Source organism: Streptomyces sp. RK62 (assembly GCF_018070255.1).
In the GTDB taxonomy this organism is placed as follows: Bacteria; Actinomycetota; Actinomycetes; order Streptomycetales; family Streptomycetaceae; genus Streptomyces; species Streptomyces nigra.
On sequence record NZ_JAGPYD010000011.1, the window covers coordinates 171,098 to 284,609 of the forward strand.

99 protein-coding genes, 4 tRNA genes and 2 pseudogenes (1 of these 105 only partly in view) are annotated in these 113,512 nt (G+C 71.1%); 59 read left to right on the plus strand and 46 right to left on the minus strand.

Annotated features, from left to right (window positions below; translation table 11 throughout):
- From KBY32_RS22310 to KBY32_RS22320, 3 genes are all read right to left on the minus strand, one after another.
- Nucleotides 1-699 carry the start of a type I restriction endonuclease gene (locus KBY32_RS22310; RefSeq protein WP_210981345.1) on the minus strand. It extends 2,874 nt beyond the left edge of the window, so 699 of the gene's 3,573 nt are visible here — the first part of the coding sequence; its start codon is at nt 697-699; the stop codon falls past the left edge of the window.
- A 160-nt stretch (nt 700-859) separates the two neighbouring features.
- On the minus strand, nt 860-1,213 hold the full coding sequence (locus tag KBY32_RS22315) for a hypothetical protein (RefSeq protein WP_210981346.1): 354 nt from the start codon (nt 1,211-1,213) through the stop codon (nt 860-862).
- Nucleotides 1,210-1,563 carry a hypothetical protein gene (locus KBY32_RS22320; protein ID WP_308293772.1) on the minus strand — a complete coding sequence of 118 codons (354 nt, stop codon included), beginning with the start codon at nt 1,561-1,563 and terminating at the stop codon, nt 1,210-1,212. Before KBY32_RS22320 ends, KBY32_RS22315 begins: the two co-directional genes overlap by 4 nt.
- 207 nt (nt 1,564-1,770) lie before the next feature.
- Here KBY32_RS22320 and KBY32_RS22325 point away from each other — a divergent pair, with 207 nt between their 5' ends.
- A complete protein-coding gene (locus KBY32_RS22325) occupies nt 1,771-3,120 on the plus strand; it encodes a tol-pal system YbgF family protein (protein WP_210981348.1) in 1,350 nt (449 codons plus the stop codon).
- Nucleotides 3,121-3,180: 60 nt separating this feature from the next.
- Nucleotides 3,181-3,399, plus strand: a pseudogene (locus tag KBY32_RS22330) (DUF397 domain-containing protein); the annotation flags it as partial.
- Nucleotides 3,400-3,455: 56 nt separating this feature from the next.
- Here KBY32_RS22330 and KBY32_RS22335 read toward each other — a convergent pair.
- From KBY32_RS22335 to KBY32_RS22350, 4 genes are all read right to left on the minus strand, one after another.
- The gene (locus tag KBY32_RS22335; protein WP_308293773.1) at nt 3,456-4,757 is read right to left on the minus strand and encodes a restriction endonuclease subunit S; all 1,302 of its coding nucleotides are present in this window, start codon (nt 4,755-4,757) and stop codon (nt 3,456-3,458) included.
- Nucleotides 4,645-7,266: a class I SAM-dependent DNA methyltransferase gene (locus KBY32_RS22340; RefSeq protein ID WP_210981350.1), complete on the minus strand. Its 2,622-nt coding sequence runs from the start codon at nt 7,264-7,266 to the stop codon at nt 4,645-4,647. Before KBY32_RS22340 ends, KBY32_RS22335 begins: the two co-directional genes overlap by 113 nt.
- Before the next feature lie 102 nt (nt 7,267-7,368).
- A complete protein-coding gene (locus tag KBY32_RS22345; protein ID WP_210981351.1) occupies nt 7,369-8,049 on the minus strand; it encodes an RloB family protein in 681 nt (226 codons plus the stop codon).
- Nucleotides 8,049-9,326: an ATP/GTP-binding protein gene (locus KBY32_RS22350; protein WP_210981352.1), complete on the minus strand. Its 1,278-nt coding sequence runs from the start codon at nt 9,324-9,326 to the stop codon at nt 8,049-8,051. Before KBY32_RS22350 ends, KBY32_RS22345 begins: the two co-directional genes overlap by 1 nt.
- Nucleotides 9,327-9,543: 217 nt before the next feature.
- Between KBY32_RS22350 and KBY32_RS22355 the strand changes: the two genes are divergently transcribed.
- Complete coding sequence (locus tag KBY32_RS22355) at nt 9,544-9,795, plus strand: hypothetical protein (RefSeq protein WP_107905545.1); 252 nt, start codon at nt 9,544-9,546, stop codon at nt 9,793-9,795.
- Here KBY32_RS22355 and KBY32_RS22360 read toward each other — a convergent pair.
- Genes KBY32_RS22360 through KBY32_RS22370 form a run of 3 tightly spaced genes read right to left on the minus strand, consistent with a single transcriptional unit; the run spans nt 9,785 to nt 13,968 of the window.
- Complete coding sequence (locus KBY32_RS22360) at nt 9,785-11,473, minus strand: thiamine pyrophosphate-binding protein (protein ID WP_210981353.1); 1,689 nt, start codon at nt 11,471-11,473, stop codon at nt 9,785-9,787. The two genes, KBY32_RS22355 and KBY32_RS22360, sit on opposite strands and share 11 nt — an antisense overlap.
- Nucleotides 11,470-12,450 (minus strand): agmatinase, encoded by a 981-nt coding sequence (speB, locus tag KBY32_RS22365; protein WP_210981354.1) that lies wholly within the window; start codon nt 12,448-12,450, stop codon nt 11,470-11,472. Before speB ends, KBY32_RS22360 begins: the two co-directional genes overlap by 4 nt.
- 57 nt (nt 12,451-12,507) lie before the next feature.
- The gene (locus KBY32_RS22370; protein ID WP_210981355.1) at nt 12,508-13,968 is read right to left on the minus strand and encodes a sodium:solute symporter; all 1,461 of its coding nucleotides are present in this window, start codon (nt 13,966-13,968) and stop codon (nt 12,508-12,510) included.
- Between the two features lie 224 nt (nt 13,969-14,192).
- Here KBY32_RS22370 and KBY32_RS22375 point away from each other — a divergent pair, with 224 nt between their 5' ends.
- A complete protein-coding gene (locus KBY32_RS22375) occupies nt 14,193-15,674 on the plus strand; it encodes a PucR family transcriptional regulator (protein ID WP_055623465.1) in 1,482 nt (493 codons plus the stop codon).
- 62 nt (nt 15,675-15,736) lie between these two features.
- Nucleotides 15,737-16,531, plus strand: a complete 795-nt coding sequence (locus KBY32_RS22380) for a phosphatase (protein ID WP_108710667.1) — start codon at nt 15,737-15,739, stop codon at nt 16,529-16,531.
- 84 nt (nt 16,532-16,615) lie between these two features.
- Here the strand turns inward: KBY32_RS22380 and KBY32_RS22385 are convergent, their stop codons facing one another.
- The 3 genes from KBY32_RS22385 to KBY32_RS22395 all read right to left on the minus strand — a co-directional run bounded on the left by KBY32_RS22385 (nt 16,616) and on the right by KBY32_RS22395 (nt 19,398).
- Nucleotides 16,616-17,494: an acyl-CoA thioesterase II gene (locus tag KBY32_RS22385; RefSeq protein WP_210981356.1), complete on the minus strand. Its 879-nt coding sequence runs from the start codon at nt 17,492-17,494 to the stop codon at nt 16,616-16,618.
- 35 nt (nt 17,495-17,529) lie between these two features.
- A complete protein-coding gene (locus tag KBY32_RS22390) occupies nt 17,530-18,687 on the minus strand; it encodes an acyl-CoA dehydrogenase family protein (RefSeq protein WP_210981357.1) in 1,158 nt (385 codons plus the stop codon).
- 96 nt (nt 18,688-18,783) lie between these two features.
- On the minus strand, nt 18,784-19,398 hold the full coding sequence (locus KBY32_RS22395; RefSeq protein ID WP_210981358.1) for a TetR/AcrR family transcriptional regulator: 615 nt from the start codon (nt 19,396-19,398) through the stop codon (nt 18,784-18,786).
- An 87-nt stretch (nt 19,399-19,485) separates the two neighbouring features.
- On the opposite strand from KBY32_RS22395, the gene KBY32_RS22400 reads away from it, so the two are divergent.
- The 10 genes from KBY32_RS22400 to KBY32_RS22445 all read left to right on the plus strand — a co-directional run bounded on the left by KBY32_RS22400 (nt 19,486) and on the right by KBY32_RS22445 (nt 32,514).
- Nucleotides 19,486-21,102, plus strand: a complete 1,617-nt coding sequence (locus tag KBY32_RS22400; RefSeq protein WP_210981359.1) for a carboxyl transferase domain-containing protein — start codon at nt 19,486-19,488, stop codon at nt 21,100-21,102.
- Between the two features lie 8 nt (nt 21,103-21,110).
- Nucleotides 21,111-23,039, plus strand: coding sequence for an acetyl-CoA carboxylase biotin carboxylase subunit (locus tag KBY32_RS22405; RefSeq protein ID WP_210981360.1), 1,929 nt, complete (start codon nt 21,111-21,113; stop codon nt 23,037-23,039).
- Nucleotides 23,036-23,971, plus strand: coding sequence for a hydroxymethylglutaryl-CoA lyase (locus tag KBY32_RS22410; protein ID WP_210981361.1), 936 nt, complete (start codon nt 23,036-23,038; stop codon nt 23,969-23,971). The genes KBY32_RS22405 and KBY32_RS22410 overlap by 4 nt, the downstream gene beginning before the upstream one ends.
- Before the next feature lie 6 nt (nt 23,972-23,977).
- A complete protein-coding gene (locus KBY32_RS22415; RefSeq protein WP_210981362.1) occupies nt 23,978-25,138 on the plus strand; it encodes an acyl-CoA dehydrogenase family protein in 1,161 nt (386 codons plus the stop codon).
- Nucleotides 25,139-25,335: 197 nt separating this feature from the next.
- Nucleotides 25,336-26,382 (plus strand): ABC transporter substrate-binding protein, encoded by a 1,047-nt coding sequence (locus KBY32_RS22420; RefSeq protein WP_210981363.1) that lies wholly within the window; start codon nt 25,336-25,338, stop codon nt 26,380-26,382.
- A 141-nt stretch (nt 26,383-26,523) separates the two neighbouring features.
- Nucleotides 26,524-27,357 (plus strand): siderophore-interacting protein, encoded by an 834-nt coding sequence (locus KBY32_RS22425; protein WP_210981364.1) that lies wholly within the window; start codon nt 26,524-26,526, stop codon nt 27,355-27,357.
- A 139-nt stretch (nt 27,358-27,496) separates the two neighbouring features.
- Entirely contained in the window at nt 27,497-28,939 is a 1,443-nt protein-coding gene (gene desA / locus KBY32_RS22430) for a lysine decarboxylase DesA (protein ID WP_210981365.1), read from the plus strand.
- Nucleotides 28,923-30,206 carry a lysine N(6)-hydroxylase/L-ornithine N(5)-oxygenase family protein gene (locus KBY32_RS22435; RefSeq protein WP_210981366.1) on the plus strand — a complete coding sequence of 428 codons (1,284 nt, stop codon included), beginning with the start codon at nt 28,923-28,925 and terminating at the stop codon, nt 30,204-30,206. The genes desA and KBY32_RS22435 overlap by 17 nt, the downstream gene beginning before the upstream one ends.
- On the plus strand, nt 30,203-30,745 hold the full coding sequence (locus tag KBY32_RS22440; RefSeq protein ID WP_210981367.1) for a GNAT family N-acetyltransferase: 543 nt from the start codon (nt 30,203-30,205) through the stop codon (nt 30,743-30,745). The genes KBY32_RS22435 and KBY32_RS22440 overlap by 4 nt, the downstream gene beginning before the upstream one ends.
- On the plus strand, nt 30,742-32,514 hold the full coding sequence (locus tag KBY32_RS22445; RefSeq protein WP_055623453.1) for an IucA/IucC family siderophore biosynthesis protein: 1,773 nt from the start codon (nt 30,742-30,744) through the stop codon (nt 32,512-32,514). The genes KBY32_RS22440 and KBY32_RS22445 overlap by 4 nt, the downstream gene beginning before the upstream one ends.
- A 65-nt stretch (nt 32,515-32,579) precedes the next feature.
- Here KBY32_RS22445 and KBY32_RS22450 read toward each other — a convergent pair.
- A pseudogene (locus KBY32_RS22450) lies at nt 32,580-34,113 on the minus strand (beta-N-acetylhexosaminidase).
- Nucleotides 34,114-34,242: 129 nt separating this feature from the next.
- On the opposite strand from KBY32_RS22450, the gene KBY32_RS22455 reads away from it, so the two are divergent.
- The 3 genes from KBY32_RS22455 (at nt 34,243) to glmS (ending at nt 37,275) form a co-directional block, all read left to right on the plus strand.
- On the plus strand, nt 34,243-35,100 hold the full coding sequence (locus tag KBY32_RS22455) for a DUF4429 domain-containing protein (protein WP_055623451.1): 858 nt from the start codon (nt 34,243-34,245) through the stop codon (nt 35,098-35,100).
- Between the two features lie 85 nt (nt 35,101-35,185).
- The gene (locus KBY32_RS22460; protein ID WP_055623450.1) at nt 35,186-35,443 is read left to right on the plus strand and encodes a hypothetical protein; all 258 of its coding nucleotides are present in this window, start codon (nt 35,186-35,188) and stop codon (nt 35,441-35,443) included.
- 14 nt (nt 35,444-35,457) lie between these two features.
- The gene (glmS, locus tag KBY32_RS22465) at nt 35,458-37,275 is read left to right on the plus strand and encodes a glutamine--fructose-6-phosphate transaminase (isomerizing) (protein WP_055623449.1); all 1,818 of its coding nucleotides are present in this window, start codon (nt 35,458-35,460) and stop codon (nt 37,273-37,275) included.
- 109 nt (nt 37,276-37,384) lie between these two features.
- On the opposite strand, the gene KBY32_RS22470 is transcribed toward glmS, so the two are convergent.
- Complete coding sequence (locus tag KBY32_RS22470; protein ID WP_055623448.1) at nt 37,385-37,912, minus strand: universal stress protein; 528 nt, start codon at nt 37,910-37,912, stop codon at nt 37,385-37,387.
- Between the two features lie 346 nt (nt 37,913-38,258).
- Here KBY32_RS22470 and KBY32_RS22475 point away from each other — a divergent pair, with 346 nt between their 5' ends.
- The 4 genes from KBY32_RS22475 to KBY32_RS22490 all read left to right on the plus strand — a co-directional run bounded on the left by KBY32_RS22475 (nt 38,259) and on the right by KBY32_RS22490 (nt 41,082).
- Nucleotides 38,259-38,576 (plus strand): hypothetical protein, encoded by a 318-nt coding sequence (locus KBY32_RS22475; protein ID WP_210981368.1) that lies wholly within the window; start codon nt 38,259-38,261, stop codon nt 38,574-38,576.
- A gap of 376 nt (nt 38,577-38,952) precedes the next feature.
- Nucleotides 38,953-40,182, plus strand: a complete 1,230-nt coding sequence (locus KBY32_RS22480) for a helix-turn-helix domain-containing protein (RefSeq protein ID WP_055623446.1) — start codon at nt 38,953-38,955, stop codon at nt 40,180-40,182.
- A 117-nt stretch (nt 40,183-40,299) separates the two neighbouring features.
- Nucleotides 40,300-40,902: an oligoribonuclease gene (gene orn / locus KBY32_RS22485; RefSeq protein ID WP_055623445.1), complete on the plus strand. Its 603-nt coding sequence runs from the start codon at nt 40,300-40,302 to the stop codon at nt 40,900-40,902.
- Nucleotides 40,903-41,009: 107 nt separating this feature from the next.
- Nucleotides 41,010-41,082, plus strand: a tRNA-His gene (locus KBY32_RS22490).
- Nucleotides 41,083-41,149: 67 nt separating this feature from the next.
- On the opposite strand, the gene KBY32_RS22495 is transcribed toward KBY32_RS22490, so the two are convergent.
- The gene (locus KBY32_RS22495; RefSeq protein ID WP_210981369.1) at nt 41,150-42,208 is read right to left on the minus strand and encodes a LacI family DNA-binding transcriptional regulator; all 1,059 of its coding nucleotides are present in this window, start codon (nt 42,206-42,208) and stop codon (nt 41,150-41,152) included.
- Between the two features lie 378 nt (nt 42,209-42,586).
- On the opposite strand from KBY32_RS22495, the gene KBY32_RS22500 reads away from it, so the two are divergent.
- The 4 genes from KBY32_RS22500 (at nt 42,587) to KBY32_RS22515 (ending at nt 47,387) form a co-directional block, all read left to right on the plus strand.
- On the plus strand, nt 42,587-43,912 hold the full coding sequence (locus KBY32_RS22500) for an ABC transporter substrate-binding protein (RefSeq protein ID WP_055623443.1): 1,326 nt from the start codon (nt 42,587-42,589) through the stop codon (nt 43,910-43,912).
- Nucleotides 43,909-44,937 carry a carbohydrate ABC transporter permease gene (locus KBY32_RS22505; protein WP_055623442.1) on the plus strand — a complete coding sequence of 343 codons (1,029 nt, stop codon included), beginning with the start codon at nt 43,909-43,911 and terminating at the stop codon, nt 44,935-44,937. The genes KBY32_RS22500 and KBY32_RS22505 overlap by 4 nt, the downstream gene beginning before the upstream one ends.
- A complete protein-coding gene (locus tag KBY32_RS22510; RefSeq protein ID WP_055623441.1) occupies nt 44,934-45,836 on the plus strand; it encodes a carbohydrate ABC transporter permease in 903 nt (300 codons plus the stop codon). The genes KBY32_RS22505 and KBY32_RS22510 overlap by 4 nt, the downstream gene beginning before the upstream one ends.
- Nucleotides 45,837-45,968: 132 nt before the next feature.
- Nucleotides 45,969-47,387, plus strand: coding sequence for a GH1 family beta-glucosidase (locus tag KBY32_RS22515; RefSeq protein WP_374224983.1), 1,419 nt, complete (start codon nt 45,969-45,971; stop codon nt 47,385-47,387).
- Nucleotides 47,388-47,609: 222 nt separating this feature from the next.
- On the opposite strand, the gene KBY32_RS22520 is transcribed toward KBY32_RS22515, so the two are convergent.
- The 3 genes from KBY32_RS22520 to KBY32_RS22530 all read right to left on the minus strand — a co-directional run bounded on the left by KBY32_RS22520 (nt 47,610) and on the right by KBY32_RS22530 (nt 51,324).
- A complete protein-coding gene (locus tag KBY32_RS22520) occupies nt 47,610-49,079 on the minus strand; it encodes a cellulose binding domain-containing protein (protein WP_115508526.1) in 1,470 nt (489 codons plus the stop codon).
- A 113-nt stretch (nt 49,080-49,192) separates the two neighbouring features.
- Complete coding sequence (locus KBY32_RS22525; protein ID WP_055623438.1) at nt 49,193-50,596, minus strand: HAMP domain-containing sensor histidine kinase; 1,404 nt, start codon at nt 50,594-50,596, stop codon at nt 49,193-49,195.
- The gene (locus KBY32_RS22530) at nt 50,593-51,324 is read right to left on the minus strand and encodes a response regulator transcription factor (protein WP_055623437.1); all 732 of its coding nucleotides are present in this window, start codon (nt 51,322-51,324) and stop codon (nt 50,593-50,595) included. Before KBY32_RS22530 ends, KBY32_RS22525 begins: the two co-directional genes overlap by 4 nt.
- 110 nt (nt 51,325-51,434) lie before the next feature.
- On the opposite strand from KBY32_RS22530, the gene KBY32_RS22535 reads away from it, so the two are divergent.
- Nucleotides 51,435-51,962, plus strand: coding sequence for a hypothetical protein (locus KBY32_RS22535; protein ID WP_210981371.1), 528 nt, complete (start codon nt 51,435-51,437; stop codon nt 51,960-51,962).
- 218 nt (nt 51,963-52,180) lie between these two features.
- A complete protein-coding gene (locus KBY32_RS22540; RefSeq protein WP_210981372.1) occupies nt 52,181-52,711 on the plus strand; it encodes a hypothetical protein in 531 nt (176 codons plus the stop codon).
- 12 nt (nt 52,712-52,723) lie between these two features.
- On the opposite strand, the gene KBY32_RS22545 is transcribed toward KBY32_RS22540, so the two are convergent.
- Both KBY32_RS22545 and KBY32_RS22550 read right to left on the minus strand, forming a co-directional pair.
- A complete protein-coding gene (locus tag KBY32_RS22545; protein ID WP_210981373.1) occupies nt 52,724-53,590 on the minus strand; it encodes a spermidine synthase in 867 nt (288 codons plus the stop codon).
- A 45-nt stretch (nt 53,591-53,635) separates the two neighbouring features.
- Nucleotides 53,636-54,073 carry a hypothetical protein gene (locus KBY32_RS22550; RefSeq protein WP_247689826.1) on the minus strand — a complete coding sequence of 146 codons (438 nt, stop codon included), beginning with the start codon at nt 54,071-54,073 and terminating at the stop codon, nt 53,636-53,638.
- A 299-nt stretch (nt 54,074-54,372) separates the two neighbouring features.
- On the opposite strand from KBY32_RS22550, the gene KBY32_RS22555 reads away from it, so the two are divergent.
- Nucleotides 54,373-55,851, plus strand: a complete 1,479-nt coding sequence (locus KBY32_RS22555) for a hypothetical protein (RefSeq protein ID WP_210981374.1) — start codon at nt 54,373-54,375, stop codon at nt 55,849-55,851.
- Between the two features lie 22 nt (nt 55,852-55,873).
- On the opposite strand, the gene KBY32_RS22560 is transcribed toward KBY32_RS22555, so the two are convergent.
- On the minus strand, nt 55,874-56,470 hold the full coding sequence (locus KBY32_RS22560) for a histidine phosphatase family protein (RefSeq protein ID WP_055623432.1): 597 nt from the start codon (nt 56,468-56,470) through the stop codon (nt 55,874-55,876).
- Nucleotides 56,471-56,658: 188 nt separating this feature from the next.
- Here KBY32_RS22560 and KBY32_RS22565 point away from each other — a divergent pair, with 188 nt between their 5' ends.
- The 7 genes from KBY32_RS22565 (at nt 56,659) to KBY32_RS22595 (ending at nt 63,363) form a co-directional block, all read left to right on the plus strand.
- A complete protein-coding gene (locus KBY32_RS22565) occupies nt 56,659-57,636 on the plus strand; it encodes a phosphatase PAP2 family protein (RefSeq protein ID WP_055623431.1) in 978 nt (325 codons plus the stop codon).
- Nucleotides 57,587-58,732 carry a hypothetical protein gene (locus KBY32_RS22570; RefSeq protein ID WP_115508518.1) on the plus strand — a complete coding sequence of 382 codons (1,146 nt, stop codon included), beginning with the start codon at nt 57,587-57,589 and terminating at the stop codon, nt 58,730-58,732. The genes KBY32_RS22565 and KBY32_RS22570 overlap by 50 nt, the downstream gene beginning before the upstream one ends.
- The gene (locus KBY32_RS22575) at nt 58,723-60,330 is read left to right on the plus strand and encodes a hypothetical protein (RefSeq protein ID WP_210981375.1); all 1,608 of its coding nucleotides are present in this window, start codon (nt 58,723-58,725) and stop codon (nt 60,328-60,330) included. The genes KBY32_RS22570 and KBY32_RS22575 overlap by 10 nt, the downstream gene beginning before the upstream one ends.
- On the plus strand, nt 60,327-61,661 hold the full coding sequence (locus KBY32_RS22580) for an AAA domain-containing protein (protein ID WP_210981376.1): 1,335 nt from the start codon (nt 60,327-60,329) through the stop codon (nt 61,659-61,661). The genes KBY32_RS22575 and KBY32_RS22580 overlap by 4 nt, the downstream gene beginning before the upstream one ends.
- Nucleotides 61,662-62,174: 513 nt before the next feature.
- On the plus strand, nt 62,175-62,540 hold the full coding sequence (locus tag KBY32_RS22585) for a hypothetical protein (protein WP_055623427.1): 366 nt from the start codon (nt 62,175-62,177) through the stop codon (nt 62,538-62,540).
- Between the two features lie 156 nt (nt 62,541-62,696).
- Nucleotides 62,697-63,299, plus strand: a complete 603-nt coding sequence (locus KBY32_RS22590) for a bifunctional DNA primase/polymerase (protein WP_210981377.1) — start codon at nt 62,697-62,699, stop codon at nt 63,297-63,299.
- Nucleotides 63,290-63,363 (plus strand) — tRNA-Lys (locus KBY32_RS22595). Before KBY32_RS22590 ends, KBY32_RS22595 begins: the two co-directional genes overlap by 10 nt.
- Before the next feature lie 151 nt (nt 63,364-63,514).
- Here KBY32_RS22595 and KBY32_RS22600 read toward each other — a convergent pair.
- Entirely contained in the window at nt 63,515-64,879 is a 1,365-nt protein-coding gene (locus KBY32_RS22600; RefSeq protein ID WP_181890479.1) for a M6 family metalloprotease domain-containing protein, read from the minus strand.
- Between the two features lie 303 nt (nt 64,880-65,182).
- On the opposite strand from KBY32_RS22600, the gene KBY32_RS22605 reads away from it, so the two are divergent.
- A complete protein-coding gene (locus tag KBY32_RS22605; protein ID WP_210981378.1) occupies nt 65,183-67,045 on the plus strand; it encodes an EAL domain-containing protein in 1,863 nt (620 codons plus the stop codon).
- Between the two features lie 15 nt (nt 67,046-67,060).
- Here KBY32_RS22605 and KBY32_RS22610 read toward each other — a convergent pair whose 3' ends face one another.
- The 3 genes from KBY32_RS22610 to KBY32_RS22620 form a co-directional block, all read right to left on the minus strand.
- Nucleotides 67,061-68,164 (minus strand): LLM class flavin-dependent oxidoreductase, encoded by a 1,104-nt coding sequence (locus tag KBY32_RS22610; protein WP_055623426.1) that lies wholly within the window; start codon nt 68,162-68,164, stop codon nt 67,061-67,063.
- Nucleotides 68,165-68,274: 110 nt separating this feature from the next.
- Nucleotides 68,275-69,006 carry an aspartate/glutamate racemase family protein gene (locus tag KBY32_RS22615; RefSeq protein ID WP_055623425.1) on the minus strand — a complete coding sequence of 244 codons (732 nt, stop codon included), beginning with the start codon at nt 69,004-69,006 and terminating at the stop codon, nt 68,275-68,277.
- A gap of 36 nt (nt 69,007-69,042) precedes the next feature.
- Nucleotides 69,043-69,843, minus strand: a complete 801-nt coding sequence (locus KBY32_RS22620; RefSeq protein WP_210981431.1) for an aspartate/glutamate racemase family protein — start codon at nt 69,841-69,843, stop codon at nt 69,043-69,045.
- Between the two features lie 194 nt (nt 69,844-70,037).
- Here KBY32_RS22620 and KBY32_RS22625 point away from each other — a divergent pair, with 194 nt between their 5' ends.
- Together KBY32_RS22625 and KBY32_RS22630 are read left to right on the plus strand one after the other, a co-directional pair.
- Nucleotides 70,038-71,006, plus strand: a complete 969-nt coding sequence (locus KBY32_RS22625) for a D-2-hydroxyacid dehydrogenase (RefSeq protein WP_210981379.1) — start codon at nt 70,038-70,040, stop codon at nt 71,004-71,006.
- A gap of 30 nt (nt 71,007-71,036) precedes the next feature.
- Nucleotides 71,037-72,470, plus strand: a complete 1,434-nt coding sequence (locus KBY32_RS22630) for an amidase (protein ID WP_210981380.1) — start codon at nt 71,037-71,039, stop codon at nt 72,468-72,470.
- Here the strand turns inward: KBY32_RS22630 and KBY32_RS22635 are convergent.
- On the minus strand, nt 72,447-72,941 hold the full coding sequence (locus KBY32_RS22635; protein ID WP_055623422.1) for a DUF3830 family protein: 495 nt from the start codon (nt 72,939-72,941) through the stop codon (nt 72,447-72,449). The two genes, KBY32_RS22630 and KBY32_RS22635, sit on opposite strands and share 24 nt — an antisense overlap.
- A gap of 97 nt (nt 72,942-73,038) precedes the next feature.
- Here KBY32_RS22635 and ehuB point away from each other — a divergent pair, with 97 nt between their 5' ends.
- The 6 genes from ehuB (at nt 73,039) to KBY32_RS22665 (ending at nt 77,200) form a co-directional block, all read left to right on the plus strand.
- On the plus strand, nt 73,039-73,944 hold the full coding sequence (ehuB, locus tag KBY32_RS22640; protein WP_210981381.1) for an ectoine/hydroxyectoine ABC transporter substrate-binding protein EhuB: 906 nt from the start codon (nt 73,039-73,041) through the stop codon (nt 73,942-73,944).
- A complete protein-coding gene (gene ehuC / locus KBY32_RS22645; protein ID WP_210981382.1) occupies nt 73,941-74,645 on the plus strand; it encodes an ectoine/hydroxyectoine ABC transporter permease subunit EhuC in 705 nt (234 codons plus the stop codon). Before ehuB ends, ehuC begins: the two co-directional genes overlap by 4 nt.
- A complete protein-coding gene (ehuD, locus tag KBY32_RS22650; protein WP_055623419.1) occupies nt 74,642-75,292 on the plus strand; it encodes an ectoine/hydroxyectoine ABC transporter permease subunit EhuD in 651 nt (216 codons plus the stop codon). The genes ehuC and ehuD overlap by 4 nt, the downstream gene beginning before the upstream one ends.
- Nucleotides 75,282-76,100: an ectoine/hydroxyectoine ABC transporter ATP-binding protein EhuA gene (gene ehuA, locus KBY32_RS22655; RefSeq protein WP_208645852.1), complete on the plus strand. Its 819-nt coding sequence runs from the start codon at nt 75,282-75,284 to the stop codon at nt 76,098-76,100. The genes ehuD and ehuA overlap by 11 nt, the downstream gene beginning before the upstream one ends.
- 170 nt (nt 76,101-76,270) lie before the next feature.
- On the plus strand, nt 76,271-77,029 hold the full coding sequence (locus KBY32_RS22660) for an IclR family transcriptional regulator (protein WP_055623417.1): 759 nt from the start codon (nt 76,271-76,273) through the stop codon (nt 77,027-77,029).
- A 97-nt stretch (nt 77,030-77,126) separates the two neighbouring features.
- Nucleotides 77,127-77,200, plus strand: a tRNA-Lys gene (locus tag KBY32_RS22665).
- Between the two features lie 273 nt (nt 77,201-77,473).
- Here the strand turns inward: KBY32_RS22665 and KBY32_RS22670 are convergent.
- From KBY32_RS22670 to KBY32_RS22685, 4 genes are all read right to left on the minus strand, one after another.
- The gene (locus KBY32_RS22670; protein WP_247689827.1) at nt 77,474-77,986 is read right to left on the minus strand and encodes a DUF3592 domain-containing protein; all 513 of its coding nucleotides are present in this window, start codon (nt 77,984-77,986) and stop codon (nt 77,474-77,476) included.
- Between the two features lie 95 nt (nt 77,987-78,081).
- On the minus strand, nt 78,082-78,687 hold the full coding sequence (locus KBY32_RS22675) for a lytic polysaccharide monooxygenase (protein WP_055623415.1): 606 nt from the start codon (nt 78,685-78,687) through the stop codon (nt 78,082-78,084).
- A gap of 119 nt (nt 78,688-78,806) precedes the next feature.
- Nucleotides 78,807-79,937 (minus strand): SPFH domain-containing protein, encoded by a 1,131-nt coding sequence (locus tag KBY32_RS22680; protein ID WP_055623414.1) that lies wholly within the window; start codon nt 79,935-79,937, stop codon nt 78,807-78,809.
- Nucleotides 79,938-80,029: 92 nt separating this feature from the next.
- On the minus strand, nt 80,030-81,496 hold the full coding sequence (locus KBY32_RS22685; protein WP_210981383.1) for a peptidoglycan-binding protein: 1,467 nt from the start codon (nt 81,494-81,496) through the stop codon (nt 80,030-80,032).
- Nucleotides 81,497-81,692: 196 nt separating this feature from the next.
- Here KBY32_RS22685 and KBY32_RS22690 point away from each other — a divergent pair.
- The 3 genes from KBY32_RS22690 to KBY32_RS22700 all read left to right on the plus strand — a co-directional run bounded on the left by KBY32_RS22690 (nt 81,693) and on the right by KBY32_RS22700 (nt 86,152).
- Nucleotides 81,693-81,766 (plus strand) — tRNA-Lys (locus KBY32_RS22690).
- A 451-nt stretch (nt 81,767-82,217) separates the two neighbouring features.
- Nucleotides 82,218-84,218 (plus strand): glycosyltransferase family 2 protein, encoded by a 2,001-nt coding sequence (locus KBY32_RS22695; protein ID WP_055623412.1) that lies wholly within the window; start codon nt 82,218-82,220, stop codon nt 84,216-84,218.
- Entirely contained in the window at nt 84,215-86,152 is a 1,938-nt protein-coding gene (locus KBY32_RS22700) for a kelch motif-containing protein (protein ID WP_055623411.1), read from the plus strand. The genes KBY32_RS22695 and KBY32_RS22700 overlap by 4 nt, the downstream gene beginning before the upstream one ends.
- Nucleotides 86,153-86,221: 69 nt before the next feature.
- Here KBY32_RS22700 and KBY32_RS22705 read toward each other — a convergent pair whose 3' ends face one another.
- The 6 genes from KBY32_RS22705 to KBY32_RS22725 form a co-directional block, all read right to left on the minus strand.
- Nucleotides 86,222-87,253 carry a glycoside hydrolase family 6 protein gene (locus KBY32_RS22705; RefSeq protein ID WP_055623410.1) on the minus strand — a complete coding sequence of 344 codons (1,032 nt, stop codon included), beginning with the start codon at nt 87,251-87,253 and terminating at the stop codon, nt 86,222-86,224.
- Nucleotides 87,254-87,330: 77 nt separating this feature from the next.
- Entirely contained in the window at nt 87,331-87,996 is a 666-nt protein-coding gene (locus KBY32_RS35495) for a class F sortase (RefSeq protein WP_308293775.1), read from the minus strand.
- Nucleotides 87,997-87,998: 2 nt separating this feature from the next.
- Nucleotides 87,999-88,562, minus strand: a complete 564-nt coding sequence (locus tag KBY32_RS35500; protein ID WP_247689828.1) for a hypothetical protein — start codon at nt 88,560-88,562, stop codon at nt 87,999-88,001.
- A gap of 181 nt (nt 88,563-88,743) precedes the next feature.
- Nucleotides 88,744-89,523, minus strand: a complete 780-nt coding sequence (locus tag KBY32_RS22715; RefSeq protein WP_055623407.1) for an HAD-IIA family hydrolase — start codon at nt 89,521-89,523, stop codon at nt 88,744-88,746.
- Between the two features lie 720 nt (nt 89,524-90,243).
- Complete coding sequence (locus KBY32_RS22720; RefSeq protein WP_247689829.1) at nt 90,244-91,062, minus strand: hypothetical protein; 819 nt, start codon at nt 91,060-91,062, stop codon at nt 90,244-90,246.
- 136 nt (nt 91,063-91,198) lie between these two features.
- Nucleotides 91,199-92,317 (minus strand): ROK family transcriptional regulator, encoded by a 1,119-nt coding sequence (locus KBY32_RS22725; protein WP_210981386.1) that lies wholly within the window; start codon nt 92,315-92,317, stop codon nt 91,199-91,201.
- A gap of 48 nt (nt 92,318-92,365) precedes the next feature.
- Here KBY32_RS22725 and KBY32_RS22730 point away from each other — a divergent pair, with 48 nt between their 5' ends.
- Together KBY32_RS22730 and KBY32_RS22735 are read left to right on the plus strand one after the other, a co-directional pair.
- Entirely contained in the window at nt 92,366-93,439 is a 1,074-nt protein-coding gene (locus tag KBY32_RS22730; RefSeq protein WP_210981387.1) for a Gfo/Idh/MocA family oxidoreductase, read from the plus strand.
- The gene (locus tag KBY32_RS22735) at nt 93,436-93,942 is read left to right on the plus strand and encodes a heme-degrading domain-containing protein (protein WP_055623403.1); all 507 of its coding nucleotides are present in this window, start codon (nt 93,436-93,438) and stop codon (nt 93,940-93,942) included. The genes KBY32_RS22730 and KBY32_RS22735 overlap by 4 nt, the downstream gene beginning before the upstream one ends.
- A 47-nt stretch (nt 93,943-93,989) precedes the next feature.
- Here the strand turns inward: KBY32_RS22735 and KBY32_RS22740 are convergent, their stop codons facing one another.
- The 4 genes from KBY32_RS22740 to KBY32_RS22755 form a co-directional block, all read right to left on the minus strand.
- Nucleotides 93,990-94,847: a fumarylacetoacetate hydrolase family protein gene (locus tag KBY32_RS22740; RefSeq protein ID WP_210981388.1), complete on the minus strand. Its 858-nt coding sequence runs from the start codon at nt 94,845-94,847 to the stop codon at nt 93,990-93,992.
- A 167-nt stretch (nt 94,848-95,014) separates the two neighbouring features.
- Complete coding sequence (locus tag KBY32_RS22745; protein WP_115508495.1) at nt 95,015-95,737, minus strand: YidC/Oxa1 family membrane protein insertase; 723 nt, start codon at nt 95,735-95,737, stop codon at nt 95,015-95,017.
- Between the two features lie 118 nt (nt 95,738-95,855).
- Nucleotides 95,856-96,167 carry a DUF6412 domain-containing protein gene (locus KBY32_RS22750; protein WP_055623400.1) on the minus strand — a complete coding sequence of 104 codons (312 nt, stop codon included), beginning with the start codon at nt 96,165-96,167 and terminating at the stop codon, nt 95,856-95,858.
- Between the two features lie 104 nt (nt 96,168-96,271).
- Nucleotides 96,272-96,799, minus strand: a complete 528-nt coding sequence (locus KBY32_RS22755; RefSeq protein ID WP_210981389.1) for a helix-turn-helix domain-containing protein — start codon at nt 96,797-96,799, stop codon at nt 96,272-96,274.
- Between the two features lie 68 nt (nt 96,800-96,867).
- On the opposite strand from KBY32_RS22755, the gene KBY32_RS22760 reads away from it, so the two are divergent.
- Nucleotides 96,868-98,301, plus strand: a complete 1,434-nt coding sequence (locus KBY32_RS22760) for an MFS transporter (RefSeq protein WP_210981390.1) — start codon at nt 96,868-96,870, stop codon at nt 98,299-98,301.
- A gap of 13 nt (nt 98,302-98,314) precedes the next feature.
- On the opposite strand, the gene KBY32_RS22765 is transcribed toward KBY32_RS22760, so the two are convergent.
- The gene (locus KBY32_RS22765; RefSeq protein WP_210981391.1) at nt 98,315-99,100 is read right to left on the minus strand and encodes a class E sortase; all 786 of its coding nucleotides are present in this window, start codon (nt 99,098-99,100) and stop codon (nt 98,315-98,317) included.
- A gap of 131 nt (nt 99,101-99,231) precedes the next feature.
- Between KBY32_RS22765 and KBY32_RS22770 the strand changes: the two genes are divergently transcribed.
- The 3 genes from KBY32_RS22770 (at nt 99,232) to KBY32_RS22780 (ending at nt 102,970) form a co-directional block, all read left to right on the plus strand.
- The gene (locus KBY32_RS22770; RefSeq protein WP_210981392.1) at nt 99,232-100,242 is read left to right on the plus strand and encodes an SEC-C domain-containing protein; all 1,011 of its coding nucleotides are present in this window, start codon (nt 99,232-99,234) and stop codon (nt 100,240-100,242) included.
- 71 nt (nt 100,243-100,313) lie between these two features.
- The gene (locus tag KBY32_RS22775; protein ID WP_210981393.1) at nt 100,314-100,784 is read left to right on the plus strand and encodes a very short patch repair endonuclease; all 471 of its coding nucleotides are present in this window, start codon (nt 100,314-100,316) and stop codon (nt 100,782-100,784) included.
- 179 nt (nt 100,785-100,963) lie between these two features.
- A complete protein-coding gene (locus KBY32_RS22780; RefSeq protein WP_210981394.1) occupies nt 100,964-102,970 on the plus strand; it encodes a DUF262 domain-containing protein in 2,007 nt (668 codons plus the stop codon).
- Between the two features lie 48 nt (nt 102,971-103,018).
- Here the strand turns inward: KBY32_RS22780 and KBY32_RS22785 are convergent, their stop codons facing one another.
- Genes KBY32_RS22785 through KBY32_RS22795 form a run of 3 tightly spaced genes read right to left on the minus strand, consistent with a single transcriptional unit; the run spans nt 103,019 to nt 107,107 of the window.
- Entirely contained in the window at nt 103,019-103,870 is an 852-nt protein-coding gene (locus tag KBY32_RS22785; protein WP_210981395.1) for a DUF3883 domain-containing protein, read from the minus strand.
- A complete protein-coding gene (locus KBY32_RS22790) occupies nt 103,854-105,698 on the minus strand; it encodes a DEAD/DEAH box helicase (protein WP_210981396.1) in 1,845 nt (614 codons plus the stop codon). Before KBY32_RS22790 ends, KBY32_RS22785 begins: the two co-directional genes overlap by 17 nt.
- Nucleotides 105,698-107,107: a transcriptional regulator gene (locus KBY32_RS22795; protein WP_210981397.1), complete on the minus strand. Its 1,410-nt coding sequence runs from the start codon at nt 107,105-107,107 to the stop codon at nt 105,698-105,700. The genes KBY32_RS22790 and KBY32_RS22795 overlap by 1 nt, the downstream gene beginning before the upstream one ends.
- A 120-nt stretch (nt 107,108-107,227) precedes the next feature.
- Here KBY32_RS22795 and KBY32_RS22800 point away from each other — a divergent pair, with 120 nt between their 5' ends.
- The 5 genes from KBY32_RS22800 (at nt 107,228) to KBY32_RS22820 (ending at nt 111,849) form a co-directional block, all read left to right on the plus strand.
- Nucleotides 107,228-107,917: a hypothetical protein gene (locus tag KBY32_RS22800; RefSeq protein ID WP_210981398.1), complete on the plus strand. Its 690-nt coding sequence runs from the start codon at nt 107,228-107,230 to the stop codon at nt 107,915-107,917.
- Nucleotides 107,918-108,146: 229 nt separating this feature from the next.
- On the plus strand, nt 108,147-109,520 hold the full coding sequence (locus KBY32_RS22805) for a DNA cytosine methyltransferase (protein ID WP_210981399.1): 1,374 nt from the start codon (nt 108,147-108,149) through the stop codon (nt 109,518-109,520).
- A 220-nt stretch (nt 109,521-109,740) separates the two neighbouring features.
- Nucleotides 109,741-109,986, plus strand: coding sequence for a hypothetical protein (locus KBY32_RS22810; RefSeq protein ID WP_055623385.1), 246 nt, complete (start codon nt 109,741-109,743; stop codon nt 109,984-109,986).
- 577 nt (nt 109,987-110,563) lie between these two features.
- Nucleotides 110,564-111,430, plus strand: coding sequence for an LLM class flavin-dependent oxidoreductase (locus KBY32_RS22815; RefSeq protein WP_210981400.1), 867 nt, complete (start codon nt 110,564-110,566; stop codon nt 111,428-111,430).
- Nucleotides 111,431-111,546: 116 nt separating this feature from the next.
- Nucleotides 111,547-111,849, plus strand: coding sequence for a hypothetical protein (locus tag KBY32_RS22820; protein ID WP_055623510.1), 303 nt, complete (start codon nt 111,547-111,549; stop codon nt 111,847-111,849).
- A gap of 80 nt (nt 111,850-111,929) precedes the next feature.
- Here KBY32_RS22820 and KBY32_RS22825 read toward each other — a convergent pair whose 3' ends face one another.
- Complete coding sequence (locus tag KBY32_RS22825) at nt 111,930-113,438, minus strand: MFS transporter (protein ID WP_210981401.1); 1,509 nt, start codon at nt 113,436-113,438, stop codon at nt 111,930-111,932.
- Nucleotides 113,439-113,512: the final 74 nt, after the last annotated feature.

Consider the following 113,512-nt stretch of genomic DNA (forward strand, 5'->3'; position numbering starts at 1 on the left):
GTGGAAATGCTCGGGCTCGGAGGTGACGGTACCCAGGTGGGCGGTCTCACCGGTCGCGGCGACGAGAAGCTGCACGGTCCGGAACAGTTCCGGCACCCCGGCGGGCACCGGGGCACCGGTGGCGTCGAGGTCCAGTACAGGATTTCCGGCGTAGTGCCGGAGGTCGAGCACGGCGCTGCGGACGGGCTCGGCGAAATCGGGGTTCTTGCACTCGACGGCGACGAGCGGGATGCCGTTCACGAAGAGGACGACGTCGAGTATCGACAGCTCGCCGGAACGGCTGCGCACGCGGAGCTGGTCGACGACGGTGAAAGTGTTGCGCGTGACGAGGTCCGGATGCCACTCGACGTACTGCACGGTGGCGGACGGACCGCCGTGCGCTGCGGAGGGCGAGGGAAGCGTCCAGCCGTGGAGCAGCATGTCGGTGGCGGCCAGGTTCGCCTGCACGACGCCGCTGCCGAGGGAGAGGGAGGCGAGCTCGTCGACCGCCCGCCGGATGTCGTCCTCACCCATCCAGGGCTGACCGTCACCGCCCCGGAGGTTGATCCGCCGCAGCGCGGGCCCGAGCTGGTCGACGAGCAGCGGCACGGCCGCGTCGAGCGTGTCCAGTTCCACGCCCGGGACGTGCGTCCACCCCATGGCCTCCAGCTGGGCCACTAACGGCCGCTCCACCTCGTCCCGCTCGACCTGCACCACCACAGCCCCGCGCCTCTCCGTACGTCCCGCCGTTCCCCGGAGATCCATTCTGTGCCGAGGGGGCGGGCTGAGGGAAAGGGATGCAGGGGAGTACGTGGCAGATCGTGCGGACGTACGGGGGCTTTACGCCGGTACGTCCGCACGCTCGGCGGAGGCGGGTGGGTCAGGTGCCGGGGTCCTCCTCAGGAGCTTCGCCGTCATCGTCCGGGACGGGGAGGCGGGCGCCCCGGCTGCGAGCGACGCGGTGCACGTCGTGCAGAGATTCGGTCAATCGGGCTGCCAGGAACCGGAGTTGAGGCGCGGTGACTTTGGCGTCGTCAAGGAGATCGGCGGCATGGTCGAGAAGGTCGCCGGCCATGCCGAGCTGGACGGCCTCGACGTTGTCGGCGACACGGGAGAGGGGACCGGTACCGGAGGCGTCGGCGACGAGGTAGCAGGGGTTGCCGTCGGGGTTGGACCAGGGGAGGAGGCGGGGGCGGATGGCTGTGGGTGCGGCGTCGTGGCTCTTGTAGATCATGCGGCGGCCACCTCGTTGCCCCGGGTCCGGCGCGAGCCGACCTCCACACCGTGGATGTGCCGTGGCCCTACGTCGATGCCGTGCACGGCGAGCCAGAGAGTTCGACGACAGGCGCGCTGCTGCCTGGCCTGCGCACGCTGTTCGTGGGCAAGGAGGTAGGGGCGGACCAGCGGAGAGTCCTCGCCACGGATGAGGGCTTCGTGCGGGGAGAGGTGGCGGCCGGGTGCCGCGGGGGAGGCCTGTACGGGGGCATGTAGTTCCCCTGCGCCGACGGAGAGCCTGCGCCGTCCGGAGGCGGGCCAGAGTAGCCGCAGCAGCAGCGCCACGAGGCGAGCGATATGGTGCAACACGTTCTCAACTCCAGAGTGGTTGAGGGCCATGCCCCCGGGCCGTCGCAAGCGGTCGCGGGGGTCCTTGCTTTCGGCCGAGATCACTCGGCGCCTGTGCAAGAGGTAACCGCTCGGACACCCTCCGCAGGTACCGTTGGAAGACGGTGGGACCGTGAACGCCGTGAACGCCGTCGATGAACACCATGCAAGCCGTCGGGAGTTGAGGACATGGCACGGAAGCGCACCCCCAACCGCGCCCTGGACAACCTGCTTGACCAGGCACGATGGACCAGGACCCAGCTCGCGCAGCAGGTGAACCGCCTCGGCCCTCAGGCAGGACTCGACCTTACGTACGACCGCACCGCGGTCGCGCACTGGATTGCCGGGGTCCAGCCGAAACCGCAGGTCAGAGCGCTGATCGTCGAGGCTCTCTCGGCACGGCTGGGACGACCCGTCACCCACGCGGAAGCCGGCCTGGAGCCGGCGCCATCACTCATGGACCCCCAAAGCGCCGACACTGTCGAGGAGTTGATCGACCTCGGAAGGGCAACAATGGATCCGTCCCGCCGCAGCCTGCTGGCCGCCACGGTCTTCTCTGCCGCGCTGTCAGTACCTGCGTTCACCCACCCCGCGCGAGCGGCGGCCGAATCCGTGACTCCTGGCAAGAGGACGGTCCGTATCAGCTCTTCACAGGTGCAGTCGATCCGCACCATGACCGACCGGATCGCGGACATCCTCGACGAACTCGGCGCCGGGCACGCGATGCCCATGGCGTCCGCGTTTCTCGTCAACACCGTCGGCCCCTGGCTCCAGGCACAGGCCACGGAATCCGTCCGCAAGGACATGCTGGCCGCCGCGTCAGACCTCACCTACCTGACCGGCTGGATGGCCATGTACGAGAAGGCTCACGGCCTCGGACAGCGCTACTACGTCCAAGCCCTCGGCCTGGCACGCGAGGCGGAAGACCACGTCACCTACTGCAGGACCCTGCGCGGCATGTCCCTCCAGGCCTCCAACCTGGGGTACGGGCCCAAGGCCCTGGAACTCGCGGATTCCGCAGCAGAAGCAGCCCCCTCTGCGGGCCCGCGTCTCGTGGCGTTCCTACGCGGCCAGCAGGCCCACTCCGCGTCCATGGTGGGCCTGAAGCAACAAGCGCACACCCGCCTGAAGGAGGCGGAGCAGGCGCTGGCGAAGGCGGACAACCACAGGGACGCGATCGGCGGCTACGACCAGACCGCCTACCTCTTCCACGTCTCCCACGTGCTGTACGAGGAGAAGGATTTCGCGGGCTCAATCAAAGCTCTGAAACAGTCGATCCGTCTCCAGCCGAAACAGGAACGCCAGGGCCGCGTGCACGCCTACGCCCTGCTCGCACAACGTCAGCTACGCGTCGGTCACCTGGACGCGGCCTGCGAGAGCTGGTCACGCTTCCTGGACGAGTACGAACACGTCTCGTCGAACCGAGGTGACGACCACTTCCGCACGATGAGCACGGAACTGCGTCGGCACTCAACCGCCCGTCCTGTACGTGAACTTGCACGCCGTGCGCGCGATGTGGCCTCGGCCAAGGCTGCGTGATGTTCGCAGACCCCGGTAGCGGCGCATTTCACCGCAAAACAGCGGAGAAGTGCGAACCCCCTGGTTGACCGAGCCCTCCTGAACGCTGCCGTGCTGAACGGCTGGCGCAAGTCGACGTACAGCGGCAGGGAAGGCGGCAGCTGCATCGAGGTGCTGGACGGCTACCCGAGCGGCGTCCCAGTCCGCGACTCCAAGGTCCCTCAGGGACCTGCGCTGGTCTTCCAGTCGGCCGGCTGGACATCGTTCGTCACAGCAGTCGAGGACGGCCATCTGACCGCCGGACCGTTCACCGCCACGATCCATCCCGGTCCGCATCCTTTGGGCATACCGGTCTCTCAGGCCACCACGCCAGAGGTTGTGACCCGCCCCGACAGCAAATCGCCCACGAGCCCTTGCTTGAGCTCACGGAGCTTGTTCAGCTCCTCTTCCTCACGCCCGATCTGCTCGTCACAGGCCTCCAACGTGGCTACGATGCGACGCTGTTCAGCCAAATCGACCGGGAGATCAATCTCCAACTCCCTCAAGCGGGTTGGATTGACGTTTACCTGCTGCACGGCAACCGTCGAAGTCGACCGCACCCGTTGGCGAACGAGAGGGTGCATCAGCCATTCGACAAGGTACTCCGGTGTCACACGTTGCAGGTCCGGGACAAGGCGAACCAAATACGACGCGAAGGTCGCGCTCGGCAGTTCATCACGCCACATGGCCGCCTTGCCAATATGTTCCATACTGTTCGTCCTGTTAAACAGGACGTCTCCACACCTGAGAAAGAACTTCGAAGGAACCGGAACCGGACAATATCGCAGATCATCCACATCGAACCTGGCGCCCTGAATATTGTTCATACGCAGCACTGGTACGCCGCGGGCATCCCCGTCGAGGGCTGCAGAGATTCCATACTCAGCCGATGGAACAATACTTTTCAACGGCACGCGAGCCCAACCTGCCGCTGGCTGATCACTTTCTACGGACTTCATGGAAGCAAGTAGAGATGCCTTGCGCAATTTGTGGAACTTGGCGATCGACGCCTCGATTCCGCGCTCCAACTCCGTGACACTGCCGATCACCTCAATGATCCGCTGCTGTTCTTCAACCGGAGGAACCGGGAACCAGAAGCCCGCCAAGTCCTGCCTATTCACCTTGGGAATACCTGTACGCCCCGAAAGATTCTCCACATACCGCGAAAAATCTTCCCCTAGAAGAACAGCCTTGACGAAACCCCCAATCACATCCTCCCCTGGCCTCAGGGGATACATGTCGGCGGAGCAAATCCCAGTGAAGTCAGCGAGGGCAACTTTCCGCAGCGCAGGCCTGATCTTGCTGAACACAACGTCACCTGGATGGACAACATACTTTCCGCTCACCGCCCCCTGCGATTCAGCAGTTTCCCGCTTACGGATCTCCCCGGTGCCAGACTCTATATGATCCGGCGCAAGCAGAACTTGCCTCTTGTAAGGAGCCCGCAAAGGGCTCACCTGTCCTGTGGGGAGGCTCACAACATCAGTTAGCCGCCGAAGCGGCCACTCACCCGACATAACCCAACTCCCCAAGAAACCCGTCCAGTCTTCCCGCTGCGCCTTCGCGCCCCGCCCGAATCTCCCGCAATGAAACAGCGTACTTCTGCTCCCACGTCTCATAAGACGCCGCCAGCTCCCGCTGCCACCGCAATACATGCCCGTCCAGCTTCGCCGCCAGGTCGTCCCGCAACAGGTCAAGCACCACCCGGCGCTCCCCCTCCGCATCCAACTCCTCCCGCGCCCGGAACAACCGCGGCGGCTCCTCCCCCAGCGTCGGCGTATCGCTCGGGTACGGGTGCCGGTGGAAGTCCGTCTCAAGGCGTTTGATGTCCGCGCCCGCCTTCTTGCGCGCTTTCTTCACCCGCGCTAGTTCAGTCGTCAGTTCGGCCACCTCCTCGACACTCAGGACAACTTCCTCCGAGTCGGCCTCACCATCGACCTGGTCCCCGTCGGCCTCCGCTTCCGCTCCACCCCCGGAAAGCCGCGCACTCAGCTCCTTGAACCGCGCGTCCCCCTCCGCCTTCCGCGCGTCTGCCTCCGCCAGCTCCTCCAGGAACCGCGGAGTGATCGCGGCGACCACCTTGTGGTCGTACGCCTGACGCCGCTCCGCTGCCGTCCGCGTACGCCGCTTCTTCGTCCGCGCGTCCTGTTCGGGCGAGAGCAACGTGTCGACGTTCTCGACCCACCCGTCGACGACGCCCCCGAACCCGTTCTCCGACAGCGCGAGCAGGTCGTACTTGGCGTCGTACCACCACCCCGCGACCGCACCCGCCAACGCGTACCTGTCCAGCAGCCCGACCCGGCCCAGCCGTTCTCCGAACGACTTCATCAGCTGTCTCCGCACCGCCATCAACGCGGCCTTGCGCTCGGAGGACGTGGAGAAAGCAAGAGTCTCAGGGGTGGCCGCCACCGCCTCCAGTCGGCGGGCGGCCTCCTCCTCCCACCACTTGCCGAACTCCGCCCGCAGTTCCTCCTCCCGGGGTCGGGCCAGCTCGCTCAGGTCGGGACGACCGCCCGCCGCCTCGTCGCGGAAGTCGACGTACGCTGGGTCCGTCGGCTCCCGCTCCACGAACAGGTCGGTCACCCCGATCCCGTACGAGTCGAGCAGCGGCTTTTTCGCCTCGATCTCCGCGCGCGGTACCCCGCCCACCAGGTGTGCACGCACGTCCTGCGGCTCGGGCGGCGGCGTGTTGTCCACGTACCGGCGGATGTTGAGGTTGTCGTCGTTGGCGGCGAGTTCCTCACGGGTCACGATCCGCGAGAACCCGGGCACCTCCTCGTACGCGTGGAACGTCGAGACGATCTTCTCGGCGTGCTCGGGGAGCAGGATGTTCTGCGCCCGCTCCGCGTGGAACTCGCGGTCGGCGTTGATGAACAGCACCTTGCCCTCCCGCGCCCGGTCCTTCCGGCCCGGCGGGCGGAGCACCAGGATGCAGGCCGGGATGCCGGTCCCGTAGAAGAGGTTCGGCGCGAGGCCGATGACCGCCTCGATGGCGTCCTTCTTCAGCAGCTCCGTACGGATGGCCTGCTCACCGCCACCCCGGAACAGCACGCCGTGTGGCATGACCGTGATCACCATGCCGCCGCGAGCGCCCTCCCGCTTGGCCTCCCACAGCATGTGCTGGAGGAACATCAGGTCGGCCTTGCCGCGCTCGCTCGTCGCCCCGTACTTGGCACGCTCCGCCGGGTGCGCCAGGTCCGCGAGGGTGTAGTCCAGGGAGAACGGGGGGTTGCTGAGCACCCCGTCGAACCGGTCCTCGTCCGAGCGCGGGACGTGCGCCGGCTGCGAGAGCGTGTCCCCGGTGGCCAGGTCGAAGCGGCGCACCCCGTGCAGGACCATGTTCATCGTCGACATGATCCAGGAGCCGGAGTTGGCGTCCTGCCCGGCGAAGAACATCGACGACGTGTCGCCGCCGTGCTCCTCCACGTACTCCGCCGCGTGGATCAACATGCCGCCCGAGCCGACGCACGGGTCGTAGATCCTCATGTTCTCGGTGGGAGCGAGGAGTTCGACCATCATGCGGACCACGGCGCGCGGGGTGTAGAACTCGCCGCCCTTGCGTCCGGCCGAGTCCGCAAACTCCTTGATCAGGTACTCGTACGCGGCACCGATCAGGTCGGGGAACTCGAAGTCCTCCGTGCGCAGCCGGATCCGCCCGAAGTGCGCGATGAGGAGTTTCAGGCGCTGGTCGGCCAGCTTCGCCGCCCCCGACGCAGCGCCTGAACCACCGATGCGGTTGAAGTCGAGGTGGTCGAAGAGGCCCTTGAGCTTGGCATTCTGTCCCTCAAGCGCTTGTAGCGCGGGACGCAACGCCTTCTCATTGATGTTGTAGGGGGTGGCGGAGACCTTGGCCCAGCGAGCATCTTCCGGCACGTACAGCACATCGCGCTTGCGGTACGGGCCCGGCTGCTCCAGGTAGCCGGGAAGGTCCTCGTCGGCGAGCTTCAGCTCCTCTACGGCGTACTGCCTGAGCCTGTCCCTGGCCGCCTCGAACTCGTCGTTGGCCCGCTTCAGGAAGAGCAGCCCGAAGATGTAGTCCTTGTACTCGGAAGCGTCCATCGAGCCGCGGAGAATGTCCGCTGCGGCCCACAGATGCCGTTCCAACTGGGCGAGCGTGAGCTTGGCCACGTACGAGACTCCCTACGACCGACCCGACCTGAGATGACGGAGAGACCCTATGACCCCGCTCGGGTCATACCGAAATCAACGCATGATCATGGCCGAGAAAGGTCAGTAGCTGTCGATGTGCAGCCCCTTCTCCACGAACTCGTGTACGTCCGTGTAAGGGTCCCTGTCCCACTTGCCCACATGGGCCGGATGCTGGCCGTTCATCCGCTCGGCGTTCTTCCGGGCCGTCTTGTAGCTCCCCAGGATCTGGTGCGGCAGGACGACCTTGGGAGTCTTGGCATCCTGGGAGCCCCGCGGGAACGGGAGCCGCCCGGCCGCCCCGTCACACACCCCGGCGAACGAGCCGCTGACCGGCTTGTAGTGGGCGAGGCGCCACACCTCGAAGCACGGATGTGAGAAGGCGACGCCGATGCCCGTCTTCTCCGCCTGGTCCAGTGCGTCGCGGACGTACTTGTAGTTGTCGTGGTCGAAGAGGCACCAGACCTGGGGCAGGTACTTCTCCTCCAGTTTGGCCCGCTTCGCCTTGCGGTCCTCTTCACGCTTCAGCCTGATCGCCTGCTCGACTAAGTCGAGCGGCTTGCGTCCGCTGTCGGCCCTGCGGTTGGCGATGTGCATCTCCACCGGGACCTCGCCGACGATGGGGACGCCCTGGTCCTTGAGGATGTCGAGATACGAGGGCTCGGTCACCTTGCCCTCGGTGAAGATGAAAACCTGGCGCTTGCGCTGTCCGCCCCGTCGGGCCGGACGCTCCCACGAGTCCTTGCCCTTCTGCGCCCGCCCCATCAGTCGCGCCCCGCCCCGTCCGCTCGCTCGCCTGTCTCGTCGTACGTGCCGGCCTCGCGCGCCACCAGCAGCCGCCGCGCGATCTGCCCCTCCAGGAGTGCCGGAACCCCGCCGAAGGCCCCCGCGAGATAGGACTGCGTGAGGTCCTCGTCCTCGCCCGGCTCGGCGTCGGTGAGCGGATACAGCGCGGTCGCCCCGCCCTTGTCCTTCTCCGTCAGCCACACCTGCGCCGGGTCGAGGAGCCGCTCGCCGCTCGGGGTGGTGAGCACCGTCGCGTCGTGCGACGTGAAGACCAGTTGGGCGCCCTTGGGGTTCGCGTACGGGTCGTGGAAGAGCCGGACGACCTCGGCCGCGAAGCGGGAGTGCAGGCTGGCGTCGAGTTCGTCGACGAGAAGGACCGCGCCTTCGTCGAGGGCGAGGAGCAGTGGGCCCAGAAGGGCGTACCAGGACCGGGTGCCGTAGGACTCCTCCTGCCAGTCGAAGGAGACGTCCCCGGCAGCCGAGTGGTGCGTCAGCTTCACCGTGTCCCGGCCCGGACGCTCCTGGACGACCGTCGCTCCGGTGATGCCGAGGTCTGCGACCCTCAGCAGCTCCTGGATCCTGGCGGCCCTCGGACCGGACAGTTCCTTCGTGGTGTACCGCGCGCGCTCGTCCCGCTCAACCTCCGGGTTGATCATCCAGAAGTTGCGGCGGAACCAGTGGAACAGCGGGGAGAGCTGCGGGTGGTTGTCCGTGCCGGCGGTGGAGAGAAGCAGTGCGTTCGGCCGCGTACGCCGTACGAGCTGGGACCGGTCCCTGACGCGTCCACCGGGCCACTTGAAGACATCCGGCCGGGAGGCGTCACGGTCGAGCCATTCCTGACGGTGACCACGTGGGTAGCTGTGCAGCCATTCGGACTCGACGCGGGTGGCTCCGAGCTCGAAGCCGTACGTCCAGCGGACCTCGTCGATGACGACATCGACCTCGAAGAAGGAGGGTTCGCTCTCGCTCTTGGGGTCCAGGGCGAAGACCTGGCGCGGGATGCCGTCGTAAGAGGCCCAGTGCGCGTAGGAGTTGAGGACCGCGTTGCGCATGTCCGTCATCGCGGTCAGCACGTTCGACTTACCAGAGGCGTTGGCCCCGAAAATGCCGATCAGCGGGAGGACGGAGATGGATCCGCCGCCCGCGAGATCCATCGGATTCGCCGACCCGCCCGGTTCGTCGCCAGACGCGACGAAGGACAGCTCCTGCTCGTCTCGCAGGGACCGTACGTTCGCGACGCGGAACCGCAGCAGCACACTGTCCTCCTCTCCGGGCTCAGAGTAATGGCCGCATCTGACATCGGCCCGGCCGGGACTCAGCGACCTCACGGAACCTATCCCGTCAAGGTCAACGCGAACAGCCGATCGGGTGATCAGCTCAAGCCCGGGTGAGTCGAGGCGATCTGGTAGGCCACCGGGCACACCACCTGTGCAGCCGAGTTACCTGCGCCGATCCGACGCCGTTGACCCGGTCATGAAGAAGATCAGCGCGCTCGCCGCGCTCACCATGGCAGCCCTCGTTCTCGCCGCCCCGGCCCACGCCGACGACGGCGACCGAGGCCGCATCAGCATCGCCGGCTACTCCGGTTTCGGCCTCTGCAAGGAGACACTCGCGCTCGTCCCCTGGGCCCTGCCGCTGACCGGCCCCGCCGTGGACGACGCCTGCCACAACCGCGACCACGACGAGATGCACGACCGGGCCGCCGCGCCTGCCCTCACGCCGTGAGGTGCGTCGGGGCGAACATGCGCAGCAGCGCCGGGAGCACGACCACCGAGGGGCCGGGCTCGGACAGGGCCTTGGCCAGGTCCGCCTCCAGGGTCTCCGGGGTCGTCCTGACCCCGGGGACGCCGAAGGACTCGGCGAGCGCCACATAGTCCGGACGCGTCAGTTCGGTCGCCGTGGCCTCACCGAAGGCGTCGTTCATGTACTCGCGCAGGATGCCGTAGCCGCCGTCGTCGACGATCAGCCAGGTGACGCCCAGCCCGTACTGCCGGGCCGTGGCGAGCTCGGCGATCGAGTAGAGCGCGCCGCCGTCGCCGGACACCGCGAGCACCGGGCGGGTCGGGTCGGCGGCCGCCGCGCCGAGCGCCGCCGGGAAGCCGTAACCGAGGCCGCCGGCGCCCTGGGCGGAGTGCATCCGGTTGGGGCCCTTGGCGTCGAACGCCGACCAGGCCCAGTACGCCAGGATCGTCATGTCCCAGAAGGACGGGGAGTCGGCGGGCAGCGCCCGGCGCACGGACGCCAGCACCTCCTGCTCCAGGGTGAGTTCCTGGTCGGCGATCCGGGCGGCGACCTTGTCGAGCACCTCGCGCACCCGCTCGGGGGCGCTCTCGTCCTGCCGCTCGGCCACGGTCTCCAGGAGCGCCTGCAGTGCCAGGCGCGCGTCCGCGTGGATGCCCAGCGCCGGGTGGTTGGACTCCAGCTTGCCGAGGTCGGCCTCGATCTGCACGACCCGGCCGCGCGGCCTGAACGTGTGGTAGTTCGAGGAGAGTTCGCCGAGGCCGGAGCCGACGACCAGCAGGACGTCGGCGTCCTCCAGGAAGTCGGTGGTGTGCCGGTCCTCGATCCACGACTGGAGCGACAGCGGGTGCTCCCAGGGGAACGCGCCCTTGCCGCCGGGGGTGGTGACGACCGGCGCCCGAAGGGTCTCCGCCAGCTGGAGCAGCTTCCCGGAGGCGTCGGCGCGGACCACTCCGCCGCCCGCGATGATCGCCGGGCGCTCGGCGCCGGACAGCAAGTGGGCCGCCACCGCCGTCAGTTCGGGGCGCGGCACCACTTCCTCGGGGAAGGCGTCGCCGCCGGTAACGACCGGGATCGACGTCTCCGCGAGCAGCACGTCCTGCGGGATCTCCACCCACACCGGGCCGTGCGGGGCGGTCAGCGCGGACTTCCAGGCCGCCTCGATCGCGGAGGGGATCTGGGACTGGGTGCGCACGGTGTGGACCGACTTCACGACGCCCCGGAACGAGGCCGCCTGGTCGGGCAGTTCGTGCAGATAGCCGTGGCGGCCGCCACCGAGGCCCGCCGTCGGGATCTGGCTGCTGATCGCCAGCACCGGGGCCGAGGCGGCCGCCGCCTCCTGGAGCGCGGCGAGCGAGGTCAGCGCGCCCGGTCCCGTCGACAGCAGCAGCGGGGCCGCCTCGCCGGTGATCCGGCCGTAGGCGTCGGCGGCGAACCCGGCGTTGTTCTCCACGCGCAGCCCGACATAGCGCAGGTCGCTGCGGCGCAGCGCGTCGAACATGCCGAGCGCGTGCTGGCCGGGCAGCCCGAACACGGTCGTCGCGCCGAGCCCGGCCAGCGTCTCCACGACCAGGTCCCCGCCGTTGCGGCCGGCCGGCGGGTTCAGGGCGGCGGTGATCTGCTCCTGCGTCGGACGGAGTACCAGGTCGTGGTCGTGGGTCACTTGCCCTCGTCCTCCTTGCGCGCCGCCGCGATCTGGCGGGACATGATCGTGGTCAGTTCGTAGGCCGTGTGGGACGCGGCCACCGACGTGATCTCCGCGTGGTCGTACGCGGGGGCCACCTCGACGACGTCGGCCGACACCAGGTTGCAGGATGCCAGGCCGCGCAGGATCTCCAGCAGCTCGCGGGAGGTCATGCCGCCCGCCTCGGGGGTGCCGGTGCCGGGCGCGTGGGCCGGGTCGAGGCAGTCGATGTCGATGGAGACGTACAGCGGGCGGTCGCCGATGCGCTGGCGGAGCTGGTCGGCGACCTCGTCGGCGCCACGGCGGTAGACGTCCGCGGAGGTGACGATGCCGAAGCCCATCTTCTCGTCGTCGGTGAGGTCCTGCTTGCCGTAGAGCGGGCCGCGGGTACCGACGTGGGAGAGGGCGGAGGTGTCGAGGATGCCCTCCTCGACGGCCCGGCGGAACGGGGTGCCGTGGGTGTACTCGGCACCGAAGTACGTGTCCCAGGTGTCCAGGTGCGCATCGAAGTGGAGCAGGGCGACCGGGCCGTGCTTCTTCGCCACGCTCCGGAGGAGCGGCAGCGCGATGGTGTGGTCGCCGCCGAGGGTCATCAGACGGGCGCCGGTGCCGAGGAGGTCGTCGGCGGCGGCCTCGATGGTGTCGACGGCCTCGTTGATGTTGAACGGGTTCACGGCGATGTCGCCGCCGTCCGCGACCTGCGCGAGGGCGAACGGGGAGGCGTCCTGCGCGGGGTTGTAGGGACGCAGCAGCCGGGACGCCTCGCGGATGGCGTTGCCGCCGAAGCGGGCGCCCGGCCGGTACGAGACGCCCGAGTCGAACGGCACACCAACCACGGCGACGTCGGCGCGGCCGACCTCGTCGAGGCGCGGAAGCCGGGCGAAGGTCGCGGGGCCCGCGTACCGCGGGACGCGGGAGGAGTCGACGGGGCCGCGGGGCGTCTCGTTGCTGGTCATGGGGAAATGCCTTCTTTCCTACGCTGCATGGCGTATGCGGGATATGTGCCTATGACTCTACTGGCCGGCCGGCACCGGCTCGGACACGAGTTCGGGGTCCCGTCCGGCCAGACGCTCGCGCCAGGCGGCGAGGACGGCCGCGTCGGTGGGCGTCGTGAGCAGCGAGACGGCGACGTACGCGACGAGGGAGGACAGCAGGCCGTAGTAGACGGGCTCGTTGGCGAGGATGCCGTAGGTCGCCATCAGGGTGATCACGGCGACACCGCCGACCACGACCGAGGCGAGGGCGCCCTGCGCGGTCCCGCGGCGCCACAGCAGTCCGCCGAGGATCGGCACGAGCAGCCCGCCGACGAGCAGGTTGTAGGCGACGGTCAGGGCCTCGACGACGTTGTTCAGCGCGATGGCCGTGGCGATCACGGCGACACCCATCAGCAGGATGAAGAAGCGGTTGCCCTTCACCTCGTCGTGCGCCTCCCCGTCCGGGCGGACCACCCCGCGCAGCCGCGACCAGATGTCGTTGTTGGCGACGGTCGCGCAGGCGATGAGCGCGCCGGAGGAGGTCGACATCACGGCGGCCAGGGCCGCGGCCAGCACGAGGCCGCGCACACCCATGGGCAGTTCGTCCTTGACGATGGTCGCGAAGGCGTCGTCGGCGCTGGCGAGGTTCGGGTACAGCACCTTGGCCGCGGTGCCGATGACGGCGCCGGCCAGGGCGTAGGCCAGGCAGTAGGTACCGGCGACCGTGCCGCCCCACTTGGCCGTGGTGTCGCTGCGGGCGGTGAACACGCGCTGCCAGATGTCCTGCCCGATGAGCATGCCGAAGGTGTAGATCAGGACGTAGGTGAAGATCGTCTCGCCGCCGATGCCCAGCGGGTCGAAGTACTCGGTCGGCAGGGTCGCCTTCATCTCGCTGAACCCGCCGGCCTTGACGACGGCGATGGGCAGCAGGAGCAGCAGCACGCCGATCGTCTTGACGACGAACTGCACCATGTCGGTCAGGGTGATCGACCACATGCCGCCGAGCGTCGAGTAGGCGACGACGATCGAGCCGCCGAGGATGATCGCGAGGGTGCGGTTCATGTCGAACAGCACGTCGAAGATCGTGGCGTAGGCGATGGTCGAGGTGACCGCGAGCATCAGGGTGTACGCCCACATGACGACACCGGAGATCACGCCGGCCCGGCCGCCGTAGCGCAGGTCCAGCATCTCGGAGACGGTGTAGACCTTCAGCCGGGCGATCCGCGCGGAGAAGAAGATCGAGAGGGCGAGCAGGCCGAGGCCGATGGTGAAGACCATCCAGGCGCCGGAGAGGCCGTACTGGTAGCCGAGGCCGACGCCGCCGATGGTGGACGCGCCGCCGAGGACGATCGCCGCCATGGTGCCGGAGTACATCGCGGGGCCGAGGCGGCGCCCGGCCACCAGGAACTCGCTCTTGGACTTGGCGCGGCGCATGCCCCACCAGCCCATGGCCAGCATGCCGGCCAGATAGACGACGATCACTGTGTAGTCGACGGCCATGGTGGGGCCTCCTTCGCGCACATCCCGGTGGCGTGTCGTGCAGATGGGGTGGGGACTGCCGGCAGCGGACCGCGGGGACAACCGCCCTCCCCCACGCTCGAACCCGCTCGCGCGGGGGGACCCCCATCCACGGCTGCCGGACTGGAACGACAGTAGGTGGCCGGAAAGTGGCTGCGAAGTGTACGTTTCATCCATTCGGAACGCCGCGAGTGGAGGAAGCATCCATGCCGGACCACGCCGTTCCGCCGACCCCGCCCGTGCCGCTGGCGGCCCTGCTGGCCCGCGAGGACCTGGGACTGCGCCAGATCGCGGGGCCCGTGGACGCGGACACGGTGATCCACTGGGCGCACACCTCGGAGATGGCCGATCCCTATCCCTATCTGCTGGGCGGCGAGCTGCTGCTGTCGGCGGGTGTGCACGTCCCGGAGGCGGCCGGCACCGGGACGTACTTCGACGACTACGTGGGGCGGATCGTCGCGGCCGGCGGCGCCGCCCTCGGCTTCGGGCTGGCCCCCGTGCACGACACCGTGCCGCGCGCCCTGGTCGAGGCCTGCGACGCCCACGGGCTGCCGCTTCTGGAGGTACCGCCGCGCACCACGTTCTCCGGGGTGGCGCGCGCGGTGTGGCAGCTCATGGCGCAGGCCCGGCTCGCGGAGCTGCGGCGGGTGACGGAGGCCCAGCAGAGCCTGGCGGCGGCTGCCGCGCGCCCCGACCCGGTGCGGGCGGTACTGCGGCAGCTGGCCCAGCGGGTGGGCGGGCACGCCGTCCTGTACGGCCCCGAGGGGACCCGGGTCGCGGCTGCGGGCCGGGCGGTGGAACCGGCGGCCGGGCGGGCGCTGGCCGCGCTCGCGGAGGTCGTCCGGCCCACGGGACCCGGCACGCCCACCTCCGCGACCGACACCGCCGGCGACACGCGGCTCGCCGCCTACGCGCTGGGCGCCGGGCACGGCTTCGTCCTCGGGGTGGCCGCCGAGCAGCACCGGTCCGGGGACCACACCGTCGCCTCGGTGGCCGCCGTCCTGCTGTCCCTGCTCACCGGCGAGCATCAGAGCGGCTCGGGCGCGGCCCGCTCCTCCGCCCTGGTCCGGCTGCTGCTCGGGGCCGAGCCGCACGCGGTGGCCCCGCTGCTCGGCGCCGAGACCTGGCTGGTGGTGCACGCGGCGCCGGACACACCGCCGTGCGACCCGGTGGCGGCGTCCGCGCTGGGCGCGGCCCTCGGCTCGCCCCTGGTCGACCTGGGGCAGGACGTCGTCCGCGTCCTCGTCCCGGCGGACCGGGCGCCGGACGCCCAGACGGGCTGGACGCTCGGGGTGAGCTCCCCGGTACCGGCCGGGGAGTGGCCCGTGGCGGACACCCAGGCGTCCCGGGCGCTGGCGCGGGCGCGCGCCACCCGCACGCCCTTGTCCCGGCACGGCGCACACCGCCCGGCCCTCGCCGACCTGGTCCCCGGGGACACGGCACGCGCGCACGCGCGCGCCCTGCTCGCGCCGCTGACCGGCACCCTCGCGGAGACCCTGCGCACCTGGCTGTCGCTGCACGGCAGCTGGGACCGTACGGCGGTGGCGCTGGCCGTGCACCGCAACACCGTCCGCCAGCGGATCGCCCGGTGCGCGGCGCTGCTGGAGGCGGACCTGGACGACGCGGACGTCCGGATGGAGCTGTGGTTCGCCCTGCGCCATGCCGAACCGTCCGATTCGGGCCAGTGACCCGCGTCGCACGCACTCCGGAGCAGGCCACCGGGCCCGTCGTCTGCCTCACAATGGGACCCATGCCGATACCCGGGACACCCAGCCGCGCCGAGCTCGTCGACCACCTCGTCCGCACCCGCATCGCGGGCGACGTCGCGACCCCCCGCGAGAACAACCTCTCCCACTACCGCCAGCTGGCGAACGGCAACCGCCACTACTGGCTGGGCCTGGAGCTCGGCGACCGCTGGACCGACGAGCAGGACGTCCTTGCGGTGATGGCGGAGCGCGTCGGCGTGAACGACGACGCCGAGCACCGGCACGGCCAGGACACCATCGACCCGGAGCTGACGGTGGCCGCGCTGGAGCGCATGGCGGCCCGGCTGCGCAAGGCGGCCGACGGCACCCAGCGGGTCCTGTTCGCGACGGGCCACCCGGGGGGCCTGCTGGACGTGCACCGCGCCACGGCCGCCGCGCTGCGCGCCGCCGGCTGCGAGATCGTCGTGATCCCCGAGGGCCTGCAGACCGACGAGGGCTATGTCATGCAGTTCGCCGACGTGGCCGTCCTGGAGCACGGTGCCTCGCTGTGGCACACGCACTCCGGCGACCCGATGAAGGCGATCCTCACCGGCCTGGAGCGCGAGGGCCGCCCGCTGCCCGACCTCGTGGTCGCCGACCACGGCTGGGCGGGATACGCCGGACAGCACGGCGTGGACTCCGTCGGCTACGCCGACTGCAACGACCCGGCCCTGTTCCTCGCCGAGTCCGAGGGCACGGTCCAGGTCGTCGTCCCCCTCGACGACCACGTGGTCAGCCCCCGCCACTACGACCCGATGACGGCGTACCTCCTGTCGGAGGCGGGCCTGGGCGACGCCTGAGGCCTGCCCGCCCGGGTCGGCGCCCGCCGACGCATCCCTGCCCACATCAGGCTAAGATCACGTCTGCCGCTCGGGGTGGCCCCCTCAGGCGCCTTCGCCGCGCGGGACGCGGACCACGCCCTCCTGGATGACCGAGACCGCGAGGCGGCCGTCCTGGGTGTAGATGCGGGCCTGGCCGAGGCCGCGGCCGCCGTGGGCCGACGGGGACTCCTGGTCGTACAGGAGCCATTCGTCGGCGCGGAACGGGCGGTGGAACCACATGGCGTGGTCCAGGGAGGCGCCGACGACGTCGCCGACCGCCCAGCCGCCGCGCCCGTGTGCGAGCAGCACCGAGTCGAGCAGGGTCATGTCGGAGACATAGGTCGCCAGCACGACGTGCAGCAGGGGGTCGTCGGCGAGCTTGCCGTTGGTGCGGAACCACACCTGGGAGTGCGGCTCGCGCGGCTCGCCGTAGCGGCCGTACGGCGGCTCGTCGACATAGCGCAGATCGACCGCCCGGCGCGCCTCCAGGAACCGCTCGACGACCGCCGGGTCGAGGTGGCCGTAGCCGCGCAGCCGCTCCTCCGAGGTGGGCAGCGACGCCGGGTCGGGCGAGGGCGGCATCGGGGCCTGGTGGTCCAGGCCCTCCTCGTACGTCTGGAAGGACGCCGACAGCGCGAAGATCGGCTTGCCGTGCTGGACGGCGACCACCCGGCGGGTGGTGAAGGAGCGCCCGTCGCGCATGCGGTCGACGTTGTAGACGATGGGCGCGCCCGGGTCCCCCATGCGCAGGAAGTACGCGTGGAGGGAGTGGGCGGGCCGGTCCGCGGGCACCGTGCGGCCGGCGGCCACGAGCGCCTGGGCCGCGACCTGCCCGCCGAAGACGCGCGGGACGACGGCGGACTGGGACCGGCCACGGAAGATGTCCACCTCGATCTGCTCCAGGTCGAGCAGATCGAGGAGGCTCTGAAGTGCCTCGTTCATGGCACCTTTTCTACTGGCAGGGAATGTCAGGAGCCTTACAGGCCCATGTCCTTCGCGATGATCGTCTTCATGATCTCGCTGGTCCCGCCGTAGATGCGGTTGACGCGGTTGTCCGCGTACAGACGCGCGATCGGGTACTCGTTCATGAAGCCGTAGCCGCCGTGCAGCTGGAGGCACCGGTCGATCACCCGGTGGGCGACCTCGGTGCAGAACAGCTTCGCGGAGGCGGCCTCGGCGGGCGTCAGCTCACCGGCGTCCAGGGCCTCCAGGGCGCGGTCGGCGACGGCCTCGGCGGCGTCCACCTCGGCCTGGCAGGCGGCCAGCTCGAACTTGGTGTTCTGGAACGCGGCGACCGGCTTGCCGAAGACGGTGCGGTCCTGCACGTACTGCTTGGCGAACCGGACGGCGGCCTTGGCCTGGGCGTAGGCGCCGAACGCGATGCCCCAGCGCTCGGAGGCGAGGTTGTGGCCGAGGTAGTAGAAGCCCTTGTTCTCCTCGCCGAGCAGGTCCTCGACGGGGACCTTGACGTCGACGAAGGCCAGCTCGGCGGTGTCGGAGGTGCGCAGGCCCAGCTTGTCCAGCTTGCGGCCGACGGAGTAGCCCTCGGACTTGGTGTCCACGGCGAACAGCGAGATGCCGTGGCGGCGGTCCTCGGCGGTGGGCGCGGCCGTACGGGCGCAGACGATCACACGGTCGGCGTGCACACCGCCGGTGATGAAGGTCTTGGCGCCGTTGAGGACGTAGTGCGTGCCGTCCTCGGAGAGCTTGGCGGTGGTCTTCATGCCCGCGAGGTCGGAGCCGGTGCCCGGCTCGGTCATCGCCAGCGCCCACATCTCCTCGCCGGAGACGAACTTCGGCAGGAAACGCTTCTTCTGCTCGTCGGTGGCGAGCATCTTCAGGTACGGCAGGCCGAGCAGCACGTGCACACCGGAGCCGCCGAACTGCACACCGGCGCGGGCGGTCTCCTCGTACATGATCGCCTCGAACTTGTACGAGTCGATGCCGGCGCCGCCGTACTCCTCGTCGACGCGGATGCCGAAGACGCCGAGCTCGGCGAGCTTGTAGTAGAAGTCGCGGGGCGCCTGGCCCGCCGCGAACCACTCGTCGTACACGGGTACGACCTCGGCCTCGATGAAGGCGCGGATGGTCTCCCGGAACGCCTCGTGGTCCTCGTTGAACACAGTACGGCGCACGCCGTCCACCTCCACCGGTACATGTCTAAGCGCTTGCTCATCAAAGGTACCGGCGAGTAGCGAAGAACGTCCAGGGTGGAACGACCGTAACGCTCGTCACTCCCCCGGCGAGCGCGCCCCGTCCCCGGCCGCTCCGAAGGCCCCGCGCGCCATCCGGTGCAGCAGCCCCGCGGTCGTCCCGCGCCCCGGCAGGGCACCCGGACGGCCGAGGTGCGGGGTGGAGTTCAGCAGGCCGAAGACCGAGTGGACGGCCGAGCGGGCGGTCGGCTCGGTGAGCTCCGGATAGACCCGGCGCACCACCTCCACCCACAGCTCGACGTACTGCCGCTGGAGCTGGCGCACGAGCTTGCGGTCGCTGTCGCGCAGGCGGTCCAGCTCACGGTCGTGCAGGGTGATCAGGGGGCGGTCGTCGAGGGCGAAGTCGATGTGGCCCTCGATCAGGGAGTCGAGGACCTCCTCCGCCGGCACCCCGTCCGCCTCCGCCAGGCGCCGCTTCGCGCCCGTCAGCAGCCGGCCGCTGATCCCGACCAGCAGCTCGGCGAGCATCGCGTCCTTGCCGGCGAAGTGACGGTAGAGACCGGGGCCGCTGATACCGACGGCGGCGCCTATCTCGTCGACACCGACGCCGTGGAAGCCGCGCTCGGCGAAGAGCCGCGCGGCCTCCTTGAGGATCTGTTCGCGGCGGGTGGGGGCGTCGGTTCTGGTGGCCATGGGAACGATTCTAGACAGGGAGGTTAGCGGTCGTTAACCTGTTGGAAATGCGTTAACGCTCATTAACAAGGTGAGGGGACCGCGAGGATGCACGAGGCACCGGAGCTCCAGAGCGCGGCGGATCCCGCGTCGGAGACCTGGCGGGCCAACGAGGAGGCCCACCGGGCACTCGGGGAGGAACTGCGCGCCAGGCTGGCCGCGGTGCGGCTCGGCGGGGGTGAGAAGGCCCGCGCCCGGCACACCGCGCGCGGCAAGCTGCTGCCCCGCGACCGGGTCGACACCCTGCTCGACCCGGGCTCGCCCTTCCTGGAGCTCGCCCCCCTCGCCGCCGACGGGATGTACGACGGACAGGCCCCGGCGGCCGGTGTGATCGCCGGGATCGGGCGGGTCAGCGGCCGTGAGTGCGTGATCGTCGCCAACGACGCCACGGTCAAGGGCGGCACCTACTACCCGATGACCGTCAAGAAGCACCTGCGCGCGCAGGAGGTGGCCCTGGAGAACCGGCTGCCCTGCCTGTACCTGGTCGACTCCGGCGGCGCCTTCCTGCCGATGCAGGACGAGGTCTTCCCGGACCGCGACCACTTCGGGCGGATCTTCTACAACCAGGCCCGGATGTCCGGCGCGGGCATCCCCCAGATCGCCGCGGTCCTCGGCTCCTGCACGGCCGGCGGCGCCTATGTCCCCGCGATGAGCGACGAGGCCGTGATCGTGCGCGGCCAGGGCACGATCTTCCTCGGCGGCCCGCCGCTGGTGAAGGCGGCGACCGGCGAGGTCGTCACGGCGGAGGAGCTCGGCGGCGGCGAGGTCCACTCCCGGGTGTCCGGCGTGACCGACCATCTCGCGGAGGACGACGCGCACGCGCTGCGCATCGTGCGGAACATCGTCGCGACCCTCCCCGCCCGCCGCGACCTCCCCTGGGAGGTCACCGCCGCCGTCGAGCCCAAGGTCGACCCGGCCGGGCTGTACGGGGCCGTGCCGGTCGACTCCCGCACGCCGTACGACGTCCGCGAGATCATCGCGCGCGTGGTCGACGGCTCCCGGTTCGCGGAGTTCAAGTCCGAGTTCGGGCAGACCCTGGTCACCGGCTTCGCCCGGATCCACGGGCACCCGGTCGGCGTCATCGCCAACAACGGCATCCTGTTCTCCGAGTCCGCCCAGAAGGGCGCCCACTTCATCGAGCTGTGCGACCAGCGCAGCATCCCGCTGGTGTTCCTGCAGAACATCTCGGGGTTCATGGTCGGCAAGGACTACGAGGCCGGCGGTATCGCCAAGCACGGCGCCAAGATGGTGACGGCGGTCGCCTCCACCCGGGTACCGAAGCTGACGGTCGTGGTCGGCGGCTCGTACGGCGCGGGCAACTACTCGATGTGCGGCCGGGCGTATTCGCCGCGCTTCCTGTGGATGTGGCCGAACGCCAAGATCTCCGTCATGGGCGGCGAGCAGGCCGCCTCGGTCCTCGCGACCGTCAAGCGCGACCAGCTGGAGGCGCGCGGCGAGTCCTGGCCGGCCGAGGACGAGGAGGCGTTCAAGGCGCCCGTCCGCGAGCAGTACGAGCGCCAGGGCAACGCCTACTACGCCACCGCCCGGCTCTGGGACGACGGGGTCATCGACCCCCTGGAGACCCGCCAGGTGCTGGGTCTGGCCCTGACCGCCTGTGCCAACGCGCCCCTGGGTGACCCCCAGTTCGGCGTCTTCCGGATGTGAGGGGGACCATGTTCGACACCGTGCTCGTGGCCAACCGGGGCGAGATCGCCGTCCGGGTCATCCGTACACTGCGCGCGCTCGGCGTGCGCTCCGTGGCCGTCTTCTCCGACGCGGACGCCGACGCCCGCCATGTCCGCGAGGCCGACACGGCGGTGCGGATCGGTCCGGCGCCGGCCGCCGAGAGCTATCTGTCCGTGGAGCGGCTGCTGGAGGCCGCCGCCCGCACCGGCGCCCAGGCCGTCCACCCCGGCTACGGCTTCCTCGCGGAGAACGCCGGCTTCGCGCGCGCCTGCGCCGACGCCGGGCTGGCCTTCATCGGGCCGTCCGCCGACGCCATCTCCCTGATGGGCGACAAGATCCGGGCCAAGGAGACCGTGAAGGCCGCCGGGGTCCCGGTGGTGCCGGGCTCCAGCGGCAGCGGTCTCACCGACGCCGAACTGGCCGACGCCGCCCGCGAGATCGGCATGCCCGTGCTGCTCAAGCCGTCGGCGGGCGGCGGCGGCAAGGGCATGCGGCTGGTGCGGGACGAGGCGCTGCTGGCGGACGAGATCGCCGCCGCCCGCCGTGAGGCCCGCGCCTCCTTCGGCGACGACACCCTGCTGGTCGAGCGGTGGATCGACCGGCCCCGGCACATCGAGATCCAGGTCCTGGCCGACGGGCACGGGAACGTCGTGCACCTCGGCGAGCGCGAGTGCTCGCTGCAGCGCCGGCACCAGAAGATCATCGAGGAGGCGCCCAGCGTGCTCCTCGACGAGGCCACGCGCGCGGGGATGGGCGAGGCGGCCGTACAGGCGGCCCGCTCCTGCGGCTACCGGGGCGCGGGCACGGTCGAGTTCATCGTGCCGGGCGGCGACCCGTCCTCGTACTACTTCATGGAGATGAACACCCGGCTCCAGGTGGAGCACCCGGTCACCGAGCTGATCACGGGGCTCGACCTGGTGGAGTGGCAGCTGCGGGTGGCGGCCGGGGAGCGGCTGGCCTTCGGGCAGGACGACATCCGGCTCACCGGGCACGCCGTCGAGGCCCGCGTCTGCGCCGAGGACCCGGCGCGCGGCTTCCTGCCGTCCGGCGGCACCGTCGTGAAACTGCGGGAGCCGCAGGGCGACGGGGTGCGCACCGACTCCGGGCTCAGCGAGGGCACCGAGGTCGGCAGCCTGTACGACCCGATGCTGTCCAAGGTGATCGCGTACGGCCCCGACCGCGCGACCGCGCTGCGCAGGCTCCGGGCGGCTCTGGCGGAGACGGTCACGCTGGGCGTGCCGACCAACGCGGGGTTCCTGCGGCGGCTGCTGGCGCATCCGGCGGTCGTGGCGGGCGAGCTGGACACCGGCCTGGTCGAACGCGTGGTGGACGACCTGGTCTCCACCGAGGTGCCCGAGGAGGTGTACGAGGCGGCGGCGGCCGTCCGCCTCGACGCGCTGCGCCCCCGGGGCGACGGCTGGACGGACCCCTTCGCGGTGCCGAGCGGCTGGCGGCTCGGCGGCACCCCACGCCCGGTGAGCTTCCCTCTGCGCGTGCAGGAGCCCGTGGAGTACACCCCGCGCGGCACGGCGACCGTCACCGACGACGAGGTGTCCGTGACCCTCGACGGTGTCCGGCACACCTTCCGGCGGGCCGCCGACTGGCTGGGCCGCGACGGCGACGCCTGGCACGTACGCGACCACGACCCGGTGGCCGCCTCGCTCACCGGTGCCGCCCACGCGGGCGCCGACTCGCTCACCGCGCCCATGCCCGGGACGGTGACGGTGGTGAAGGTCGCCGTCGGCGACGAGGTGACGGCGGGCCAGAGCCTGCTCGTGGTGGAGGCGATGAAGATGGAGCACGTCATCTCCGCCCCGCACGCGGGCACCGTCGCCGAACTCGACGTCACACCCGGCACGACGGTCGCCATGGACCAGGTCCTCGCGGTCGTCACCCCGGCGGAGGAGGACCGATGACGCTGCCCATGACCGTCCCGGCGCCGGGTCTGCCGGCCCGGGTGCGCATCCACGAGGTCGGCGCGCGCGACGGCCTGCAGAACGAGAAGTCGACCGTGCCCACCGAGGTCAAGGCGGAGTTCATCCGCCGGCTCGCCGCGGCCGGTCTGACGACGATCGAGGCGACGAGCTTCGTCCACCCGAAGTGGGTGCCCCAACTCGCGGACGCCGAGCAGCTGTTCCCGCTCGTCTCCGACCTTCAGGGCGTCGAGCTGCCGGTCCTGGTCCCGAACGACCGCGGCCTGGACCGGGCGCTCGCGCTCGGCGCCCGCCGTATCGCGGTGTTCGCCAGCGCCACCGAGTCCTTCGCCAAGGCCAACCTCAACCGGACGCTGGACGAGTCCCTCGCGGTGTTCGAGCCGGTGGTGCGGCGCGCCAAGGACGAGGGCGCTCACGTGCGCGGATATGTCTCGATGTGCTTCGGCGACCCCTGGGAGGGCGCCGTGCCGCTCCCCCAGGTCGTCCGGGTGTGCAAGGCGCTCGTCGCGATGGGCTGCGACGAGCTGAGCCTCGGCGACACGATCGGCGTGGCCACACCGGGCCACGTCCGCGCGCTGCTCTCCCAACTGAACGAGGAGGGTGTGCCGACCGACGTCATCGGCGTGCACTTCCACGACACCTACGGCCAGGCCCTCGCCAACACCTACGCCGCCCTGCAGCACGGCGTCACCACCGTCGACGCCTCCGCGGGCGGTCTCGGCGGCTGCCCGTACGCCAAGTCCGCGACCGGCAACCTCGCCACCGAGGACCTCGTGTGGATGCTGCGCGGCCTCGGCATCGACACCGGGGTCGACCTCGGCCACCTCGTCGCCACGAGCGACTGGATGGCCGGCCACCTGGGACGGCCCAGCCCCTCCCGCACCGTACGAGCCCTCTCCCACAAGGAGCAGTGAACCGCCATGGACCACCGTCTCTCCCCCGAACTGGAGGACCTCCGCCGCACGGTGGAGGAGTTCGCCCACGACGTCGTCGCGCCGAAGATCGGCGACTTCTACGAGCGTCATGAGTTCCCGTACGAGATCGTGCGGGAGATGGGCCGTATGGGGCTGTTCGGCCTGCCGTTCCCCGAGGAGCACGGCGGCATGGGCGGCGACTATCTGGCGCTGGGCATCGCCCTGGAGGAACTGGCCCGGGTCGACTCCTCGGTGGCCATCACGCTGGAGGCGGGTGTCTCGCTGGGCGCCATGCCGATCCATCTCTTCGGCACCGAGGAGCAGAAGCGCACCTGGCTGCCGAAGCTGTGCTCCGGTGAGATCCTCGGCGCGTTCGGCCTGACCGAGCCGGACGGCGGCTCCGACGCGGGCGCGACCCGGACGACGGCCCGCCTGGACGAGTCGACCGGCGAGTGGGTCATCAACGGCACCAAGTGCTTCATCACCAACTCCGGTACCGACATCACGGGTCTGGTGACGGTGACGGCGGTGACGGGCCGCAAGCCGGACGGCAAGCCGCTCATCTCCTCGATCATCGTGCCCTCCGGCACCCCGGGCTTCACGGTCGCCGCCCCCTACTCCAAGGTCGGCTGGAACGCCTCCGACACCCGCGAGCTGTCCTTCGTGGACGTCCGGGTCCCGGCGGCCAATCTGCTGGGCGAGGAGGGCCGCGGCTACGCGCAGTTCCTGCGCATCCTGGACGAGGGCCGGATCGCGATCGCCGCGCTGGGCACGGGTCTGGCGCAGGGCTGTGTGGACGAGTCGGTGAAGTACGCCAAGGAGCGGCACGCGTTCGGGCGTCCGATCGGCGCCAACCAGGCCATCCAGTTCAAGATCGCCGACATGGAGATGAAGGCGCACACCGCCCGCCTCGCCTGGCGTGACGCGGCGTCGCGGCTGGTGGCCGGGGAGCCGTTCAAGAAGGAGGCGGCGCTGGCGAAGCTGTACTCGTCCACGGTCGCGGTGGACAACGCCCGGGACGCCACGCAGATCCACGGCGGCTACGGCTTCATGAACGAGTACCCGGTGGCCCGGATGTGGCGGGACTCCAAGATCCTGGAGATCGGCGAGGGCACCAGCGAGGTGCAGCGCATGCTGATCGCGCGGGAGCTGGGCCTGGCGGGCTGACCCGCCGCGCACGATCCGAACGAGGCTCAACGTCCTGGAGGCCCCGGGGCGTTGGGCCTCGTGCCGTACCGGGCCCGCATCACGGGCCGGGCGCGAGATCGATCACAGCGCCCCACCCCTGGACAACAGCTCAGGTTAGGCTAACCTACCTTCGAACTGTCCAGCGGTGATCAGCCCTGTTCGAAAGCAGCGAAGCCATGTCCAACGCCAGAGCCACCCACCTCACCCGTCGCGGCATCCTCGCCGCCGGCGGCGCCCTCGGCCTCGGGGCCGTGCTCGCGGCCTGCGGGGACGACGACGCCAAGAGCGGTGGGGCGAACGAGGCCGCGGGCGCGGGCAAGTCCGGCCCCTGGACGTTCAAGGACGACCGTGGCACCACCGTGAAGCTGGACAAGGTCCCCACGAAGATCGTCGCCTTCGTCGGCGTGGCCGCCGCCCTGTACGACTACGGCATCGAGGTCAAGGGCGTCTTCGGCCCGACCAAGACCAAGGACGGCAAGGCCGACGTGCAGGCCGGCGACATGGACGTCAGCAAGCTGACGGTGTTCGGCAACGTCTGGGACCAGTTCAGCGTCGAGAAGTACGCCGCGTTCGCCCCCGAGGTCCTCATCTCCACGACCTTCGACAGCGCCGGCACCCTCTGGTACGTCCCCGAGGCGTCCAAGGACAAGATCGCCAAGCTCGCCCCGAGCGTGGCCGTCTCCGTCTACGACCGTCAGCTGACCCAGCCGCTGGAGCGGGTGTGGGCGCTGGCCGAGTCCCTCGGCGTCGACCTGAAGAGCGGCAGGGCCGCCCAGGACAAGAAGGAGTTCGAGGCCGCCGCCGAGCGTCTGCGCAAGGCCGCCAAGGCCCGCCCGGAGATCAAGGTGATGGCCGGCTCCGCCAGCCAGGACATCTTCTACGTCTCCGGCACCAACCTCTCCATCGACCTGGAGTACTTCAAGGCCCTCGGCGTGAACTTCGTGGAGCCGCCGGAGAGCGCCAAGAAGGAGGGCGGCGGCTGGTACGAGAGCCTGAGCTGGGAGAACGTCGACAAGTACCCGGCCGACATCATCATGATGGACGACCGCTCCCAGACCATCCAGCCGGCCGACATCAGCGAGGGCACCTGGAAGAAGCTGCCCGCCGTGAAGGCCGGGCAGGTCATCCCGCGCTCCCCCGAGCCGATCCTGTCCTACGCCAAGTGCACGCCGCTGCTGACGAACCTGGCCGAGGCCATCGAGAAGGCCAAGAAGGTCGCCTGACCGGCGGCCACTTGAGGTCGCGGGGCGGCCGCGGACCGGCGGTGACCGGCCGGGCGGCCCCCCGCACCCCCAGGGCCGTGTCCGTACGGCCCACAGCAGGCACGAGCAGGCACATCTGAAGCCGATCCGGGAGTCGCCCCCATGACCACCGCCGTCGCCGCCCCCTTCCGCTTCTTCGCCCTCCACGTCGTACGGACCCGGCGGCTCGGCCCGTCCCTGGTCCGGGTCACCTTCGGCGGCGCGGACCTGGAGCACTTCCACTCCGACGGGTGCGACCAGTCCCTGTCGCTGTTCCTGCCGCACCCGGGGCAGAGCGAGCCCCGGGTGCCCGTGGAACTGGGCGACGGCTGGTGGCAGGCCTGGCGTGAACTGCCCGACGACGTAAGGGCGGTGATGCGCTCGTACACGCTGCGCGCGCTGCGCCGCGACCCCGGCGAGATCGACATCGACTTCGTGCTGCACACCCCGGCCGGTCCGGCCTCCTCCTGGGCCGCGCGGGCCGCCGCGGGCGACCGGGTGCTGGTGCTCGGCCCCGCGACCGCGGACAACCGGGCCATCCGCTTCCGGCCGCCCGCCGACACCGGGCCGGTCGTCCTGTGGGGCGACGAGACGGCCGTACCCGCCGTCGCCGCCGTCCTGGAGACGCTGCCGGCCGGCACCCTCGCCCAGGTGTGGCTGGAGGTGCGCGACCCCGGGGACGTCCAGGACCTGCCGACCGCAGCCGACGCCGAGATCACCTGGCTGATCCGCAACGGGGCCTGTCCCGAGGGGACTCCGCTGGCCCTGGACCCCCTCCGCGCCGCCCACCTCCCCGCCGCCGACCGGCCGTACGTCTGGCTCGCGGGCGAGTCGGGCAGCGTGAAGGCGCTGCGGCGGCACTTCGTCGCCGAACGCGGCCTGGACCGGCGGCGGGTCACCTTCGTGGGCTACTGGCGCCACGGCATGAGCGAGGAACAACTGCGCGCGACGGCGTGACGTCCGGCGCCCGCCGGGCGCCTCCCGTGATCGCGGTCACGTCCCCACCGGGGCGCGAGCAATATCAACTTAGGTTAGGCTAACCTAAGCTAATCAAGCTCCTCGTCCCAGAGCCCCGTCCCCACCGGAGGACCTCCCCATGCGCTCGCACCTGCTCAACGACACGACCGCGGAGCAGTACCGCCGCTCCGTGACCGAAGGTATCGAGCGGGTGGCCGCCAAACTCGCCGCCACCGACCGGCCGTTCACCGGTGTCACGGTCGACGCCCTGGCCCCCGCCGTCGACGCGATCGACCTGGACCGCCCGCTGCACGACACCGCCGCCGTGCTCGACGAGCTGGAGGACGTCTACCTCCGGGACGCCATCTACTTCCACCACCCGCGCTATCTCGCCCACCTCAACTGCCCCGTCGTCATACCGGCGGTGCTCGGCGAGGCGGTCCTGTCCGCCGTCAACTCCTCCCTGGACACCTGGGACCAGTCGGCCGGCGGCACCCTGATCGAGCGCAAACTGATCGACTGGACGGCCGCCCGCGTCGGCCTCGGCCCGGCCGCCGACGGCGTGTTCACCTCCGGCGGCTCCCAGTCCAACCTCCAGGCGCTGCTGCTGGCCCGCGAGGAGGCCAAGACGGACAGGCCGGCCGACCTGCGCATCTTCGCCTCCGAGGCCGGGCACTTCAGCGTGCAGAAGTCCGCGAAGCTCCTCGGGCTCGGCCCGGACGCCGTGGTGACCATCCCCGTCGACCACGACAAGCGCATGCAGACCGTCGCGCTCGCCCGGGAGCTGGAGCGCTGCGTCCGGGACGGCCTGGTCCCGATGGCCGTCGTCGCCACCGCCGGCACCACCGACTTCGGCTCCATCGACCCGCTGCCCGAGATCGCCGAGCTGTGCGCGCAGTACGGCACCTGGATGCACGTCGACGCCGCCTACGGCTGCGGGCTGCTGGCCTCGGTGAAGTACCGGGACCGCATCGACGGCATCGAGCGCGCCGACTCCGTCACCGTCGACTACCACAAGTCCTTCTTCCAGCCGGTCAGTTCGTCCGCCGTGCTGGTCCGCGACGCCGCGACCCTGCGGCACGCCACCTACCACGCCGAGTACCTCAATCCGCGCCGGATGGTCCAGGAGCGCATCCCCAACCAGGTCGACAAGTCCCTGCAGACCACACGCCGCTTCGACGCGCTCAAGCTGTGGATGACCCTGCGCACCATGGGCGCCGACGGCATCGGGCAGCTCTTCGACGAGGTGTGCGACCTGGCCGCGGCGGGCTGGCGGCTGCTGGCCGCCGACCCCCGCTTCGACGTGGTCGTGCAGCCCACCCTGTCCACCCTCGTCTTCCGCTACGTCCCGGCCTCCGTCACCGACCCGGCCGAGATCGACCGGGCCAACCTGTACGCCCGCAAGGCCCTGTTCGCCTCCGGCGACGCCGTGGTCGCGGGCACCAAGGTCCAAGGCCGCCACTATCTGAAGTTCACCCTGCTCAACCCCGAGACGACGACCGAAGACATCGCCGCCGTCCTCGACCTGATCGCCGGCCACGCCGAGCAGTACCTGGGAGACTCCCTTGACCGCGCGTCCTGACAACCCGTCCGTGATCCACGACTTCGTGGGCATCGGGCTCGGCCCGTTCAATCTGGGCCTCGCCTGTCTGACCGAGCCCATCGCCGAACTCGACGGCGTGTTCCTGGAGTCGAAGCCCGACTTCGAGTGGCACGCGGGCATGTTCCTGGACGGCGCCCACCTCCAGACGCCGTTCATGTCGGACCTGGTGACCCTCGCCGACCCGACCTCGCCGTACTCCTTCCTGAACTATCTGAAGGAGAAGGGCCGGCTGTACTCGTTCTACATCCGGGAGAACTTCTACCCGCTGCGCGTCGAGTACGACGACTACTGCCGCTGGGCCGCGAACCGGCTGAGCAGCATCCGGTTCGACACGACGGTGACCGAGGTGACGTACGAGGAGGCGGACGGGATCTACGCCGTGCGTACCGAGGCCGGCGAGCTCTACCGGGCCCGCCATCTCGTCCTCGGCACCGGCACCCCGCCGCACATACCCGAGGCGTGCGAGGGCCTGGGCGGCGACTTCCTGCACAACTCCCGCTATCTCCAGCACAAGGCGGAGCTGCAGAAGAAGGACTCCATCACGCTGGTCGGCTCCGGGCAGTCCGCCGCCGAGATCTACTACGACCTGCTGAGCGAGATCGACGTCCACGGCTACCGGCTGAACTGGGTCACCCGCTCCCCGCGGTTCTTCCCGCTGGAGTACACCAAGCTCACCCTGGAGATGACGTCCCCGGAGTACGTCGACTACTACCGGGAGCTGCCCGAGGACACCCGCTACCGGCTGACCGCCGAGCAGAAGGGCCTGTTCAAGGGCATCGACGGCGATCTGATCAACGAGATCTTCGACCTGCTCTACCAGAAGAGCCTCGGCGGCCCGGTCCCCACCCGGCTGCTCACCAACTCCGCCCTCACCGGCGCCCGGTACGACGACGGCACGTACACGCTGTCCTTCCGCCAGGAGGAGCAGGGCAAGGACTTCACGCTGGAGTCGCAGGGCCTGGTCCTCGCGACCGGCTACAGGTACGCCGAGCCCGAGTTCCTGCGCCCGGTCCGCGACCGCCTGGTCTACGACGGCCGGGGCAACTTCGACGTCGCCCGCAACTACGCCGTCGACGTCACCGGCCGCGGGGTGTTCCTGCAGAACGCCGGTGTCCACACGCACAGCATCACCAGCCCCGACCTGGGCATGGGGCCGTACCGGAACGCGTACATCATCCGCGAGCTGCTCGGCACCGAGTACTACCCGGTCGAGAAGACGATCGCGTTCCAGGAGTTCTCCGTATGACCACCCCCGCCTTCACCTTCCGCCCCCTCGACCCGCTGAGGGACGCGGAGCTCCTGCACTCCTGGGTGACCCACCCCAAGGCCGCGTTCTGGATGATGCAGGACGCGAAACTGGAGGACGTCGAGCGCGCCTACATGGAGATCGCGGCCGACGAGCACCACCACGCCCTGCTCGGCCTCGACGAGCGCGGGGCGCCCGCGTTCCTGATGGAGAGGTACGACCCCGCGCACCGGGAGCTGACCGGCCTGTACGACCCGGAGCCGGGGGACGTCGGCATGCACTTCCTGACGCCGCCGACCGACCGCCCCGTGCACGGCTTCACCCGGGCCGTGATCACCGCCGTGATGGAGCACCTCTTCGAGGACCCGGCGGTCCGGCGGGTCGTCGTGGAACCGGACGTCGCCAACACCGCCGTCCACGCCCTGAACGCGGCCGTGGGATTCGTGCCCGAGCGCGAGATCCAGAAGCCCGAGAAGAAGGCGCTGCTGAGCTTCTGCACCCGTGAGCAGTTCGAGGCAGCCCGAGGAGCAGCCGTATGACCCTGTCCGACGCCGTGGCGCATCTGTCCCCCCACCGCTGGGCGCGGGCCAACCGCCTTCTGATCCGCAAGGCGCTCGCCGAGTTCGCCCATGAGCGCCTGCTCACCCCCGAGGCGACCGGCGACGGCCGCCACACCGTCCGCAGCGACGACGGGCGCACCCGGTACACCTTCACCGCCGTGCGCCGCGCGCTGGACCACTGGCAGATCGACGCCGACTCGATCACCCGTCACCGCGACGACGCCGAACTCCCGCTGGAGGCACTCGACTTCTTCGTCGAGCTGCAGAAGTCGCTCGGGCTGAGCGACGAGATCCTGCCCGTGTACCTGGAGGAGATCTCCTCCACCCTCTCGGGCACCTGCTACAAGCTGACCAGGCCGCAGGTCCCGGCCGCCGAGCTGGCCCGGTCGGGCTTCCAGGCGATCGAGGCCGGGATGACCGAGGGCCACCCCTGCTTCGTCGCGAACAACGGGCGGCTCGGCTTCGGCGTCCACGAGTACCTGGAGTACGCCCCGGAGGTCGCGCGTCCGGTCCGGCTGGTGTGGCTGGCGGCCCACCGCTCGCGTGCCGCGTTCACCGCCGGCGTCGGCGTGGAGTACGAGTCGTTCCTGCGCGAGGAGCTGGGCGCGGAGACCGTGGACCGCTTCCACGGGGTGCTGCGCGCACGGGACCTCGACCCCGGCGACTACCTCTTCATCCCGGTGCACCCCTGGCAGTGGTGGAACAAGCTGGCCGTCACCTTCGCCGCCGAGGTGGCCCGCGAGCACCTGGTCGTGCTGGGCGAGGGCGACGACGAGTATCTGGCCCAGCAGTCCATCCGGACGTTCTTCAACAGCACGAGCCCCGAGAAGCACTATGTGAAGACGGCCCTGTCCGTCCTCAACATGGGCTTCATGCGGGGTCTGTCGGCCGCGTACATGGAGGCCACGCCCGCCATCAACGACTGGCTGGCCCAGCTCGTCGAGGGCGATCCGGTGCTGCGGTCGACGGGCCTGTCGATCATCCGGGAGCGGGCCGCCGTCGGCTACCGGCATCTGGAGTACGAGGCGGCGACGGACCGTTACTCGCCGTACCGCAAGATGCTGGCGGCGCTGTGGCGGGAGAGCCCGGTGTCCCGGCTCGAGGACGGCGAGACGCTGGCCACCATGGCCTCGCTCGTGCACGTGGACCACGAGGGCGCGTCCTTCGCGGGCGCCCTGATCGAGCGGTCCGGGCTGGAGCCGGCGGAGTGGCTGCGGCACTATCTGCGGGCCTACTTCGTGCCGCTGCTGCACAGCTTCTACGCCTACGACCTGGTGTACATGCCGCACGGCGAGAACGTCATCCTGGTCCTCAAGGACGGGGTGGTGCGACGCGCGATCTACAAGGACATCGCCGAGGAGATCGCCGTCATGGACCCGGACGCGGTGCTGCCGCCCGCGGTCGAGCGGGTGCGGGTGGACGTGCCCGAGGACACCAAGCTGCTGTCGGTCTTCACGGACGTCTTCGACTGCTTCTTCCGCTTCCTCGCGGCCGACCTGGCCGCCGAGGGCATCCTCGACGAGGACGCCTTCTGGCGGACGGTCGCCGAGGTGACCCGGGACTACCAGCGGTCGGTGCCGGAGCTCGCGGAGAAGTTCGAGCGGTACGACATCTTCGTCCCCGAGTTCGCGCTGTCCTGCCTCAACCGCCTCCAGCTGCGCAACAACCGGCAGATGGTGGACCTCACGGACCCGGCGGGCGCCCTCCAGCTCGTCGGCACCCTGAAGAACCCCATCGCCGGGTTCTAGAAGGACGGGCGGGCGCCCCCGGAGTACGGTCCTCCGGGGGCGCCCGTCGTCGTGTGCCGTGCGCGCTACGCCGTGGGCCAGGGCACCTGCGGTGACCGGTAGAAGTCGACGCCCAGCGCCTCCCACCGCTCCGCCTGCGCGGCGAGCCGCACCTTGTAGGCGTCCCAGTCATGTGTCGAGGCCGGCGACCAGCCGAGCTCGGCGACCCCGGGAAGCCGCGGGAACGCCATGTACTCGATCTCGTCGGAAATTGGTCAGCGTCTCCGACCACAGCGGAGCCTCGACGCCGCGGATCGCCGACGCGGGCGCCCCGGGCAGATACGCGCCCGGGTCCCAGTCGTAGGACCGGCGCACCTCCACCAGGCCCGCCCAGGACAGCCCCAGCGGGGTGTCGGCGGTGTACTTCATGTCGAGGTAGATCCGGTCGGCGGGCGACAGGACGATCCCGGTGCCATTGCGCGCGGCCGCGGCGACCCGCTCCTTCTCCTGGGCGCTCGTGCCGTCCAGGCCCCAGTACTGGGCGAGCGCGCCCTTGGCCGGGGTGGCCCCGGTCAGCTGGTGCCAGCCCACCACGGTCTTGCCGTACCGGGCGACGACCGGCTGGACGCGCTCCATGAACGCCACGTAGTCCTCGTGGCTGGTGGAGTGCGCCTCGTCGCCGCCGATGTGGAGGTAGCGGCCGGGGGTGAGCGCGGCCAGCTCGCGGATCACGTCGTCCACGAAGTCGTAGGTGATGTCCTTGCCGACGCACAGCGAGCTGAACCCGACCGCGGTGCCCGTGTAGAGCGGCGGCGCGACACCGTCGCAGTTCAGCTCGGCGTACGAGGCCAGCGCGGCGTTGGTGTGCCCGGGCATGTCGATCTCGGGGACGACCTCCAGATAGCGGGAGGAGGCGTACCGGACGATCTCCTTGTAGTCGGCCTTGGTGTAGTGGCCGCCGGGGCCGCCGCCGACCTGGGTGGAGCCGCCGTAGGTGGCCAGGCGGGGCCAGGAGTCGATGGCGATGCGCCAGCCCTGGTCGTCGCTGAGGTGCAGATGCAGCTTGTTGATCTTGTAGAGGGCGAGCTGGTCGATATAGCGCTTGACCTGCTCGACGGTGAAGAAGTGCCGGGAGACGTCCAGCATCGCGCCGCGCCAGCCGTAGCGCGGGGTGTCCTCGATGGTGCCGCCCGCGACCAGCCAGGGGCCGGGCTGCACGGAGTCCTTCTCGACGGCCGCCGGGAGCAGTTGGCGCAGGCTCTGCACACCGTGGAAGAGGCCGGCGGGGGCGGCGGCGGTGATGGTGACGCCGCTGGGTCCGCTGTCCAGGCGGTAGCCCTCGGCGCCGGACGCACCCCGCTCCAGGCGCAGCCGGATGCCTCCGGCGCCGCGGTCGGTGACCGGCAGGCGGTAGCCGGTGGAGGGGCGCAGGATGTCCGCGAGGTACTCGCCGACGCGGCGGGTCTCCCGGGAGCCGTCGACCCGGATCTGGGTGCCGCGGGTGATCCGGTACGGGTTCTTGCCCGGTGTGACGGACGCGGGCGCGGGGATCACGCGGTCGAGCGGGGTGGGTGCCGTCGGGCGGGAGGCGGGCGCGGCCCCGGTCACCGAGACGCCCATGGCGACCAGTAACAGGGAACCGAGAAGGCGCAGCGTTCTGTGTTTCACAAAACCGTCCCTTCGATGAGCCGTTGACGCTCCAAGAGGTCTGGACCACTCTCTCGCGACCCGGATGGAACAATCCACCCCATGGCGGAAATCATCCAGAGGGACGGCACGTGGATCTTCGACGGCGACGCCCTGCGGCTGATCCCCGGCCGCGACAAGAGCGTCGGTGTGCTCCGCGCGACGCTGGGCGAACTCGTGGTGCCGCTGGGGGCGTTGGCCGGGATCTCGTTCGAGCAGGGCAAGCGGTCGGGGCGGCTCAGGCTGCGGCTGCGCGACGGTGCCGACCCGCTGCTGCTGGCCACGGGCGGGCGGCTCACCGAGCCCCATGACCCCTACCAGCTCGTCGTGGAGCCCGACCGGTACGGCGTCGCGGAGTACCTGGTGGACGAGGTCCGCAACGCGCTGCTGCTGGACGAGGTCCCGGCCGACCCCGTCGACCGGTATCTGCTGCCGGGCCCCTCGGTGCCGCTGTCGTTCTCCGCCGGGGACGGCACGGCCGGCTTCGACGGCGAGCAGGTACGGCTGGAGTGGAACTGGAAGACGGAGGAGGCAAAGGCCGCGGGCGGGCCGCGCACGATCCATGTCTCGGACGTCCGCGCGGTGGAGTGGCAGCCGGCCGCCGGCCTGGAGAACGGCCACCTCCGCTTCGTCGTGCGCCATGGGTCCGCCAAGACCCCGCCCAAGTACGACCCGCACGCGGTGGAGCTGTGGGGGTTCAAGAAGGACCCGCTGATGGCGCTCGTCGCGGCGGCGGTGCAGGCCCGCATCCCCCATCCGGCCGCCCCCGCGCCCGAACGGGCGATCCCGCGGCAGCCGGAGCCCGAGGACCACGACGTCCTGCTGCGCCGGCTGCGCGAACTGGGCGATCTGCATCGCACGGGCGTCCTGACGGACGAGGAGTTCGCGGCGGCCAAGCAGGCCGTTCTGAAGCGGATGTAGCAGAGAACCCCGCCATCGGCATCCATCTGCCCGATATCGGGCAGAATTCTTGCGAAGGGATCTCGCATACCCCAGGATCTAGTCCGTGCACGACGACCTCGTTGATCATCTGACTCGCAGCACGCCCCTGAACCGGGGCGAGGCGCTGAGGGTGATCCAGGACGTGCTCGCCTACTTCGACGAGACGACCGAGCAGTTCGTCCGTCGCCGCCACCGCGAGCTCCAGGCCCAGGGCCTGGTGAACGCGACGATCTTCGAACGGATCGAGGCGGACCTGAAATACCGGGCGGTGGCACCGCCGGAGCTCTCGCTCCGGCAGCTGCGCCGGATCGTCTACGGCTAGGGGTACCTCTTCATATGTGCGGAATCGTCGGATACATCGGGAAGCGTGACGTCGCACCCCTGCTCCTGGAGGGCCTGCAGCGCCTGGAGTACCGCGGGTACGACTCGGCGGGCATCGCCGTCACCTCCCCGAAGACCGCCGGCCTGAAGACCGTGAAGGCCAAGGGCCGGGTCCGCGACCTGGAGGCCAAGGTCCCGGCGCGCTTCAAGGGCACCACCGGTATCGCCCACACCCGCTGGGCCACCCACGGCGCCCCCTCCGACGTGAACGCCCACCCCCACCTGGACGCCGAGGGCAAGGTCGCCGTCGTCCACAACGGCATCATCGACAACGCCGGCGACCTGCGCCGCAAACTGGAGGCGGACGGCGTCGAGTTCCTCTCCGAGACCGACACCGAGGTCCTCGTCCACCTGATCGCCCGCTCCGAGGCCGAGAAGCTCGAGGACAAGGTCCGCGAGACCGTCCGGCTCATCGAGGGCACCTACGGCATCGCCGTCCTGCACGCCGACTTCCCGGACCGCATCGTCGTCGCCCGCAACGGCTCCCCGGTCGTCCTCGGCATCGGCGAGAAGGAGATGTTCGTCGCCTCGGACATCGCCGCGCTGGTCGCCCACACCCGCCAGATAGTCACCCTGGACGACGGCGAGATGGCCACCCTCAAGGCCGACGACTTCCGCACGTACACGACCGAGGGCACCCGCACCACGGCCGAGCCGACCACCGTCGAGTGGGAGGCCGCCTCCTACGACATGGGCGGCCACGACACCTACATGCACAAGGAGATCCACGAGCAGGCCGAGGCCGTGGACCGCGTGCTGCGCGGCCGGATCGACGACCGCTTCTCCACCGTGCACCTCGGCGGCCTCAACCTGGATGCCCGCGAGGCCCGGCAGATCCGCCGGGTGAAGATCCTCGGCTGCGGCACCTCGTACCACGCGGGCCAGATCGGCGCGCAGATGATCGAGGAGCTGGCCCGGATCCCCGCCGACGCCGAGCCGGCCTCCGAGTTCCGCTACCGCAACGCGGTCGTGGACCCCGACACCCTCTACATCGCCGTCTCCCAGTCCGGCGAGACCTACGACGTCCTCGCGGCCGTCCAGGAGCTCAAGCGCAAGGGCGCCCGGGTGCTGGGCGTCGTGAACGTGGTGGGCTCCGCGATCGCCCGCGAGGCCGACGGCGGCGTGTACGTCCACGCCGGCCCCGAGGTCTGCGTGGTCTCCACGAAGTGCTTCACCAACACCACGGTGGCCTTCGCGCTCCTCGCCCTGCACCTCGGCCGCACCCGCGACCTGTCCGTGCGCGACGGCAAGCGGATCATCGAGGGCCTGCGCAAGCTGCCCGCCCAGATCGCCGAGATCATGGAGCAGGAGGCGGAGATCGAGGCGCTGGCGAAGCAGTTCGCCGACGCCCGCTCGATGCTCTTCATCGGCCGTGTCCGGGGCTACCCGGTCGCCCGTGAGGCCTCCCTGAAGCTCAAGGAGGTCTCGTACATCCACGCCGAGGCCTACCCGGCCTCCGAGCTCAAGCACGGCCCGCTGGCCCTGATCGAGCCCGCGCTCCCCACGGTCGCGATCGTCCCCGACGACGACCTGTTGGAGAAGAACCGCGCCGCGATGGAGGAGATCAAGGCCCGCAGCGGCAAGATCCTCGCGGTCGCGCACCAGCCGCAGGAGAAGGCGGACCAGACGATCGTGGTCCCGAAGAACGAGGACGAGCTGGACCCGATCCTCATGGGCATCCCGCTCCAGCTCCTCGCCTACCACACGGCGTTGGCGCTGGGCCGGGACATCGACAAGCCGCGCAACCTGGCCAAGTCGGTCACCGTCGAGTAGACGGATCGGCTCAGGCGGACCCCTCGTGGCGCTTCGGCGCACGGGGGGTTCGTGCGGGTCGGACGGGGTGAACGCCCGGCGCGCGAGGGCGCGTCGGGGACGGGCCGCGTCAGGGGATGACGACGACCGGGCGCTTGGCGCGCTTGGCGAGCCGCCCGGCGACGGAGCCGAAGAGCCGGCCGACGAGGCCGTGCGTGGAGCCGACGACGATCGCGTCCGCCTCGTACTCCACCCCGACCTCCTCGAGTTCGTGGCAGATGTCGCCGCCGCGCTCGACCAGGATCCAAGGGACCTCGGCGAGGTAGTCGGCGCAGGCCAGTTCAAGGCCGAGCACCTCGGTGCGGTGGTCCGGGACGTCGACGAAGACCGGCGGCTCACAGCCCGCCCACACCGTGGTCGGCAGCCGGTTGGCGACATGGACGATGATCAGGCCCGCCCCGGAGCGATGGGCCATGCCGATGGCGTAGGCGAGGGCGCGCTCACTGGACGTGGAACCGTCGAAGCCCACCACGACACCGTGCTTGAAGGCGGGATCGCAGGAGTGGCGTGACTCTTCCGCCGCGAGGGGATCGGCCGCCGTGGGATCGGCGACGGGCCGCTTGCGGTCCGCTGGTTCGAAGAATTCGTGACCGGCCATGGCTGTCTCGGCGTTGTGATCCTTTATGGATGGGCTCGCGAGCGGAGCTCGTCGGATGCGGCGGTCTGCGCGTGGCGGTGTCTGGGAATGGTCTTCCCAAGCCCATACCCCAAGGGTACGGCGGCACGCCTCCTTCGCCCAGATACCCGCGCGAGGTCCGTACGGGTTCCAGGGAGCATGCACGAGGGGGCGCCCGTAACGCAATGGTTGCTGCGGTGTACAGGCGGTTTGCACAGGATTCACGTTCCGCCGCCGAGAAGCCGGCCGTCCACCAGTGACCGACGCCCCTCCCCCGCGTTGATCACCACGAGCCGTACCCCCAGGGAGCCCAGGAGCACACGCACGCATGACCGGACCCCGCACCCCCTCCGAGGACAGCGTGACCGAGGTGGTCCGCTGGGCGGCCTTCAGCTGTGTCCTGGTCCCCGTCGTGCTCCTCTGGTACGGCACCTCGTTCGCCGGCGCGGCCGGCACCGCCCTCGGTCTCGCGGCCGTCACCGCCGCCTGCCGGCTGCTGCTGCGCCAGTCGGAGCGGGGCGCGGTCCGCGAGCGGGACATGGAGCGCGCCGGCCCCTCGCCGCGCCGCCGCGGCCGTCACCATCGCACCGGGACCGGTGCGCACCGGGGCGGACGGCACACCGGGCGGATTACACCGGGCGGCTGACCGGTTTCCGCGCACGCGTACGGCGCTTTTCAGCCAACTTCCGCAGCGCGGGCATCCCTGGCCGTTCACACCCCCCAACCCCCGCCCCACCTGCACGGAAAGGGTCTGGAGGCCCCCGGGCACCGTATGGGGATCGGCCACTGCCACGAGGCGTACTTCCCTGCACGGCCCGTGAGTGCAACGCTTCGTGATCGAATGCTTCACGCCAAGTTGCCAAGTCGACAATGTGCCGAGTGCCGAACCGGCCACTGCGGCACCGCGCGACACAGTAGATTCGATCTTGACTGTTACGGCGGGGGACTCGTGCAGGACCGAGGGGAAACGTGCAGGAGCGACACAACCGAGGAGCCGCGACCACCGAGGGGGGCTTAGCAGGATGAGCCACGACTCCACTGCCGCGCCGGAAGCCGCGGCCCGGAAACTCTCCGGGCGACGCCGCAAGGAGATCGTCGCGGTGCTGCTGTTCAGCGGCGGCCCCATCTTCGAGAGTTCCATACCGCTGTCGGTGTTCGGCATAGACCGCCAGGACGCCGGCGTGCCGCGCTACCGACTGCTGGTGTGCGGCGGCGAGGAAGGCCCGCTGCGGACCACAGGGGGCCTGGAACTCACCGCGCCACACGGACTGGAGGCGATCTCACGGGCGGGCACGGTCGTCGTGCCGGCCTGGCGTTCGATCACCTCACCACCACCGGAGGAGGCGCTCGACGCGCTGCGCCGGGCCCACGAGGAGGGCGCCCGCATCGTCGGGCTGTGCACCGGCGCCTTCGTCCTCGCGGCGGCCGGCCTGCTGGACGGCCGTCCGGCGACCACCCACTGGATGTACGCGCCGACGCTGGCCAAGCGCTATCCGTCGGTCCACGTCGATCCACGGGAGCTGTTCGTCGACGACGGCGACGTGCTGACGTCGGCCGGTACCGCGGCCGGAATCGATCTCTGTCTCCACATCGTGCGGACGGACCACGGCAACGAGGCGGCCGGAGCGCTCGCCCGCCGTCTGGTGGTCCCGCCGCGCCGGACCGGCGGTCAGGAGCGCTACCTCGACCGGTCTTTACCGGAGGAGATCGGCGCCGACCCGCTCGCCGAGGTCGTCGCCTGGGCGCTGGAGCACCTGCACGAGCAGTTCGACGTCGAGACGCTGGCGGCCCGCGCGTACATGAGCCGCCGCACCTTCGACCGCCGCTTCCGCTCGCTGACCGGCAGCGCCCCGTTGCAGTGGCTGATCACCCAGCGGGTCCTCCAGGCGCAGCGCCTGCTGGAGACGTCCGACTACTCGGTCGACGAGGTCGCCGGACGCTGCGGCTTCCGCTCGCCGGTGGCGCTGCGCGGGCACTTCCGCCGACAGCTCGGCTCCTCGCCGGCCGCGTACCGGGCGGCGTACCGCGCCCGGCGCCCGCAGGGCGACCGGCCCACCGAGCCGGAGTCCGCGGTCGGCACCGGGCACACGCCGCAGGGCCCGCCGCCCAGCCCGTACCCGGAGGGCGGACCGGTCCCGCTGCAGACCCGGCGCACCCCCGCTCCCGTGGGGTCGCCCTCGCCCGCCGACCACGGGCGTGAGCTGTACGTCGGCGGCCGGGCGAGCCTGCCCGGGCAGCGCAGCGGAGCATGACCTCGTGACGCCGGGCGGGCGCACCGCCGCCCGCCCGGCGTCCCGGCGCCGCTTGCCGGATGCGCCGGCAGGGACGCCGGGCCTCCCAAACGGGGGAGCCCGCTTTAGGGTGGTCGCATGAACGATCGCATGGTGTGGATCGACTGCGAGATGACCGGCCTCTCGCTGTCCGACGACGCGCTCATCGAGGTTGCCGCCCTCGTCACCGACTCCGAGCTGAACATTCTCGGCGAGGGGGTCGACATCGTCATCCGCCCGCCGGACGCGGCGCTGGAGACGATGCCGGAGGTGGTGCGTCAGATGCACACCGCGTCCGGTCTCCTCGACGAACTCGCGGGCGGCACGACGCTCGCCGACGCCGAGGAGCAGGTCCTCGCCTATGTCCGCGAGCATGTGAAGGAACCGGGCAAGGCCCCGCTGTGCGGCAACTCCGTCGGCACCGACCGGGGCTTCCTGCTGCGCGACATGCCGACGCTGGAGGACTACCTCCACTACCGGATCGTGGACGTCTCCTCGATCAAGGAGCTGGCCCGCCGCTGGTACCCGCGCGCCTACTTCAACAGCCCCGAGAAGAACGGCAACCACCGCGCCCTCGCCGACATCCGCGAGTCGATCGCGGAGCTGCGCTACTACCGCGAGGCCGTCTTCGTACCGCAGCCGGGGCCCGACTCGGACACCGCGAAGGCGATCGCCGCCAAGCACGTCCTGCCTGCTCAGTAGGGGTGTGAGGGGGGTCCAGGGGGGCGCCGCGGAATGTGTGCGCGAGCACCCCTTCGGACCCTGTACACTTTTTCTCGGCCGGTCGGGGAAACCCAGAGCCGGTCATGGTGGGTGTAGCTCAGCTGGTAGAGCACCTGGTTGTGGTCCAGGATGCCGCGGGTTCGAGTCCCGTCACTCACCCTCACCGATCAGCCGGTGACCTCGCGGAGGTCACCGGCTGATCGCTTTCCCGCACCGTGCGGCGCGCTCATGACGAGGCGCGCGTCACCAGCTCCGTGGCCAGCACCACCTGCGTCCGCTCCGTCAGGCCCCGGGAGACCGCCGGCCGCCGGTCGGCGATCTCCGTGAGCAGGAGATCTATCATCTTGCGGCCCATCTCCTCGATGGGCTGACGGACGCTGGTGAGGGGCGGTTCCATATGACGGGCGATGGCGGAGTCGTCGTAGCCGACGAGCGCGACGTCGTCCGGGATACGGCGGCCCGCCTCGCGCAGCACCTGCCGGGCGCCCGCGGCCGTCACGTCCGAGGCGGCGAAGACGGCGTCCAGATCGGGGCAGCGCTCGAGCAGCGCCCGCATCGCCCGGACCCCGCCCTCCTCGGTGAAGTCGCCCGCCTCGATCAGCAGCTCGTCGGCCGGGCGGCCGGCGTCCCGCAGGGCGTCGCGGTAGCCGTCGACGCGGCGCTGGGCACCGTAGACGTCGAGGCGCCCGGTGATGTGGGCGATCCGGCGCCGGCCGTGCGACACCAGGTGCTCGACGGCGGAGCGGGCGCCGCCGTAGTTGTCGGAGTCCACCGAGGTCAGGGTCTCCGCGGCGGAGCGCGGGCCGCTGATCACCGCGGGGATCTCCAGCTGGGCCAGCATGTCGGGCAGCGGGTCGTCCGCGTGGACCGAGACCAGCAGGACTCCGTCCACGCGGTGCGCGGCCAGGTACTGGGCGAGCCGGCGGCGCTCCTTGTCGCTGCCCGCGAAGATCAGCAGCAGCTGCATCTCGGTGTCGGACAGCTCGGCGCCGACACCCTTGAGCATGTCCGAGAAGTACGGCTCGGCGAAGAAGCGTGTCTCCGGTTCGGGCACGACCAGCGCGATCGCGTCCGTACGGTTCGCCGCCAGGGCGCGGGCCGCCGTGTTGGGGACGTACCCCAGCTCCGCGACCGCCGCCTCGACCGCGGCGCGGGTGGCGTCGCTGACCCGGGGCGAGCCGTTGATCACGCGGGAGACGGTGCCACGGCCCACGCCGGCCCGGGCCGCCACCTCTTCGAGGGTGGGCCGGCCGCCGCTGCGGCCCCGCGTTCCGTGGGTTGCCATGGGCTCCGCCTCCCGTTGACCGTGTCGTCGGCCTGGAATTTAACAGCCCCGTCGGGGACGGAGCCGGGTGCGGGGGGCAGTGATCGACTTCCCCCCATCGGCCAAGTGCCGTCCAAATCGGCCGATTTGACTCCCCGAGCCCTCGGGCGGTGGCGTTTGTTAACAGGCCGATAACTGAACGCAGAAGTGCGTGTCCGGTCCCTTGACACCCCCGCTCCGACCGACGAACCTTCAACTCATCACCTGTGGGAGCGCTCCCACAGTACCTGACACATACATGTCCCGCACGTTCCCCGCCCGAGCCGCAGCTAGCAAGATGAACGGGCCCAACAGTGCAGTTGGCCGGGGGGTCGGCACGTCAGGCAACAGGAGGACGCAATGCGCACGAGTACCCGCGGGTCCCGCCGGCTGATGGCCCTCGCGGCCATAGCCGCGCTGACGACAGGGCTGCTCGCCGGCTGCGCCGAGGACTCGGACGACGGCTCTTCGAACGAGGGCGGTGGCAACGGCGGCGGGGGCAAGACCACGCTGACCATCGGCACCTTCGGTGTCTTCGGCTACAAGCAGGCCGGCCTCTACGACGAGTACATGAAGTCGCACCCCGACATCTCCATCAAGGAGAACGTCACCACGCGGACCGACGTCTACTGGCCCAAGACCCTGACCCGGCTCCAGGCCGGCTCCGGCACCGACGACATCCAGGCGATCGAGGTCGGCAACATCACCGAGGCCGTCCAGACCCAGGCCGACAAGTTCGTCGACCTCGGCAAGGAGGTCGACAAGTCCCAGTGGCTGGACTGGAAGAACACCCAGGCCACCACCAAGGACGGCAAGCTCATCGGCCTCGGCACCGACATCGGCCCGATGGCGATCTGCTACCGCAAGGACCTCTTCGAGAAGGCCGGCCTCGAGACCGACCGCACCAAGCTCGCCGAGCAGTGGAAGGGCGACTGGGGCAAGTACGTCGACCTCGGCAAGAAGTACATGAAGAAGGCGCCGAGCGGCACCAAGTTCGTGGACTCCGCGTCCTCCGTCTACAACGCGGCCCTCGGCGGCGAGGTCGAGCGGTACTACGACAAGGACGGCAACGTCGTCTGGGACAAGTCGGCCGGTGTGAAGAAGGCCTGGAACGTCGCCATGGACGTGGCGACCAGCGACATGTCCGCCAAGCTCAAGCAGTTCGACAAGCCGTGGGACCAGGGCTACGCGAACGGCACCTTCGCCACCGTGGCCTGCCCCGCCTGGATGATCGGCTACATCCAGGAGAAGTCCGGTGAGGCCGGCAAGGGCAAGTGGGACGTGGCGGCGGCGCCGACCGCGGCCAACTGGGGCGGTTCGTTCATCGGCGTGCCGACGGCGAGCAAGCACCAGAAGGAGGCCGTCGAGCTGGCGAAGTGGCTGACCGCGCCCGAGCAGCAGGCCAAGGTCTTCGCCAAGCAGGCCAGCTTCCCGTCGACCCCGTCGGCGTACGGGACCCTGAAGCCGGCGGCCGCCACCCAGGAGTACTTCTCCGGCGCGCCGATCACCGAGATCTTCTCCGACTCCGCCAAGACGATCCCGACCCAGTACCTGGGCACCAAGGACCAGCCGATCGGCACCGCCATCACCGACATCGGCATCCTCCAGGTCGAGCAGAAGGGCAAGTCCCCCGACGAGGGCTGGGACGCCGCCACCGCGGAGATCAAGGACGTGCTCGGCCAGTGAGCAGTCCCAAGCAGGCCCTCGCGCATCCCGCGTCGAGCGCCGACGCCGCGCCCGGTGACAAGCCGGGCGCGGCGCCCCGCGCTCACGGTCGCGGTACGCCGCCTCCGGGGAACGGTTCCTGGCGCAGCCGGTTGTACCGCTGGGACATGAAGGCGTCGCCGTACGCGTTCATCGCCCCCTTCTTCATCGTCTTCGGGGCGTTCTCGCTCGTCCCGCTGCTCTACACGGCCTGGTACTCGCTGCACGACGTGCAGCTGGCCAACCTCGACGGCCAGACCTGGGCCGGCCTGAAGAACTACGAGAACCTGCTGTCCTCGGACTTCTTCTGGAACGCGCTGTGGAACACCTTCACCATCGGTGTGATCTCCACGGTGCCGCAGCTGGTCATGGCCATCGGCATGGCCCATCTGCTCAACTACAAGCTGCGCGGCTCGACCGTGTGGCGGGTCGTGATGCTCACCCCGTACGCCACCTCGGTGGCGGCGGCGACGCTGGTCTTCGTCCTGCTGTACTCGTGGGACGGCGGCATGATCAACTGGCTGCTCGACTTCGTCGGCATCGACCCGATCAACTGGCGGGAGTCCGACTGGGGTTCGCAGTTCGCGGTGTCCTCCATCGTGATCTGGCGCTGGACCGGCTACAACGCGCTGATCTATCTGGCCGCGATGCAGGCGATCCCGGTCGACCTGTACGAGTCCGCGGCGATCGACGGCGCCAACCGCTGGCAGCAGTTCATCCATGTGACGATCCCGCAGCTGCGGCCGACGATCCTGTTCACCGTGGTCGTCTCCACGATCGGCGCGACCCAGCTCTTCGGTGAGCCCCTGCTGTTCGGCGGCGTCTCCGGTTCCAAGGGCGGCTCCGAGCACCAGTACCAGACGCTCGGTCTGTACATGTACGACCAGGGCTGGATCATCGGCAACCTCGGCAAGGCGTCCGCGATCGCCTGGTCGATGTTCCTGATCCTGCTGATCGTCGCCGTGATCCAGCTGCTGATCTCCCGACGGCTGAGGAAGTCCCAATGACCGCGACAGAACTCACGCCCCCTCGGGCCGAGGAGCCCGCGAAGACCCGCCGTGAGCGGCCCCGGGTGATGGGTGCCGGCAAGCAGCTGCACGCCGGTCCGCTCACCTATGTCGTGCTCTCGCTGTTCGCGCTGATCTCGCTGGCGCCGCTGGTGTGGACGGCCATCGCGGCCTCGCGCACCAACCAGCGTCTCGCCGAGACACCGCCGCCGCTGTGGTTCGGCGGGAACCTCTTCAAGAACATGGAGCGGGCCTGGGAGGAGGGCGGCCTCGGCACGGCCATGTTCAACACGATCTTCGTGGCGAGCATGATCACCATCAGCACGGTGCTGTTCTCCACGCTCGCCGGCTTCGCCTTCGCCAAGCTCCGCTTCCGGTTCTCCGGCGTCCTGCTGCTGCTGACGATCGGCACCATGATGATCCCGCCGCAGCTGGCGGTCGTGCCGCTGTATCTGTGGATGGCGGACCTCGGCTGGTCCAACCAGCTCCAGACGGTCATTCTGCCGACCCTGTGCACCGCCTTCGGCACGTTCTTCATGCGGCAGTACCTCCTCCAGGCGCTGCCGACCGAGCTGATCGAGGCGGCGCGGGTGGACGGCGCGAGCAGTCTGCGGGTCGTGTGGCACGTGGTGTTCCCGGCGGCCCGGCCGGCCATGGCCGTCCTCGGCCTGCTGACCTTCGTGTTCGCCTGGAACGACTTCCTGTGGCCGATCATCGCCCTCAACCAGGAGAACCCGACCGTGCAGGTCGCGCTCAACTCGCTGGGCACCGGCTATGTCCCGGACCAGGCGGTGATCATGGCGGGCGCCCTGCTCGGCACGCTGCCCCTGCTGATCGCCTTCCTGCTGTTCGGCAAGCAGATCGTCGGCGGCATCATGCAGGGCGCGGTCAAGGGCTGACGCGCTTCCCGTCGCACGGCCACCCGGGGGCCGCGTCACCGTCGCCCCGGCCCCCGGCCCAACCCCCTCCCCCTCCCCCCGTACTCGTCGGTCTCCACGACCTCCTATGGGAGCGCTTCCATGCCTGAGCCCATGTCCCCCGTGTCCTTCCCCTCCACCTTCCTCTGGGGCGCCGCCACCTCGGCGTACCAGATCGAAGGGGCGGTGCGGGAGGACGGACGCACACCGTCGATCTGGGACACCTTCGCCCACACCCCGGGCAAGACGGCCGGCGGCGATCACGGTGACGTGGCCGTCGACCACTACCACCGCTACCGCGACGACGTGGCGCTGATGTCCGGCCTCGGCCTGGGCGCGTACCGCTTCTCGATCTCCTGGTCCCGGGTGCAGCCCACGGGACGCGGGCCCGCGGTCCAGCGGGGCCTGGACTTCTACCGCCGGCTCGTGGACGAGCTGCTGGCCAAGGACATCAAGCCGGCCGTCACCCTCTACCACTGGGACCTGCCGCAGGAGCTGGAGGACGCGGGCGGCTGGCCGGAGCGCGACACGGCGTACCGCTTCGCGGAGTACGCGCAGATCGTCGGCGAGGCGCTCGGCGACCGGGTGGAGCAGTGGATCACGCTCAACGAGCCGTGGTGCAGCGCCTTCCTGGGCTACGGCTCCGGTGTGCACGCGCCGGGCCGCACCGAGCCGGTCGCCACGCTGCGCGCCTCCCACCACCTCAACCTCGCGCACGGCCTCGGCGCCAAGGCGCTGCGCTCGGTGATGCCCGCCCGCAACACGGTGGCGCTGAGCCTGAACTCCTCGACCGTGCGCCCGCTGACGCAGGACGCCGCGGACCTGGCGGCGGCGCGGAAGATCGACGACCTGGCCAACGGGATCTTCCACGGCCCGATCCTGCACGGCGCCTACCCGGAGAGCCTGTTCACGGCGACCCGGCAGCTCACCGACTGGTCGTACGTCCAGGACGGCGACCTCGCCACGATCAACCAGCCGCTGGACGCGCTGGGCCTGAACTACTACACCCCGGCGCTGGTCTCCGCGGCCGGCCCCGACCACTCCGGGCCGCGCGCCGACGGTCACGGGGCGAGCGAGCACTCGCCGTGGCCCGCCGCGGACGACGTGCTGTTCCACCAGCCGCCCGGCGACCGTACGGCGATGGGCTGGTCGATCGACCCGACCGGGCTGTACGACCTGATCATGCGCTACGAGCGCGAGGTGCCGGGTCTGCCGCTCTACATCACGGAGAACGGCGCCGCCTACGACGACAAGCCCGACCCCGACGGCCGGGTGCACGACCCGGAGCGCATCGCCTATCTGCACGGCCACCTCGCGGAGGTCCGCCGCGCGATCGCCGACGGCGCGGACGTCCGGGGCTACTTCCTGTGGTCCCTGCTGGACAACTTCGAGTGGGCGTACGGCTACGAGAAGCGGTTCGGCGCGGTGTACGTCGACTACACGACGCTGGAGCGGACGCCGAAGTCGAGCGCCCACTGGTACGGCAAGGCCGCCCGCACGGGCACGCTGCCCGAGGTCGACGAGGTCTTCTAGACCGGTCCTTCGGGCCGGGAGCGGGGGGCGGGGCGCGGCGCGGATAGGGGACGCGCCGCGCCCCGGCCGGATGGGGGGAAGGCCGGCCGGGGCGCGCCCCCCGTGGGTGGCGCGGCCCGCTCGGTCGCGCGCGGGCCGCGCGTCGCCGGGCGTGAGCCCGGCGCCGTCGGTGGCCGGCCTTCGGTTGAAGGCCGTCATCTGCCAAGGGGCAGTCGTGAGGGGTCAGTTGTAGGCCGCGAAGGCCTTCGAGAAGGCGAACTTGTCCTGGAGGATGGAGCTGCAGGTGGCGTCGGCGGCCGGCTTCTCGCCGCCCGCGCACTGCTGGTCCCGGGTCGCCGACCACATCGACAGCCAGCCCAGGCCCTTGGACTTGGCGAAGTCCACCAGCTGCTTGGCGTCGTCCACCTTGAAGATCTCCGTGACGACGTCGTTGACGCCGATCATCGGGGTGACCGCGACCGTCTTCCAGGCGGCGTCGTCGGACAGCCCGAGGACGCCCTTGATCTGCGCCTGGGTGGCGGTGGCCGCCTGCTCGGCGTAGTCGCCCATGTCGCCGCTGTACGCCGGGCCGTAGTCCATCGCCATGATGTTGACGGCGCCGATCCGCACACCGTTCTGCTTGGCGTCGGCGAGGAGGTCGACGCCGGGCTGGGTGAGGCCCTCCGGCATGACCGGGAGGGTGAAGGAGACGTCCAGGTCGGGGTGCTGCTTCTGGAGCTTCGCGATCGCCTGTGCCCGCCGGGTGTTGGCCGCCTTGTCGGGCAGCGCGCCCCCCTCGACGTCGAAGTCGGCCTTGGTCAGCTGGTAGGCGTCCACGACCTTGCCGTACGCCGCAGCCAGCGCGTCCGCCGAGGAGCAGGTCGTGGCGAGTTCGCTGCCGGCCGCGCCGCCGAAGGAGATACGGACGTCACCGCCCTTGGCGCGCAGGTCGCCTATCTGGGCGGCCACCGCGTCGGCGCCGATGTCGGTGACGCCGCCCCACTTCGGGGTGCAGCCGCCGCCGTCGGTGACGAAGGCGAGGTTGTAGTCCTTCACGCCGGTCGCCGCCGCGCTCGCGGCCAGGTCGAACGCCGGGTACAGCGAGGTGTCGACGAACGGGGCGAAGCCGGCGGATGCCTTCGTGCCGGTGCCCGGGCTCTGGGAGGGCTTGCCGGTGGGGGTGGCGGAACCGGAGGGGGTCGCGGTGGGCTCCGGTGCCGTCGCCGTGGGGGTCGGCTTCGGGGTCGTGGTCTCGGTGGGACGGCCGCTCGGCTCGGGCGTCGCGGTGTCGTCCGTGGAGCACTTGGCGCCGTCGATGAGACAGCTCTTCGGCGACGCGGTGCCGTTGACGACGAAGCCGATGGTGACGGATTCGCCCGGCTTGAGGCCGTCGGTGTCCCACTTCGGCGGGGTGACGGTGACATGGCCGTCGCGGACGCTCGACTCGGCGTTCCACAGGGAGCTGAGCTTCGAGCCGGACGGCAGGTCGAACTCCAGCTTCCAGTCCTTCTTCACCTCGCCGGTGTCGTTGGTGACGACGTACTGCGCGGTGTACCCGGTCGACCAGTCGCTGGTCCTCGTGTAGACGGCACCGGCACCGGCGGCCTGGGCGGTCCCGGTGACCACGAGCGCGCCGCCGCCGACCACGGCCGCCGCGACGAGACCGCCGATCGCCTTGTTCCTGCCGCTGATCCTGCGCCGGTGGGTGCTCATCGCGTGTCTGCCTTCGCTGTTCGGGAGTGGGGGGTGGGTGCGGCAGCACGCTAGCGATCGGGATTCGGACAAAGGTCCTGATCCGGGCGGTGGCCGGGGACCTTAGGGTGCGCTTAAGGAAGGGATCGGGAGCGGTTAAAGGTCGAGACCAGTCGTCCGGGTCTGCGGCGCCGTACGGCACCGCGGTGCCCTCTGCGGACCGGTGCCCGGCCGTCGAGCTGTATCCACAGGCGTACTTCGGTCCCGCCGAGCACCGACGAGCCGATCCGTACGTCGCCGCCGGTGGACTCCGCGAGCCGGCGCACGATGTCCAGGCCGAGCCCGGTCGAGCCGGCGCTCCCCGAGCCGTGGCCGCGCGCCATGGCTGCCTCGGGGTCGGCGATGCCGGGCCCGGCGTCGGAGACGAGCACGATCACGGCGTCCTCGCCGTTGTGCACGTCGACCGCGAAGGCGGTGCCCTCGGGGGTGTGCCGGAAGACGTTGCCGAGCAGGGCGTCCAGCGCGGCCGCCAGGTCCGCCCGGGCCACGGGTATCCGCACAGGTCGGTCCACGCCGGCCACGCGCACCTTGCGGCCCTCGTCCTCGGCCAGTGCCGACCAGAACGCCATCCGCTCGCGCACCACTTCGGCCGCGTCGCATCCGGCGCCGGGCCCGGCCGCGACCGTCTGCGGCTTGGCCTCGCGTGCCGTGCGGATGATGGTGTCGACCTCGCCCTCCAGCTGGGCCACGGCGGCCCGGGTCTGCTCGGCCGCCGGGCCGTCGCCGAGGGAGGCGGCGTTCAGCCGCAGCACGGTCAGCGGGGTGCGCAGCCGATGGGACAGGTCGGCGGCCAGCTCCCGTTCGTTGGCGAGGAGTTGGACGACCTGGTCGGCCATCGCGTTGAACGCGACCGCCGCGAGCCGCAGTTCGGTCGGCCCCTCCTCGGGGACGCGGGCGCCGAGCTTGCCCTCGCCCAGTTCGTGCGCGCCCTCGACCAGACGCTGGGCGGGCCGCACCATACGGACGCCGAGCCGGTCGGCGACGGCGACCGAACCGACGATCAGGGCGATACCGACACCGGCCAGGACGGCCCAGGCGGTGGCGAGGCCGTTGGTGACCTCGGAGTCGGGGACGTACACCTCGACGACGGCGATCTCGCCGGTGCTCAGCGCGACCGGCTGGAGCAGCGTGGACCCGCCGGGGACCTCGGTGGTGGAGGCGCGGCCCAGCCGGCGCACGGTCGCTATGTCCCCGTCGGCGGCCCGCCGCCGGCCGAGGTCGACGGCGGCGGTCTTCCCCGACGCCGGGATGTGGACGGCCATGCCGGAGTCGGACCCGGCGGAGGCGACGACGCGCTCCAGCTGGTCCCGGTCGGTGGTGATGGACAGCGCCGGGGCGACGGCGGCGGCCTGGCGCTCGGCGTTGGAGAAGGCGCGGTCGCGGGCCATCTCGCGGATGACGAGTCCGAGCGGAACGGCGAAGGCGAGCACGACCATGGTGGTGACCGCCAGGGAGACCTTGACCAGTGCCCATCTCATCGTGCCGGCTCCCCCGTGCTCTCCGCGCCGAAGGGCCGCTCGGCCGGCGGCTCCAGCTTCACGCCGACGCCCCTGAGGGTGTGCAGATAGCGCGGGCTGGCCGCCGTCTCGCCCAGTTTCCGGCGCAGCCAGGACAGATGGACGTCGATGGTCTGGTCGTCGCCGTAGGACTGCTGCCACACCTCGGCGAGCAGCTCCTTGCGGGGGACGACCACGCCGGGGCGTCCGGCGAGGAAGGCGAGCAGGTCGAACTCGCGCCGGGTGAGGTCGAGGCGCACTCCGTCCAACTCGGCCTGGCGGCGCAGCGGGTCGACGGTCAGGCCTCCGACGCGCAGCACGCTGGAGGGTGCCGCCTCCACCCCGGCGGCCCGGGCCCGGCGGAGCACGGCCGCCATTCGCGCCGACAGGTGCTCGACGGAGAAGGGCTTGGTGAGATAGTCGTCCGCGCCCGCGTTCAGCAGCCGGACGATCTCCGTCTCGTCGTCCCGTGCCGTCGCGATGATCACCGGGACGTCGGTGATGCCGCGCAGCATCTTCAGGGCCTCGGAGCCGTCCAGATCGGGCAGTCCGAGGTCCAGGATGACCACGTCGAAACGGAAATGGGCGACCTCGCGCAGCGCCTCCAGCGCGGTGCCGACGCTGCGCACCGTATGGGCGGCGTCGGTCAGGTGCCGGATGAGCGCCGAGCGCACGAACTGGTCGTCCTCGACCACGAGCACACTTGCCATGCGCCGCACCGTACGCCATGCCGGTGAGACCGGTCGGGGCCTGTGGACAACTCGATGACTGTGGACGGCGACGCGACACCCGTGGGGCGCGTGAGGCAGTATGGCCCGCGATGCACAGAGGAGTCGTACACGTACTCGCGTGGTCGCTCGCCACGGGCGCGGCGGTCACGCTGTCGTGGTGGGGTGTCCACACGGTGATGGCCGGGACGGTCTACGACCGGCCGCGCGCCCTGCCGATCACGGCGGCGGACGTGACGACGGAGGACTCCGAGCCGCTGGCGTCCTCCACCAACCGGCCGACCCCGTCGCCGAGTCCGTCCCCGCGCTCCCCCAAGCCCACCCGCAAGCCCAGCACTTCCGCCCCCTCGACCCCACCGCCGAAGACCTCCAGCCCCGCCTCCTCCCCGGACACCTCGGGCCAGGTCAAGAGCTACGACACCGAGGGCGGACGGGTCGTCTTCGACATCGGCACCGCCTCCGCGTCCCTGGTCTCGGCCGCGCCGGGCGCCGGCTGGTCGATGCAGGTGTGGAAGACGGAGTCGTGGATCCGCGTCGAGTTCAGCGCGGGCGCGGACCGGGTGTCGGTCTTCTGCACCTGGCACGACGGGCCGCCTCGGGTGGAGATCGGGACGTATTGAGCGGCCACACGACGACCAGGGGCGGTCCTGTTCAAGAACGCGTCCAAGTCGGCGGTGTTCAGGGCCAACGACAAGAAGACCTTCCACCGTGTCACGGCCGAGACCGTCGGCTCCGGCAAGGCAAAGCCCCAAGCGCTGTCCTTCTCCGTACGCACTCCCTGCATGCTTCCGCCCGATGCGAAGCAGCAGCAGTTCTAACCGGCTGAGAGGAACCGAACGTGTCTCGGACGTCCGGCGTCGTCACGCTGCTCGCCGCCCTGCTTCTGACGGCAGCCTGCACCTCCGGAAGCGAGGACCCCAACGCGCCGCTGCCCCGGAAGGCGAAGGACGACGCCCTGCGGTGGGCCAGGGAATCCACCGCATCCATGGCCGAGCTCACCGACGTGAAGCTGCTCCCGGACACGGAGAAGGTGCACTTCGAGGACTGCCTCGGGAAGAACGACGAGGTCGCCGAGGACGGCCGGTACAGCCTCTTCTACTACATCTACTCCCCGGCCCCGGCCACCGACCACACGCGCATCGTGCGCCGACTGCGCAGCGAACTCACGGAGCGGGACTATGAGGTGACTGCTTACCGAGAGTTCAAGAACGCCTACGAGTCGGCCATGCTCTGGGCTCGCAACAAGAAGAACAACTATGCGGTCGAGGCGGACACAGTCGGTCTTGGCGAGGATGAGCCCCAGCGCTTCTCCTTCGCCGTCCGCACCCCCTGCCTGCTCCCACCCGGCGTGAATCAGCGGCAGTTCTGACCAGCTGACGCCCTACGTGAACACCGACGCCGGTGGAGCCGGGGAGTCCACCGCCGACGCGTCCGTCACCGGCGTCGCGCCACCCGTGAAGTCCCGCAACGCGCGGCCGTGTTCGACGCGGCCCGGGTGGGGGTCGGAGGCCGCGCGGCGGGTGAGTTCGGGAATCGGGAGGGGCTGGTCGGCGGCGACGAGGACCGCGTTGCCGAAGCGCCGGCCGCGCAGCACCGTGGGGTCGGCGACCAGGGCAAGTTCGGCGAACCGGGCGGCGGCCGTGGCGATCTGGCCGCGTAGATGTGTGAGCGGAGGGCCGTCGGCGAGGTTGGCCGCGTACCAGCCGCCCGGCGCGAGCGCCCGGCGCACTTCGTCGAGGAACTCCGTCGAGGTGAGGTGGGCCGGGGTGCGGGCGCCGCTGAAGACGTCGGCGACGACGAGGTCGGCCCAGCCGTCCGGCACCTTGGCGAGCCCTTCGCGCGCGTCGGTGGAGCGCACCCGGATGCGGGCGGTGCGGTCCAGCGGGAGTTCCCGGCGGACCAGTTCGACGAGGGGCGCGTCCCGCTCGACGACCTGCTGGGTGGAGCGCGGCCGGGTGGCGGCGACGTAGCGGGCGAGGGTCAGCGCGCCCCCGCCGAGGTGCACGGCCCGTACGGGCCTGCCGGGCGGGGCGACGAGGTCGATGACATGGCCGAGCCGACGCTGGTACTCGAAGGAGAGGAAGGCGGGGTCGTCCAGGTCGACGTGCGACTGGGGCGCCCCGTCGAGGAGCAGGGTCCAGGCCCGCGCCCGGTCGGGGTCGGGTATCAGCTCCGCCAGCCCGCCGTCGACCGTCTCGGCGACGGAGGCCGCGGTGGCTCCGCGCCGGGACTTCCTCGACTTTGCCATGCGGCCATTATCGCGGCCCTCGCCGCCCCACGGCTCGGACGGCGGCTACCGGCAGTCGTCGGCCGCGCGGATCAGGCGGGCGGCCTCGCCCAGCGCCGCCCGCAGCACCGCGGGGTCGGTTGCGAGGTCCGCCTCGCCGGGCGGCAGCAGCCAGTCGGATCCGTCGACGGGCGGCTCGGGGTGTGCGTCCAGGCTCAGACCCCGGCCGTCCGTCTCGGTACAGGTGCTGCCGGGGACGTCCCAGGCGGCGGCGGTGCCGGGCGGGACGACGAAGCCGAGGGTGTCGCAGCCGTCGTCGTGCAGGACGGGCCCGACGCCGTCCCCGGCTCCGCGCCGCAGGATGTCGACCGCCTCGAGGCCCTGGCGCGCCGGGACGGTGACCACGTCGCACCCCGCGCCCGGCGGCTCACTGCACTCCCCGGTCGGCGTGTGTCCCGCCGCGGTCGACGCGGCCCGGGAAACGCTGCTCTGGCTGGTCTCCATCCCGACCTCCACCACCACGGAACCCTTTCAGCAGATCCGAAGAGTTCAACGCGGGACGGCGTCAACGGCTACGGCAGAAGTCCGCCGCAAAGGATGGCAGTTCATGGCAGATCACGGATGAGATATCCGTTTTGTAGCTAAACACTGCGTGGCGGCTTCGCTACAGCAGGTACGTTCTTGCCCGCCGGGGACAAGGGCGTCCCCTGGACCGGAGATCACGGCTCACGCATCACCGGATCACGGTCCGTCCCGTCCCGCACCCCGGCATGGTTCGACGGTTCGCACGAGAGGACCCGGCCATGGCGTCGTCAGATCTGACCTCGTCCCAGCCCCCCAGGCCATCGCGGCCGAACACCGCCTTCCGGCAGCTGCGCGGTCAGCACTCGCCGGCCGAGTTCGCCGCGGCGGTCCGCCGGGCGGGTCGCGAGATCGGTGAGCGCGTGAGCTGCGACGCGCGCTACATCGGGCGGGTGGAGGCCGGCGAGATCCGCTGTCCCAACTACGCGTACGAACGGGTGTTCCTGCACATGTTCCCCGGCCGCACGCTCACCGACCTCGGCTTCGCGCCCCGCTCGTCCGTACGCGGACGCCGGGCGCGCGCGGACGAGGAAGCGCCCGGCGCACACACCACGCGCCCGGCACACGCCACCGGTGAGACCAGAGGGGCCCACGAGCCGTACGACCGTATGAACCCGCAGGATCCGTACGCCGCGCACGTGCCGTTCGGCACCGCGCAGAACCACGAGAACCACGAGGAGAGCGACGTGCTGCGTCGCGCATTCATGACCGGTGGGGGCGCCACGGTGGCCGCCGCCTCGCTGGGCCCCCTGGGCCTCGCCCACGACGCCGCTGCCACGGACCGCCCGTACAGAAGGGTCGGGGTCCGCGAGGCCGGCGCGCTCGAGGACGCCGTACGCCGGATCCGGCTGCTGGACGACCGGCACGGCGCCGACGGCCTCTACCGGCGCGCGGCCGCTCCGCTGCGGGCCGCGTACGAACTGCTCGACGCCGGTACGGCCCGGCAGGCGGCCGGTGACCGGCTGCACTCCGGCGCGGGGGAACTCGCCATCTCGGTGGGCTGGCTGGCCCATGACTCCGGCCGTTTCGACGACGCGCGCTCGCACTACGCGGAGGCCCTGGCGACCGCCCGGATGGCCGGGGACCCGGCCCTGGAGGCGCACGCCTTCTGCAACACCTCCTTCCTCGCCCGGGACGCGGGCCGGCCCCGGGAAGCGGTCCGCGCCGCCCAGGCCGCCCAGCGCGTGGCACGCTCCCTGGGCTCGAACCGGCTGATGAGCCTGCTGTCGCTGCGCGAGGCGGGCGGCTGGGCCGGGCTCGCCGACCGCACCGGCTGCGAGCAGGCGCTCGTACGCGCGCAGGCCCTCTACCAGCGGGGCCCCTCGGAGGCCGATCCCGAGTGGATGAGCTTCTACGGGGAGGCCGAGCTGGAGATCCTGGAGGCGCAGTGCTGGTCGACGCTAGGCAACTGGCGGCGCGCGGCGCGGCACGCGGGGCGCGCGGCGCACCTGCAGGACCCCCACTTCACCCGGAACATCGCGCTCTACACGGCGGAGCTGGCGGACGACCTGGCCCGCGGCGGCAGCCCGGACGAGGCGGCCGCGGCCGGGATGCGGGTGCTGGACCTGCTGGACCAGGTGCAGTCGTCGCGGGTGCAGACCATGCTGGCCGGCACGGCCCGGGTGCTGCTGCCGCACCGGCGCGCGAGCGGGGTGTCGGCGTTCCTCGACCGGCACGCGTCGCTGCCGCGCACGGCGTGAGGAACGCCGCGGACGGCGGGCGTCAGGGGCTGAGGTGCCCCAGGTCGTTCCAGCTCTCGATCGCGGGCTCGCCGTAGGCCCAGCCCAGCACCGACAGCGCGGTGGGGTTCAGCCGGAGCCGGGACCCGAAGTCCAGAGGCAGCCCCAGCCAGCGCGCCCCTATGGACCGCAGGACGTGCCCGTGCGCGAAGACCAGCACGTCCCGGTCCGCCTCGCGCGCCCAGGCGACGACCTCGTCGGCGCGGGCCGTGACCTCGGCCAGGCTCTCGCCGCCGGGCACGCCGTCGCGCCAGATGAGCCAGCCGGGCCGGACGGCCTGGATCTCCGCCGGCGTCATGCCCTCGTAGTCGCCGTAGTCCCACTCCATGAGCGTGTCCCAGTCCCGCGCGCGCTCGCCGAAGCCGGCGAGGTCGCAGGTCTCCCGCGCGCGGGAGAGCGGGCTGGTGCGCACCTCGACGTCCGCCAGCCCGTCGAAGGGCGCGCGGTGCAGGCGCTCGCCCAGCAGTTTCGCGCCCCGGCGGCCCTCCTCCAGCAGCGGGATGTCGGTCCTTCCGGTGTGCTTTCCGGCCAGCGACCAGGACGTCTGTCCGTGCCGGGCCAGCAGCATGCGCGGTGCCATGTGCGGGGGACCTTCCGGGAGCTACGAGCGGTGGAACCCGTCCATCATCGCGTACGGTCGGCCGGGGCAACCCGCGGGGCGATCTCTGCGTCTAGTGGCTCAGGGCGCCCGACCGGCGCGCCCGCGCACACCGTAAAGTGTCACGACCTGTCCACCGGACGCCGTGACGAGAAGGGGGAGGCGATCGGATGCCGCACGCCGACATAGCTGGCGTGGAGGCGACGCCTCGAACCCGCCTGCGCTGGTGGACCGAGCTGCCGCTGATCCTGCTGGTCTACGCCTGCTACTCGGCGGGCCGTCTGCTCGCGCGGGGCGACGTGAGCACGGCCGTCGACCACGGCCTGGCCATCCTGGACATCGAGAAGGCGCTCTTCCTCAACGCGGAGCATCCCCTCAACCGGCTCTTCACGCGCGAGCCGTGGATCGGGGTCCCGGCCGACTTCTGGTACGCGACGCTGCACTACCTGGTCACGCCCGTGATCCTGGTCTGGCTGTTCCGGTCCCGCGCCGTGCGCTACCGCGCGGCCCGCACCTGGCTGATGACGTCGACCTTCATCGGCCTGATCGGCTTCACGCTGCTCCCCACCTGCCCGCCCCGGCTGCTCGCCGAGGGCCACGGCTTCGTCGACACGATGGCCCAGTACAGCTCGTACGGCTGGTGGGGCGGCGAGGCGAGCGCCCCCCGGGGCATGGGCGGGATGACCAACCAGTACGCCGCCATGCCGAGCCTGCACGTCGGCTGGTCGCTGTGGTGCGGCGTCATGCTGTGGCGCCACGGCGGCACGCGCCTCGCGAAGACGGCCGCCGTCGCCTACCCGCTGATCACCACGATCGTGGTCATGGGCACCGCCAACCACTACTTCCTCGACGCGGTCGCCGGGGCGGCCGTGATGGGCGTGGGCCTGCTGCTGACGCCGTACGTGCTGCGGGCCGCCGAGCGTGTGCGCTCCTGGTACGCCACACGGCGCGCGGTCACCTCCGCCGCGTCCGGCGCCGCCGCCACGGCGGTCCCGGGCGACACCCCCGCCCCGGTTGTCAGTGCCGGATGCCAGACTTCCGCGGGTGAGCGAATTCCACGGCAGCGCGAGTCCCGGTTCGGATCCGGAGCCGAGCCGAGTGCCGCCCCCCAGGACGCGGGGGACGGGGCTCCGGCACCGGCTCGCTGAGCTGCGCGGTCCCGACGTCCCCGCGAAGGCGCTGGACGCCCGGGCCCTGGCGGCCCTCGCCGCCAACCCGGGCTGCAGACGGCGCGCCCTGCTGGACGGCGCCGGGGTGAACAAGGCGGCGCTCGCCGGTGCCCTGGGCGCCCCGTCGGCCTTCGGCCAGTCGCAGTTCGCCTTCACCCGGGGGAACGCCTTCGAGGCCAAGGTCAAGGCGGACGGCGGCGCGGAGCTGCTGCGGCTGGTGCACGAGCGGCTGGACCGCCGGGCCGAGCCGCCCACCCGCGCGCGGGTGCCCGAGCTCACCGCGACCGGTCCCGAGGGGCGGACGGCCCGTACGGAGCTGGAGCTGCGCGAGGCCGTCGAGGCGCCCGGCGAGTGGACCCTGCTGGACCACCCGATGCTCGCCCTGGACGTGGCCGGGACGCCGGCGTACCTGGAGCCGGACGCGGTGGTCGTGCACCCGGACGGCAGCTGGACCGTCGTGGAGATCAAGTCGTTCCCGATGCTGGACGGCTCGGCGGACCCGGCGAAGGTCGGCGCCGCGGCCCGGCAGGCGGCCGTGTACGTGCTGGCCCTCGAGGAGGCCGCCGGCCGCCTCGCCGCGGGCGCGCTCCCGGCCCCGCGGGTGCGCCACCGCGTCCTGCTCGTCTGCCCGAAGGACTTCTCCAACCTGCCCACGGCCGCGGCCGTCGACATCCGCAAGCAGCGCGCGGTGACCGCCCGGCAACTGGCCCGGCTGACCCGGATCGAGGACATCGCGGCCGCCCTGCCCGAGGGCACCTGCTTCTCGCCCGAGCTGCCCGCCCCCGAGCTGACGGCCGCCGTCGAGTCCGTCCCGGCGAGCTACGCGCCCGAGTGCCTGTCCGCGTGCGAGCTGGCGTTCCACTGCCGGGCCCGCTCCCGCGCGTCCGGCGCGGTGACCTCGCTGGGCCGTTCGGTGCGGGCCGAGCTCGGCGCCCTCACCACCGTGGAGGACGTCCTGTCGGCGGCCCGCGGCACCTCCGGCGACCCGGACGACCCGGCGGTCGCGGCCCTGCGCCGGGCGGCCCGGCTGCGCGCCGAGGCCCTCGCGGCGAAGGAGGCTGCCCCGTGTCCCTGATCTCCACGCTGGCCCGGCTGGAGGCCGTCGAGTCCGGCCGCGCCCAGCCCGCCGCGACCGTGCGGCACCGGCATCTGTCGGGCCGGCCGCTGGTCTTCGTGCCGCTCACCACCGCGGGCGAGGCCGGCGCCCCGCTCGGCGCGCTGGTCGGCACCGACCGGGACGCCCCGCATCTGCTGGTCGTGGCCCAGCCGCGCGACCGGGACCTGCGGTTCGCGTTCCTGGCCGAGCTGGCGGATGTCGTGCTGCCGTACGTCGACGCGCACGCCGAGGCCGTGGAGGCGGCCGAGCGCACCGAGACCGACCCGGAGACCGGAAAGCGCGTCAAGGTCGAGGTCGACCTGTGCGCGGACGCCCCGCAGCTGATCGTGCCGAGCCGCGCGGGCATCGAGTTCGTCCGGCTGCTGGGCCGCTCGATGCGGTTCCGCCGGACGGCCGAGCAGGACCCGGAGACGCCCTATCCGGCGCCCCCGCGCGTGCCGCTGCTCGGACGGTGGCTGACGCACTTCGGCGAGCGGGCCCGGGTGCCCGGCTCGTCGCTGCTGCTGGCCATGACGGACGTCCTGACCCGGCACTGGGCGACCGGCCAGTCCACCCTGGAGGACCAGCACCTGGGCGCGCTCCTCGCCTGGATCGACCCTCCCGAGGGCGGGTCCGGCGCGGAGGCGGCCCTGCGCGCGGAGCTGGCCCGGGACCGGGACGGGCAGCTGCTGTGCCCGCCGGCCGGCCCCGCCACCGACCCGGCGTTCGACAACAAGCTGCTGGCCCCGGCCATCGAGCGCTACGACCGCGCGCGTACGGCCCTCGCCGCCGCCGAGGACGGGCTGGAGGCCGACGCCCGGCTCGGCGACCTCACCGCCGCCGAGCGGGAGATCCGCGCCCTCGTCGAGAGCCGGACCCGGCCCACCTGGGACGCGGTGTGGCGGGGCCTCGACCTGGTGCGGGAGCTGCCGGAGGGCTCCCGGGTCGAGGAGCGGTGGACCCGCGACCGCTGGTCGTTCACCGGTCACCGGGACCGGGTGCTCGCCGGGGAACCCCCGCAGCCGCGCCACGACGACGCGGTGACCGCCGCGAACAAACTGGCCGCGCGCGAGCGGGAGCAGGCCCGCCTGGAGGCGCAGGAGGCGCTGGACGACCCGCTGGTCATGGCGGGGCGGCGGCTGGCCGGGGAGGCGTTCGCGGGCGAGGTCGTCGATGTCGTGATGGCGTACAGCGAGGGCAAGCGGCCCAGCCCGCGGCCGCTGGTCACCGTCCGCACCGAGGACCGGCCGCATCTGGGCGAGCGCGCCAAGGTGTTCCGTTCGCTGGGCGGCAAGCCGCAGTCGGCCGAGTTCGTCGGCTACGAGGGAGAGGCCGACACTGACGGCGATCTCCTGGTGGTGCTGCGGGTGCTGGACAAGATGGGCCGCGGCAAGGAGCCGGAGGAGGGCTCGGTGCCGCAGAAGGGCGACCGGGTGTGCTTCACGCTGTTCGAGCACGAGCAGCGGGGCGGGGCGAAGCTGCCCGACCCGGAGCAGACACCGTGGACGCATGGCGGCCCGCCCGGGGAGCAGGCGCCCGAGGCCGCCGATCCGCTGACCGAGGAGGACGTCCTGTGACCGTCACGTTCGACCCGGGTGCCGCGGCGGCCGAGGCCACCGGCGCGATCCTGCACGACACCCTGCACGGCACCGCGCGCGGCGTCGTGGTCGACTCCCCGCCCGGCGCCGGCAAGTCGACGCTCGTGGTGCGCGCGGCTCTGGAACTCGTCGAGGCGGGGCGGCCGTTGATGATCGTGGCGCAGACGAACGCGCAGGTGGACGACCTGGTGCAGTCGCTCGCCGCGAAGAGTCCCGAGCTGCCCGTGGGCCGTCTGCACAGCAGTGAGGCCGACGCCTACGACAAGAAGCTGGACGAGCTGCCGCAGGTCCGCACCTCCGCGAAGGCGGGCGACCTGGCGGGGATGCCGGTCGTCGTCTCCACGGCGGCCAAGTGGGGCCATGTGAAGACCGACGAGCCCTGGCCGCACGCGATCGTCGACGAGGCGTACCAGATGCGCTCGGACGCGCTGCTCGCCGTGGCCGGGCTGTTCGAGCGGGCGCTGTTCGTCGGGGACCCCGGCCAGCTGGACCCGTTCTCCATCGTCGGCAGCGAGCAGTGGGCGGGCCTGGCGTACGACCCGTCGGCGTCCGCCGTGACCACGCTGCTGGCCCACAACCCCGAGCTGCCCCAGCACCGGCTCCCGGTGTCCTGGCGGCTGCCCGCGTCGGCGGCGCCCCTGGTGTCCGACGCGTTCTACCCGTACACGCCGTTCCGCAGCGGGACCGGTCCCGGCGATCGCCGGCTCTCCTTCGGCGTGGCGTCGGACGGCTCCGGCCCGGACCGGGTGATCGACGAGGCGGCCGAGTCGGGCTGGGGGCTGCTGGAGCTCCCCGCGCGGCACACCCCGCGCACGGAACCGGAGGCGGTGCGGGCGGTCGCGCTGGTGGTACGACGTCTGCTGGACCGGGGCGGCGCGGCCGTCTCGGAACGCTCCCCCGAGCCGGTGCCGCTGACGGCCGCCCGGATCGCGGTCGGCACGGCCCACCGGGATCAGGCGGCGGCGGTCCGCGCGGCCCTGACGGAGCTGGGGGTGACGGACGTCACGGTCGACACCGCCAACCGGCTCCAGGGCCGGGAGTACGACGTGACGGTGGTCCTGCACCCGCTGTCCGGCCGCCCCGACGCGACGGCGTTCCACCTGGAGACGGGCCGCCTGTGCGTCCTGACCTCCCGCCACCGCCACGCCTGCATCGTGGTCTGCCGGGCAGGCGTCGGAGAACTCCTGGACGACTACCCGTCCACGGAACCGGTCCAGCTCGGCACCCTGGTGAAGTTCCCGGACGGCTGGGAAGCCAACCACGCAGTCCTGGCCCGCCTCGCCGAACACCGCGTGCCCTGGAGGCCCTGACCCACCCCGGCCCGCCCGGCCGACACGGCCGTGACGCGTCCGCCCGGCCGGCGGGCGCCACCGCCCCACCCGGCCGCCGGACGGAGTCCGGCACGCCGCCGGAGGCGGCCGAAGAACACAGCCCCGGACGGCTGGGAAGCCAACCACGCAGTCCTGGCCCGCCTCGCCGAACACCGCGTGGCCTGGCAGCCCTGAGGCACCCCGGCCGACACGGCCATGACACGCCCCCGTCCGCCCGGCGCGACACGGCCGTGACACACCCCGCCGCGCCCCGTGCCCCCCGCCCTGACGCCCGCGCACGCGTCAACGTGTGGGAGGTACGTCACCCGGTCCTCCGGGCGGAACATCCGCGAGCCCGGGTGCCTTGGAAATCCTGGGGATCGGCGGGACGGGCGACCCCGTGCCCCCTTGCGTCGGCGCGGGACAATGGACGATGGACCGGTTCGCCGCGGTGCGCGCCCGCGAGGGTGGGTATCGGTACCGGGGATCGGTGACGTACGAGGAGGACACGACATGGCGGAGCCCACGCCGCACAGGAACGAACCGCGGCTACGCCCCGCGCCCCTGCTCTTCGAGCCCACCCAGGCGGCGGCCGACCCGGAGCACTTCTTCGACCTGGAGTCGATCGACGACCCGCGCGCGCTGCTGGCCCGGGCGACGGAGCTGACGCAGGCGTTCCGGGCGGCGACGGACCGCGCGATGGAGTTCCAGGCCATGGCGGCGGCCCAGCTCGCGGACCCCCGGCGGTTCGACCGGCTGACCGCCGCGGACATCGCCGAGCGGGCGGAGTGGACCGAGGACTACGCCAAGAAGATGGTGGAGTTCGGCAGGGATCTGCTGCGGGGCGTCGAGGGAGCAGGCACCGTCGACCCCGTGTGACCGGGCGACCATCGGAACGGGCGGCCATGCGACCGGGCGACCGTGTGATCGGCATATGCCAGGCGGGCGGGCACGATACCCGGTCGCGCCCGCGCCTGTCCCGCCTTTCGGCAACCCAGCGGCACCCGGCGCTCACCGTCGGTAGATGTAGACGTCATGAGCAGCACACGGGACGTACTCATCCAGGACGACCGCTGCGACGTCACCGGGGTCACCCGCGACGGCGCCGCCTGGCTCGCCTCCGCAGGAACGTATCCGCGCAGCACGCTCGCCCTGTGGCGGGAGCGCCCCGAGGCGCCCGTGGTCCTGCCCTGCGGCTCGGTCTTCGACGTCGTCAGCGCGCCCGCCGTCTTCGGGCGCCGGATGCTCGACCGGCTGTGGGACGAGGGCCCGGGCTCCGGCCCCGTCGCCGCCCACCGCGGCCGGCTGCTGATGTTCGCCGCGCCGGGCACCGCCCAGCGGCTGCCTTCCCTCCTGCGATGGGAGGATTTCGGCCGCACCGAGGGCATCCCGCCGCTGCTGTGCCACGGCGCCGGGGACGCCGTGACGGTCCCCGCCGCGACCGACGCGCAGACCGCCGCCGGCACCCCGCGCGACTCCCGCTGGCTGGTGGCGCCGGACACACGTAATCCCTGGTTACCGGGCCCGGAGGTGGTGCTGTGGGCGGCCGTGCGGGCGGCCCGGGCGGCCGTGCGGATATCGATTTTTCCTCACGCCGATCAGGGTGCTAAGGTCTACGACGTCAGCAGGCGCCGCTAGCTCAGTTGGTTAGAGCAGCTGACTCTTAATCAGCGGGTCCGGGGTTCGAGTCCCTGGCGGCGCACAGACAGTGAGAAGCCCCTCGCGCGAGCGGGGGGCTTTTCGCATGGGTCCGGCGGCGCCGTTGCAGAGAGCCGCCCCTTCCGCAACCGGGCGCACCGCCCCACGCGGCGCGTTCACGGTCCGCTCGCGCGACCCCGGAGTGAGCGCGGGCGCTACCCCACCGTCGTGATCTTCACCGTCCACGCCCCCGAGACGGTCCGCCCCTCCACCTCCACCCGCACCCCGTCCTCCGGCACGGTGAAGCTCTCGCCGAGCCCGACCGGCGCGTCCGCGAGCGGCGGATAGACGGACTCCTCCCAGCAGGCCTCGGTGCCCGGATGGGCGTCGAGCACCTCCATGGGCCCGCCGCCGGACTCGGTCTGGCTGCGCACCCGGTAGACGAGCACGCCCTGCCGGCAAGCCTGGACGTCGTTGCCCGCCGGGCTGCGCACCTCGAAGGCCAGCGCGCTCTCGGCGCCGGTGGGCACGACGGCGAGCTTGATGCCGTTGCCCAGCCCGAAACCCGGCACGGTGCCGGGCGTACCGGAGAAGCCCGGCGCCCCGGCGGCGCCCACCGGCACCGGGACGCCCGCGCCGGCCGCGAGCGGCTCCAGGGTGAGCCGGGTGGGACGGGCGCCCAGGCCCCGTACGCACACCACCTGCCGGGGTTCCAGCCAGCCGAGCTTCCACTTGTGCCAGGCGAACAGATCGGGTGCCATCCCGAACTGGCTGCCCATCAGGTCCCAGTCCCCGACATAGGTGTCCCAGTCGCCCTTGCCGTCCACCGGACGGTGGTAGAGGTCGGGCAGGTCGAAGACATGGCCGGTCTCGTGGGCGAGGACCAGGCGGTCCGGCGGATGGTTCTCGAAGACGGTGACGACCCGCCGGATGTCCGTGCCGTCGGCCCGCAGCGGTGTCTCCAGATTGACGACCTTCGTGGCGTCGGAGTCGACGCCGGGCGCGTCCGGGTCGGCGACGAAGTACACGATGTCGTAGCGGGAGAAGTCCACCTCCGGGTCGGTCACGGCGAGCGCGTCCCGCAGATAGGCGGCCCGGTCGGCGGCCCGCCAGTCACGCTGTATGGCGTACGCCGTCGACGGCTTCGGCATGCGCAGCCAGTGCCCCATCGGATGAGCGCGCAGGCTGAACCGGCCGTAGGAGGCGCGCTCGAAGAAGTGGCTGGTGGCCGGGAAGTGGTCGTCGGCCAGTTCGGCGGGGGTGGTCTGCGGCGGTGAGTCCGGGAAGGACAGGAACACCATGACCGCGTCCAGCGCCCGGGTCGGACGCGGATAGGCGGCGTTCCAGGTGTCCACGCCCTCGGAGTGGTGGGCGTCGGTGCGGGCGAGGGCGCAGGGTGCCGCGTCGAAGGGTTCGGCGGACGAGGGGCTCGCGATCAGACAGGTGGCCGCGAGCGCCGACATGGTCGTGAACACCGCTGCCGTACTGCGCAGTCGGCGCCGGTCCCGCGGCAGGCCCGTCCCACGGAGCAGGGGGAACTGACGCGGCACGACGACCTCCGGGAACGGTTCGCGGGACACCGCACCCAGCCTGTGTCGGATTGTCGTACTACGTCCTGTTCAGCTGCACCGGACGGGTGAGAGTGCTCAGGAACCGCCAGGACGACACCCCGGATCGCTCACGGAACGTCACAACTGGTCGGGGGCCCTAAGAAGGCGTCCAGGTGCGGGCAGAAACGATCTGGCGCACGCGCGGACGGCGTGGGAAGACTGAGCAGTAGGTGGAAGGGCCCTGAGCCAGCCTCTATGATCGGCACACTTTCCTGACACTTTCCTGCACGGACACGGCCCGGCGACCGGATCGCCACCCGGCCACCCATTCCGATGAGACCCATCCGAAGATCGAGTGCACTGCGGGAGCGAGCGGTGAGCGGAACGTCCGAAGGGCCGGCGCCCGCGGCAGACCTCATCGGGCCGGCCGTCACAGAGAGTGGTGAACAGCCGTCCCGGGGTACCGGAGGGCAGCCCTATGCGGCCGCCTTCCGGGCCGCCCCGCTGGCGATGGCGGTGGTCGACCGCGAGGGCCTGGTGACCGGGGCCAATCCGAGCTTCGCCGACCTGCTCGGCACGGGGCACGACGAGCTGGCGGGGTCGGTCGCCGCCGACCTGGTGGACCTCGCCTCCGACGCGCGCACCTGGCACGCGTACCGGGAGGTGCTGCGCGGCCGGCAGCCCGAACTGCGCTGCACACGCCGCCTCAAGCACCCGGACGGGCACTCGCTGTGGGCCCGGGTCACGGTCGCGCCGCTGCCCGGCGAGGAGTCGGACGGACTTCTGCTGTCCGTCGCCGACATCAGCGCCCACCATGAACTCCAGGCGCGGCTGCGGCACTTGCAGATGCACGACCCGGTGACCCGGCTGCCCAACCGCACCCTCTTCTTCGAACGGCTGTCGGCCGCCCTGGAGGTGGAGTCGTACGACGAGAGCGGCAGCACCGGACGGATCGGCCTGTGCTACCTGGACCTCGACGGCTTTAAGGCGATCAACGACACCCTCGGCCACCGCATCGGCGACAAGCTGCTGGCCGCCGTCGCCGAACGGCTCACCCGGTGCGCCGAGGAGGCGGGCCGAGCCCGGTCCGTCCCGCCGCTGGTGGCACGGCTCGGCGGGGACGAGTTCGCGCTGCTCGTGGAGGACTCGACCGGCACCGAGCAACTGGCCGACCTGGCGGAGTCGTTGCTGGAGGCCGTCCGGGAGCCGTTCGACCTGCCCGGACGGCGGCTTTCGGTGTCGGCGTCGATCGGCGTGGTCGAGCGGCACGCCGCCGGCACCACCCCGACCGCCCTGATGCAGGCCGCCGACACCACGCTGTACTGGGCGAAGGCCGACGGCAAGGACCGCTGGACGCTCTTCGACCCGGAGCGCAGCGCGCACCTCATCACCCGTCAGGCGCTCGCCGCCACGCTCCGGCCGGCCATCGAGCGCGGGGAGTTCGCGCTGGAGTACCAGCCGCTGGTCAGCATGGAGGACGGACGGCTGCGCGGGGTCGAGGCACTGGTGCGCTGGAACCACCCGCAGTTCGGCGTCCTGGCGCCGAATCGGTTCATCGGACTGGCGGAGGAGGACGGCTCGATCGTGCCGCTCGGCCGCTGGATCCTCGCGACGGCCTGCCGGCAGGCCGTCGACTGGCAGGCCGCGCACCCCGGCGAGCCGCCGATCTTCGTGAGCGTGAACGTGGCCGTCCGCCAGGTCTGGGACTCCGACCTGGTGACGGACGTGGCCCGGATCCTGGAGGAGACGCGGCTCGAACCCCGGCTGCTCCAGCTGGAACTGACCGAGTCGGCCGTGATGGGCTCGGCGGGACGGCCGCTGCAGGACCTCCAGGCGCTCAGCGACATGGGCGTCCGGATCGCCATCGACGACTTCGGCACCGGCTACTCGAACCTGGCGTATCTGAGCCGGCTGCCGGTGTCCGTGCTGAAGCTGGACGGCGCCTTCGTCCGGGGCTTCCAGTACGAGGGCGACGACACGGCGGCGGTGACGCCGAACCCGGCGGACGAGGTGGTGGTCGAGGCGATGATCCAGCTCGCCCACCGACTGGGTCTGACGGTCACCGCGGAGTGCGTGGAGACGCTGGCACAGGCCTCACGGCTGCGCCGGATCGGCTGTGACACCGGCCAGGGGTGGCTGTACTCCCGGCCGGTGTCCCCGGACCGCATCTCCGAGCTGCTCGGCGTCAAGGTCTGACCGAGACGGACCGGGTCAGGCGCTGGGCAACCCGTAGGCGTCGGCGATGAGTTCGTACGAGCGCAGCCGGACGTCCATGCCGGGGGCGTTGCTGGTGAGCATCAACTCGTCGGCGCCCGTGCGCTTCTGGAGGTCGTCCAGTCCGGCGCGGACCTCGTCGGGCGTGCCGTGGACGACGTTGGCGTTCCAGGAGTCGGCGAAGTCCCGTTCCATCTCGCTGAACTCGTAGGCCTCGGCCTCCTCCACGGACGGGACGAGGCCGGGGCGGCCGGTGCGCAGCCGGATCATGCTGAGCGCGGCGGCCTTGAGCTGCCGCCGGGCCTCCTTCTCGTCCTCGGTGGCGAGGGTGCCGACGCCGATGAGGGCGTACGGGCGGTCGAGGACCGCGGAGGGGCGGAAGGTCTCCCGGTACAGGTCGAGCGCGGGGACGGTGTTGCGCGCCGAGAAGTGGTGCGCGAAGGCGAACGGCAGCCCGAGGACACCGGCCAGCCGGGCGCTGAACCCGGAGGAGCCGAGCAGCCAGACGGGCGGCCGGTGGGTGGACTGGACACCGCCGGGCGAGGTGCCCTGCACGGGGCCGGGGACCGCGTGGATCCTGCGGTAGGGGTGCCCGTCGGGGAAGTCGTCGTCGAGGAAGCGGATCAGTTCCGCGAGCTGCTCGGGGAAGTCGTCGGCGCCCTCGTTGAGGTGGTCGGTGCGGCGCAGGGCCGCCGCGGTGGCGCCGTCGGTGCCGGGCGCGCGCCCGAGGCCGAGGTCGACGCGCCCCGGCGCCAGCGCCTCCAGGGTGCCGAACTGCTCGGCGATGACCAGCGGCGCGTGGTTGGGGAGCATCACGCCGCCGGAGCCGAGGCGGATGCGCTCGGTGTGGGCGGCGAGGTGCGCGAGGATCACGGCCGGGGACGAGGAGGCCACGCCCGGCATGGAGTGGTGCTCGGCGACCCAGTAGCGGTGGAAGCCGCGCGCCTCGGCCAGCCGGGACAGCTCGACGCTGGTGCGCAGCGCGTCCGTGGCGGTGTGGCCCGCGCTGACCGTGACGAGGTCCAGCACGGACAGCGGGGTCGGTGCCGTGCCGTGTGCGGTGCCCCGGATCCCGTCGGCCCCGGTGTCGTCTGCGGCCACGTCTTCCTCCTGCTGAATCGCCGTGCGGTGTGCGTAGGGCGGTAACAGGAGGGGGTCTCCGCTTTATTCCCGGGACCGGGGCCGGGGCTGCTGCCGGGCCGTCGGGCGGGTCACACCTGGACGACCGGTTCCCGGGTGAAGAGCGCGCCGAGCGCCGGAGCGTTCACCCGGCGGTCCGCCAGCCGCAGCCCCTCCCAGACGGTGACCTGGTTGGCGGTGAGGACCGGCTTGCCGAGGGCCTCCTCCAGGGCGGGGATGTGGGAGGCGGTGTGCAGGGCGGTGTCCGGGAGGAGGACAGCCTCGGCGCCGGCGTCGTCGGCGTCCCGCGCCAGGGCGAACAGTTCCTTCTCCCCCCAGGTGCCGACCTCGGCGGCGGTGACGATCCCGGCGCCGCGCACCGCGACGACGTCCGCGCCGCCGGCCCGCAGGAACTCCGCGAAGAGCCCCGCCACGTCGTCCGGGTAGGTCGCGCCGACCGCCACCCGGCGCACCCCGATCTCCCGCATCGCGTGCACGAAGGCGAAGGACGTCGAGGACGCCGGCATGCCCGCCGCCTGGGCCAGCGAGCGCACCTGCTCATGGGCGCCCTCCCAGCCGTACACGAAGCTGCCGCTGGTGCACGCCCACACGACCGCCTCGGCGCCGGTCAGCCGCAGCTCCTCGATGCCCGTCGCCAGCTGTTCGGGCGAGCCCATCCGCCGCAGCGCCTCCACCCGGTGCGCGTCCTCACCGATGTCGGTGTGCACCAGATCGAGCCGGATGTCGGCGGCGAGCAGCTGCTCGATGCGCGGGTAGTCGTCCTCGGCGGAGTGGCCCGGATAGAGGAATCCCAGTGCGGTCATGTCGCCCTTTCTGCTGGTCGCTGCTCACGTCGGCTGCTATTGCTGTTCCTGTTCGGGCACGTCCGGCACACCCGGCACGTCCGGGAGGACCTGACCGCCACGCGCCGCCGGATCGATCAGCGCCTGATACGGTCCCACCGCGCGGGTACCCAACCGGCGCAGCGCAGCCCACATCGTCACCTGGTTGGCCGAGATCACCGGTATGCGCAGCTCCGCCTCCAGCTGCGGGAGCACGTCGTAGGTGGGCAGGTTGGTGCAGCTGATGAAGAGCGCCTCGGCCGCGGTGCGCACGGCCCGGCGGGCCATGTCGGCCACCTCCCGGTACGGCACCTTCCAGATGTGCCGGGTCAGCCCCATATAAGCGCAGCCCGTGACGGCGACCCCGGCCTCCGCCACGTACTCCTCCAGCGACCGGGTCACCGACTCGGTGTACGGCGTCACCAGCGCGACGCGCCGGACACCCAGCTCGGCCAGCGCCTCCAGCAGCGCCCCGGAGGTGGTCACCGCGGGCACCGCGCCGGCCCGGGTCATGGCCTCGCACAGCGCGCGTTCGCCCGCGACGCCGCCGACGAAACTGCCCGAGGTGCAGGCGTAGGCGACGACTTCGGGGCTGATGGCGGTCAGGGTGCGCACCCCTTCGCCCAGCGTCTCGTGCTCGCTGACCAGCCGGGCCAGATCGAGGCCGACCTCGACCGGCACGAACGGCGTGCGCGTCAGATGCAGGGAGACCTCGTCCGGGACCCACCGCCACAGCTCCCGGTCCAGCGCGAAGTCGAAGGGGGCGACGACACCGACACCGCGCTGCGGCCGGGGTCCACCGAGGAAGGAGATGTCCATGGCGTCCATGGCGGGCACCGTCCTCACTACGAGATACGGCTGGGCAACGGACCGTGCGTGCGCCCGTGTTGACGAAGGTAGGTTCGGGTGCGAGCGTGGTCAAACCTCGCATGTCAGACGACCCGTACCCACCGAACGGACTCCGCCCCCGGCCCCGGCCCCGCCGCCCCACACCTGAAGAAGAAGCGACCCGTATGACGCCACCCGTCCCGCCCGCGTCCCGGCCCACGCTCCTCGTCCTCGACGCGGACCCCCTCCCCCGCCTGGGCCGTCTCACCGGACGCGTCCGGGTCGAGCACGCGGACGCGACCACGCTCGCCGCCCGGCTGCCGGACGCCGACGTCCTGCTCGTCTGGGACTTCACCTCGCACGCCGTACGCGAGGCGTGGCCCGGCGAGGGGCCCCGGCCGCGCTGGGTGCACACGGCGAGCGCGGGCGTGGACCATCTGATGTGTCCGGAACTCACCGCGTCCGACACGGTGGTCACCAACGCGCGCGGGGTCTTCGACCAGCCGATCGCCGAGTACGTCGCCGCGCTGGTGCTGGCGATGGCGAAGGACCTGCCGCGCACCCTGGACCTCCAGCGCGCCCGGGAGTGGCGGCACCGCGAGGGGCAGCAGGTGGCGGGCAGCCGCGCGTGTGTCGTCGGTTCCGGCCCCATCGGCCGGGCGATCACCCGCGCCCTCAAGGCCCTGGACGTGACGACCGCGCTGGTGGGCCGGGTCCCCCGGACCGGTATCCACGGCCCCGACGACCTCGACCGGCTGATCGCGCGCGCCGACTGGGTGATCGCGGCGGCGCCGCTGACCGAGCGGACCCGCGGGATGTTCGACCTGCGGCGCTTCGGGGTCATGCAGCCGTCGGCCCGGTTCATCAACGTCGGGCGCGGGCAGCTCGTCGTCACGGAGGCGCTGGCCGAGGCGCTGCGCCGGCGCTGGATCGCGGGGGCGGCGCTCGACGTCTTCGAGCACGAACCGCTGGGCCCCGACAGCCCGTTGTGGGAGGTGCCGGGGCTTCTCGTGTCCCCGCACATGAGCGGGGACACGGTCGGCTGGCGCGATCGGCTCGGCACCCAGTTCGTGGAGTTGTACGAACGCTGGGAGGCGGGCAGACCGCTGCTGAACGTGGTGGACAAACAGCGCGGGTACGTACCCGGACGCTGAACCGCGCACGGACTCGGGCCTGGAGGGCGTATGACGGATCTCGCCGGACTGACCGCCGCACAACTGCTCGACGGATACCGGACCGGACGGTTCGACCCGGTGGACGCCACCCGCGCGGCGCTGGAGCGGGCCGAGCGGATTCAGCCACGGGTCAACGCGTTCGTCCGGCTGACCGCCGAGGAGGCCCTCGCGCGGGCCGGGGAGTCCGCGCTGCGGTGGCGGCGCGGCACCCCGGCCGGGCCGCTCGACGGGGTGCCGGTCACGGTGAAGGACATCCTGCTGACGCGGGGCGTGCCGACGCTGCGGGGCTCCCGGACCATCCAGGAGCACGGCCGCTGGGACGAGGACGCGCCGTCCGTGGCCCGGCTGCGCGAGCGGGGCGCGGTGTTCCTCGGCAAGACGACGACGCCCGAGTTCGGCTGGAAGGGCGTCACCGACTCACCGCTGTCCGGCGTCACCCGCAACCCCTACGACCTGTCCCGGACGGCGGGCGGGTCCAGCGGGGGCGCCGCCGCGGCCGTGGCGCTGGGCGCGGGACCGCTCGCCCTGGGCACCGACGGCGGCGGCAGCGTCCGTATCCCGGCGGCCTTCTGCGGTGTCTTCGGGCTGAAGCCGACGTACGGGAGGGTCCCGCTGTACCCGGCGAGCGCCTTCGGCTCGCTCGCGCACGTCGGCCCGCTGACCCGGGACGCGGCCGACGCGGCACTGCTGCTCGACGCCATCGGGGTGCCCGACCCCCGTGACGGGACGGCGCTCCCCGCGGCGCCCGATTCCTTCGTGGCCGCTCTGGAGGGCGGGGTGAGAGGGCTGCGGATCGCGTACTCGCCGTCCCTGGGCGGTCAGGTGGCGGTGCGTCCGGCGGTGGCGACGGCGGTCCGGCGGGCGGTGGAGCGGCTGGCGCACCTCGGGGCGTACGTCGAGGAGCGGGACCCGGACCTCACCGATCCGGTGGAGGCGTTCCACACCCTGTGGTTCTCGGGGGCGGCCCGGGTCGTGCAGCGGCTCGGACCGCGCGAGCGCGCCCTCCTGGACCCCGGGCTGCGGGAGATCTGCGCCCTCGGCGCCCGGTACAGCGCGCTCGACTATCTGGCCGCGATGGACGTGCGCCGGGACCTCGGCCGCCGGATGGGCCGCTTCCACACGACGTACGACCTGCTGGTCACACCCACCCTGCCGGTCACGGCGTTCGAGGCGGGCGCGGAGGTGCCGAAGGGGTCCGGGCACCGGCGGTGGACGGGCTGGACGCCGTTCACCTACCCCTTCAACATGACCCAGCAGCCCGCCGCCTCGGTCCCGGTCGGCACCGACGCCGACGGACTGCCGGTGGGGCTGCAACTGGTGGCCGCCCGGCACCGGGACGACCTGGTGCTGCGCGCGGCGCACGCCCTGTACGAGGCGGGGGTCGCCGGTGTACCCGCGCCGCCCGCCGCGCCCGGCCGGTCAGAGCCCGCGGAAGCGCAGTGACTCACCGGCGGCACCGGTCCGCCAGAGGTCGTTGCAGCCCTCGGCCATCGCCTCCAGACCGTCCACGACCTGGCCCCAGACGATGCCGGGCACCCAGCCGACGTCGCCGTTGAGGAGCAGGTTGTTGCGCTCGTAGAAGAGGGCGAGGTCCACCACGGTCGTACCGGGGCGGACCTCGCGGTCGTAGCCGTAGGCACGGGTGCCGAGTTCGGCGCCGGCGAAGGAGAAATAGCAGAGATCGCCCGGAATGGGAGTGACGGTCGGATTCTCCAGGGGTGGCTCGTTCTCCGCGAAGGGCGGGAACAGGGCATAGATCTCGTTGCGGGCGTACTTGGCGTGGTAGACGTCGCCGGACAGCGGGAGAGAATTCCAGACGGCTTCGCAGGTGAGGGGCGCCCGGTCGTCGAGGAGTCGGGCCGTACAGCTGATTCCACGCTTGACCAGGGAGATCTCGAGGTATCGGTCGGCCATGCCCTCCATGGTCCCGCGCCGGTCAAGACCGCCCGACCGCCGAACGGGGCCGAAAGTGGCCGGAATAACTCGCATCGCTTCGGGTAGCCGCGCCGCCATGGCTCCACCTAATGGGAACGACAGAGACACATCAGGGACCACACGCCGGTCGCTGCTCGCGGGGGTGGCGGCGCTCGGTGTGCTGGGGGCCGCGGGCTGTTCGCGCGTGGCCACGGCGTCGACGAAGGACGGCGGTGACCTGCTCGAACGGCTGCGCGCCGCGGGCGTGGTCCGGCTGGGCATCGCCGGTGAGATCCCCTTCGGATACATCGACAAGAACGGTGAACTGACCGGCGAGGCGCCGGAGTTGGCCCGGGTCATCTTCAAACGGCTGGGCGTGGACCGGGTCCAGCCGGTGCCCACGGAGTTCGGCTCGCTCATACCCGGCCTGAACTCGCAGCAGTTCGACGTCGTCGCCGCCGGGATGTACGTCAATCCCGAGCGCTGCGAGCAGGTCATCTTCTCCGACCCCGACTACCAGATGCTCGATTCCTTCATCGTGCGCAAGGGCAACCCGCTGGGCCTGCGCGACTACAAGGACGTCGTGGAGAAGAAGGCGAAGTTCGCCACCGGCACCGGGTACGCCGAGATCGCGTACGCCGTCGAGGCCGGGTACGAGGAGAGCGACATCCTGATCGTGCCCGACCAGGTCGCCGGCCTGAACGCCGTCGAGGCCGGACGCGTCGACGTCTTCGCCGGGACCGCGCTCACCACCCGCGAGGTCGTGAAGAAGTCCGCCAAGGCGGAGTCCACGGAACCCTTCAAGCCGCTCGTCGACGGAGAACCGCACGTCGACGGCGGCGCGTTCGCGTTCCGCCCCACCGAGATCCGGCTCCGGGACGCCTTCAACAAGGAACTGGCCGAGCTCAAGAAGAGCGGCGAACTGCTGCGCATCCTGAAGCCCTTCGGGTTCACCGAGGACGAGATGACGGATCTGACCGCGAAGGAGCTGTGCGGCGGATGACCCCGGGACTCTGGGAACTCGTACTCAAGGGCGTCTGGGTCACGATCCAGCTGCTCGTCCTCAGCGCGCTGCTCGCGACCGCCGTGTCGTTCGTGGTCGGTGTCGCGCGCACCCACCGGCTGAAATTCGTCCGCTTCCTCGCGGGCTTCTACACCGAGGTGTTCCGCGGGACCTCGGCGCTGGTGATGATCTTCTGGGTGTTCTTCGTGCTGCCCCCGGCCTTCGGCTGGCAGCTGGTGCCGCTGTGGGCGGGCACGCTCGCCCTCGGCCTGACCTACGGCGCCTACGGCTCGGAGATCGTGCGCGGCGCCCTCGGCGCGGTCGACCCGGCCCAGCGTGAGGGCGGCATCGCGCTCAGCTTCACGCCCTGGCAGCGGATGCGGCTGATCCTGCTGCCGCAGGCCGTGCCGGAGATGATCCCGCCGTTCTCCAACCTGCTCGTGGAACTGCTGAAGGGCACCGCCCTGGTGTCGATCATGGGCATGGGCGACCTGGCGTTCAGCGGCAACCTGGTGCGCCTCGCACTCCAGGAGAGCGCCGAGATCTACACGTACATCCTGCTCATCTACTTCGTGATCGCCTTCGCTCTGACCCGCGTGATGCGCGGCCTGGAGAAGCGGCTGAAGGCCGGGGTCGGCAAGGCGCCGACGAAGGAGACCGTCGCCGCCGTGCGCGTGCCCGAGGGAAGTGGTGTCTCGTGAAGTGGGACTGGAGCGCCGTCTCCGACTTCATGCCGTACTTCTGGGACGGACTGCTGGTCACCCTGCAGATCCTGGTCCTGGGCTCGCTGATCTCGTTCGCGCTGGGACTGGTGTGGGCGCTGCTGATGCGGGTGCCCACGCGCTGGGTGACCTGGCCGGTGGGCGCCGTCACCGAGTTCGTCCGCAACACCCCGCTGCTGGTCCAGCTGTTCTTCCTCTTCTACGTACTGCCCGAGTGGGGGGTCACCGCCTCGGCGCTGACCACCGGCGTCTTCGCCATCGGGCTGCACTACTCGACGTACACCATGCAGGTCTACCGGGCCGGGATCGAGGCCGTGCCGGTGGGCCAGTGGGAGGCGGCGACGGCACTGAACCTGCCGCTGCGCCGGACGTGGACCGTGGTGATCCTGCCGCAGGCCGTCCGCCGGGTCGTGCCCGCGCTCGGCAACTACGTCATCTCGATGCTGAAGGACACGCCGCTGCTGATGGCGATCACGGTGCTGGAGATGCTGGGCGAGGCACGGCTGTTCGCCCAGCAGAACTTCCAGTTCACCGAGCCCCTGACGGTGATCGGCGTTGCCTTCATCGTCATCTCCTACCTGGCCTCCCTTGCCCTGCGAGCCCTGGAGCGACGCCTTGTCCACTGACACCCACGCCCCGTTCGAGAAGAAGCCCGAGAAGCCCGAGGGCACCGGCGACGCCGCGGCCCCGCGCAGCACCGGCGAGCTGATCCGTCTGGAGCGGGTCACCAAGCGGTTCGGCGACCACACGGTCCTGGACAACCTGGACTTCTCCGTGGACGCCGGCAAGCACGTCACCCTCATCGGCCCGTCCGGCTCGGGCAAGACGACGATCCTGCGGCTGCTGATGACCCTGCTGAAGCCGGACGAGGGACGGATCACCGTCGACGGGGAGCAGCTGTACCCGGCCCCCGAGAAGCAGGTCCGGGAGATCCGCAAGAAGATCGGGATGGTCTTCCAGCAGTTCAACCTGTTCCCGAACATGAGCGTGCTGCGGAACATCACCGAGGCCCCGGTCACCGTCCTCGGCATGTCCAAGGACGAGGCGGAGGTGCGGGCCCGGGAGCTGCTGGAGATGGTGGGCCTGACCGACAAGTGCGACGCCCGCCCGACCCAGCTGTCCGGTGGACAGCAGCAGCGGGTGGCGATCGCGCGGGCGCTGGCCATGCGGCCGCAGGTGCTGCTGCTCGACGAGGTGACGTCCGCGCTCGACCCGGAGCTGGTCGCGGGCGTCCTCGACGTACTGCGGGACATCGCGCGCAGCACGGACATCACGATGCTCTGTGTGACGCACGAGATGAACTTCGCCCGGGACATCTCGGACCGGGTCCTGATGTTCGACTCCGGCCGGGTGATCGAGTCCGGCAGCCCGGAGAAGATCTTCAACGACCCCGAGAACGAGCGCACCCGGGAGTTCCTCGGCGCTGTGCTGTGACGTCGTGCCGGTCCCATGACAGTGGCATGTGCCAGAGTGCCGATGCCGCAGTTGAGGGGGCCGGAATCTCGTCAACGGCCGCTCGCCACGGTCCCCTTGGCCGCTATCGTGAAGGGGACCGGCTGACCAGAACCCGCATCGGGAAGCAATGTGCGACCGCAGGGGGGACCGTGGCGCTTCAGCACGAGCCGACGACGCCGTACCACTCGGCACAGGACGCCCTGCGCGTCCTGGAGACCGTGGTCCGGCACGGCACCGGAGTCACCGGCACCGAGCTCGCCCGGCACACCGGCATCGAACAGGAGCGCCTGACCGGCCTCCTGCGGATGCTGCGCCGGGAGGGGTACGTCGAGCAGGTGACGGACGGGGCGTACGTCGCCGGGGAGGCGCTGGCCCGCCTCGGTTCCGCCGAGAGCCGGGAGCGGGCGCTGCGGGAGAACCTCCAGCGCACCCTGGACCGGCTGCGCGACTCGGTCGGCGCGGCCGTGTACGTCAGCCGGTACGTGGACGGGGAGATCCGGATCGACCAGTTCGCGGCCGGTCCGGCCACCCCCGTGGTCAACGAGTGGGTCGACTTCCGCTACTCGGCGCACGCCACGGCGATCGGCAAGAGCCTGCTCGGACAGCTCGACCACAACGGCCGCCGCGACCACCTCTCCCGGCACAAGATGGCCCGGCTCACCTCGCGCACGATCACCAGCGACAAGGTGCTGCTGTCCCGCCTGGAGTCCCAGCCGCCGACGGTCCCGCACCTCGACCTGCAGGAGTACGCGGTCGGCACGGTGTGCGCGGCCGTCCCGATCACGGCCGGCTCCTCCGTCGGCTGCCTCGCTCTGTCGCTCCCGGTCCGCCACGCCCACCGCCTGCGCCAGGCGGCCGACACCCTGAACCGCAACGCGGCCCCGGTCCTCCTCTCCCTGGCGATCTAGGTCCCGGGCGGTGTGTTCGGAGCACCCCTGAGAACCGGGTATTATTTTCTTCGTCGCCAGCCGCGAGAGCAGTGCAAACGCGGTCGGCGTGAGTCATGCGCCGCTAGCTCAGTTGGTTAGAGCAGCTGACTCTTAATCAGCGGGTCCGGGGTTCGAGTCCCTGGCGGCGCACCCAAGAAGGGCCTCTCGTGGGAGCGGGGGGCCCTTCGGCATGCCCGAAGACACTATCTTCAGCGCCCCCGGCTGGCCCGGCTGGCCACGGCTGGCTAGCGCCGCGAGCCCGCATCCCCCGGTCGCCTGGTGCGACTGCTGGGGGTCCGGGGGTCGCCCCCCGGATAGACACAGCATCACCGGGTCCGGGGTTCGAGTCCCTGGCGGCGCATCCAAGAAGGTCCCTCCGCGGGAGCGGGGGCCCTTCGACTTATGCCGAGAGGTCCCCGAAGCTCACGGCGTCATCGTCACCCCGTCGACGACCACCGTGTCGCCCGTCTCACCCGTGTCCTCACCGAAGCCGAACTCCGACGACATGTCGGGGTACGTGACCATGAAGGTGACGCACATCACCGCGATCGCGCTCAGGATGGCCAGGAGGCCGAGGGTGGAGGCCGCCAAGCGGATGCGGCCGGGCCGGCTGGCCGTGGCCGCGACCCTGGGGCCCTCCGTGTAGTAAACGGTGACAATGTCGCCCATCACCGTCGTCGCCGGGCCGCTCTCCTCCTCGAAGCGGACGACGCGGCCGTCGCGCGCGGTGAACTCGTACACGTGGTGCAGCATCGTCCGCACCTGGTCACGCCCATTGCCATACGTGGTGGTGAACGTTCGCAGACAGTGGCCCTCGGCCGTCAGTCCGCTGTTCCAGGCGGCGCGGATCTGCCACCAGTGGCGCGTCGCATGGAAGCCGAAGAAGAGCACGATCGCCAGGATCAGGCAGGGCACGACGTAGAAAAGCGCGTCCATGATGCTGGTCCCCCGTGGTCAACGGTGCCGGCCTCGAACGGCCGGCGTGGTCGGGAACCTACCCACGCCGGCCGGGGCCTTGACTCAAGGGAACCTCAGAACGTGACGTCCGAGCACGCGTAGAACGCGTTGCCGGTGTCCGCGATCGTCCACACCGCGAGGATCACATGGTGGCCGCTCAGCCCGGTGGGCAGCCGCCCGCTGTGGGAGAGCGTGGACGGCGGGCGCTGCCCGTTGTACGGCACCGTGAAGAACGGCGTCAGGTTGAGGTCGGAGCGGGACAGGTTGTGGTTCTGGTTCCAGCCCTGCTTCGTCACGTAGTACCGGAAGTCCGTCGTGGCGTGCATGGCGGTGAACTGCCAACGGAACGTGTAGTTCTGACCACCCGTGACCCTGGTCGTGGGCCACGCCGCACCGGACGGCGTCTTCGGCGCGCTGAGCTGGCTGAACTGGCCGAGTCCGGCGTTGCAGATCTGCCCGTCGGCCGGTCCGCCGCCCGGGAAGCCCTTCGGGCCCTCGACGCTCTGCGGCTCCCACTGGATGGAACCGCAGTTGGCGACGGTGCCGTTCTGACAGAGCTTCTGGCGGCTGATGGGGAGGTCGGTGTACCCGTGCCCGCTCGCGCCCTGGGTGGACAGGGCGAGCGCTCCGGCCGTGGTGAGTCCGAGCGCGGCGGCGTACAGCTTGGTCCTTCTGCGCATGCTGCTGCTCCTGGGAACGTGGGGGAGGTTCGATGAGCTTGCAGGTCTAGACCAAGTCCCAGATTATTGCTGACGCTTGAACATGTCCATACCAATAACGGACCCTGTTCGACACCCCGTCAGCCGGCCGTGTCTCCCCGCCCCGAGCAGAACGCCACCGTCAGGTCCTTCACCAGCGCCTTGCGCTCGTAGTCGTCCAGATCGACCAGCCCGCGCGTGGTCAGCCGGGTCACCGTGTCCTCCACCGAGTCCACGACCGACGTCAGCACGGTCGCCCGGTTCTGCGCGTCCAGCACCGCGATCCGGCGCCGGTTCATCGCGGCGGCCACCTCGGGCGCGTACTCCACCCGCAGCGGCCGTACCGAGAACACCTCGAGCCCCACCGCCCCGGCGTCCCGCACCACCAGCCGGGTCAGCGCGTCCCCGGACGCCTCCACCGCGCCCCGCGACGCACCCGGCATCTCCACCGGCACCCGGGCCAGCGCCGCCTCCACGCACTCCCGCAGATACGACTCGTGGTCGTCGACCGCGAGCGTGGCCCGCGCGGTGTCCCGCACCCGCCACACCACCAGCACGACCGCCCGCAGCGCGACCCCGCTCCCATCGGCCGCCTGCATCGGCTCACTGCGCCAGTGCCGCAGCCGTACGTCGACCCGGCGGCGCAGCAGCAGCGGGTTGACCCACAGCAGACCGGTGCGCCGCACGGTCCCCCGGTACCGGCCGAACATCCCCAGCACCCAGGCCCCGCCGGTCCGCCCGCGCGCCAGCCCGCCGAAGCCGAACAGACCGAGCGCCCCGGCACCGGTGTACGCCGCCCACTGCGCCGGCCCGAGCCCCGCACCGGCCACCGCCGGGAACCCGAGCGCGTGCGCGGCCGCCGGGGGCAGCACCCCCGCCCACCACGAGGTGACCAGCGCCCCCACCACCGCGCACATCCCCGCGATCAGCCCGACCGCGCCCGGCAGCACCCGGGCCGGCCGCTCCACCAGCTCCGGGTCCACCCGGAGTTCGGGCCGGGGCCTGGCCTGCACGGGCCGGCGCACCCGGGGCTGCTCCCCCGTGCCCTGCCGGCGGGCGACGACGGTCGGGCGCAGCGGCACCGCCACCGGGTCGGGCTCGTCGCGGAAGAGCAGATGGACGGGGATCTCGGTGGTCACCTCGTTCTGGATCAGCCGTGCGGGCCGCACGGGCGCCTCGGCCGGCCCCTCGAGCCCGTCGGGCTCAGGGGTGTGGGAAGTGGTCGTGGTCATGCGCTGCCTCCAGCCTCCGCGCCAGATGCGTCACAGGGATAGGGGGTGCGTAGGCACCCGGTGCCCGGACCGCCCCTCGGTCCGGTGCGGTCTCACGCGAACAGCCGCCGCCAGGTCTCCGGCCCGGGGTAGCCGTCCGCCGCGCCGCCCCGCCACCCCTGGGCGCGCTGGAAGGCCTCGACGGCCCGCCGGTCGGCCTCGCCCCACCGGGGCCCCGGACCCGACGTGTAGGACCTGCCGAACCCTTTCCTCACCAGCCGCTCGCCGAGCCGGGCGACGTACTCGTTGTCGGCGCCCGGCCGGAACGCGGCCCGCCCCGGATAGCCGGGCACCCCGTGCGACGCGGGCCGCTCCGGCCCGCCCGCCCCGGCCCGGACGTCCTTTCCGGTCCCGGCGACCAGCAGCTTCCAGGTCGCCGGGCCGGGCAGCCCGGCCGCGTCCTGGCCCCGCCAGCCCTGCGCCTGCTGGAACGCCCGGGTCGCGCGGCGGTCGGCGTCCGTCCAGCGGGGGCCCGGGCCCGAGGTGTAGTACCGGCCGGCGCCGCGCTCGACGAGCATCCGGCCCAGCCGGGTGACGTGCTTGTTGTGGGCACCGGGCCCGAAGTACGCCCGCCCGGGGTAGGCGGCCCCACCGGCCGGCCCCGCCGCCCGCGGCGGCTGCGCCTTCTCCGGCCCCTCCGGCTTCACCGGCTTCACCGGCTTCTCCGGTCCCTCTGGCTTCACCGGCTCAACCGGTTCCACTGGCTCGGCCGGCTCGACCGATTTCTCCGGCTCCGGCCCGGCCGTGTCCGCCTTCGTGTCCGCCTTAGTCTCCGCCTTCGTGCCCGTCGTCCCCTTCACCAGCCCCTTGTACCGGTAGGCGAGATAGCGGTCGGAGTTGTTCCAGTAGGCGTACGGGGTGGTCTGCCGGCGCGCGTGCGGGGGCGCCGACTCATAGGCGACGTAGGAGGAGTGGGTGTCGTCCGCCCAGCCGCCGAAAAGGACCACGTGCGACCCCTTCTGGGGGTCCGCCGGATTGTGGAACAGCAGAATGTCGCCCGGCTGGAGATCCTTCTTGGTGATGCGGACGCCGTACTGGGCGAGGCTGCCCGTCCATTCGTTCCCGGGCAGGCTCCAGGCCATCGAGACGAATCCGGAACAGTCCTGCCGGTATCCGTCCGACCAGAATTTGTACATGCTGTACGGCACCTTCGCCGCGACCCATTTCTTCGCCCGGTCGATGATCTCCTTCCGGGTGGTGGAGGGTGTCTCGGCCGCGGTCGTCGGAGCGGCGGGCGCACCGCCAGGACCGTGCAGCGGGGCCTTCTGACCCTGAGGGGTGCCGGGCTCGTCACCTGCGGGAACGCCCGGCCGGTCAGGTGCCTGGGGGGCGGCCGCGGCCGCGGTGTGCCCGGCGGCGAGCGTGGTGGACGCGGCGGCGGCGAGCACCAGGGCCCGGTAGGCCGCCGGGTGGCGGCCGGTCGTGGAATGCGGCAGGACGCGCCGCCAGTGGACGCATCCCGGGCAGTCGCAGTCACTCGCCGGATCGAATTCCTCGAACACCGGGGTCCGAGTTTCCATGCGATTCCCTTCACACTCCGGACGGAGCATTCCTCGGCTGTGCACCCGGTCAGTTTCCCAACTGTCGTCCGGACCCGCATGTTGACGGTCCGAATGGTTTACAGGGCCCCCTGACCGGCCCTCCCCCCGCCCCGGCGCCCCGCGGCGGGTGGTCGGGAGCAGGCGCGAAGGTCATGTAGAGTGGCGGTGTCAGCAGGCGCCGCTAGCTCAGTTGGTTAGAGCAGCTGACTCTTAATCAGCGGGTCCGGGGTTCGAGTCCCTGGCGGCGCACAGACGGTCCGGAAGCCCTTCGCTCGCGCGAGGGGCTTCCGGCGTTTCCGACCCCCATGTGCCCACGACGGATGTGCCCACGAGGGCCACACAGGACCTCCACAGCTGCCACAATGAGCGCGTATGACCGGTAAACACCGCGTTTCGCATCTTGCGATCATGCGGACCCGCGTAGAACCCTGGGGTGGGGTTTTTCACGATGCTGCGCATACGCGGCAGTTGGGGGGCAAGGAGCCGGTTGCCGGTTTTCCGGGGCGCAGGGGGCCCCGTTTCACGGCCGCATGCCGAGGGGGGCATGATGCAACCGGAAGGTCGCGTTTCCATGTCTAAGGTGTGGAAGATGTGGTGACCGCGGCCCGCCACTGATACGTCTGTGAAGGTCGAGGGGGATCGGCACAGTCGTAAACGGAACCGACAGACACGCGGTGACCTGCGTGTGGGGGGATGACTCATGACGTCGACGCCGACGGGCGCCCGGCGGGACTTCGACCCGTCACAGACCACCCAGTTGAGGGTGCCAACGCACCGGACCGGGGCCTTTCGCCGGATAAAGAAGACGCTGCCGAAGTACGACTACGAGCACTACAGCCGGCTGGCCGGTCCCCTCACCCAGCCCGACCCGAACAAGCCGTACCGGGTCCAGTACCGCTCGCTGATCTCGCAGGAGCCGCACCGCATCCGGGTCGCCCTGATGCTGGCCGCGGCCCCGGTGCTCTCGCTGGTCCTGCTCTTCTGGCTGCTGCAGCCCGAGCACTGGACCGAGCGGGACTACCCCGCCTTCGACTGGCTGCCGGCGCTCGACATCGTCATGCTCGTCTCGATCGGCCTGATCGAGTTCTTCCGCTGCATGAACGTCCTCTCCAACGCGCACGCCACGCTGGTCGCGCGCGATCCGATCCCGGTGGTGCCGGAGACCGGGACGAGAGTCGCCTTCCTCACCTCCTTCGTGCCCGGCAAGGAGCCGCTGGAAATGGTGACCAAGACCCTGGAGGCGGCCGTCAAGCTGCGCCACCGGGGTCTCATGCACGTCTGGCTGCTCGACGAGGGTGACGACCCCGAGGTCAAGGAGGTGTGCGCCCGCCTCGGTGTGCGCCACTTCTCCCGCAAGGGCATCGCCAAGTGGAACCAGGCCAAGGGCCCGCACCGCGCCAAGACCAAGCACGGCAACTACAACGCCTGGCTCGACGCTCACGGCGACGACTACGACTTCTTCGCGTCCGTCGACACCGACCACGTGCCGCTGCCCAACTACCTGGAGCGGATGCTCGGCTTCTTCCGCGACCCGGACGTCGGCTTCGTCATCGGCCCGCAGGTCTACGGCAACTACGACAACTTCGTCACCAAGGCCGCCGAGTCCCAGCAGTTCCTCTTCCACGCCCTCATCCAGCGCGCGGGCAACAAGTACGGCTCGCCGATGTTCGTGGGTACGTCGAACGCCGTACGCATCAAGGCGCTGAAGCAGATCGGCGGTCTGTACGACTCGATCACCGAGGACATGGCGACCGGCTTCGAGATCCACCGCCACAAGAACCCGGCCACGGGCCGCAAGTGGCGCTCGGTCTACACCCCGGACGTGCTCGCCGTCGGTGAGGGCCCGAGCGCCTGGACGGACTTCTTCACCCAGCAGATGCGCTGGTCGCGAGGGACGTACGAGACGATCCTCAAGCAGTACTGGAAGGGCTGGTACTCGCTGCCGCCGAGCAAGCTCTTCAACTACACGATGATGATCATCTTCTACCCGATGTCGGCCCTCAACTGGATCCTGGCCGCGCTGAGCTGCGCGCTGTTCCTGGGCCTGGGCGCCTCGGGTGTGAACATCGACCCCACGATCTGGCTGATGCTGTACGGCAACGCCTCGGCCCTGCAGATCGGCCTGTACGTCTGGAACCGCCGCCACAACGTCTCGCCGCACGAGCCCGAGGGCTCCGGCGGTGTGGCCGGCATGGTGATGTCCGCGCTGTCGGCGCCGCTGTACGCCAAGGCCCTGATCGACTCGATGCTGCGCAAGAAGAGCAAGTTCGTGGTCACGCCCAAGGGCGACTCCGCGAGCCCCGACCGCTGGTTCGGCACCTTCCGGTACCACTGGTACTTCATCGCGATCTTCGGCGCCTCGATCACGGCGGGATTCGTCTATGGACACTCCCACCCGGCGATGATCATCTGGGCGACGTTCGCCATGCTGATCACCGCGACGCCGATCTTCGCCTGGCGCTACATGCTGCGGCAGGAGAAGAAGAAGCCCGCCGCGCACGCTGCCCCGCCCGGCGGACAGCAGGACGCGGCGCCGGCGGCCGGCCCGGCGGTGCCGTACCAGCCGCAGCCGCTGCCGTCGCACGCCACGCCGCACGCGCCCCACGGCCAGCAGAAGCCGACCTGGGCCGCGTCGGGAAGTGGCGGTAACGACCAGACGATGCAGATCGCCCTTGGTGGACTTGGGGGACGTAAGGAATGAACGACCGTGCAGGCCGCCGCCGCGCCCGTCGACTCGCGATAGGCACGGCGGTGGTGCTCGCGCTGGCCGGAATGAACGGGCCGTGGCTCTATCGCGTCGGTACCGAGAAATACCACCAGTACCAGATCAACAGACCCGAATACAAAGCCGAGAACGGCAAGTGGGAGATCGTCGAATTTCCCGAGGAGTACCGCCAGAACACCATCCACGCGGCGCTCCTGCACACCGGCAAGGTGCTGCTCATCGCCGGCTCGGGCAACAACCAGGACAACTTCGACGCGAAGCAGTACGACACCCGGATCTGGGACCCGGTCAAGGGCACCATCAAGAAGGTGCCGACGCCGAACGACCTGTTCTGCACCGGCCACACCCAGCTCGCCAACGGCAATCTGCTGATCGCGGGCGGCACCAAGCGGTACGAGAAGCTCAAGGGGGACGTCACCAAGGCCGGCGGCCTGATGATCGTCCACAACGAGAACCCGGACAAGCCGATCACGCTGCCCGCGGGGACCAAGTTCAGCGGCAAGGCGAACGGCAAGACGTTCGTCTCCAAGGACCCGGTGCTGGTGCCGCGTGCCAAGAAGGTGTTCGACAAGGCGACCGGTGAGTTCCTGCGCAACGACCCCGGTCTCGGCCGGATCTATGTCGAGGCGCAGAAGTCCGGCGCCAAGTACGAGACGGGCACGCAGGACAACTACCGCATCCAGGGCCTGTCGGGTGCGGACGCGCGCAACACGTACGGCATCGCGCAGAAGCTCGCCCTCGACAAGAAGGACTTCCAGGGCATCCGGGACGCCTATGAGTTCGACCCGGTCGCCGAGAAGTACATCAAGGTCGACCCGATGCACGAGGCCCGCTGGTACCCGACGCTCACCACCCTGAGCGACGGCAAGATCCTCAGCGTCTCCGGCCTCGACGACATCGGGCAGCTGGTGCCGGGCAAGAACGAGGTGTACGACCCGAAGACCAAGAAGTGGACGTACCTCGACAAGCTCCGGCAGTTCCCGACGTACCCGGCGCTGTTCCCGCTGCGGAACGGCAAGATCTTCTACTCGGGGTCGAACGCCGGTTACGGTCCCGACGACGTGGGCCGTGACCCGGGCATCTGGGACGTGGAGACCAACAAGTTCACCAAGCTGCCCGGCCTGAGCGACGCCAACCTGATGGAGACGTCCGGCACGGTGCTGCTGCCGCCGGCACAGGACGAGAAGTACATGGTGGTCGGCGGCGGTGGCGTCGGCGAGTCCAAGGAGTCCAGCGAGAAGACCCGGCTGATCGACCTGAAGGACGACAGCCCGCGGTTCGTGGACGGGCCGTCGCTGGAGAAGGGCACACGTTATCCGCAGACCTCGGTCCTGCCGGACGACTCCGTGCTGGTGTCGGGCGGTTCGGAGGACTACCGGGGCCGCGGCGACTCCAACATCCTCCAGGCGCATCTGTACCGGCCGGGCGCGAACGAGCTCGACCGGGTCGCCGACCCGCTGGTGGGCCGCAACTACCACTCGGGCTCGATCCTGCTGCCCGACGGCCGGGTGATGTTCTTCGGCTCCGACTCGCTCTACGCGGACAAGGCCAACACCAAGCCGGGCAAGTTCGAGCAGCGCATCGAGATCTACACGCCGCCGTATCTGTACCGGGACGCGCAGCCGACGCTGTCGGGTGGCCCGCAGACCATCAAGCGCGGTGGGAAGGGCACGTTCACCTCGCAGCACGCGGCGGCCGTGAAGAACGTACGGCTGATCCGGCCGAGCGCGTCCACGCACGTCACGGACGTCGACCAGCGGTCGGTGAAGCTGGACTTCCAGGCGTCCGGCGACAAGCTCACGGTGACCGTGCCGACGAACCGCAATCTGGTGCCGTCGGGCTGGTACATGCTGTTCGTGACGGACGACCAGGGCACGCCGTCCAAGGCGCAGTGGGTCCGGGTGCCGTAGCGCCCCCGTGGCCGCACGGACGACGGCCCCGCATCTCCGAGGAGATGCGGGGCCGTCGCGTTCAGCGGGTCACTTGCTGGCCTTGGCCAGTGTGAGCGCGTACTTCGCCCACCACTCGCCGGCCTTCGGTCCGCCCTTGCACTCGCCGTCCGACTCCCCGGGCCGCTTGACCCAGACGAAGGCGTCGACCAGCGGGTCCGGCGTCTTCGTCGTCGGGGCCTCGCCGAGCGCGCGGCCCGGCGGGTTGCACCAGCGCTCGTTCGGATCGCCGCCCGTGTAGGGGCCGTTGCCGTTGCGGCTGGTGTCCACGACGAACGGCTTGTCGCCCACGCGTGCGGACAGCTCCTTGCCGTACGCGATGGAGTCCTTGGTCGTGTAGAAGTTCGAGACGTTCACCGCGAAGCCGTCGGCCTGGTCGATGCCCGCCCACTTCAGCGGCTCGAAGATCTGGTCCGGGTGCCCCCAGCCGGCGTTGCCGGCGTCCAGGTAGACCTTCGTGTTCTTCAGGGACTTCAGCTTGGCGATGGCGCCCTTGAGCAGGTCGTAGCGCTCCTCGTGGAACTCGTCCGGGGTGCAGCCGTCCACCAGGTGCAGCACGGCGTCCGGCTCCAGTACGACCGTGGCGCCCCGGTCGCCGATGCCCTTGGCGACCCCGTCGATCCACTCCCGGTAGGTGTCGCCGTCGGCGGCGCCGCCCTGGGAGTACTGGCCGCAGTCGCGGTGCGGGATGTTGTAGAGGACCAGCAGCGCGGTGCGGTCCGCCTTGGCGGCGGCCGTGGTGTAGCCGCGGGCCTCGTCCTCCGGCTTCTCCGGGCCGATCCACTCGCCGGTCGGCTGCTCCGCGATCTTGCGGATCTGCTCGGCGTCCTCCTTCTCGCCGTCCTTCTCGTAGGCGGCCACCTGCTGGGCCGCGTTCCCGTCCGGGTTCACCCAGAACGGGTTCTTCTCCTTGGGCTGTTGGCTGATCCCCGCGGCGTTCTCGCCGTCCGGTGTGTCGCCGTCGTCCCCGGAGGAACACCCCGCGATCAGCAGTGCCGCCCCCAGCAGCACCGCGGACGTCCGCGCGCGAGCGACTCCCCAGGCCCCCCTCTTCTGGTACATCCAGCTCCCCCTCGGGTGCACTCTTCCGAGGCTCAATCCTGACATACCCGGTGGCGGGCCGGTCGAGGTCGCCGCCCCTATCCGCGGCCGGTGAGATAGGCGGAGACGACCACGTTCGCCGCGTACGTGCGGGTGGCCCGGTCGAAGGCGCCGGCGCAGCTGAGCAGCCGCAGTTCGGGACGGCCGGGGTGGTGGGGGCCGTACGCCTGCCGGGCGTCGAACCGGTCGCGCTCCACCACGCGGACGTCGTCCACGGTGAACTCGGCGACCTCGCCGTCGGCGCGCAGCACCCGCACCCGGGCGCCCGGCCGGAGCGCGGCGAGCCGGTGGAAGACGGCCGGGCGGGTCTCGGTGTCGGCGTGCCCGACCATCAGCGCGGGCCCGGCCGCCCCGGGCGCCGTACCGGCCGCGTACCAGCCGACGGCGGCCGCCTGCCGGTACGGGGGCGGGTCGATCGCCCCGTGCGCGTCCAGGCCGCGGGCGACCACGGGGGCGCGCACGCCGAGCGACGGGATCTCGATCCGCTGCGGCACGGCGTCGCGGAGCGGCCGCGCGGCGGGCGGCAGCCGTACGTGGGGCGGCGGGCCGGCGGGGATGAGGGTGCCGGCCGTGGGCGGGGTGGACGGGCGGGGCCGGACGTCGGTGACCTGCCAGCCCCACAGCCACAGCCCGAGGAGCAGCGCCGCCCAGACCGTGCCGGTCAGCAGGCGGCCGCCGAGGCCGGTGCGTCCGTGTGCGGTCACGGTCAGCGGGGCCGCCTGCTGCGGCGGGCGCTGCGCAGCGCCACGGCGGTGGCGGCGACGCCGGCGAGGACCAGGCCGGTCACGGTGTGTGCGGTGCCGGGTCCGTCCTCGCGGGCGTCGACCATGGCGAGGCGGGTGGCGCCGCCTCCGCCGGCCCGGACGGGGGCGGTCGGGCCGGCGGCGGCCGGCGAGGGCGGGGCCCCGTGGCGCTGCGCGGTGGAGGGCCGGGCCGCCCGGCGTTCGACGGTGACGGAGCCCGTGCGGGTGGTGTCCCCACAGCCGACCCGCACGTCGTAGTTGCCGTCCTTCAGCGTGGACCGGACGCGGCTCTCGCCGCGGAGGGCGCCGTCCTCGCCGACGGTCAGCCGCGCGTCGGCGACGAACGCCTTGGAGACGGCGATGGCGGTCCGGCCCGGGCATCCGCTCACCCGGAGGGCGACGTCGTCGCCGGGGGCGGCGGTCGACGGGCCGACCGAGACACCCCCGTCCGCCGCGTGGGCCGCCGGAACGGCGCTCACCGCCCCGAGGACGGCGACAGCACTCAGGGTGACGCGCAGTGATCCCATCGTGAACCTCCAGATACAGGGAGGCTCCCCCGCCGGGGCGGGCCCCGCATCCTGGGCGGGGCCCGCATTGCTCCGAACGGGTCGGATCAGGGCCGTACGGGGTTTCGGATCCGGCGGTCTCGGATGCGGGGGTTCGGGGATCTGGCGGTTCGGGATCCGGCGGTTTCAGTGGTCCTGCGGTTCAGATCCGCTCGACGAGGTCCGCGATGGAGTCGACGACCTGGGAGGGCCGGTACGGGAAGTTCTCCACCTGCTCGCGCCGGGTGAGGCCGGTGAGCACCAGGAACGTCTGCATCCCGGCCTCCATGCCGGCCAGGACGTCGGTGTCCATCCGGTCGCCGATCATGGCGCTGGTCTCGGAGTGGGCGCCGATGGCGTTGAGGCCGGTCCGCATCATCAGCGGGTTGGGCTTGCCCGCGAAGTACGGCTGCCTGCCGGTCGCCTTGGTGATCAGCGCGGCGACCGCGCCGGTCGCGGGCAGCGGGCCTTCGGCGGAGGGGCCGGTCTCGTCGGGGTTGGTGCAGATGAAGCGGGCGCCGGCGTTGATGAGCCGGACCGCCTTGGTCATGGCCTCGAAGGAGTAGGTGCGGGTCTCGCCGAGGACGACGTAGTCCGGCTCGTGGTCGGTGAGGATGTAGCCGATGTCGTGCAGCGCGGTGGTCAGACCGGCCTCGCCGATGACGTACGCCGAGCCGCCGGGCCGCTGGTCGTCCAGGAACTGTGCGGTGGCCAGCGCGGACGTCCAGATGTTCTCCAGCGGCACGTTCAGGCCCATGCGGTTCAGGCGGGCGTGCAGGTCGCGCGGGGTGTAGATCGAGTTGTTGGTGAGGACGAGGAAGGGCCTGCCGGAGTCGCGGAGCTTGGTGATGAACGCGTCGGCGCCGGGGATCGGGACGCCCTCGTGGATGAGGACGCCGTCCATGTCGGTGAGCCAGGACTCGATGGGCTTGCGGTCTGCCATGGTGATGGGACTCTCCTGGCCTGCGTGCGAAGACGGGCTGCGGACGCCGGAACCACGCCGTCCCGACGGCTCCAGCGTAGCCAGGACCGACCGATCCCGACCCCGCCGATCATGCGCGACGGGCGGCCGCCGGGGGAAGGGCCGTGCCGGGTGACCGGGGTCGGCCAAGCGGCACTTGCGATCGGCCGGCTGCCACTGGAGTCCGTGCCGGGTACCCGGGTTCGGGGCGGCTCAGCGGCGCTGGTCGGTCGGCTGCCTGCTGCCGGGCCCGTGCCGGATGTCCAACGGCCAGGCAGCTCAGCGGCGCTGGGCGATCAACCGGCCGCCACCGGGGGAAGGCCTGTACCGCGCCCCCGAGGTCCGGCGCGGCTCAGCGGCGCTCGGCGATCACTCGGCTGCTGCCGGGGCCCGTGCCTCGTGTCCAGGGGCCCGGCAGCTCATCGGCGCTCGGCGATGGCAACCGGCAGCCACCGGGGGAAGGTGCCGCGCGCCCGGCGTCCGGCGTGGCTCAGCGGCGCTTGCGGGCGATCAGGGAGGTGGCGCCGGCCGTGCCACGCGCCCGGGGTCCGGGCGGCTCAGCAGCGCTCGGCGGTCAGCCGGCCGCCGCACCGGGGGGAAGGCCCGTGCCACATACCCGGGGTCCGGCGCGGCTCAACGGCGCGTGGCAATCAGCCGGCCGCCGCCAAGGACGCATGCCGCGTACCCGGCGTCCCGGACGGATCAGCGGCGCTTGCGGGCGATCAGGAGGGTGGCGCCGGCGAGCAGCAGGGCCACGGTGGTGGTGAAGGTGACGCCGGGCGGTGAGGTGAGGCCGGTGCGGGCCAGTTCGTCGGCGAGGGTGAGGCGCTCCTGAGGGGGCGCGCTGGAGGACGGGGAGGCGTCCGGGTCGGCGGGCGGGGCCGAGGCGTCCTGCTCGGCGGGGCCGGTCGGGTCGTCTGTGCCGTCCCGGTCCGGCGCCTCGGACGGATCGTCCCCGTCGGTGGGGGCCGCCTCCACCTTGAACCGGTAGTCGTTGGACTGGCCGACCCAGTCGCCGTCGCCGTCGTGGCGCTGGACGACGGCCGCGTTGGCCGTGACCTCGTTGGGGGCGGCGTCGGAGGTGAGGGCGAGCCGGACCTTCACGGAGACGGTCTTGCGGGGGCCGACGGTGAACCCGGGGAAGCCGTCGAAGGCGCCGACGAGTTCGTCCTGGTCGGTGGTCTCGAAGCGGACGGGGCGTGGCCGGTCGTCCCGGCCGCCCGGGTAGAACTCCAGGCGCGGCTGGGACGGCGTCAGGCTGCGCCCGGCGTCGACGAGCACGACGACCGGGTGGATGCCGGTGCAGGTGCGTCCGGTCCTGTTCTCCAGGTCCAGGTACCAGGTGCCGAACCCGCCGCCGGCCGTGTAGGACTCCGGTCCGCCGTGCAGCCGGGTGGCCAGCGGGAAGGAGCGGCCGTCACCGGCGCAGCCGGGCGCGACGGGTTCCGCCCGCGCCGGGGGTGCGACGGCGAGGAGGGCTGCCGCTGCGAGGCCGAGGGGTACGGGTGTGTGCAGTCGCATGAACACATGACCATGCCGGACGGGAGGGCCTTTCGGGCGACGCCGCCCCGGGATGGCTGCGCGGGTCCGCCCGATCGGCGGAGGGTTGCACCCGGGCAGGGGCGAGCCGTTTGAGCAGGGGCAGGCCCCCGCCAGGTCACCCCTCCGCGCGGCCGAACAGTGGGGCGAGCAGAAGTTGGGCCGCGCCCTCTGCCACTCCGTCGGTCGCCGTCGGGGCCAGGCGGACCGGGATGGCTTCCTCGCCGGCGCGGGCGGCGCGGGCGTCGAGGACCGCGGTGACGCCGTCGACGAAGGTGTCCGGGGCCGCGGCGACCGTACGTCCGCCGAGCAGGACGAGGTCGACGTCGAGCAGTGCGACCAGGTTGCCGGCGGCCGTGCCGAGGACGCGGGCCGCCTCCGCGGTGTCGCCCCGGGCGACGGCGGTCAGGCAGAGGGCCTCGACGCAGCCGCGGTTGCCGCAGCCGCAGGGCGGGCCGTCCAGCTGGACCACCTGGTGCCCGAACTCCCCGGCGCCGGTGCGGGTGCCCCGGTGGACGGTGCCGCCGATGACGAGCCCGCCGCCGAGGCCGGCCCCGAAGTGCAGATAGGCGAACGAGGTGCCCGCCGTCTCCGGGGGGCCGACGGCCAGGGCGAGGGCGGCGGCGTTGGTGTCCTTGTCGACGACAACCGGCAGCGACAGCCGCCGCACCAGCACGCTGCGCAGCGGGAAGCCGTTCCACTCCGGGAACCCGGTGACGCGGTGCAGGACGCCGCGCCGGTGGTCGAGCGGTCCCGGCAGGGCGACGCCGACACCGAGCACCGGGCCCGGCCGGGCGGCCCCGGACACCAGCCCGTTCACCTCGGCCACCAGCCGGTCGACGACCGTGTCCGCCCCGGCGCCGAGGTCCAGCGGGGCGGCACGGCGGGCCACGACGGCGCCGGTCAGATCGCAGAGCACCACGGTCAGCTCGTCCCGGTCGAGGTGGACGCCGACCGCGTGCCCGGCGTCGGGGACGAGCCGCAGCACGGTGCGCGGCTTGCCGCCGGTGGAGGCCCGGCGCCCGGCCTCCGCCGCGAGGCCGTCCTCCCGCAGCCGCGCCGTGATCTTGCTGACCGCCTGCGGGGTGAGCCCGGTGCGCTCGGCGAGTTCGAGCCGGCTGATGCCGTCGGGGCCGGCCGTGCGCAGCAGATCGAGCACGAGCGCGGTGTTGTGGCTGCGCAGGGCGTCCAGGTTCACCCCGCCGGCCCCGCTTTCCGTCCTGTTCACACCTCCCATTGTCCCTGGCGCTTGCACTTTGGCAACAGCGTTGCGAAAGTGGGGCGTATGAGTGCTACTCCCCTCCGCGTGGGCCTCGTCGGCTACGGCCTGGCCGGCTCGGTCTTCCACGCCCCGCTGATCGCCACCACCGAGGGGCTCACCCTCGACACGGTGGTCACCTCGAACCCCGAGCGGCAGCGGCAGGCCCGCGCCGAGCACCCCGACGTACGTGTCGCCGCCTCGCCGGACGAGCTGCTCGCCCGCGCAGGCGACCTCGACCTGCTCGTCGTCGCGTCCCCGAACAAGACGCACGTCCCGCTCGCCACCGCCGCCCTGAAGGCGGGCCTGCCGGTCGTCGTGGACAAGCCGCTCGCCGGCACCGCGGCCGAGGCCCGCGAGCTGGCGGCGCTGGCCGAGGAGCGCGGCCTGCTGCTCTCCGTCTTCCAGAACCGCCGCTGGGACAACGACTTCCTCACCCTGCGCCGGCTTCTCGAGGACGGCGAGCTGGGCGACGTCTGGCGCTTCGAGTCGCGTTTCGAGCGCTGGCGTCCGCAGACCAAGGGCGGCTGGCGGGAGTCCGGCGACCCCGCAGAGATCGGAGGTCTGCTCTACGACCTCGGCAGCCATGTCGTCGACCAGGCCCTCGTCCTCTTCGGCCCGGTCACCCAGGTGTACGCCGAGGCCGACGTCCGCCGCCCCGGCGCCGAGACCGACGACGACACCTTCCTGGCGCTCACGCATGCCAACGGCGTCCGCTCCCACCTGTACGTCTCCGCCACGACCGCCCAGCTCGGCCCCCGATTCCGGGTGCTCGGCTCGAAGGCCGGTTACGTCAAGCACGGCCTGGACCCGCAGGAGGCGGCGCTGCGCGAGGGCCGGCGCCCCGGCGACGACGCCGACTGGGGCACCGAGCCCGAGGAGCTGTACGGCCGGCTGGGCGCCGGCGAGTCCCCGATCACGGGCGGCGGCAGCGCCGTACCGACCGTGCCCGGCGACTACCCCGCGTACTACGCGGCCGTCGCGGCGGCCCTGCGCGACGGCGGCCCCAACCCGGTGACCGCCCTGGAGGCGGCCGCCGCCCTGGACGTACTGGAGGCGGCGCGACGCTCCGCCCGTGACGGAGTGACGGTGACCCTGTGACGCACACGAGCGGACCGACCCCGAAGTTCCAGCCCGAGCTGACGCCCTCCCTGGAGGAGCTGGAGGCCCAGGAACGCCGCCTGGTCTTCCCCCGGTTCACCTACGAGGACGCCTGGGCGCTGGGCTCCCTGCTGGTGGAGCTGGCCCGGGAGCGGCAGGCCCCGGTCGCCGTCGACATCCACCGCGCCGGCCAGCAGCTCTTCCACGCGGCGCTGCCGGGCTCGACGCCCGACAACGACGCCTGGATCGCCCGTAAGCGCCGGGTCGTGGAGCGCTACGGCGCCTCCTCCTACCTGGTGGGCGCCCGGTGCCGCGCCAAGGGGACGACGTTCGAGGACTCCTCGCGGCTGGACCCCGACGTCTACGCGGCCCACGGCGGCTCGTTCCCGATCACCGTCGAGGGCGTCGGCGTGGTCGGCGCGGTCACGGTGAGCGGACTGCCGCAGCTGGCCGACCACCGGATGGTGGTGGAGGCGCTGGACACCTTCCTGGCGAAGCAGTAGGAGGCGCGGGGACCGCGTGGCGTGATCGGCCACGCGGCCCCGGCCCCTCACGCCTGCTCGAACTCCTGCCGCTGCCGGCCCAGCCCCTCGATCTCCAGCTCCACCACGTCCCCGGCCCGCAGATACGGCTTCGGCTCGGGCCGCCCCAGCGCGACGCCCGCCGGGGTCCCCGTGTTGATGACGTCACCGGGGTACAGGGTCATGAAGTGGCTGACGTACCGCACGACCTCCCCCACCGGGAAGATCTGCTCGGCCGTCGTACCGTCCTGCTTCAGCTCGCCGTTCACCCACAGCCGCAGCGCCAGGTCCTGCGGGTCGGGCACCTCGTCGGCGGTCACCAGCCACGGCCCGAGCGGGTTGAACGTCTCGCAGTTCTTGCCCTTGTCCCAGGTGCCGCCCCGCTCAATCTGGAACTCCCGCTCGGACACGTCGTGCGCCACCGCGTACCCGGCGACATGCGCGAGCCCCTCCTCGGCGGACTCCAGATAGCGGGCCGTACGGCCGATGACGACCGCCAGCTCGACCTCCCAGTCCGTCTTGGCCGACCCGCGCGGCACCAGCACGGTGTCGTGGGGGCCGACGACCGTGTCCGGCGCCTTGAAGAAGACGACCGGCTCGGACGGCGGCTCGGCGCCGGTCTCGCGGGCGTGGTCGTGGTAGTTGAGGCCGATGCACACGATCTTGCCGATCCGCGCGAGCGGCGGCCCGATCCGCAGCCCCTCCGGGTCCAGCGCGGGCAGCTCGCCCGTACCGGCGGCGGTGCGGACGCGGGCGAGCGCCGCGGGGTCGGCGAGCAGCGGTCCGTCGATGTCCGGGACGAGGCCCGACAGGTCCCGCAGGGTCCCCTCGGCGTCGAGCAGCGCGGGCCGCTCCGATCCGGCCGTACCGACGCGCAGCAGCTTCATGGTCACAATCTCCCTCGATCGTGGGGCGCCCGCCGACGGGTGCAGCCATCGGAGGACTGGTCGATCCTCCAAGCTGCACAGCCAGTCCGCAAGACCCGGTTCACGTACTGGACCAAGGCCTCGGAGTCATCGGGTCATCAGCCATCGGTCATCAGCTCGGCCATCGGTCATCGGTAGAGGGCGGCGCGCTCGATGGCGCTCCAGGTGGTGCTGGTGACCACGTAGAGGGCGGCGGCCAGCGGCACGACGGCGACAGTGAAGAGGGTGAGGAAGGACATGAACGGCATGACCTTCGTCATCGCGCCCATCGCCCCCATGCCGGGCACGGCCTGTCCGTCGGCCACGGGCGCCACCGGGTTGGCGGCCATCATCCGCTTCGTACGCCGGTAGTTGAAGACGGCGACCGCGGCGACCAGCAGGAACAGCGCGAGGTAGACCAGCCCGGCCGGGCCGAGGGCTCCGCCGGCGCCGAGCGCGTCGGCCCAGCGGTCGCCGAGGGGCGCGGCGAACAGCTCGTGGGACAGCAGCTCGTTGGCGTGACCGCCGATCGTGGTGTTGGAGAAGAGGTGGTAGAGCAGGAAGAAGGCGGGCAGCTGGAACAGGCCCGGCAGACAGCCGGCCAGCGGGGACACCTTCTCCTTGGTGTGCAGCTCGACGATGGCCCGCTGGAGCCGCTCGGGGTTCTTCCCGTGCCGCTTGCGCAGCTCGGCGATCTTCGGCTGCAGCTCGGCGCGTGCCTTCTGCCCGCGCGCGGCGGCCCGGGACAGGGGGTGCACGAGCAGTCGTACGAGCGCGGTGAACAGGACGATCGCGGCGGCGGCCGCGGTGGCGCCGAACAGCGGGGCGAGCAGATCGGCGAGCCGCTGAACGAGGTCGGCGAAAACGGACATGGGTGAGCCCTCCGTGGGTCTCGTCGTGCCGGAGTGGGGCGGATGCCGGTGAACGGCATGGCGGCATGACGACCCGCGTGGGGTCACACGGTCAGGACGGACGGTCGGGGTGCGTGCCCTACGCGGTGGTCGCCGGGAGGGCGTGCCCGGGCGCGCGGGGCCGTGGCCGGCCGGAGGCGTCGGGGTCGCGTTGGGGCAGGAAGGCCGTACGGCGGGCCCGGTCGCGGATGGCCGTCCGTACACGCGTGGGCGGTACGGCGGGCGCGGCGCGCGAGGCGAGCATCGAGCAGGCGGCGAACGCGGAGCTCGCGGCGGCGGTGGCGGCGAGCGCGACGGTCGCGGACAGGCTGCCCGTGTCGAGCAGCGTGATCTCCAGGAAGAGGACGACCAGGAGGGCGGCGGGGCGCAGGCGCGCGGCGATGCGGATCATCGGCTGCCCCCCTCTGGTGCTGCTGGCGCTTGCTCGCGTTCGTTCGTTCGTTATACAGGACGTCCGACGGGAGGGGTTCGTTCCGCCCAGTCCGGGGACGGCCGTCAGGCGGGCTCGAGCTCGAGGGGCTCCAGCAGCCGCTTGGGCCGCAGCAGCGCCCGGCTGACCGGATCCGCCGGCTCCGGGTCGAGCCCGGACCCCGGCAGCATCTCGACATCGGCGGCGGGTACGACGATCCCGCAGGCGGGGCATTCGCCGTACGCCCCGAGCCCGGTCCCGCAGGGGGCGTGCCTGAAGACGCGCAGCGGCCGGTCGCCGAAGTGCTCGCGGCCCCACATGCCGAGGGCCCGCAGGGTCGGCCACAGGGCGACACCGCGGTCGGTGAGGACGTACTCGTCTCGCGGCGGGGACTCCTGGTAGCGGCGTTTGGCGAGGACGCCCTCCGTGGTGAGCATCTGGAGGCGGGCGGCCAGGACGGCGCGCGGGATGCCGAGGTGGACAAGGAAGTCGTTGTAGCGCCGGACGCCGTAGAGCGCGTCGCGGACGACCAGGAGCGTCCACCGCTCACCGACGACCTCCAGCGCGCGGGCGATCGAGCAGTCCTGCGTCGCGTAGTCCTTGCCCAGAGCCATGACGCCCACTGTACAGCTTTCCACCTCCTTGGTTCGGTGAACAGACTGACGATGCTACGGTGTGGCGCATGCCCAAGTTCACTGAACGAACTGATGTCGCCGCCGGGCCGGTCACCGCCCCCGGGCCGGCCGCCGTCGCCTCCTCGCCGCCCGCCGAGGAGGCCTCGCCCCGCTCGGGCCGGGCCACCCTCGCACTGACCAGCGCCGCCACCGCCGTGGCCCTGATGACGTACACGGCCCCGATGGTCACGCTCCCCGAGACCGCCGCCGATCTGCACACCCCGCTCTCCGCGCAGGCGTGGCTGCTGAACGGCACCCCGCTGGGCCTCGCCGCCCTCCTCCTGGTGGCCGGCAGCCTCGCCGACGACTACGGGCGGCGCCGGATCTTCGTCGCGGGCACCCTCGCGCTGGGCGTCACCACCGCGCTGGGCGCGCTGACCAGCTCGACCTGGCTGTTCACGCTGGCCCGGGTCGCGCAGGGCGGCGCGAGCGCGGCCCTTCTCGCCAGCAGCCTCGGCCTGATCGTGCACGCCTTCCCGAGCCCACGCGGCCGGCTGCACGCCACCGGCGTATGGGGCGCGTTCGTCAGCGGCGGCATCGCCGTGGGCCCCCTCGTCGCCGGCGCGATGCCCGACTGGCGGGTCACCTACGCCGTCCTGGGCGCGGCCGCGCTCGTCGTGGCCGCCCTGTCCCATCGCGCCCTCACCGAGTCCCGCGCCCCACGCGGCGGCCGCCCCGACCTGGCCGGCGCGGTCACCTTCGGCCTGGCGCTGGTCTCCCTGGTCGCGGCGCTGACCCTGGGCCGCGACGGCTGGCTGCGCGCCCCCGTCGCGCTGCTCCTCCTCGCGACGGTGCTCCTCCTCGGCCTGTTCGCCGTCGTGGAACGGCGCACGGCGACCCCGATGATCGACCTGGGCCTGCTCCGCCGCCCCGGCTTCCTGGCCTCCTCCACCGGCGGCCTGTTCACCGGCTTCGCGGTCATCGGCCTGTTCAGCCTTCTGCCGACGCTGCTCCAGCAGACGCTCGGCCTGTCCGCGATGGACACGGCCTGGCTGTTCCTGCTGTGGTCCGGCCTGTCCTTCGCCGTGGCCCTCCAGGCCCGCAGACTGGCGGGCCGGATGGCGCCTCGCCTCCAGCTCGCCCTCGGCTTCGCGCTGCACGCGGCCGGCGCCCTGGCCCTGCTGGGCTCGCTCGGCTCCGGCACCTGGACCCGGCTGCTGCCCGGCCTGATCGTCGCCGGGGTGGGCAGCGGTCTGCTGAACGCCGCCCTGCCCCTGCTCTCCGTGGAGTCGGTGCCGCCCCAGCGGGCCGCCATGGGCTCCGGAGCCCAGCAGACCTTCCGGTACATCGGCTCCTGCGCCGGTGTGGCCCTGACCATCGCCGTCGTCACCTCCACGAAGGGTGGCCTGGCCCACGGCGGCGACATCGCCCTGGTCGTCTCGGCGGTCCTGGCCCTGGTCGCGGCGGCGGCCGTGGCGGCCCTGCGGGAGCGGACGGCCTGACCCGCCCCGCGGATCAGCGCCCCCGGACGGAGACGAGCTTCGCCCACACCACCAGGCGGTACGTCGACGTGAACTGCGGGGTGCAGGTGGTGAGGGTGAGGTAGTGCCCCGGCGTCGTATAGCCGTACCTCGGCACGACGCCGGAACGCGGGACGGGCGCGAGGACGCCGCCGTCCCCGGGCGTGGTCCGCGGCAGCACCCGGTCCACGGCGTACGTGTGGACGGCCGCCCGCGTCTCGATCCGCACCACGTCCCCGGCCCCGAGCCGGTCGAGACGCCGGAACGGCTCCCCGTGCGTGTTCCGGTGCCCGGCGAGCCCGACGTTCCCGGCCTCCCCCGGCTGCTGGGTGCCCGGATAGTGCCCGACCCACCCCTGATCGAGCACCCCACGCCGGGCGACGCCTTCGGCGACGGGGACGCGGAGATGGAGACGGGGGATGGAGAGGACGGCGTAGGGGCGGGTGCGGGTGGCTTTGGTGGAGGGGGTGCGGGGGTCGGCGGGGGCCGGGGGGACCGTCGTACGTGAGCCGTCACTCGCGCCCGTAGGGCCACGCATATGTGCCCCGTCTCCTTGATCCCCGCGGTCCTTTTGATTCCGCCAGTCCCGCTCAAGGGCGCGCACCTCGCGCTCGGCGCTCGCCCGGGCCTCGCGGTTCGTCCACCACACCTGGTGCACGACCAGGAGCGCGAGCACGGCGCCCACGGTGACGAGGACCTCCCCCGCGCTCCACACCACCCGCCGCACCACGGCACGCCGCCGCATCCGGCCGTGCCGCACGACGCGCACCCGCCCCGCCATCACAGCCGCCCCCTCCGCCGAAGCCGCCCGCACGATAGGGCGGACGGCGCGAGGTTCCCAGCCCCTTCGGGACCCTTTTCCTCCCCCCTCCGTCCTCTCCACGGACATCCACGCGCAGTACGGTGTCCCCCATGCGCCCCGACACGCCTGCCGAAAACGTCGACCACACCGCCGAGGCGGCACGCCTGGAGCGAACCGCCGGCATCTACCCCGAGGACGCCGAGGCCCTGCTCCTGCGCGCCGCGGCCCACCTGGAACTGTCCGGCGACCGCCCCGCCGCGACCGCCCTCTACGACCGCCTGCTCGCGTCGTCGGCCCCCTTGGAGAACCCGCATCTGGTACGGGCCCTCAAGGCGTCCAACCTCTGGGAGTACGGCCACGAGGCCGAGGCCAGGGCGATCATCGACGGCGTCCGCGCGTCCGCGCCGAGGGACCCGGCCCCCTGGGTGATCGTCGCGGAGTCGCTGGAGGCGCACGACGAACTGGAGCAGGCGCAGGAGACGTTCACGGAGGCGGCCCGCCTGCTGCTGACGGACGTCGAGGAACCCCCGTACGCGACGCATCCGCTGCTGTTCGGGCGCCACCGGGTCCGCCGCATGCTGGGCCTGGCCCACGACGAGTGGGACGCGCTGGCGGACACCCTGCACTCGATGCCGGTGTCCCTGGACGAGTTGCACGACCCCAAGCGGGTCTGGTCCCTGGGTTCGGACAACCCGGCGGAGCTGGAGGCGGAGATCTCCCGCCTGCGCGCCGAGCTCGGCGCCTACCGGGAGGCCCTGTCGCGCCCGTTCCCCGTGGCGATGCTGCGCTGGCCGGCGGACGAGCTGACGGAACTGCTGACGGCGTACCCGTCGCTGTCCGCCGAGTACCCCTCGTACGACGCGCACCTGGCGACGATAGAGACGTCCCTGCGCGAACTGTCCGCCTCCGGCACCCCGAACCTGGGCATCGTCACCGGCACGGTCCCCTCCTACGAGGCCTTCGCCGCCTCCGAACTCTCCTCCCCGGACGACCCGACCCTCCTCCCCCAGTACGCGACCACCCTGGCCGCCCGAGGCCGAGCCACCGCCTGGCCGCCACAGCGGGGGGCGGCTTGCTGGTGCGGGTCGGGGCGGGGGTATGGGGAGTGCCATGGGGTGTAGCCCAAGCGGCCGCGGGGGCCAGGACGGTCGCCTGTTCCCCGCTCGCAGGGGCCCGGACTACTCTCTCCGGTGTGTCCGAAGATCCGTCGTGGGTAGCCCCTGAAGGTTCCTGGGCTTCGTCCGCGGCCCGCCGTCGCAACATGCAGGCGATCCGAAGCCGCGACACGAAGCCCGAGAAGCTGCTCCGGCAGCTAGTGCACGCCAAAGGGCTGCGCTACCGGGTCGCGGCACGCCCCCTGCCGGATCTGCGCCGGACGGCGGACATGGTGTTCGGCCCGGCCAAGGTCGCCGTCTTCGTCGACGGCTGCTACTGGCACGGGTGCCCCGATCACTACGTTCCGCCGAAGACGAACTCTGGCTACTGGTCGCAGAAGGTCCTCCGTAACGTCGAGCGTGACCGGGACACTGATCAGCGGCTCAGGGACGCGGGATGGCTCGTGCTCCGCTTCTGGGAACACGAAGCAGCGGAAGACTGCGCACTCGCCGTCTCCGCGGCCGTGGCTGCGCGGAAGGCCCAGCAGAGCAAGAAACGCCAGCCCTGATCACCGTCCTGTCGGCGGTCGGCTCTCAGGGGGCTCTAAGAGCGTTCCGCCTCCCTTACGCTATCTCCGGCGAGTGAGAGGTCTTGGCCGGTTCTGTGGGGGGCTGTGCCGCTCGGCTCGCTTCAAGGCAAAGCTGCCGCGGTGCGTCCCCGCGGTGGCGCGGAGCACTGGGGGGCAAGGTGGCGGTCGAGCGCACAAACCGCGACGTCCGGACACTCATCAAGCAGATCGCGGCCGGAGAGATCATGCTCCCCGAGATCCAGCGCGGGTACGTATGGAAGGCATCGCAGGTCGCACGGCTCATCGAATCGCTGTACCGCGGGTATCCAGCGGGGTCCCTGCTGTTCTGGAAGACCGGTCAGCCCGCCGAGACCCGGGAGGCAGCCATTGGCACGTCTCAGGCGTTGCCGAGCGTCATGCCTCTCTACCTGCTGGACGGCCAGCAGCGGCTCACTTCGCTCTTCCGCGTCCTGACCGATCACCCGGAAGCCCAGGTCGTCTTCAACATCGAGACGGAGGCCTTCCAGAACCAGAGCGCCGCCACCCGACGGAACCGAAAGTGGATCAAGGTCTATGACGTCGTCGGTCCCGACGCCGACATGTTCGCGATCCACGGCGAGCTCAAGGGGGCCGGGCTCGCTCTGCCGGAGCCGGAGATCGGGCGCCGGCTCAACGCGCTTCAGAAGATCACGCAGCGCGACTTCCATATGGAAGTGCTGCATGACTTCGAGTACGAGGAGGTCGCCGACATCTTCGTCCGCGTCAACAGTGGCGGACGGGCACTGAAGACGACCGACCTCGCGCTGGCGACGCTTTCCGCCCGCACCCCCGGCTTCCTCGGGCAGTTGGAAGCCGAATCGGCTCGCTGGGCGGAGCAGGGATACGGCGCTCTGAACGTCAACTTCCTGATCAAGGCGCTGACCTTGAGCTTGTCCACCACCGGCACGCGCCTCGCGTCCGTGGCGAAGCTGACCGCGGCCAGCACAGAGATGGTGGAGACCGGCTGGGAGAAGGTCCAGCGTGGGCTCGCTCGTGTGGTCCCCCTTCTCCGGGAGAGGCTCCTCATCCCGACGACAGCCCTGATCCCGTCACTCGCCGCCCTCCACCCTCTGATCCTCTACTACGGCCGGCAGCCCAGCGACGCAAGGATCCCCAGGGAAGTCGAGAACGGACTTCTGTACTGGTTCCTCGTCGCCACCGCTCGCAACCGGTACGGCGGTGCCACTGACACCACCCTGACCCAGGACATCAGGACGCTGGACACGGATGATCCTGTGGCAGCCCTCCTCGGCAACCTCGGAATCCGTGAGCACGGCCTCGCTGTGGCGGACAGTGACCTGTCGGGCCGCAATCACCAGAGCCCTTACCTGATGTTCTGCTATCTCGCGGCAGCTCACGCCGGTGCCACCGACTGGTGGGACGGCGGACCGATCTCGGCGACCGTCGACCAGTCCGGGAAGCCGCAGTACAGCCTCGTGCACCCGGCCACCAAGCTGCGCAGCCATAGTTCCAAGTACTCGTCCACCGAGATCAACGAGCTCGCCAACATCGTCTTCGTTTCTGAGCAGACAGCGAAGAACATCATCGGCAGCCGTTCCCCCGCCGCCTATATGCAGAGCGTCGGCCTCAGCGACCGTACCGCGCACGCGATTCCAGACGATCCGGCTGTTCTCGAGGCAGCCGGTTACCGTGACTTCCTGGCCGCACGCAGGATGCTGCTGGCGGAGCGGATCACCGCGTTGCTCGACCAGTTCCGGCCTGCTTTCCTTGCCGCAGCCGGTACGGAGGCAAAGACGCGTGCGCCGCGCTCGCTCGTGCTTGCCGGGTACTCCGAATCCGGCCGAAGCGTCCTTGTAGCCGAAGCGGAGGCAGACAGCCGGAGCTGGACCGGGTGGATCAACCCCGGGGACTTCGAGAGGGCTCTCGACGCTGCCTCCACCGGAATCGCGAGCGACGTCCCCGTCGGCGACGATACGGCTCCGCTCCGTGTCGACGATGAGGGCAGCGTGACTTTCGGGCTTGGCCCCTTCATCATCCGTGGCTCGCTCGACCAGTGGCGCACGGCGGTGAAGGACGCCTTCGAGGACGCACAGCCTCTGACGGAATGCCCTGAACCCACGGACGACCAATGGCCTGGAGAGCCGACGGAGTTCCTCATCTCGGACGCGGGAGTGCCAGCGTCCTGATCCCCGGCCAATGAACCGCGCCCGCCCGGCTGCCGGCACAAGGCAGCTCTAGTGGAGTGGCATCCCTCTGAGCAGCTCGGGCGCGGTCGTGGCGAGCATCGGTGCGATGCTCGGAATGCCCGGCACGGATATCCCCGGTGGCACATCGAGCCTGCACGACTCCCACCGTCCCCGGGGGGAGCGGTCCGCGGGTACCTGGTCCGCGATCCACTCCCGGGGTAACGCGGCCACCGACGCGAGCTGCAACTCAGCGGTAAGACGGACGGTTACGAGTTCCCAAGCCGGATCACGCAGCATGGTCTCGTACTCGTTCCGCGAGATGTAGATGGTGAGCCGGCCCAGCCGGACTGTGCTTTTGACTTCCAAGTGGGCGCAGTACTGAGAGTCATCGACATAGATGTCGTAGCCGTGGCCGTCAGACCATGCCGCAACGTGCTCAACCCGGCCTTCAGCCGACTCGGACAGCAGCTCGAGCAGGGCGAGTTCACCGGCCGAGCCGATACGCGAGCGCTTTTCGGTGTCGACCTTGCTCCACACCCTGTTGAGCTGCGCGTACGCTTCCTCCTGGCCGAGCCCGAGGGTCTCCGCCGCGCGGAGGGCGTCTTCCGGGAGTTCATCCGGCCTGCGGATGAGCAAGTCGGCGTCCTGAAACCAGGGCACGCCGCTATGGACCATGGCGGCTTCGAAGACACGGCAGTCCACGGGTACCTGGGAGCGCGAGTCCTCCAGCAGTCCCGTCTCACGGATCCAGGCGTACGCGGCGTCGTATTGCGTCGGGGTGATGTCGCTGAAGTCGCTGTGCGTATGGAACAGGGCACGGACACGCGCGACCCCGCTGACGGGAAGCCGCTCCAGCCAGCGGACGGCCGCACGCAGCACCGGTTCAGGCGGCACGGGCACGGAGATGACCCATCAGCGCTTGAAGGTCTCGATGGTCCAGGCCGCCACCGACGGCCGGCTCCTCTTCCAGGTCGGCCAGCTGCTGAACCGCGGGGTCGTCGAGGATGCTCCCCATGAAATTCAGCTTGTCACCCAGCCTCTGATCAACGACTTCGTCGATGGTTCCCTCTGAGGCAAGCACGGTCACGCGCGTTTCGGTTTCCGGGGACAGTCCAAGCCGGTGAATACGGTCAAGGCTCTGCAGGAAACGACCGGCCGCGAAGTCCCGGTCCACGTACACCGCGTCGTGACAGTGATGGTGAAGGCTGATTCCCTCACCGAGAGTTCCCGGGTTCGACAGAAGGACCATGCAGTCCCGGTCATACCGGAAGCGCTTGATCGCCTGCTCGCGGTCGGCATCCCCCATCCCGCCGTACACCAGGGCCGGCGAGAACTCGCTGAGCATGTTCTCCAGCGTGTTCAGACTCCGGACAAAGGTGGACCAAACAAGCGTCTTACGGCCCTTGGCCGCGTTCTCGCTGACAATGGCAAGCACTTCTCGGTACTTCGGCGACATCTCGTAACTAGGAAGATCCCGCATCAGGTCAAACAGTGCCGTGCCTTGAGGAACAGAGAGGGGTGGCACTCGGTACGACAACGGTTCATAGCGCGTTGTCCCGACGGCGAGGAGCGCCGGGCTGGTGGCCGCCATGAGCATATAGACGATGATCTTGCCGAGGGCCAGGAAATCCCCTTCCGAGCCCGCAGCGCGCGCGGAGAAGCGGCCAACGAGCGCTTCGTACACCTCCTGATGAAGGGGCGGCATAGGGACCGTGCGCAGGGTCGTGGACACCGGCGGCAGTCCGAGCTCGCCCTTCGTGGTGCGGGTGAACAGCGGCCGCAGCACCTGGCTCGCCTTGGCGAGGTCCCCGCCCGCCACAGCCTGGATGACCTTCTGGCGTCCATGTCCTGGCCATACGAAGCCGAACAGGTTCTCCAGATCCTTGACGCCGTTAGGAGCCGGCGTGCCGGTGAGGATCAAGCGATGCCTGCTGCACGGTCCGAGCGCGAGGCAGGCGGCACCATCGGTTCCGTCCGCGCCGCGCTTCATCCGGTGGGCCTCATCGAGCAGGAGCATGGACGGTCGCGCGGCGAGCCATTGGCCGAGTTCGTTCACCACGCCGTCCTGGCGCAGCCGCTCATAGTTGACGATGAGCACGTCCGCGGCGGGATCAGCGTCCTTGGTGAAGACGTCCATGCGCAGCGGCTCGCTCAGGCACTGCCGGTTTTCGTGCTTCCACGATTCGAAGCAGGACTTCGGCCCCACGATGAGAAGGCGCTCAAGGCCTTCCGCACGGCGAAGCGCATGGAACACGGCCAGGCCGACACGGGTCTTGCCGGCTCCGGGAACAGAGAAGTTGGCCCCGTGACGGAGGGAGAGCAGCTTGGCGATGTCCCGGCGCTGGAAGCTCGTGAGATCCGCGACCCACTGAGGCCCGAGCCGTCCGCCGACCTCATCAGGGTCGACTTCCCCGGCCTCGCCGGCCGCCGGATCCAGGCGTTTCGCCACGGTCTGCGCATCGACGGCCGAGTCTGTGGCCAGGGCGGCCAGCTGGGGGTCCCACAGGACGCTGCTGGGCTCCGGCCAGTTCGCAAGAGCCACCAGGTTCGTCAGAAGGTCATCGATCTCGACCTCCATGGTTCCCGGGGACCGCTGCACGCTGGTCTGGAACCGGAGAGCAAGACGGCGAAGCTCGTTCTCGTATCCGGTCCCCGCTCTGAGCCGTGCCCGGGTCACACCGTCGCCGAACCCGATCTCCAGGCTTGGCGCGGATGCCTGGGCTGCCATCACTTCTCCCGCGTCGAGTCGAGAAGCCAGGCAACGCCATCGCCAGGGGAGCTGAAAGTGCGCCCTGCCTGCTTCGCGAGCCGGGTTAGGCTGGCCTTGAGCGTGAGAAGTGCGTCGTCGAACGCATCCTCGTCGAGGGCGCGCTTGGTCTTGGCCTCAGCGAACTCGGCCGCACACTGATTCACGTAGTCAGCGGCGTCCGTCAGCCGCTCCGGAACGGCTACCTGGCGCTTCTGGAGCTCAGCGTTCGCTCCGGCCAGCTTCACGGCGGCGTCGAAGGTCTTGCGCGCCGTCTTGATAAGCGCGTCAGCCTTCGCCACGGACCCCGCGTCCAGGGAGCCCCCGGACTGCGCCGCCGCCTTCGCCTGCAGCAGGGAATCGGTGAGCGCACGGGTGGTCTTCACCGTCGTCGTGGCATCCGGAATCGCCACACCCGCCAGCCCGGGGATGGACACGGCCGCGGACTCCTGAGCAGCGGGCCGGAGTTCGTCAGGGAGCCGCTCTTCCAGGTAGCGGCTGTGGAAGTCGGCCTCCGCGAGACGCACCGACGTCTTGGCGTAGTTCAGCACCACCATCGCCAGACGGGACTCCTTGAGCAGCTCGGCGGCATCAGGGTCGGTCTTGGCCAGCTTGGTGTAGTCGCGGTGCAGTTCCCGGAGCTTCTCCTGGTGATCCTCGAAGTCGACGAGCCGGAGCGTGGCGCCGCTCGCCGTCCGGCTACGGTCAATCGCGTCGTTGATCAACTGGTAGACCCAGCGATCCTGCTGGAGGGTGGTCTTCTTGATGTTGAAGTCGCGGGCCACGTCTTCCTCGCGGCGTCCGTCCGCGAGCTCGTCCTCGATCGCGATGAGGCGATTGATGTACGAGTACTCGCGACGCTTGTCGCGGCGCAGCTGCAAGGCGAGCTCAACGTTGTTGATATCGCGGCGCGACGTGTCCGGGGGGAGCACACCCACCCGGATATCCCTGATCCCCAGGTCCCTCAAGGCCGCGCATCGGGTGTTGCCATCCACAAGAATGCCGTCCGGACTGATGATTCCGGGCTCGCGCTGGCCCACATCGTCCAGCTCATCCTGAAGGGCCGTGTAGTCAGGGTCCTTCTGATTCGGGTTGGACGGCCGGCAACGCAGCAGGTCATGCAGATACGTTTGTCCTGCCTCGCTCCACGGCTCCTCCTCCAAGACCCGGTTCCGTTCCGGATCCAGGGTGCGCTGTGCGCGGATCCGGTGGGTGTCGGGGTTGAAGTACAGCATGTCGACCGGCATGGAGATCACATGCAGGTGCTTCTGCTCACCCCGCCATTCCACGGTGATCTTCGCACCGTCCTCGGCCATGGCCTGCTTCAGCCGCTCGTCCACCAGCGAGCGAATCTTCTCGCCCTCGGGCGGCACGCCGAACTTCACAGCCATAGTCAGAGCCTCCTTGGAGCAGGTCACCTTGTGCCCCAGCATCATGGCAGCACCTGCTGACAGCAGGTGGGCCAGTGACCCACAATCGGTCTCCTGATCATTTGAAGAACGGAGCACGAGGTGACACTGCCTGCCTGGAACGACCCCAAGCTCAAGGCCGGGACCATGGTGCGCGGGGCGCTCTGGCTCCTTCAAGTGGTCGGCGAGGGAAAGACTTTCAACAAGGAGCAGGTCCGGAGCGCCTTCCCCGGAATCTCCCAAGCCGACCGGCGCATACGGGATCTGCGTGACTACGGCTGGGTTCTCCTGACAAGCTCCGATGACGCGACGCTCGCCGCAGAGGATCAGCGCTTCGTCAAGGCTGGCGTCCCTGTCTGGGATCCCGTCGCACGTAGAGCCGCCGCGCCTGACAAGACTGTCTCCAACAAGGAGAAGCAGGCAGTCATGGCCCGCGATGACTACATGTGCACTATTTGCGGGATTTCTGGCGGTGAGTCCTATCTTGACGACTCGAACCAGACCGCTGTCCTCTCCGTCACCCGTCGGCAGACCATCCTGCCTGATGGCCGGGAGAGAGTTCTGCTGACTACGGAATGCAAGCGGTGCCGGGCGGGAGGTGACGGACAGGCTGCCCGGGCAGATGAGGCTCTGGCTGAGATCCAGGCGCTCGACTCAGGCGAACGCCGCCGCCTCCTGCGGTGGATCGAGCGCGGACGGCGCGGTTCCACACCCCTGGACCGGGCCTGGAACGCCTACCGGCGCCTTCCCGCCGACGCCCGCGATGAGGTGCGTACGGCATTGCAGGACTGACGCCGGCAGGCAGCCGGGGGCGGTGGGGCATGCGGGTTTCGTGTGCCCCGGCTGGCCACCGTAGACTTCAGAGCCCTGACCAGCAGACCGCCGCGATCAGATGACGCTGTCAGGGCCGGCGGCTAGGGTGCTGGTGCCGTGTTCAGCGGGTGCCCCGCTGTGAAAGTCAGCCGAGGGTGGCAACCTCGGCTTCGCGCTGGCTAAGCCTGCGCGCTTGAAAGGAGTTCGAATGGCGGCGCCGGAGCCCGATCGGCAGCTTGAGGTTATCGAGATCTGCGCGGGCGCTGGAGGCCAGACCCTCGGTCTGGAGCGGGCGGGGTTCCGCCACCGGATCGCAGTCGAGCTCGATGAAAGCGCCGCGAATACACTGCGCCGCAACCTGCATGAGGTCCTGGGTTACAGCCAGGAGGAGGCGGCAGACACGGTGAGGGTCGGCGATGTCGCCGACCCGAACACCTGGGATCCCACAGAGTTCAAGGGCAAGGAGATCGACCTGCTCGCCGGCGGTGTCCCGTGTCCGCCGTTCAGCATCGCGGGCAAGCAGCTCGGCGCCAACGATGAGAGAGACCTCTTCGCCTGGGCCGTACAGCTCTGTGGCGAGATCCAGCCGAAGGCCCTCCTTCTGGAGAACGTGCGCGGTCTTAGCGCGAACCGGTTCACGGCATACCGGCAACACGTATTGGACCGGCTCCACGAGTACGGCTATATCGGTGACTGGAAGCTTCTTCACGCTAACGAATTCGGCGTCTCCCAGCTCCGGCCTCGGTTCGTCCTGGTCGCGCTTAAGCGGGAGTACGCGGAGTACTTTCACTGGCCGACCCCTCATGAGGAGGAGCCGCCCAGCGTAGGGGAGCTCCTCGAAGACCTCATGGGGAGCAACGGCTGGGAGGAAGACCAGGTAGCGGAGTGGGTCAAGAAGGCCAATGACATCGCGCCGACGATCGTCGGCGGCTCCAAGAAGCATGGCGGTGCCGACCTCGGCCCGACCCGGGCTAAGCGAGCCTGGGCAGCCCTGGGAGTGGACGCCATGGGTGTGGCCAACGAGCCTCCGGAGAAGGGGTGGCGAGCCCCGGAGGGCGTCCCCGGCCCCAAGCTCACGACAGCCATGGTTGCCCGCATCCAGGGATGGCACGACATCGAGCGGGCAGTTGACGGCGGATCGACGTCGGAAGATGACTTCCGCTGGAAGTTCCACGGGCGTAAGACCTCCGTGTACCGGCAGATCGGGAACGCCTTTCCTCCGCCTGTCGCCAAAACCCTCGGAGTAGCCATCCGGCAGGCCATCCTCCAGGAGGCGGAGCGCAAGGAGCTTGTGGAGAACACGGATCGGGTCCTCGACCCGGTGTACAAGCTCCTCCGCGGTGTCGGCCGGCCTCTGACGGTTGACCAGATCATCGAGCGACTCGCCAAGCAGGGCACGCTCCTGGGGCAGTCCGATGTCGAGCGGCACCTTAATCACCTCGCTCACGATTTCGCCGTGACGATGACCACCCGTTCCAACGGAGCCATCGCCTACACCTTGGGGGAGTTCAAGGCGTTCACCGGCCAGGACGGCCATCAGCGGCACGAACTGTTCACCCTTCATCGGGGGAAGATCAGCTAGCGCGGGCCGCCGTACCCCTCGGCCCCTGACAGCTCCTCACGGCGCAGGATCCGCAGCGCAGCTGACGCTGGCTCACGGCCCGGAGCTGATGCCCCCTCACCCCCATGCCCCGTTCGGCAGTGCTCGAGCGGCAGGGGGCGGGATATCGGATTAGCCTCCGAGATGAGCGCAGAGTGGATCTTTGGTGTGCGCTCGGACGAAACCACCCGTAGGAGGAGAAATGCGCAAGCTTCAGAGGGCCGCGCTCGCGGCCGCGGTGATCGGTAGCCTCACCTGCATAGCCACCGGCACGGCCAGCGCGCAGCCCGCCTACGGTGGCGACGGTTGCCACTCGCACGACTTCAACCTCGACATCCTCGGTGAGGTCGGGCTTGCCAACGGTCTGGCGGGCAATCTGTTCAACGGTGAGGGAAGCCCCGGCGGGCAACACACTCACCTTGGTTCCAGCTGCGGTGGCGGCCACTGAGCGGCACGTTCGCAGCAGGCGACTCACCCCGACGAGGGCCCCGTGCCCGGGCGCAAGCCCGGTGCCCGGGGCCCTCGTCCGCGCCCGGTGTTCCAGCGGCGGACCCGGCGGGTGGTGCCCGGGGGCGCTGGGGGAGGATGACGGACCGTACCGATCCCCGGGGTGACCGTCCGGGGCGAACGAGGGGGAGAGCGCATGGGTGTGCTCGTACTGGCCGGGATTCTGCTGCTCGTCGTCGTGGGCTGCGTCTGCGTCGTGTGGGCGTCGCGGGGTGGGCCGCGGTGGGTCCGGGTGGTGTCCGCCGTGACGCTGGGCGTGGCCGACGTTGTCAAGACGCTCGTCCGTGGCATGGGGTCTTCCAGGTCCGGGTCAGGGTCAAGTTCTAATTCCCGTTCCGATTCGGGGGACTGAGCCGCTGTAAATCGTTTGGCGTGCGGATTCCGGGGCGGATACCGTGCGAGCACTTCGACGAGACGTTCCCCGGAGACACGCCGCAGCGTGGGAGCGTCCCACCTCGATGAGGTGCAGGAGGGGCGGCAGCCGACTTTGTCGACCCCTCGATTCGGAGGTCTCCTCCATGAACACCACGAACACCACTCTCGACGTGGGCCTCGGCCTGCCCATCGGCGACCCCGCCGCCCTGCTCACCTGGGCCCGGCGTGCCGACGCCGGCCCCTTCAGCACGCTCGGTCTGCTCGACCGTCTCGTCCACGACAACCCCGAGCCTCTGGTCGCCCTCTCCGTCCTCGCCGGCGCCACCTCCCGGGTCCGGGTGCAGACGGAGGTGCTGCTCGCCCCGTTGCGCGGCACCGCCCTGCTGGCCAAGCAGGCGGCCACCCTCGACCGGATGACCGGAGGGCGGTTCGTCCTCGGGCTGGGGGTCGGCGGGCGGGAGGACGACCATCTCGTCGCCGGGACCGATCTGCGGACCCGGGGGCGGCTCCTCGACGAGCAGATGGGTGTGATGCGGCGCCTGTGGGCCGGTGAGGCGTACGGGGACGGGGCGGGTCCTGTCGGGCCCGCGCCCGCCCGTGCCGGGGGGCCGCAGGTGCTGTTCGGCGGGTTCCAGCCCGCCGCGCTCGAACGCGTCGCGCGCTGGGGCGACGGCTTCCTCGCCGCCGCTCCGCCCTCCTGGGCGGGCGGTCTCTTCGACACCGTCCGCCGGTTCTGGGCGGAGTACGGCCGCGACGGCGAGCCCCGGCTGGTCGCGCAGGTCAACGTGGCGCTCGGGCCGGCGGACGTGGTCGAGGACGCCCGGTCCCGGCTGCTCGCCTACTACGCCTTCACCGGCATGGCCGACCGGATGGCCGAGGGGCTGCTCACCACCCCGGCCGCCATCCGCGCCGCGCTCTCCGCCTACGCCGGTCTCGGCGTCCACGAGGTGATGCTCTACTGCTACGGCGTCGACCCCGACCAGGTGGACCGGCTGGCCGACGTGCTCTGACGCCGGGCCGGGGCGGGAGGGCCTCGCCGGTGGAATGCCGCGACGGCCCGCCCGTTAGATTCATGCCCTACAGCACGGCCGGCAGCAGCGGCCGGCGCAAGCGGTTGGAGGGACACATGGCGAGGATCCCCAGCGCGGTGGTCGCCGCGAGCGGGCTCGTCGGCGGGTACGGCGTGGCCCGCTGGACCAGGAAGCGGCAGCTGGGCGGGGCCGTACTGGCCGTCGCGGGGGCCACGGCCGCGCAGCAGTGGCGGCGGCAGGCCGGCGACCGGGCCGCGGTGGCCCTGACCGTCGGCTACGCCGCCGCCTTCGCCGGGTCGCATCCGCTGGCCAAGAAGGTCGGCGCCTGGCCGGCCGTCTTCGGGGTCGCGGGCGCCGTCGCCCTCGCGTCCTGGGCGGTCGCCGACCGCCGGGGATGACTCACTGGACATGCGCGAGGCGCCGAGCCCTGGTGGGCTCGGCGCCTCGCGCATATCCGGTGGGTCGAAGACAGACGCCGCTACGACCCCGTGGTCCCCGGCGCCGCCGCCGGCCGTGCCCCCTCCGTCGCCGACTTCGTGACCGCCGACAGCGGGCGGGCGATGTCCTCCAGGGAGCGGCGTTCCGCCTTCACGGCGAGGAACGCCGCGACCAGGCCGGCCGCGCACATCAGCCCGGCGCCGATCTGGAACGCGAGGACCGTGTCGCCGACCACGCCCGTCTCCGTGAGCTTGGCGAACAGCAGCGGGCCGCTGATGCCGCCCGCCGCGGTGCCGAGGGCGTAGAAGAAGGCGATGGACATGGCCCTGGTCTCCATCGGGAAGACCTCGGAGACCGTCAGATAGGCGCTGGACGCGCCGGCCGAGGCGAAGAACAGCACCGCGCACCAGCAGGCCGTCATCGTGGTCGCGCTGAGCGAGCCCTGGTCGAACAGCCAGGCCGTGCCGAACAGCAGGATCCCGGACAGCAGGTACGTCGACGAGATCATCACGCGTCGGCCCACCGTGTCGAACAGCCGGCCGAGCAGCAGCGGACCGAGGAAGTTGCCGACCGCGATCACCGCGAAGTAGTAGCCGGTGTTGCCGCTCGGCACGTCGAAGAACTGGGTGAGGATCGCGCCGAAGCCGAAGGTGATGGCGTTGTAGAGGAACGCCTGGCCGATGAAGAGGGCGAAGCCGAGGGTGGCGCGCCGGCGGTACTTGGCGAAGACGGTGCGGCCGATCTCCATGAACGTCACGCTGCGGCGCTGCTTGATGGTGATCTCGCCCTCGGCGGGCGGCAACGGCTCCTCGCGGCCCTCCTCGACCTTCCGTTCGATGAAGGACACGATCCGTTCCGCCTCGTCGTCGCGGCCGTGGATCAGCAGCCACCGTGGACTCTCCGGGACGTGCCGTCGTACGAGGAGGATCACCAGGGCGAGGACGGCGCCGAGCGCGAAGGTGAGCCGCCAGCCGACGTCCGCCGCGAAGATCGAGGTGTCCAGGGCGACGATCGACAGCAGGGCGCCGCCGACGGCACCCAGCCAGAAGCTGCCGTTGATCATCAGGTCGACGCGGCCGCGGAACTTCGCCGGGATCAGCTCGTCGATCGCGGAGTTGATCGCCGCGTACTCACCGCCGATGCCGAAGCCCGTCAGGAAGCGGAACAGGAAGAACCACCAGGTGTGGAAGCTGAACGCGGTCAGCGCGGTCGCCGCGAGATACACGGCGAGCGTGATCATGAAGAGCTTCTTCCGGCCCCAGCGGTCGGTCAGCCGCCCCCAGAACAGGGCGCCGAGGCAGGCTCCGGCCACATAGAGCGCGGCGGCCAGGCCGGTGACCTGGCCCGAAGTGATAGGTAGTCCGCTGCCCGGTTCGGACAGCCGGGGCGCGATGTTTCCGACGACCGTGACCTCGAGACCGTCGAGGATCCAGACGGTGCCGAGACCGATGACGATGGTCCAGTGCCAGCGGGACCACGGCAGCCGGTCGAGTCTGGCCGGGATGTCCGTGGTGATCGTGCGGCCGGTCTCGGCCTGTGCCGTGCTCATGGGCCCCTCCCTCGGCGAGTGGAACGCTCGTCGAGTGCCCGCGAAACGGCAGGTCTACGCCCCCGGCCCGGGCG

Excerpts from the sequence above, each read along its gene's own strand:
- KBY32_RS22525 (WP_055623438.1), bottom strand. The coding sequence starts at position 50,596 with ATGAGATGGGCACTGGTCAAGGTCTCCCTGGCGGTCACCACCATGGTC.
- KBY32_RS22815 (WP_210981400.1), top strand. The coding sequence starts at position 110,564 with ATGAACACCACGAACACCACTCTCGACGTGGGCCTCGGCCTGCCCATC.
- KBY32_RS22425 (WP_210981364.1), top strand. The coding sequence starts at position 26,524 with ATGACCACCGCCGTCGCCGCCCCCTTCCGCTTCTTCGCCCTCCACGTC.
- KBY32_RS22625 (WP_210981379.1), top strand. The coding sequence starts at position 70,038 with ATGACGCCACCCGTCCCGCCCGCGTCCCGGCCCACGCTCCTCGTCCTC.
- KBY32_RS22475 (WP_210981368.1), top strand. The coding sequence starts at position 38,259 with ATGACCGGACCCCGCACCCCCTCCGAGGACAGCGTGACCGAGGTGGTC.
- KBY32_RS22385 (WP_210981356.1), bottom strand. The coding sequence starts at position 17,494 with ATGAACGAGGCACTTCAGAGCCTCCTCGATCTGCTCGACCTGGAGCAG.
- KBY32_RS22500 (WP_055623443.1), top strand. The coding sequence starts at position 42,587 with ATGCGCACGAGTACCCGCGGGTCCCGCCGGCTGATGGCCCTCGCGGCC.
- speB (WP_210981354.1), bottom strand. The coding sequence starts at position 12,450 with ATGACCAGCAACGAGACGCCCCGCGGCCCCGTCGACTCCTCCCGCGTC.
- KBY32_RS22705 (WP_055623410.1), bottom strand. The coding sequence starts at position 87,253 with ATGTACCAGAAGAGGGGGGCCTGGGGAGTCGCTCGCGCGCGGACGTCC.
- KBY32_RS22795 (WP_210981397.1), bottom strand. The coding sequence starts at position 107,107 with ATGGCTGTGAAGTTCGGCGTGCCGCCCGAGGGCGAGAAGATTCGCTCG.
- KBY32_RS22765 (WP_210981391.1), bottom strand. The coding sequence starts at position 99,100 with ATGGCGGGGCGGGTGCGCGTCGTGCGGCACGGCCGGATGCGGCGGCGT.
- KBY32_RS22370 (WP_210981355.1), bottom strand. The coding sequence starts at position 13,968 with ATGGCCGTCGACTACACAGTGATCGTCGTCTATCTGGCCGGCATGCTG.
- KBY32_RS22470 (WP_055623448.1), bottom strand. The coding sequence starts at position 37,912 with ATGGCCGGTCACGAATTCTTCGAACCAGCGGACCGCAAGCGGCCCGTC.
- KBY32_RS22695 (WP_055623412.1), top strand. The coding sequence starts at position 82,218 with ATGACGTCGACGCCGACGGGCGCCCGGCGGGACTTCGACCCGTCACAG.
- KBY32_RS22790 (WP_210981396.1), bottom strand. The coding sequence starts at position 105,698 with ATGGCAGCCCAGGCATCCGCGCCAAGCCTGGAGATCGGGTTCGGCGAC.
- KBY32_RS22825 (WP_210981401.1), bottom strand. The coding sequence starts at position 113,438 with ATGAGCACGGCACAGGCCGAGACCGGCCGCACGATCACCACGGACATC.
- KBY32_RS22740 (WP_210981388.1), bottom strand. The coding sequence starts at position 94,847 with ATGAAGCTGCTGCGCGTCGGTACGGCCGGATCGGAGCGGCCCGCGCTG.
- KBY32_RS22445 (WP_055623453.1), top strand. The coding sequence starts at position 30,742 with ATGACCCTGTCCGACGCCGTGGCGCATCTGTCCCCCCACCGCTGGGCG.
- KBY32_RS22715 (WP_055623407.1), bottom strand. The coding sequence starts at position 89,523 with ATGGCAGACCGCAAGCCCATCGAGTCCTGGCTCACCGACATGGACGGC.
- KBY32_RS22395 (WP_210981358.1), bottom strand. The coding sequence starts at position 19,398 with ATGGCCACCAGAACCGACGCCCCCACCCGCCGCGAACAGATCCTCAAG.
- glmS (WP_055623449.1), top strand. The coding sequence starts at position 35,458 with ATGTGCGGAATCGTCGGATACATCGGGAAGCGTGACGTCGCACCCCTG.
- KBY32_RS22630 (WP_210981380.1), top strand. The coding sequence starts at position 71,037 with ATGACGGATCTCGCCGGACTGACCGCCGCACAACTGCTCGACGGATAC.
- KBY32_RS22635 (WP_055623422.1), bottom strand. The coding sequence starts at position 72,941 with ATGGCCGACCGATACCTCGAGATCTCCCTGGTCAAGCGTGGAATCAGC.
- KBY32_RS22565 (WP_055623431.1), top strand. The coding sequence starts at position 56,659 with ATGCCGCACGCCGACATAGCTGGCGTGGAGGCGACGCCTCGAACCCGC.
- KBY32_RS22440 (WP_210981367.1), top strand. The coding sequence starts at position 30,203 with ATGACCACCCCCGCCTTCACCTTCCGCCCCCTCGACCCGCTGAGGGAC.
- KBY32_RS22745 (WP_115508495.1), bottom strand. The coding sequence starts at position 95,737 with ATGTCCGTTTTCGCCGACCTCGTTCAGCGGCTCGCCGATCTGCTCGCC.
- KBY32_RS35500 (WP_247689828.1), bottom strand. The coding sequence starts at position 88,562 with ATGGGATCACTGCGCGTCACCCTGAGTGCTGTCGCCGTCCTCGGGGCG.
- KBY32_RS22535 (WP_210981371.1), top strand. The coding sequence starts at position 51,435 with ATGCACAGAGGAGTCGTACACGTACTCGCGTGGTCGCTCGCCACGGGC.
- KBY32_RS22530 (WP_055623437.1), bottom strand. The coding sequence starts at position 51,324 with ATGGCAAGTGTGCTCGTGGTCGAGGACGACCAGTTCGTGCGCTCGGCG.
- KBY32_RS22495 (WP_210981369.1), bottom strand. The coding sequence starts at position 42,208 with ATGGCAACCCACGGAACGCGGGGCCGCAGCGGCGGCCGGCCCACCCTC.
- KBY32_RS22335 (WP_308293773.1), bottom strand. The coding sequence starts at position 4,757 with ATGAGACGTGGGAGCAGAAGTACGCTGTTTCATTGCGGGAGATTCGGG.
- KBY32_RS22605 (WP_210981378.1), top strand. The coding sequence starts at position 65,183 with ATGAGACCCATCCGAAGATCGAGTGCACTGCGGGAGCGAGCGGTGAGC.
- KBY32_RS22770 (WP_210981392.1), top strand. The coding sequence starts at position 99,232 with ATGCGCCCCGACACGCCTGCCGAAAACGTCGACCACACCGCCGAGGCG.
- KBY32_RS22380 (WP_108710667.1), top strand. The coding sequence starts at position 15,737 with ATGCCGATACCCGGGACACCCAGCCGCGCCGAGCTCGTCGACCACCTC.
- KBY32_RS22620 (WP_210981431.1), bottom strand. The coding sequence starts at position 69,843 with ATGGACATCTCCTTCCTCGGTGGACCCCGGCCGCAGCGCGGTGTCGGT.
- KBY32_RS22615 (WP_055623425.1), bottom strand. The coding sequence starts at position 69,006 with ATGACCGCACTGGGATTCCTCTATCCGGGCCACTCCGCCGAGGACGAC.
- KBY32_RS22760 (WP_210981390.1), top strand. The coding sequence starts at position 96,868 with ATGCCCAAGTTCACTGAACGAACTGATGTCGCCGCCGGGCCGGTCACC.
- KBY32_RS22675 (WP_055623415.1), bottom strand. The coding sequence starts at position 78,687 with ATGCGCAGAAGGACCAAGCTGTACGCCGCCGCGCTCGGACTCACCACG.
- KBY32_RS22405 (WP_210981360.1), top strand. The coding sequence starts at position 21,111 with ATGTTCGACACCGTGCTCGTGGCCAACCGGGGCGAGATCGCCGTCCGG.
- KBY32_RS22730 (WP_210981387.1), top strand. The coding sequence starts at position 92,366 with ATGAGTGCTACTCCCCTCCGCGTGGGCCTCGTCGGCTACGGCCTGGCC.
- KBY32_RS22420 (WP_210981363.1), top strand. The coding sequence starts at position 25,336 with ATGTCCAACGCCAGAGCCACCCACCTCACCCGTCGCGGCATCCTCGCC.
- KBY32_RS22545 (WP_210981373.1), bottom strand. The coding sequence starts at position 53,590 with ATGGCAAAGTCGAGGAAGTCCCGGCGCGGAGCCACCGCGGCCTCCGTC.
- KBY32_RS22515 (WP_374224983.1), top strand. The coding sequence starts at position 45,969 with ATGTCCCCCGTGTCCTTCCCCTCCACCTTCCTCTGGGGCGCCGCCACC.
- KBY32_RS22315 (WP_210981346.1), bottom strand. The coding sequence starts at position 1,213 with ATGATCTACAAGAGCCACGACGCCGCACCCACAGCCATCCGCCCCCGC.
- KBY32_RS22355 (WP_107905545.1), top strand. The coding sequence starts at position 9,544 with ATGAAGAAGATCAGCGCGCTCGCCGCGCTCACCATGGCAGCCCTCGTT.
- KBY32_RS22585 (WP_055623427.1), top strand. The coding sequence starts at position 62,175 with ATGGCGGAGCCCACGCCGCACAGGAACGAACCGCGGCTACGCCCCGCG.
- KBY32_RS22720 (WP_247689829.1), bottom strand. The coding sequence starts at position 91,062 with ATGCGACTGCACACACCCGTACCCCTCGGCCTCGCAGCGGCAGCCCTC.
- KBY32_RS22755 (WP_210981389.1), bottom strand. The coding sequence starts at position 96,799 with ATGGCTCTGGGCAAGGACTACGCGACGCAGGACTGCTCGATCGCCCGC.
- KBY32_RS22700 (WP_055623411.1), top strand. The coding sequence starts at position 84,215 with ATGAACGACCGTGCAGGCCGCCGCCGCGCCCGTCGACTCGCGATAGGC.
- KBY32_RS22550 (WP_247689826.1), bottom strand. The coding sequence starts at position 54,073 with ATGGAGACCAGCCAGAGCAGCGTTTCCCGGGCCGCGTCGACCGCGGCG.
- KBY32_RS22680 (WP_055623414.1), bottom strand. The coding sequence starts at position 79,937 with ATGACCACGACCACTTCCCACACCCCTGAGCCCGACGGGCTCGAGGGG.
- KBY32_RS22520 (WP_115508526.1), bottom strand. The coding sequence starts at position 49,079 with ATGAGCACCCACCGGCGCAGGATCAGCGGCAGGAACAAGGCGATCGGC.
- orn (WP_055623445.1), top strand. The coding sequence starts at position 40,300 with ATGAACGATCGCATGGTGTGGATCGACTGCGAGATGACCGGCCTCTCG.
- KBY32_RS22560 (WP_055623432.1), bottom strand. The coding sequence starts at position 56,470 with ATGGCACCGCGCATGCTGCTGGCCCGGCACGGACAGACGTCCTGGTCG.
- KBY32_RS22510 (WP_055623441.1), top strand. The coding sequence starts at position 44,934 with ATGACCGCGACAGAACTCACGCCCCCTCGGGCCGAGGAGCCCGCGAAG.
- KBY32_RS22590 (WP_210981377.1), top strand. The coding sequence starts at position 62,697 with ATGAGCAGCACACGGGACGTACTCATCCAGGACGACCGCTGCGACGTC.
- KBY32_RS22480 (WP_055623446.1), top strand. The coding sequence starts at position 38,953 with ATGAGCCACGACTCCACTGCCGCGCCGGAAGCCGCGGCCCGGAAACTC.
- KBY32_RS22685 (WP_210981383.1), bottom strand. The coding sequence starts at position 81,496 with ATGGAAACTCGGACCCCGGTGTTCGAGGAATTCGATCCGGCGAGTGAC.
- KBY32_RS22410 (WP_210981361.1), top strand. The coding sequence starts at position 23,036 with ATGACGCTGCCCATGACCGTCCCGGCGCCGGGTCTGCCGGCCCGGGTG.
- KBY32_RS22345 (WP_210981351.1), bottom strand. The coding sequence starts at position 8,049 with ATGGGGCGGGCGCAGAAGGGCAAGGACTCGTGGGAGCGTCCGGCCCGA.
- KBY32_RS22415 (WP_210981362.1), top strand. The coding sequence starts at position 23,978 with ATGGACCACCGTCTCTCCCCCGAACTGGAGGACCTCCGCCGCACGGTG.
- KBY32_RS22375 (WP_055623465.1), top strand. The coding sequence starts at position 14,193 with ATGCCGGACCACGCCGTTCCGCCGACCCCGCCCGTGCCGCTGGCGGCC.
- KBY32_RS22725 (WP_210981386.1), bottom strand. The coding sequence starts at position 92,317 with ATGGGAGGTGTGAACAGGACGGAAAGCGGGGCCGGCGGGGTGAACCTG.
- KBY32_RS22555 (WP_210981374.1), top strand. The coding sequence starts at position 54,373 with ATGGCGTCGTCAGATCTGACCTCGTCCCAGCCCCCCAGGCCATCGCGG.
- KBY32_RS22805 (WP_210981399.1), top strand. The coding sequence starts at position 108,147 with ATGGCGGCGCCGGAGCCCGATCGGCAGCTTGAGGTTATCGAGATCTGC.
- KBY32_RS22400 (WP_210981359.1), top strand. The coding sequence starts at position 19,486 with ATGCACGAGGCACCGGAGCTCCAGAGCGCGGCGGATCCCGCGTCGGAG.
- KBY32_RS22820 (WP_055623510.1), top strand. The coding sequence starts at position 111,547 with ATGGCGAGGATCCCCAGCGCGGTGGTCGCCGCGAGCGGGCTCGTCGGC.
- KBY32_RS22670 (WP_247689827.1), bottom strand. The coding sequence starts at position 77,986 with ATGGACGCGCTTTTCTACGTCGTGCCCTGCCTGATCCTGGCGATCGTG.
- ehuB (WP_210981381.1), top strand. The coding sequence starts at position 73,039 with ATGGCTCCACCTAATGGGAACGACAGAGACACATCAGGGACCACACGC.
- KBY32_RS22455 (WP_055623451.1), top strand. The coding sequence starts at position 34,243 with ATGGCGGAAATCATCCAGAGGGACGGCACGTGGATCTTCGACGGCGAC.
- desA (WP_210981365.1), top strand. The coding sequence starts at position 27,497 with ATGCGCTCGCACCTGCTCAACGACACGACCGCGGAGCAGTACCGCCGC.
- KBY32_RS22810 (WP_055623385.1), top strand. The coding sequence starts at position 109,741 with ATGCGCAAGCTTCAGAGGGCCGCGCTCGCGGCCGCGGTGATCGGTAGC.
- ehuC (WP_210981382.1), top strand. The coding sequence starts at position 73,941 with ATGACCCCGGGACTCTGGGAACTCGTACTCAAGGGCGTCTGGGTCACG.
- KBY32_RS22325 (WP_210981348.1), top strand. The coding sequence starts at position 1,771 with ATGGCACGGAAGCGCACCCCCAACCGCGCCCTGGACAACCTGCTTGAC.
- KBY32_RS22750 (WP_055623400.1), bottom strand. The coding sequence starts at position 96,167 with ATGATCCGCATCGCCGCGCGCCTGCGCCCCGCCGCCCTCCTGGTCGTC.